This window comes from Desulfocastanea catecholica (assembly GCF_054657295.1).
In genome coordinates this window covers 1-115,343 of the sequence record NZ_BAAHYZ010000013.1, presented here as the reverse complement: position 1 = coordinate 115,343, position 115,343 = coordinate 1, and the positions used below count along the sequence as shown (strand labels likewise).

Genomic DNA, 115,343 nt, shown 5'->3' with positions numbered 1-115,343 from the left:
ACCAAATCCGAGGTTTTTCAGGAAATAATTATGCAGCTCGTCCTTAATCAACGGAGAATTTTTATCGATAAAAACGGCGGGAATGCGCTCCGCCTCGGCACGGTTCTGCTGTTCCGTGGACATCATCAACAGCGGCAGATCCGGTATCTCACTGCGAATTGTCCTGAGAAAATCAAAGCCGGCCTGGCCATCCGTTCGACCGCCTCGGCGAAAAGTCGCATCGGAAATGACGGTAAAGACAAAGGGTTTATAGGTCTGATATAAATCCTGCGCTTCTTTATAGTTCGTCGCCATGAGAATTTTTGGCCGGGCTCTCATGCGTAACAGACGGTGCCGCTCATTGAGGCTCTCATCAAGCACCGATTGGGTCTGTCTCACCACCTCATTATAAATGAGGGGAAGAAACAATGAACGATAAAGCGGTGAATCCTCGACATAAATAATAACACGAACCATCGCCCGTCTGGTATCCGCATCGACATTCCGATGATCTTCAACATTTTTTATGATAGCCAGCAGCAGATCCGCCTGGCAGCACCAGAGAAAATTCTTATCCACCCCGTGCGAGCCAATCTTATCGGGAAAGGTTGAGCGCATATTATGGCCTAAAAGAATAACCGACAGGTCGGGTTGGATCTTTTTTATCGCCGCGCCCAGTCGATAGGCATCCATACCACCCAGGTAGGGCATGGTGATGACTATTTCGAATTTTTTCCTGCCAAGCAGCTCAAGCGCTTCAGCAGCGGAGGAGACTCGGGTAATCTTTGGCGGTTTGCTTAAATTCAGGCCGTGGTATTCATTGATCAGCCTGGTGGCGAGACTGCCGTCCTCCTCCAGGATATAGGCATCATAGAGGCTGGAGATAAGAAGAATCTCCTGGACCTTAAAGGACATGAGGTCGTGAAAAATTTTAAAATGCGGATCAAAATCGGTAATGACCTGGTCGGAGCCTGACTGCATGATCACCTCCACAAAAGTGCATGACTTCTCCTTCCTTGCTTTTCAATGTCTCTTTATGACTAAAGTATATCCGTTTTGACCAAAAGGAAAATAGAATCAACGATCCCCCCCGCCGAGGAGGTAGACGGCCGGAAACCAGCTGACCACCAGCAGAAAAAGGGGCAGCAGCAGAAGACTGAGCCGAAGGGCGGTTGTGCGAAAGGAAGCCACCGCCTGCCGCATATCCGGCAATGCGGTAAAAAGCGTCGTCAACCCCGCACTCATACCGAAAAAAGTTGCCGTAAAAAGGGCAAAATATATAACATAGCCAATAGAATAATACTCCTTTTTCAGGATATCAAAAGGACAGCGGTGAAAAGGCATGGCATAAATATACGAGGAAATGACCGCAGTAATAACCAGCAGGGATAAGGCGAAAAAGATCAACCATAACAGACTGAAAAGAATACCGAGCATTTTTTCACCGGAACAAGTCCCCTGGTCGATTCTTCTCAGTAAAACAAAGCCGCCGGCAAACAACAGTCCGGCCAAAGCGTAAAAGATTGTCATCAGCAAGAAAACCGGCATAGGCCCGACTAGATTTTTCCCGTCACCAGCCGCCCCGCCGAAAACCACGCCGCAGCAGGAAGTAATTATATCCGGTCGCAGATCGATCAGATACAATATCAGCAAAAGCATATCGGTGAGCAGCAGAGGCACCAGCAGCAGTACATAACCATACTTTATTCGGGTCAGGGGGAGATGTTCCGAGCTGATGTCCAGGCGATGCAGGACAATCCAGAAACCATAGAGAAAAATGCCGAAGATCTTCACCAGCAGCAGCGGGATGCCATATTCATTGGCGAGAAAGGCCCCGGTGGCGCACATCGCGCCAATAAGGATCTCCGAGTAATTATCCGCCGCCAGGACCAGCAGCAGCAGGGCCAGGATCTGCAAGACCATGCCGTACTGCATCAGCAGAGCGGACAGCCAGGTCTCGTTTTCCAGCTCGATCTGCCTGGCCGTATCGGCGTCACTGTCCCAGAATCTCAGGGTCCTGATGGCGGTTCTCACCGCCCCCCCGGCTACAAACAGTGCCGCGGCGGAGGTGACCAGCAGGGTAATCGACCAGAAATTAAGCAGCATGGTATCCGCTCATGCCTTGCCGATATTCGGCACAATCTGCCCATCTCTGACCTCAACTATTCTGGCCATGCCGGGATGCCCGCTGACAATCGGATCATGGGAACTGACGATCACCGTTCGCCCCTCCTCCTTCAGGGCAGCCAGCATATCGATGACCTCCAGCGACAGTTTGCCGTCAAGGTGGGCGGTCGGTTCGTCGGCGACGATGATCGGCGGGTCATTTATCAGGGCCCGGGCAATTGCCGCCCGTTGTAACTCCCCGCCGCTCAACTGGTTGACGGCAAATTTTTTCCGGTGGCTGATGCCGAACTTTTCAAGCAGCAGACCACCCTTTTTTTCCCGGACCCGAGGCGAGATGCCCAGGGGAATAAGGGGCAAGGTGATATTCTCCAGCACGGTCAGGTGATCAATCATAGTGTAGTTCTGAAAAACAAATCCAATCAGTTCCCGACGATACCGGGTAAGGAAATGATCAGGCAGCCGGGATATTTTCTTGCCGCCTATCGTTGCCCTGCCGCTGGTCGGCGAAAAGATGCAGCCGATAATGGACAGCAGCGTGGTCTTGCCCGATCCGCTTGGTCCCTGCACGCAGACCATCTCACCTTGTGCAACCGCCAGATGGACACTTTTCAGGGCAATGACCTGATTGCTTTGCCTCTGATTATATATTTTTGTCACCGCCTCGAGGTCAACCAGCATATCAGATCACCGAATCAGCCCGAACCGTGGCCGCCCGCCAGGCGGGAACCGCCGTGGCACAGAGATAAGGCATGACTGAAAGAGCGAAAACGAGCAGGAGATCCTCAACGACAAAGGGCGGCGCCAGAGAAAAAACCGGTCGAACTACCGACCAGCCAAGAAAAACCGGCCTGAACAGTGAGCCGTCAAAGAAAACGACATGCACCCAGGCCAGAAGATAGCCGCTCAGAAAAGCCAGCAGGGAGACGGTCAGGGACTCGCAGAATCGTAAAAAAATGATATCACTGGTCTGCCAGCCGAGGATTTTCAAAATGCCGACCTCCTTTTTTTCCTCCTGGGAAAGACCCGAGGCCTTGTCCCAGGCCAGGATGACAAAGGCGGCCAGGGCGGTGAGCAGACAGATAGTGCCCAGTCCGCTGCGCCAGTTAAAAACCACCTTGTAGGTTTTCAGAATCTGATTTCTGGTGATAATCCGACTCCCCGGTAAAATATCACTGATTTTCCGGGCCACGGTGTCAATCTCATTCGGATTGGCGACATAGACCAGCAAATCGGTGATATACCCTTGTGGAATAGCAAAAAGATCCCTGGCATCGGCCAGGGTCATGAGGATCAGATCGGCAGTGACGATGTCCATTTTTTTATCAAAGAGGCCGATTGTCTCAAAAGCTGCCTGGCTTAAATTCGGCCGGAACAAAGAAAAATGTTTTCGCTGTCCCAGCTGCAGATGCTGGCGGATAGTGTCACTGAGGACCACCTTGCCTCGTTCGGCAAGAGTGGGCAAACGCCCCTCGGACAGCCCAAGCTGCAGCCCTACCGCGGAATCGACGAACGGCGCCTGCATGCCGATGACCGTATAGTTCGCCCCATTGCTCTCATCAAAATAATATCCCCAGATCCGCTCGTCTATTTTCTCGATGCCGTAAATGGAGGCAAGGTCGCTTTCGGCGGAGGCGGCAATGGAAACCTGTCTGCCGGCGGACATCTGCTGCACGGTTATGTCCGGGGCGGTGGCAAGTATCTTTTGCGCCGCCTCGGTCAAGGCCTTGCTCACCAGCAGGAAGGAACTCAAGAAAAAAATAACCAGGGTAAAAAGACAAAAGACGCTGACATTCTTGAGCAGTTTTCGTCGCAAACCGTACAGGGCGTAGTCAAGGATATTCAGCAGGCGACCTGGAGCGTTTATCTTCATAGACTACCGCCGCGGGGGCGCCCAGAAAAAGGTGGATGGGAAATGATCAATCGCCCCCGGATGATCCATCGAGACGACGACTGCATCGCTGACTGCCACATGCCGCGTATAGCGCGCTTCGGTGGACAAGGCCAGATCGGACAGACCAAGATGAAAAACCACCCCTTGAAGCAGCAGCACATTCTCTTCCTGCGTACGTCTCTTACCTGTCGACGACTGGGCAAGCCCCCCGGCGAGTGCGGCAAGAACGAGCACGACACCAAGTAAATACATGGAAGGTCGCATATTCTCGCTTACTTTTTTGCCGGCATCGAATGCCCTTTCATCGTATGCCCTTTCCGTAACGATTCAATGATGTCCGGGGTGATCTCGGCAAAACTGTAGATCTTGCTGCCGTGGTGGTCCTTGAGGAAGCTTTCCGCCGCTGCCTGACCGGAAAAGGGGATCAGTTCATGACCCATGGGACCGTACACGTCGCTTCCGAGTACGAAAAAGGCCTTTTGCCCGTCAATCCAGTCCTGACTGTAATAGTCCCTGACGAAGACCTCTTCCACCGTAAGGCCTGCAGCGGCACCATATTGCCCGGGGGAAAAATAATAGGCCAGCATATCCTTTACCCCGTCGAAGAACTCGGCATGGCCATCGGACATATTGATCTGAGCCAGCCACTGGGGATATTTTGCCACAAACATCCCACAGACCGGGCATCGACTCTCTTTATTCAACTCTTCTCCCGCCATGGGGCCGGCGGCAATGCTCCCCTGTGCCGTACACAGCAAGAACAGAATGGTTAGCGCTGCAATAGCTTTCTTCATCTTTTCCTCCATTATCTGGTTTGCTCCTGCGGTTTTTCTTTTTAGAGATACTTTCCCAATATCTCCTGAAGTTCCGCCTCCCCCACTCCGCCAAGAATCGCCGCCAGTATCTTCTGCTCCGGATCGATAAAAATGGTCTGCGGGTAGGCGCGAATATCATAGAGATCGGCAAGTGCGGCATCTCTATCCGCGGCTACCGGGAAAACTATAGCCATTTCTTCGGCAAATTCGCGCAATTTTTCGACATTTTCATAAAAACTGCCAATATACAGGACCTGCAGCCCTTGAGCTTTATGTTCGGTATAAAACTTGATAAATGCCGGCGTATCGGCCCGGCAAAACCGGCAATTCGTCTCGAAAAAACGAAGAATGACTGGACTGCCGTGCAGATTCGACAGCACCGTTACCTTGCCGGACAAGTCCTTCACTGCAAAATCAGGGGCAGTGTCACCTAATTGCAGCGGTTTGGATTTTTTTTCCTGGACACATCCAAGCAACATGACAAGCAGCATGAGAAGAAAAAATCCCCTACCGATTTTATGCCGTCCGGCAGCGCTGATTGCTTTTTGCAGGACAGATCGACACTCTTTTATTTTCCATGTTTGCATAAGGGTCACCGGATGTGGTACATTGCATGCTACAGTGTAGGCTAGGAACCTGTCCGGGAATAAAACAGATTCGCTGCCGTACAACGTTTGCGATATATGGTCTGAAACAGTTGACAAAACAAGAGGCGCCACGGCGCCACCCTTTTTATCCGACAGGATAATTTTGTCAGCCCATAACCTCAATCTTCCAATGCCGAGAGACGGCAGTCAAACGATATGGACAGCAAAGAATTTGTCAAAGCCAGAAAAGTACTCACCAGGACCCAGAAAGAGCTGGCCAGCCTACTCGGTATCTCCCTGAAGGCTGTCTGCAGCTACGAACAGGGCTGGCGGACAATACCGAGCCACGTGGAGCGCCAGCTGATTTTTCTGCTGGCGAAAAAAAATCATTCTCTTACGAAAAACAGCAACTGCTGGGATATGCGTGACTGCCCCGAAGAGACAAAGGCTCAATGTCCCGCCTGGGAATTCAATGCCGGTGATATGTGCTGGTTTGTCAGCGGGACCATCTGTAACAATACCCCCCATACGACCTGGGACCAAAAAATGGCCATCTGCAAAGACTGCGTCGTTATGCAAAACATGAAGTAGACGGCATCCGTGCAGCATGTACACTCCATTCCCTGCAGGCACTTTCGATACCGGTCTGCGTTAATGTTCACCGTAGCGTTGCCTGTAACTCGTCCGGTGTATTAATATTTTGCCAGCCGGGGCGCAATACTGCCGGAATCACCGGATTTTCTATTTTCGGGTGAACGGCCGCAGCCCCGATGCGTAAATTTCCATTATAGAGCTCTTCCTCAAAAAGGTGCCCTGCACGAAAATCATAGCAGGCCAAAAGCGGCTCGAAAAACCTGCTCACTTCCGGCCGGGGAACCCGTCCCCAGCAACCGGCGCGACGCCCGGACAACAGCCACTGTATCGCCTCGGGTGTTATATGGGGCATATCGCAGGCAACGAACATCCACGACACCGTCGGCTGCCATCGACACGCGGCAAGAACCCCTGTCAGCGGTCCGACGACGCCGGGTATATCGGCCAGACGAACCAGATCCTGAAGTCTTTCCGGCAGCAGCCCCGCCCCCGAAACAACCAGTCCATCGACCAGAGGACGGAGGATGCCTGCTGTTCGCTCCAGCCAGGTAATGTTCTTCTCGTCTGCAATAAGATGCTTCGGCCTTCCCATTCGTGAACTTTTGCCGCCGATAAGAATACAGCCCCACACCGGGGTTTGCTGCACCAGTTGGTCCATTTTTTTGATCAACTGGTCTATAAATTTCTGCATCGCCGAGTCACCGCCACCGGCCCAGACAAGACTGTCCGGCACCGATTGCCCATCACCGCCAGGGGGGATGCCCAGGTGGATCTGGTGTGCCGGAAAATCAAGCCCACCATCGATTAACACCAGGTCATGAACTTTTACCTGTAAAATCAAGGTATACCGCGTCAAGATCGGATTATCTTCCGTGGGCAGAAAAATGCCGCTGATCGATCGTCCTGCCAGTTCAGTCAGTAATCCTGCCGTAAATTCGCGCCGTTGTCTTGTCGTTCCGCCAGAAACTTGAAACACCGGGAGATTCTGCAGGTCATTGTTCCTGTTCACCTTGCAATCCTTATTTCAAACAGATAAAGAACCTGGCCGACCAATGCCTCTCTTAAGCGAGCGACATCGGTCCGCCGCTCAAAGCAGCAACTCCGCCGTGCTTTCCGGCAGAACACCGGCCAGGCGACCCCGCTCCATGAAGACCTTGATAGCGGCCATCCCCTCTTCGCCCAGGTCTCTCGAAAACTCATTGACATAGAGCTGGATATGGCTGCGGACAATGTCCGCTTCGAGCTCCTGGCTTTTGCTCCTGATATAGGGCAGACAACCATCCGGATGGGCAAAACCATAGGCAACACTGGCCTTGATGGCCCGGTCAATGGCGGCAATCCTGTCCCGGCCGAGGCTTCTCCTGGCGGCAATGCAGCCAAGGGGTATCGGCAGGCCGGTGCTCTGTTCCCACCACCGGCCAAGATCCTGCAGACAGAACAGCCCCTGTTCGGCATAGGTAAAACGGGATTCATGGATGATGACGCCCGCATCGACTTGCCCGTCGTTAATGGCGCCGATGATGCGATCAAAGCGCATCTCCACCAGCCGCTGACAGTCCGGCAGAAACATCTGCAGCAGCATCGCGGCGGTCGTCAGTTTCCCGGGGATGGCGATGGTCATCTCGCGCAGCTGCTCCGGCGGTATCTCCGAAGCGGCAACCAGCAGCGGCCCGCAGCCTCTGCCGAGTGCGCTGCCGGCAGACAGCAGACAGTATTCATCAAGCACATGGCCCAGGGCATGAAAAGAAAGCTTGGTCACATCAAGTTTTTTGGCCATGGCCCACAGATTGAGTTTTTCCACGTCCTCCAGCACAGGTTCAGCAAAGGTAACTTCCGCCGGAGCAATCAGGCCATGGACCAGGCCATAAAAGATAAAGGTATCATTGGGACAGGGCGAAAACCCCAGGGAAAGATTTTCGTTCATGGGCAACATCGGATCAATCCTTGTATCAACTGTATCGCCGTATCGGCGGCTTTTTGGCAGGCCTCGGGTAATCGCCAGGAAGATGGCTCCCGATCCTCGACATAATTGGAGATGCAGCGCAGCTCGGCACAGGGCAGACTGAATTCACGACAGACCCGGACAACGGCTGCGCCTTCCATATTTTCACACAGGCCATTCCACCTGGCCTGCAACATTTCTCCTCTGATTTTCGTGCCGCTGATACCATTCACCGTAATGAATACCCCATGATGGCAGAGGGTGCCGAGCCGGTCAAAAACCGCGCGGCATCGCTGCAATAAGGCACCATCCAGAGTAGAGACGATCTCCCCAGTGAGGGAGCTGTCCAGATATTCCATGGCATCGCCAAGGCAGATACCCAAGTCACCGGCCACCTCCTGTTCGGCCAGGCAGATATCCAGCAGCTGCGGCTGGCGGCTCTGATCGGGCAGCAGATAGGCGCCGCCAACACCGAACTGAATAATCATGTCAATCTGTTCTTTAGTTGCACAGAGGAATCTGGTCAGCCGCAGCGTCGTTTCAACCGAACCGACCCCGGTCACCAGTGTCCGACAGAGCACTGCCGACGGGGGCAAGGCCGCAACAAAGGGGGCCATTTCTATTTCGGTTGCAGCAACTGCCAGAATCATGGTATCTACAACAGCTCCTTAAGCAAAAAAAAATTATCTTCTTCTGCCGCCTGTTCAGACATCCCGGCAGCTTGACAGCTTACGACTTTAACGCATAATTTGACTTAATGCATTGTCCACAGCGCATGGACCGTCATTTTTCTCCATTTTCCCCAGAACACGATGCAAAAAGATCTTACCCTCAGTTCCTACAACTACCACCTGCCCGAACACCTCATCGCCCAGCATCCCACAGAAAAACGCGATCTCTCGCGCCTGATGGTACTGCAGACCGGAACAACCAGGCCGAGGCATCATCGCTTTGCCGATATCGTCCGGTTTATCGGCAAGGATGATATGCTGGTGGTCAATAATACCAGGGTGTTTCCGGCAAGACTGCTGGGCACAAAAGAGACAGGCGGCAGGGCCGAGGTCTTTCTGCTTGAGTTTCCGGTCATCCAGGACAGCACCAGCGGCACGGCGGTGACCGTCGGCCTGATCAAGTCATCCAAACGACCGAAGCAAGGGTCCCGTATCACCATTAACGACATATTGTCCTGCACGGTGGAAGAGGATCTCGACGGCGGCAAGGTACGGCTGAGCCTGCATTTCGACCAGGGTCTCGGCCTGGCGGAGACCTTGCAGCGTTCCGGCCAGGTCCCTCTGCCACCATATATTTCGAGGAAGAACGGCAGCACCAGCGAAGACGTCCACCGCTACCAGACTGTCTATGCCAGCCGACCCGGCGCAGTTGCCGCCCCGACCGCCGGGCTGCATTTCACCGAGGAGTTATTGCAGGAGATCACCGAACAAGGCACCCTGTTTGGCCAGGTCACCCTGCATGTCGGTTATGGAACCTTTGCTCCGGTGCGGGAAACCGATATCACCCGCCATCAGATCCACCGGGAATATCTTCGTATCCCGCAGGAGACGGTGGATACCATAGCGCTGACAAAAAAAAGAGGAGGCAGCATCTGGGCTGTCGGGACGACCACCGTTCGAGCCCTGGAATACGGGGCGATAAAGACCGGTCAGCTGGAAGCGATCGAAGACTGGTGCGATCTGTACATCTATCCCGGTTTTCAGTTCAGGGTCATCGATAATCTAATTACCAACTTCCACCTGCCGGATTCGTCGCTGATGTTTCTGGTCTCCGCGCTGTGCGGCAGAAAAACCCTCCTCGACTGTTATAGGACTGCAGTCGAGGAAGAGTATCGTTTTTTTTCCTATGGTGACGCAATGGCCATTATTTCCCAGCCATCCCTGTAACTGACCAGGATGGAGTGAGAAATAAGGAAGCTACGCAGAGGTAGCGGCAGGACAGGCGGCACAACCGCCGGCAGCCGGGCAGGAATTTGGCGCCTTGGCGGGTTCGGCCTTTTTTGCACCATTGCCATTGGCAGTGCTCGAATAGCCGTCGGCATACCAGCCACCGCCTTTTAACTGGAAAGAGGTCATGGACATAAGTTTTTTTACCGGTCCCTGACATTCGGGACAATTACTCAGCGGTTTATCAGCAATTTTCTGCTGCACTTCAAAGACCTTGCTACACTCCTGGCATTCATACTCGTAAACTGGCATTTGTTTTTCACCTATGAGATTGCAAAATGTTAACGTTGCAAAAATTTATGCATAAACTCCTCTGCGACAATCAGGGCAGAATATAAAAAAACCGAAACTCGACTCGAACTTCGGTTGTCTGCCGCAACTGTTATCGACTGTTTTTCGATTCAGGGCAAAAATAATTCCCTGGACACCTTCTGTCAACATGTTCCATCACTTGCTTGAGGAAAAAAGACACTCCAGTCTCAGCCGATGTCTGCTTGTTGTCCAGATTGTTTTCTGGTATATATGTCTACCTGAACTGGTGTCTGTCCAATTTTGGATTTCTTCACGAACGCGCACTCCTTTATGATTGGTATTTTTGATTCAGGTGTCGGCGGAATGACCGTTGCCCGGGCTGTGGAACAGCTCCTGCCCGGCTTCCCTCTTCTCTATCTCGGTGACATTGCCCGGACTCCCTACGGCACGAAGAGTGCGCGAACCATTACGGAATATTCGGTGGAGAACACCAGATTTCTCGTGCAAAACGGGGCGAAAATTGTTGTCATAGCCTGCAACTCCGCCTCCAGCGTGGCCACGGATCGTCTCCGGCAGGAGTTCAATATCCCCATCGTCGAGGTCATCACCCCGGCCGTTGAACTGGCAATAGCCAGGAGTCGGGCGGGCAGGATCGGCGTTATCGGGACCAGAGCGACCATTCGCAGCAACATCTATGAGCAGAAGATCCGTGAACAAATGCCCGGATATAAGGTGTTTTCCAAAGCCTGCCCCCTGCTCGTCTCCCTCGTGGAAGAAGGGTGGACGGACAAACGAGAGACGAAAATGATCCTTCGTCGCTACCTGCACGACTTGAAGAATCAGCAGATCGATACTCTTGTTCTTGGCTGCACGCACTACCCCCTGCTGAAACACCTGATTCAACCGAGGATAGGCAAAAAAGTCACCTTGATCGATTCCTCGGCGGCAACTGCCCATTTTCTCAAAAATTACCTGGAAAATACTCCTGAGCTCCAGCCGACGGCCAGCCATCAGCCCAGCCGGAACAGATATTTTGTCACCGACCTGACAGAAACGGCCGAACATATTGCCGCCAGGATATTTGGCCGCCACATTGAATTGTTATCCGTTTAATCCTTTTCTCTCCTTGACTCATGCAAACACTCAGCAAAATCATGTTGGTTCTCACCTGCCTGCTCCTTCCAGTTGTTGTTTATGGTGGGAAGAGCAACATTGAATATCCGGAAGATATCGCCCAACGACTGCAGGCCCGTTACGATAAGATTACCAGCCTCACCTTCAACTTCACCCAGAACAGCAGCGGCGACATGACCGGTCGACCGCGCCAGGGTTCAGGCAGAGCCTCTTTTGTCAAGCTTGACGGCAATCGTTATATGCGCTGGGACTACGCCATCCCTGACAAACAGGTGCTGGTCAGTGACGGAAAGATTTTCTCCATGTATTTTGCCGAGCTGCAGCAGATGATCATCTCCCCGGCCGACACACTCGATACCGATCTCACCTATTCTTTTTTCACCGGCAAAGGCACCCTGAAGAATGACTTCCACATTCGCCCGGCAAACGAGGAATTCCAGGCGGAAAACAATGCCGGATTCCAGGTGATAAAACTCATCCCGAAAACAGCACAATCGCAGGTTCAGGACATTCACCTGTGGGTGACGGCCGATTCACTGATCCGGCGGATTTCTATCCGCGACCATTTCGATACGCTAACAGTTCTGAATCTCAGTGATATCGAGATCGATGGCCTGGTCGGCAAAAACCGACGAGAGCTGCTGGCCTTTTTCTCCTTTGTCCCACCGGAAGGAACTGAAATCATCAGGCAATAGCATGGCCGTCGACAACGCTCATCCTTTCAGAATTGCTCTCATTTCCATGCCCTGGTCGATTTTCAACCGGCCGTCCATCCAATTGGGGACCTTGAAAAGCTACCTGGAGCGGGAAGCCGAGTACCGGGTGGACACGTATCACCTCTATCTCCATCTGGCAAAAACCATCACCACCGAACTGTACAGCCGGATCGCCCTCTCCGGCTGGGCCGGAGAAGCTCTGTTTGCCCCGCTGCTGTTCCCTGAAAAAAGAGCCGACGCCGGAAAACTTTTCCGGCAGAGTCTGACCGGAAAAGGGAGTCCCCGTCCCGACTTTGATGCCCTGACGGCGCGTGTCGAAGCGAGCTGTGCGCAATGGCTGGCCGATATCAATTTCGATCAATATGCCCTGATCGGTTTCTCTCTTTGTTTCAGCCAATTGTTCGCATCGCTGTATCTGGCCAAAAAGATCAAAGACAAATGGAGCGATATTCCCATTGTCTTCGGCGGATCGTCATGCTCCGGCCAGATCGGCGTCTCGCTGCTGCAGCATTTTCCGACAATAGATTATCTCATCGACGGCGAAGGAGAGCAGCAGCTCCTTGCCCTCTGCCGCTTTCTTTCCGGCCGAGCCGAGAGCCTGCCGGGTAAGATTCGCACAGTGCATCCTGTTCCGGTTGCAAAAACAACCATCGGCGACAAGGCCGACAAGGCGGCAGCACCCTTGCAGCTCGGCCAGCTGCCCTATCCGGATTACACGCCCTACTTTCAGGAAATGCGTCGGCTTTTCCCGCAACAGCCGTTCATCCCCTTGCTGCCGATAGAATTTTCCCGAGGCTGCTGGTGGAACAAATGCACCTTTTGTAACCTCAATCTCCAGTGGCAAAATTATCGTTTCAAAGAAAGCGGCAGGATGCTCGAGGAAACGCTCCATCTCACTGAAAAACACCAAAGTTTACATTTCACCTTCACCGACAATGCCCTGCCGTCAAAAGAGGCCGATCGATTTTTCACGAGCCTGTTAACACAAGACCTGGATATTGATTTCTTTGCCGAGATTCGCGGTATCACCGAACCAGACAGACTGCAGCTGTATAGCCGGGCCGGCCTGAAAACCGTCCAGGTGGGTATCGAGGCGTTAAGCACCTCGCTGCTGGCAAAAATGGCCAAGGGTACCACGACCATCGACAACATCGCTGTAATGAAGATGTGCAGTGCGACAGGGATCCGCATGGAGGGCAACCTGATTACCGATTTTCCCGGTACAACGGCGGAGGAGATTGCTGAAACGCTGAGAAACCTCGATTTTGTTCGGCCCTTTCTTCCCCTGCAGGCGGCAACCTTCTTCCTCGGCTACGGTTCGCCTCTGCACACCGAAGCCGCCGGCAAGAGCAAAACCAAGGAGTTCCCCATCCAAAGGATCACCCCCCACGCGAAAAACCGCCGACTTTTTCCCGGGGACTATGTACAGTCCATGCTTATGCTCATCAACAGTTATCAAGGTGATAAAAAGCTGCAGCATCGGCAGTGGCAACTGGTAAAACGCAAGATCCGCGCCTGGCAGGATTACCATAAGCAGCGAACTGCAGGCGGGCAGCATCCTCTGCATTACCGCGATGGCGGTACATTTCTCATCATCCGCCAGGAACAGCCGGCAGATGTCCCGCTCCTGCACCGGCTGCGCGGCACCTCGAGAAAAATCTATCTCGCCTGTGCGCGTCCTGAGAAAATAGACACCCTGTTGCGGGCCTTTCCCCAGGTCACCGACCAGGGCCTGCGAAAATTTATCGACGAAATGTGCACCAAGCGTCTTATGTTTCAGGAAAATGACCGCGTTCTGGCACTGGCCGTGCATAACACCAGTGGTGGCGATTGTCCATGACCTGTCTTCTTTGCTATGGTAAACTGGTAGAACACTTTAATCATAGGAGCTTGTCAGAGAATAGGCATTTTTTCTCAGATCAAGGCATTTCAGAAAAATAAGCACAGCCATATACATAATATTGCGAGCATTATTTTTATGAAATAACGCGGAGCTGGGGAAAAAGGGCATTCTCGGATAGGCTCCCAGGGAAGGTATTGACCTTACCATAACTTATAAACCGTAGTTCTTTTTTCTTTTTTTCTTAATGGGTAGACATGACAGAAACAGACAACGAAAGCTTTGAGGAACTATTCAAAGCTGAAAAAACCAGAAAGATCAAACACCTGACCCCAGGACAAAAAATAAAAGCCACCATCGTCGGCATAAACGAGGAGACCGCCTTTCTCGATGTCGGCGGCAAAAGCGAGGGGGTAATCAACAGCTCCGAGCTCAGGGATAAAGAAGGTAATTTCAGCTATCAGATAGGTGATGAGCTCGATGTATATTTTCTGCAGGCGAAATCGGCCGAACAGCTTTTCACCACCTCCATCGGCTCTGGCTCGTCCAATGCCCACCTGGAAGAAGCCTTTCGCAGCGGCATTCCGGTGGAAGGGTTTGTCAAAGCGGAGATCAAAGGCGGCTTTGAGGTCACCCTTGGCGGCAATGTCCGTGGTTTTTGCCCCTTTTCCCAGATGGGACTTCGCCGGGTCGAGGATGCCGCCAAGGAGTATCTGGAGACCCATATGAAATTTATGATTACCCGCTTTGAGGAAAACGGCCGCAATATCGTCCTCTCGGCCAGGGCGATCCAGGAAGCCGAACGGGCGGAAATGCGCGAAAAATTACAGGAAACCCTGGAGGAAGGGCAAACCATCGAGGGTGTCGTCAGCTCGATCAGGGATTTCGGTGCCTTTGTCGATATCGGCGGCGTCGATGGCCTCATCCCGATTTCAGAAATCGGCTGGAGCCGGGTGGAAAAAGTAGAGGATTATTTCACCGTCGGCCAGAAAGTCCAGGCGGTCATCAAAAAACTGGACTGGGACAAAGATAGAATCTCTCTCAGTTTCAAAGAGACCCAGGCCGATCCATGGAACGAAGTAACCGCTGCCTTCCAGATAGGATCAACCCATACAGGCACCGTGGCGCGACTGGCCCAGTTCGGCGCCTTTGTCACCCTGGCTCCAGGCGTTGACGGCCTGATCCATATCTCAAAACTGGGCAGCGGACGACGGATCAATCACCCCCGTGAGGTGTTGGAAGAAGGGCAGAATATCGACGTGACCATCGAAGCGATAGATCTAGCCGAAAAAAGGATCAGCCTGGTACCCGCCGACTATGTATCGGCCGAGGCGGAGCAGGACAAGGAACGATCTGAATACAAATCGTTTGTTACCAAGGAAAAAAAGCAGCAGCCAAAAAGCGAAATGGGCAGTCTCGGCGCCCTGCTCAAAGCAAAAATGTCCGAAAAAAAGAAATAGTCTTCTCTCGTCAACAACCATGCATCCGCCGACCAGGAACAGGCTCCTGCCGGTGCCGCCGATTATATCGGTGGCGCCGGCTCTCCTCGAGACGCCATTACTTGATGCTTCTTATCATGTCCACCAATCAACACTACTGCCGCAAGAGAAAGGATTAAAACGGCAGATCCGGTAACAATGTAGGCGTCACCAATTCCCCAGGCGTCCATACTCAGGCCCGCCAGAACCGCACCGGTAAAAACACCGGCACTCATGGCAAAGCTGAATATGCCCATCATCGTTCCATGGCCGTAATGTGCTTTCGCCTCCATTGAGGCATAGGCGCCGAGCACAGCCCAGATGGCCGCCTCCGACATGCCCATAATGATGTAGGCAATGGCCATAACGGTAAAACTGTCAATGAGCGGAATAGCCAGAATGACCATGCCAAGAACAATGCTGCTCACCAGGAGAATCAGCAATTTGTTATGTTTGTCGACAATTTTGCCGAAAGGGATCTGCAGCAAGGCATTGACCAGGGTCCTGCAGGCAATAATCATCCCGACCTTAAGACCATTGCTCCCCGGCCATTGCGAGACGAGCAGGGGCAGAAAGGCCATGCTCGGCACCATAATGATCATGGTTGTATAGCGGGACAGGAGAATGCCGCAGGTTTTATTGTTTGCCAGCATCCTGCCGATACTGGACAGTAATGGTCTGGCAATGTCCCGCTTTGCAGCAATCTGGCCCGGCATATATAAAATGACCAGAATAAAGGCCAGAAAGCTTAAGCCGGCCATGGTATAGAAAACCGAAGGCAGACCCCAGTTATCGGAGAGCAGGCCACCAATGACCGGTCCGCAACCAATGCCGCAAAAAATAGCAATATTCAGATAGCTCATATAGCGCCCCTCCTCGCCCACCGGAGAGAGAAAACTCATATAGGCCATTGCAATTGGCACGATCATCGCCGAGCCGATGCCGTGAAAGGCCCGAATAATGATCAGATCGGGCACTCCGGTCGCATGCGGAATAAGTAATCCAACGAGGCCGTAGACAAAAAGTCCGGTTATGAGAAAGCCTTTTCTCCCCCACCTGTCAGAAAAATTACCGACCACCGGCTGCAGCAGGCCCCGAGTAATGGAAAAGGCAGCAATGATCATGCCGAGAGCGACGCCGCCAGCACCCAGTTCTCTGGCAAAAATCGGCATCACCGGGACAATGATGCCGATGCCGAGCAGAGCGATGAAAACGGAAAGCAGTAAGGTGATGAGGGTATTATTTTTCATTTCCAGTGACTGGACTGCTCCGTCGATCCTGCGGCACCCAGTGGCAGACGAGCAGTCCAGGCCGGAAAATGGCGGCAAAATGCCTGGTAGAGCGAAAACAACTAGGCATGATTGAGCAACTTCAACTGTAGAGGATGAGGATCAAGATAATGCTGGTTGGCCAGATATTCCTGTTTGAATTTTTTCGCAAAAAACCGCATCAGCGTCAGGGGAACAATCAGCGGTATCATTCCCTGATGGTATTGATCAAGTATCTCCAACACTTCCTCCTTCTCAAAAGGCGAGAGATCGTTCTTGAAATAGCCAAAAACATGGCTCAAAACATTGCTGTGTTTTTTGATGGTGCTCTTTTTTTTCAACGCACTCATCAATAACTCTTCGTAGCGATCAAACAGTTCATTTATGGTCAGGTCCTTGGCCTTTGCGACCAGTCGCCCCATTTCCCGGTAATCTTTTTCACTATGCGAGAGAAGCAGCAGTTTGTGCGTCGTGTGAAAATCAACCAGACCACCCCGCCTTTTTGCGCTCGCCACCAATTCTCGCCATCTTCTATGGACAAAAATCCGCTGAATAAAATTTTCCCTTAATATCGGATCGTTGAGCCGGCCGTCTTCTTCCGCCGGCAGAAAGGGGAACTGCGCCATAAAAGCCCTGGCAAAAATACCGACGCCATTATTACTCGGCATGCCCGTATCGGAGTAGACCTTGACCCGTTCCATGCCGCTGCTGGGGGACATCCGCTTGAAGACAAAGCCATCAAGATTTTCCTTGGCCAGCGCCTTTATCCGCTCAGCTGCCCAGCTTTTCATCTGTTCGGTATAATCTATGCCGCTCTTTCTCGTCACCAGGCGGGGGTCGGCCGGATCACCGACGAGCCGCATCGCTTCACGCGGTATGGAGAGCCCGCACTCCACTTCGGGACAGACCGGCACATAATCGACATATTGCCCCAGAGTATCGGTCAGGAATCTATCGTGTTGGTGGCCACCGTCATATCTGACGTTGTTGCCGAGCAGACAGGAACTGACCCCTAATCTGATTTTACCATCCATGTCCTCTCCTTTTCTGTATATGCTCTTGTAAAATTCCAATGTAACGGCAAAGATACTTGACATCTGTTCAAAGCTCAGCGATATTGCCTGTGCAAAGAGTAATCTGTAAGGCTTGCGCTTCCTTGTTTTCCATTCAATCCGTTCCAGCCTGTCCGGCCGGCAACATGAATGAATCTAAACCATGATTCGAGTTAATAACAATAGAAATTGCTCTCTGTGTATTCCATTGCTCTTCCTATTGGTATTTTCTTTTATAGCATACACTTATATTGCCCGAGTCGCCAAGCTTGACCAAAAATATTTTGCCACCCACGCTGCCATCCTTGCCGACAACATCTGGGCCCTGAATCAAACTGGGGCGGATGCCTACCTGCAGCTCGCCGTCAAGGCCGACCATTACAAATCCCTTGCCGTTGCCATTCCCGGCGACAGCTCGTATATCTCGGTCGCCAGTGCCCCTTTAACCGGCCTGTCATTCTATCTCTACAAGATGAAACTCATCGGGGTAAAAAAACTTTCTCAGCAAATTACCCACGACGGACAGATCATCGGCTTGCTGACTGGAGAAAAATATGTCCGGGTTATCTTTCCGCTGGTGAATATTCTTGTTTTTCTTCTTCTCATCACCCTGTCGGTAATTTTCATTATCCATCTTTTTCGCAACAGGAAATTTCTTGAGCAAGAGGTCCTGGAAAGGACACGCAACCTGCTGGAGAGTGAACGACGCTTCCATGACCTCGTCAATCTCCTGCCGGAAATGGTGGTCGAGACAGATCTGACCGGAAATATTACTTACGCCAACCAGGTGGCAAAAAGCCATCTCCAACCGTCTGAACAAAATATCGCCGGCAATTTTTTCCAGCTCATCGCAGAAGAACAACGTGAAGAGGCAAAAAGAAATTTCCAGGAATCTCTTCAAGGAAAACGATCGGAACTCATTGAGTTTACCGCCAGAGATAACAAATATAATACCACTTTCCCTATACTTATTCGTTCCGGACCGATCAAAAAGAATGGCTGTGTTTGTGGTGCCCGGATGATTGTCATCGATATTACCGAGCAACGTTTGCTGGAGAAACAACTGAACCGGGATCAGAAGATGAAAGCTATCGGCCTGATGGCCGGCGGGGTAGCCCATGACCTGAACAATATCCTGTCCGGCATCATCAGCTATCCGGAACTTCTTCTCCTTGACCTTGACCAGGAGAGCGGCCTGCGTCGACCCCTCGAAGCCATTCGCCGGTCAGGTCTCGATGCCTCGGAGGTCGTCTCCGACCTGCTGACCGTTGCCAGAGGGGTCGCTGCCAATAAAGAAGTCATCGCCCCAAACGAATTCATAGAAAACTATCTCAAGTCTACGGATTTCCTGCAACTTAAGACGAGATATCCGCTAATCAATTTTACAACATCTCTTGATCCGGAGCTACGGAATATCTCCTGTTCGCCGATCCATATCCGCAAATGTCTGATGAATCTCATCACCAACGGCGCGGAAGCCATTCATGGTAAAGGGAATATCTCGATAGTCTCCAGCAACGAGGAACGAGATTTTTCCCCAGCCAGAAACCAGCCGCCTATAGACAAACGAAACTATAGCAAAATAGCCATCCACGATGATGGCTCGGGGATTGCCGCAGGCGACCTGGATCATATTTTTGAACCGTTTTACACGAAAAAGGTCATGGGCCGAAGCGGTACCGGGCTTGGCCTTGCCGTTGTCTGGAATACCATGCGCGACCATGGCGGCATGGTCAATGTCAGCAGCAGCACGCAGGGGACGACGTTTGAACTATATTTTCCCAGTGTCGAGACGGCAACAACGCCACGCCCTCTATCAAGAGACTGGCGCAGCTATAAAGGCCGGGGACAGACAATTCTGGTTGTGGACGACGAACCGGGTCAACGGGAGATTGCCGCCCAACTGCTGACATCCCTGGAGTACGCCGTGCACACTGTCCCCTCCGGGGAGGAGGCGGTACACTATGCCCGGAAATATACTACTGACCTGATGGTCCTTGATATGATTATGCAACCGGGACAAAATGGGCGACAGACATTCGAGCAGATCCTGAAAATTAACCCACGACAAAAAGCAATTATCGCCAGTGGTTTTGCCGAAGACGCCGACGTCCAGGCCACGCTGGCGATGGGTGCCATGGCATTTGTGCCGAAACCGTACACACTCGACCAGATCGGTTCGACCATCTATAACATTTTCCAGCAGTAAGACAGTATTTAAAGCAACATAGTCCATCAGCCCCGGAGGCTTGCACATGCTGCAGACACAACATTTACGGCCTCTCTTTTTTTTCTTTTGTGTCACTTTTCTCATGCCGGCAGGGGCATGGACAAAAGACTCCATCAGCTGGATGGAATCGGCGACACCGCCATTTTTCATTCATGAGGGAGTCTTTAAAGGACAGGGATACGTAGAAGTCATCAACAACATTCTGATCGAAAATTTGCCGGAATATAGTCACACACGAACAATAGCAAATCTCACCAGACATTATCAACAGTGGAAACAAGGGGAAAAAGCCTGTGCCCCTTCCATGTATAAAACTGACGAGCGGAAAAAAATTGTTTATTTTTCAATCCCCAGTACCTTCTCTCTGCCCATTGAGCTTATAATTGATAAGAAAAACTTTTGGGCGTTTGGCGGATCAAAAACAGTCAGCCTTGCAAGCATCCTGCAAAGCAATAAATATGTCATTGGCAGAATACGAAATCGATCATTCGGGCCAGAATTTGATAACACCTTAGACAACTACGACAATGACAAAAATGTGTTCGTCTACGACGGGCCTGACCAGTTACGTGGTCTATTTAAGATGCTTATAGCTGGAAGAATTGACGCACTGCCAGGATCGCCGGAGGAAGCCATGCACATTGCTGAAACAATGGGTATAAGGGATCAGATTACGACTTTGAGTATTGAGGAAAATCAAGGCGACCCCGAAGCCTACCTTGGTTATGTGACCTGTACCAAAAATGAATGGGGTAAAAAAGCAATCGACAACATTAATCAAATCATTTTAGAACAACGCGGTACAGAAAGATACAGAGCGGCCTATGAAAGATGGCTCGATCCAAGCAGTATCGAGGGATACCGGAAACTCTACAAAGAGGTCTTTCTGACCATCACGGATTAAATGATTACGCCAGAGAAAGCAGGTATGACCTGAGGTTTTTTGCCGTATGGGTCAGCTCGAGTTTCTGGCGCAGACGCTTGCGATGAAAATCGACCCCACTCGTCGACAGATGCAGGACATCGGCTATCTCCTTGGTCGATTTGCCGCTTCGCACCATATTGGCTACTTCAATTTCCTGGGGGGTGAGCGACAGATTCAAGGCGGCGAGACTGTGGAGAAACGGTGAAATGATGTCCTTGAGATTTGCCTCGACAATCTCCAGCAGGGTCCGCTGCTTTTCGGTCAGGTTCCCCTGCAGCAGTTTCTCCAGATAAGGGAGCACCAGGCGATCGACGTTGGCATATATCGTCTCTTCGATGCGGGTTCTATCTTCTTCCCGCTGGCGCAGCAGAACCCGCAGGGCGATATTGGTCTCTTCAAGTCTTTCCCTTTCTCGCCTCAGCTCGGCCTCTTTGGCCTGCAGTGCCTCCTGTACCTCCATGATCGGGGTAATATTTTCATGGGTGACGATAACCCGGTGCACATTCTCATCACGATAGGGCACCACCCGCACGGCATACCACCTTTTTTGGTCCGGAGAATGGCAGGGGTACTGCGTCAAGAATTCATCCAGCTCACCGGCGAGAACTTTTTGAATTCCCTGCGCAACCCGGTCGGCATCATCGTCCTGATGGAGACGAGCGCTTTCACAGATTGCCAGATAGTTGGCGCCGATGCTGTCAAAGGAATCAGGCATACCATTTTGCCGACCGTATTCCTGCCAGGAGCGATTGGTTTCCATGATGAACCCCTGTTCATCCAAAATTGCCACATGGGCGGACATGGAATCGATAACCACCCTATACAGATCCTGCCCCTGCATGGTACGCCTCCTTGCATTGATAATTTGTGCTCCTGTTACAGTAGTGTTGTATTATTGATTATCACCGCCTGTGTCAAGACGAATCAAGGCTCAGCGAGGAGCGCCGGTCTACCTGGCTATCGACTCCCCCACATTTCATGGAGATACCTCACGTCGCTTGCCGGAAGGTGCAGAGACTTGACATCCTCCAATGGGAATGCCATATTTCCCCCAAACTCCATCACCTTTAAGTCGAGATCAACCAAGGTGTTTTTTACAGCAGGCGGTGACCCATGCATATAATTCTCAATTCCCCCCTCGACATGCATCTTCACCTTCGTGAAGGCGACATGCTGCAGGCGGTTGCGCCCTTGACCACCGCCTCCTTTGCCGGGGCGGTGATCATGCCCAATCTCGTCTCCCCTGTCGATTCCCCGGCAAAGATGCGACGTTATAAGGAGCAGATTCAAGCTGCCGGCAATTCACCTTCTTTTGCCGCCTACATGACCCTCTTTTTCAAAAATTACACCAGGGCCGAACTGGCGTCGGTTAGCAAGGAAATTATCGGCATCAAACTCTATCCGGCGGGAATAACCACCCGGAGCGAAAGCGGCGTCAGCGATTTCGGCAGCATAGACGAGACCCTCGCCCTGATGGAGGAGATGCAGATTCCGCTGCTGGTGCATGGCGAATCAGGCGGTTTTGTCCTCGACCGTGAAAAAGAGTTTCTCAAGGTGTATCAACGGCTGGCCGAGGCTTTTCCAAAGCTGCATATCGTCATGGAACATATTACCACCGCCGAAGCAGTCGATTTTATTGACTGTTATCCAAACGTTTCGGCCACCGTCACCCTCCACCACCTGCTGATCACCCTCGACGATGTTATCGGCGGCCTGATGCAGCCCGATCTCTTCTGCAAACCCATCGCCAAAAGACCTGAAGATCGCCGGCAGCTGCTGGACGCGGTCCTCTCCGGCCACCAGCGGATCATGTTCGGCTCGGATTCGGCGCCTCATCCCAGGCATAAAAAAGAGTGCTGCGGCTGTGCAGCCGGGATCTTTTCCGCTCCCGTTGCCTTGCCGATGCTCGCCGAACTCTTTGAAGATGCCGGCCGCCTCGACCTGCTGCAAAATTTTGTCAGTGATATCGCCTGCAACCGCTACGGCCTGCAGCCGCCGGCAAAGCAGGTCATTCTCGAGAAAAAGCCATGGCAGGTGCCGAACCTCTACGGTAAGGTGAAACCATTCGGGGCTGGCCAAACCCTGCGCTGGTCGATTGCCGCATGACAGGAAGGAGCTTGAAAAAGCCGCAGTGAGGGTCAACTTTACCTACTTTATCGATTGAGGGGCTTTGGGAATTACTGGCCGGAGACGTCTTTCTGCTTCTCCCCAGGCGGCGTAACCAGGACATTGGTGTTGACATCCAGATCCTTTTCCGCCTGTTCCATGAGCTGCATCGCCGGACCTGCTTTTCTGCCCGAGGTGTCGTTTGCTTTCCGGGGATACTCGGCAGACTGCTTAGTTTGTGATGCGGCACACCCGCCGAGCAGGATACAAAATATCAGTAATACAATGGCCTGTTTCCTCATGCAAGTGCCTCTTTTTATTGATCATGGCGCATCCCGACTATTTACTCTGGGCCACGACAATTTTTGACAGGGGATTGGAGGTAATGATGACATAGATGGCTGCCGGCTCTTCGTCTTTAACCGCTTCTTTTTTTTCATCATTCTCCGCCTCGGAACCCTGAAAGACCGGCACACTGCTGGAAAATTTAACTGTCGCCAGCACCTCCTTGCCGCCACTCTGCCTGGCCTGGTCAAAAAGTTCTTCAGAGATCCGGCCATCCTTATCAAAGGCCCAGTATATCAGTTTGTCATGGGCCATGGTGGTGGGTTCCTTGAACTGCATCATCAAATCCCCGACCATTTTTTTCACCTCTTCTCTAGTAGCTGCACCATTTTCCTTGTAGATGCCAATGATCCTATCGGTAGCAGTCTGGACCACGACAAACACCTCGCCATCCTGGAACTTATAGGTGCCTTCGAGGGCATTGGCGACCGGTTTTTCCCGGGCAACGGCCTTTTGCTCGTGCGTCAGGACCTGGCCAAGGACATAGCCGCCAAGGCCAAGCTGCAAGGCGGCCACTTCTCCACCAATGCGGACCATCGCCGCAGCACTGTCTTCGGCCGCTAGTTTGGCGGCAGGAGTAATGGCGAGCAATAATGCACAGAACAACATATACATATTTTTCATATCTCAATTTCATCCTGGATGAGAAAACACCCCGACACATGGGTGTATCGGGGTGCGTGTTACGTACAGCTTCCTTGGCCGAAAATTACCTACCTACTGCTTATAGCGCTCTTTCTGCTCCGCTTTGATGGCCTTCATGACATCGGCATCAAAACCTTCTTTATACCAGAGGTGCTCCGGCCTGGCGAGGACTTCCCCCACCACCTTTTCGTACTTCTCGGTCATGTTGTTTTTTTCAGCCAGATGCATAAGCTCCGGCAAGAACTTGAAGTAGAAATTATGCGCGACATCATACATACCGTGCCAATGGGTATAATCCGGTCCCATCATGGCCGCACCGTGGCGGGCGCGACGCCCCTCATGGTGCCACAGCTCCCACCAGAGCCAGCCGAGTTCGGTGTGGAAGTCGGAGCCGGCTATCAGGCCATCGGCCATGGCCATCTCGTACAGATTACCAGCCGGTTTGGCGAATTTCTCGTTGTAGGTAACGACAAGGGCGTCAAACTGGGTATAAAAGGAGTCAACCTTTTGCTTGCCATGACACTGTTTACAGACACCCTTCATGTTATCCCGGCGACCCTCCCAGCTCACCACCTGAACGGCTTCCTTTTCAACCGGAACATTTTTCCATTTCCCGTCAACCTGCTTGAATTCTTGATACTTGATCTCGGAGCCTGCCTGCGGCGGAATATCACCGGGGATATCCTTCTCGGTGCCGTCGGCAAAGATGGCTCTGTTCAGTCTTGCAGAAACTTTAGGACGCAGCGTCCAGGAAATTCTATCACCGACATTATGGGTATTCTGACTGACCGAACCGTCCGGTTTCTGATAAGAACCCAGATGGCAGGAAGCACAGGTCGGGGCATAGTAATAGTCTTTCCCCAGGACCCAGGAACCAGATTTCATGATATTCATGCCGTTCATGCCATGCTCACGGGAGGCCGAGTAATAGGCAATGCCGTGCTTGGATTCGTTATAGATCTCCATCTGCGGATGATCCGGGCCGAGATGGCACTTGCCGCAGTTCTCCGGTTGACGAGCGGTGGAAGCACGGAAACTGTGCTTGCCGTGACAGGCATTACAGGTTCCGGCATAACCATCCAGATTCAAGCGACCCACTCCCGAATTCGGATAGGTGGTCGGATCAAACATTACCGCACCGGCTTCGTTTTTCAGCGTTGCGCCATCGGCGCCGGTCTGCACGGCAAGAATGGAACCGTGGCACTGCCAGCAGCCGTTTACCGCATCGGCTTTGTCTTCCATCGAACAAACAATTTCACCGAGCACATTGTCCAGGGAAGCCATGATTCGACCGGCAGCGGCATGATGCGAGTTCTGCTGTTCTTTCATTTCCCGTTCATGACAGAAACCACAGTCCTTCGGCGTCTGGATTGTCTTGATGAATTCCCCCTCGTGCATGTAGCCGGTTATGTCGCCTTCCTCCGCTGCGTGACAGTTATAACAGGAGATTGAGCCATCTCTTGCCGCGGCATGGGGAGAATTTTTCCATTGCTGTACTAAGGAATTGTTCTCTTTGAGATGGCAGTTGACACATTTCACGTTGGCCTGCATGTTCTTCTCGTTCATCGCATCCATCGAAGCCTTGGTCGTGGCAAAGGCAGGGATTGCAACAAACAGTCCCAAAATTGCCAGAAAAAGCACTGTACTCCACCGTTGCATATTCATCTCCTCCATATAAAATTAAATTTCTCATTTGCCGAAAACACCGACCCCCAAACCTGTACCTACGCCCCTTTGTCCACCCTCCTTTTCTGGGATTCATCTTCATAGCTGCTTAGGAGCCGTCACGAAATAACCCGGCCATTTATATCCATTTCGTTACGGATCCTTATGGCGTTCCGAGCATTCTTCCGAGCATGTTATTTTTTTGACAACGCCTCAGCGTGCAAACACTAAATTGGTGAATCAATTAATCAATTGCCCGATGCATCGGCAACCTCTTCACTCACCCAGAACGGGAAAATTTTCCCGAGAATAAACAGGATCACCAGCGGGGCAATCACGATGCAGAGAGCGGCGAGAATACCTTCCCTGCCGAGCCACTCGGGGATGAACTCCACCTGGCCTCTGGTACTGTTGGACATCAATTGTCCTCCGATGACCACGTTCCAGCGCATGAGCAAAACCTGGGCAAGTATCATCAAAGACGCTATTGGTGCAAAAAACAGAATGACCTGGTCCTTGAATTTAAACAGACAGAGTGCCCCGAGCAGGAAAAAGGGGATGACCGAAAAAATCTTCACCTGGTACAGCCAATACGTGTTGTACAGTGGTCCCCAAAGCAGGTTTTCCAGGACATGCCAGTGATGTGTACTCATATAAAAATGGCTGAACACCTCAAGCATCTCAAAGACAAAATCAAGAATAAAAAAACCCCAGAGAAATTTGAGCGAGGTGCGGATACAGTCAACATCGATGTGTTTTCCGGTAAATTTTTTAATAAGAATATAGAAAAAAATAATCCCGGCTATGCCCGAGACGCAGGCGGACAGCAGAAAGATCACCGGCATGAGCGGCGTGGCCCAGAGCGGATTGGCCTTGATTCCACCAAAGATAAAGCCAACATAGCCGTGGAGAATGCAGGCCATGGGGATGCCGATGGCGGCTAAAAAGTTGATGATTTTATGATCGAGCTGCAGCGCTTTCTCGGACAGATTATCGTTGTAAAAGGCGAGAAAGCGATACAGCTGCTGTTTCCAGCCGGAGGAATTTTTCCACAGACCGACCATCGTCGGCCGATAGATAAACAGTATTTCATGCAGCAGCAGGATAAAATAGGCGGAGTAGATATAGCCGAAACCCGCCATGGCCGAGGTGGGATTCGGCGTCAGCAGCATACTGAAGGAGCGCTCCGGATGGCCGAGATGCAGCAAAAGCGGCCAGGTGGCGCAGGCCAGAAAGGCCAGGGCAAAGACCAGGGAAAATCGGGAGATAGGTCTGAGCTGTTTTATACCAAAGACGTGATAGAGCGACGAGACGATAAAGGCGCCGGCCACTATCCCGGTAATATACGGATACAACACAATCATCAGGCTCCAGTGCACGTGGAAATCGTTGGGAAAGACATAGTTGCTCAAGGCCGAAATTGTATCACCATGCTGTGTGACAGCGCTCATTAGACCACCTCCCTTCGCAGCCCGACATAATGCAGGGCCGGTTTATTCCCCATATCAGGCTTCAATACGGAAATAACATGCGGTTCATGGAGAATTTTCCAGATCTCGGAATTTTTATCGGCGAGATCACCGAACTTGCGGGCATGAACCGGACAGACTTCAACACAGGCGGGCAGCAGCCCCTTGCGCACCCGATGGTAACACCAGGTACATTTTTCCGCGGTTCTGGTAATGGGATTCATAAAACGCACGGAATAGGGACAGGCCTGGATACAATACGAGCAGCCAACACAGCGGGTTTTATCGATCAGGATAAAGCCATCCTCGGTTTTATAGGTCGCGCCGACCGGACACACCTGTACACAGGACGGCTTTTCACACATATTGCACAGCTTGGGCACAAAGAAGGTATCCCGGGTTGGATGGGGCAAACCTTCTCGCTTTGTGGTGTATCCACCGAGGCCGCCGTCGGGGGAATCGACATAGACATTGTCCTGGTCATCGATGATGTAGCGCTCGACCCAGGTTCGATAGTAGCCGTCGGGCACATTATATTCCGCCTTGTCGGCAATACAGCAGGAACCGCAGCCGATGCAGGCGGTGATATCAACGACAAAGGCAAATTGTTTGTGGGTAAAGACACTGTCATCGTCGCGCATGCCGGGAATCTGCTCGATGAGTTCTTCGGCTCTTGCTGGAATGACAAGGAGCAGCGAACCGGCAATTGTCCCACCAAGCACCTTCTTGATGAAGCCGCGTCGATCCTGTTCTATCAGTTTTTTTATGTCCTTCATTGTTACATGGCCTCCTTAATACCAATCATTTCTTTTGCCTGATTGATCCAAAGAAGCGGATCATGAACCATGTGGCACTGGTCACAGCTATGATCAAGCTGCACCTTCTTCTCTTCGAGATGTTCCGGAAAGCCGACCACCTTGATCGATTGGCGAGGTCGCGCCTGAATGATCTTGTTATGGCAACGCAGACAAAGCGGGATGATATCCTGGCCACGCTGCACCGGCAGTGTGCCGATTTTCTTGCCATTGTCTATATGATCCGCGTAGGGGCCATGACAGATTTCACAGGACACCGTCTTATGCACCCCTGCTTTATGAATGGTCCGAATAGGCTTATGACATTGAAAACAGGACTCATTGGTCTGCAGCCTGACGGGAATATTTTTCTGATCGTCAATATCGGCGCCTCGGTAATGCCCGTACTGTCCCATGCTTTCAGGTGTGAAGACCTGCCGGACAATGAATGCGGCAAGCCCGACAACGACCAGAGCAATGATCAATTTGATCAAATGGGAGTTGTAGTTCGATCTCGACTCCTTTTGCACTGAAGACCTCCTTAAAGTTTGAATCTTCCGGGGCAAGAGCAGCACGCCATATTGTCTGTCGTTCTCCTCTTTTCTTCTCCTCCGTGCAGCTACCCAACATTCTTTGCAAATTTGAGTCCATAAAAAATAAAAGCTTAATTCCAATTACATACCAGGAACGACTCGCTCATCTGCTACCGAGAGGTAACAGAACACACAACATATGCTACCGGTTGGTAACATGGCAACGGCAGCATGCTATTTCCGCTCCCAGCTGAAGCTGAGGGCGTCATGGCGACAGCTATCCACACACTCGCCGCAGTTCCAGCAATAGGCCGAGGTTCCTTCGCCGATATGCGGCAATAAACCCATGGGACAGGCCTTTGCACATCTGCCGCACTGGGTACAGCGGGCCGGCTCAACGTGCACCCGAAGACTCCTCTTCTTGCCCAGAAAGGCAAGCAGCCCGCCAAGGGGACAAAAAGACCGGCAATAGCACCTGCGGGTGACCAATTCCAGCGCCACAATGAGCAGGATAATCAGGCCTTCGATGGCAAATTTTTTAAAAAAGACCAGCATCATTATTTCGCGACCGACCAGGCCCGGCGGGGAAAGAAAGACAAACAGCGGTGCCCCGAGCACCAGGCTGAGGATCAGCTCGCCAATCAGGGTAAACCAGAGCACTTTTTTCGCGACAAGTAACTTGTTTTGCAGGAATTTACGCCGTTCGACGGCCTTCCTCACCCTGTCGAACAGCTCGAGGATAAAACTTATCGGGCACACCCAGGAACAAAAGACCCGGCCGAGAAAAAGAGCGATCATCACCGGAATCGCCATGCCGATAAGTGACGGCAAGGAGACCGATTTGGCAATGAGCATGCTTTCCAGGCCTTCCAGAGGCGAGACAAACCACAGGCTGCCAAGCCCAAAAGACTGGTACCAGCCCTGAATGAAATTGAACTGCAGAAAGTAGTTCAAGAAAGGATTGATGAGGATAAGCAGGAAGGCCCCGCTAAGCACAGCCAGCCGCCACCGGCCATAGACTGCCTTCCCTGCTCCGGAGACCATTGTTCCCTGGCCACCCTTTTCTTCCTCGGCCGTTTTCACCCGGTCACCTTTTCCCCGGCATACAGGGGCTCGATATTGACGGCTTTCCGCCCCCCGGCAACAGTTACCGGGCAGGCGTTGGTGCACAGACCGCAGCCGGTGCAGGCGGTCTCGTCGATCACCGGTCGCAGCTGGTCAAGACGGATCGCCTTTTGGGCATAAGGACATTTGTCGTAACAGGTTCGGCAGAGTATGGTGCCGATCCAGGCAGCACAATGAAAACGATTGATAACCGCCACTCCCATGCGGGTATCTTCCTGCCTTATCCGCCGCAGACTGCCGGTCGGGCAGACATCGACGCATTTCATACACAGATAACAGGGTATCTTTTCCGCTTCAACGAGCGGCGTCCCGGCATGAATGCCGGCGCGGATATCCAGCATGATAATGGACCGGTACGGGCAGACCTCGACACACCGCCCACAGCGAATACACTTGGCCGGAAAAATCTCTTCGGGGACAGCTCCCGGCGGCCGCAGCCGGTTGACGGCAACCGGGCTTTGCAGCAACCGCGCTCCGGCGGACTGCGGAAAAAGGGGCAGGCAGGTAAGGCCTGCCCCGAGAAGCTTGAGAAACGAGCGGCGTTTCACACGCACTGTCCTTTAAAGGTTTACGGGTTTACCGGTTTACGAAAGCCAAACGGCTTGGCCAATTTTTCTCCTTCGGCCATGCGTTGCGCCTCATCTTCGGTGTTCAGATAGGTCAGGCCGACATGCAGGACATTGGTGTCCTTGTTGATCCGATCAATAATTTTTTCCATATCTTCCGAAGAGCTGGTCTCCAGAACGGCGACAATGTGGCCTCTGGCATCATCGCCGTGCACTTCAATCTCGGAGATGGCGGCCAGGCCTCGTAAAACCTCCTTCGTATGATCGGGTCGACTGGTGATGACAACGCCACTGATCGGCATAACACCTCCTGTAAATGGTTTCACCTCGGCTAGACAAAATAGGGCTTGAGCGGTTTCGGCCCGGATACCCGTTTCACCTGCACTGCACAGATCTTGAATTCCGGTTCCTTCGAGGCCGGATCAATAGCATCCTTGGTTACCTTGTTGATCATGCGATCAGGATGCTGATCATGCCAGTAGGCAAAGACCATGCCTTCGACCGGGCCTTCATACACCTTCGCCGGCAGGAGATTGACCCCGCGCCGTGACTTTATTTCCACCATGTCGCCCGGTTTGATGCCGAGCCGCTCGGCATCCTTTGGGTTAACCTCTATATAGGCATACGGATTGGCTCGAAGCAGCTCAGGGATACGACCGGTCATCGACATGGTATGCCAGTGATCGATGATCCTGCCGGTGGACAGATAGAACGGATATTCGGCGTCGGGTATCTCTTCGGGATCCGCCTGTTCGCGCAGCCAGATCCACAGGGTGCGATCATCATGTGCCGGGCCGTAGAACTGGTAGGGCAGATCATTTTTCGATTCGCTGCTGGCCATCGGATCACGGCCTTTGACGAATTTCTTCACCGTACCGCCGGTAAGGGCATATTCCTCGGTCGGTGCGGGCCACTGCACGCCGTCGGCCATCTGCTCGAGCACGGCATAGGTTGCACCACGCAGATCGTTGTCCCGGTTGGCCGTCAGTTTCTGGGTATATTCGTCCCAGATAGCCTTGGGTAATGCGTAGCCTTCTTCCAGCCCTGCAAAGGGCTTGATACACTGGGCAATGACCGGATCGTTCATCTTTTCCGCCAGTTTGCCGGCCCATTCCCGGACAATCCACACCTCTGGCCTGGCATCGCCGGGGGGATCGATGGCCTTTTTCGTCAACTGGGACCGCCGCTCGGTACAGCCATAGACGCCGCTCTTCTCGAAGTGGAACGCGGTCGGCAGCACCAGATTGGCCTTCTGCGTCGTCAGCGTGTGAAAGATATCGGTGCAGACGATGAAGACATCTTCCCGGTCCAGCCCTTTATTATACAGATTGCAGTTGGGCAGACTCTGCACGGGGCTGGTGCAGTTGACCCAGACGGCCTTGATCTTCCCTTCGTTTATCGCGGAAAACATGGCCATGGTATGCAGGCCCGGTTTTTCCGGAATACGCCCGACCGGAACCCCCCAGGCGGCCTCCACCTGCCGCCGCATCGCCTCCTTCTCCACCGGCCGGTGCCCCGGCAAAATATGGCAAAGACCACCGCCCTCACGGACACCGCCGCAGGCGTTGGGCTGACCGGTGAGGGAAAGACTGTCCGCCCCGTCTTTGAGTAACTGGCCGGTAAGGATATGCAGGTTATGCATCAGGTTATTGGCCCACACCCCATGTTTACGCTGATTAAGCCCCATCGTCCACAAGCTGACCGTGCCTTTGGAGGTGGCAAACCATCTGGCGATGGTCCTGATATCATCCGGCTTGAAGCTTCCACCGCATATCTTTGCCGCCTCTTCTGGGGTATACCTGGCCAGCTGCGCCTTGAAATCCTCCAGAGTGGTCTGCTCCGCCTTCCCTTTTCGAAAGGTGGCGTAGTTTTTTATGAACCCTTCATCGTAGAGCTTTTCCTCCAGGATGACCAAGGCCATGGCGTTGAGCAGGGCCAGATCGGTTCCCGGCTTGAACTGCAGATGGATATCGGCAATCCTCGAGGTCTGAGAAATCCGCGGATCAATATTTATGACCTTGACGGTATCGGGATTATCGAGTTTTCGGCGCATGATCCGGCGAAACAGCACCGGATGGGCTTCGGCGGTATTCGAGCCGACAATAAAGAAGCAGTGGGCTTTTTCCAGATCGGCATAACCGCCGATGGGCTCATCCGCCCCAAAGGAAGTCAGATACCCGCCGACGGCACTGGCCATGCACAGCCTGGGATTTCCTTCGACATTATTTGACTGCAGGCCGCCACGCATGATCTTCTGAAACAGGTAGGTCTCTTCGGTCAGCGACTGGCCGGATCCATAATAGGCGACGGCCTCTCCGCCACCGGCCTTGTGGGCTGCCACAAATTGCTCGGCGGCGATATCAAGCGCCTTCTCCCAGGATATTTCCTTGAATTTCTCGGTCTTCTTCTCCCGGTACAGCGGCTTTGTCAAACGATCCGGATGACGCATGCACTTCCAGAAATGCATGCCCTTCATGCAGACATAGCCGAAATTGGTCCGCGACTCGGCAACGCCGCGCAGGCCCATGGGCACGCCGTCCTTGACGCCCAGTTCAACCCGGCAGCCCACACCGCAGAGGCGGCAGCTGCCCCGGTGCCATGCGATACCGTCATCAGCCCTTGCCAGATTGATTTTGTCAATCGGCAGACTCATACCCACATAGGACGCGGCCGAAAGAGCAGCCGCTTTCTTGATAAAATCACGTCTCGTCTGTGCCATTATATTCTCCTTGCTCTCTGTCGGTTCAAGTAGTTATCTATTTTTTTTCCTTGAATGAATGGGGTATATGACACTCCCAGCATGGTTTATCCGCTGCACATTTCTCAAGCATGTCGGCATGACAGGATCCGCAGTTCTGCCTGCTTGGGGTGACGACAAAAGTTTCAAAGGTGCCGTGACACTGGTAACATTTGACCATGGCGATACCGTGCACCGAGTCGTACCACTCCTTTACAATCTCCGGAGTTGCTTCCTGGTGGCAGGCAGCACAGTCGACCAGCATCTCCTGCTCCGACAGTTCCGGATGGACCGCTTCTGCTGTATCGGAGGCCATAACCGACGCGGTCAGCAAGACCATCCCCAGTAGGCCCAATACACAACCGGCAAAATGTACTCCTTTCATTTTCTTCACCATGCTTCCTCCTTTCAAAGGTTTCTGTACCAATCTTTTTCCTCTCCGAGGACCATATAGAATCGCGCAGCTTCTGACAGCTGAAGAAAAAGCGGCAAGGGAGAGAGAAAAGCAAATTTCGCCTTATCAGGTAGATATTGCAAACGCCGTACCAGTAATATAGCGACAGGATTTCAACAGCTTAGCAGCAGCACTCACCGTTCATGCTACCGCCAGGTAACACGACACCCTGCCTTGCGCTACCCGCCGGTAACACATCCAGGCATGAGCTATCGGCAGGAAGACTGCTTTTACAAAAAAACAATCTCGACAACTGAAAACCTTGGGCCTTTCCTCCAGGCACAAACTCATTTATAGTGGAGAGGATCGCCTGGAGCGAAAATTGCTGACAAAAGCGTAAGCGAAAGATCTGTACAGTGACTCAATGAGCACAATACGGCTGTTTGGTTTGCATTCCAGAGAGGATACGCCGACATGAACTGGAGTTTTCCTGCACACATCTCCCTAAGAACCAAATTTATCATTTTCATTGGGGCAATTATCTCGGCATTTTATTTATTCATGCTCTATCGCACCTCGGCGTTCGATGAAAAAATGATCCTCAAACAGGCAGAGCAGCAGGCGCGCATGCTGTACAAACAGATTCTGCTTACCCGGCAATGGGCCGCGGATCACAACGGCCTGTTTGTTCTGAAAAAAAAAGGCGTTGAAGCCAACCCTTTCCTCGATTTGCCAACGGTAACCGACGCCCTGGGACAGACCTATTTCCTGCGCAATCCGGCGATGATCACCCGCGAACTCTCCTCCTACGCCAAACGGGATGGGCTTGGCTATTTTCGCGTCACCAGTCTCGATCCGGTAAATCCGCAGAACGCGCCGGACCGGTTTGAAAAATCATCCCTTCTGGCCTTTGCCCATGGCACCACGGAGGTCATTGCCGTTGATGATTCGGATATGGGCCGCGTCGTTCGATTCATCGCCCCTTTGCTGGTGACCGAATCCTGTCTCGGCTGCCATGCCCGGCACGGCTATGGCGAAGGCGATATCCGCGGCGGTCTCTCCATCAGCATCCCGATCAGCTGGGCCGATGATCTTATCAGGAGAAACATACACACCCTTATCCTGATAGGTGTGGCGAGCGTTTTCTTTGTTACGGTGGCCCTCTTTCTCATGTTTGAATCCCTGATCGTGCACCGCATAACCCGGCTGACCCAGGCGATGGACAGTTTCCCGGAGGATCCGCCGGAAGACTATTTGCTGCCTTCTGTCTTCAGGGACGAGCTGGACAGTGTCAGTGACAACTTCGTGCTCTTTTGCGACCGCCTGAAAAAATCCCAGGAAGAACTGCTACAAACAAGAGGCCAGGCCCATTTAAGCGAAAAAATGGCCTCGCTCGGTATCCTCTCGGCGGGAATAGCCCACGAGGTGAACAATCCTCTGGGCGGCATGCTCAACTGTGTTAAATCCATGCGGGAGAATCCGGACGACCGTGAACTGACCGAGCGCTATCTGCCCCTTCTCGACAAAGGACTGCGACAGATTGAAATGACCATGCGGCAGCTGCTCAATTTCGGCAGGACCGAACCGCTGAAGGCAAGGGAAATCGACCTGCGCGTTCTTTTCAGCGAGTGCACACAGCTTCTTTCCTATAAGCTGAAAAATATCCAGCTCGAGACAAACATTGCCGTATCGACCGATCACCGGGTCGATGCCGAAGCGCTCAAACAAATCATCATCAATATCGGACTGAATGCTATTCAGGCTATGCAGGACGGCGGGAAACTGACCATTGAATGCCGGGAACAGGGCGAGGAGCTGGTTTTAACCTTTCGCGACACGGGGCATGGGATAACCAAAGCAAATCTGCCGCATATTTTTGATCCTTTTTTCACGACAAAAGGCGTTGGAGAGGGAACCGGACTGGGGCTTGCCGTCACCTATTCCCTGGTGCAACGGATGGACGGAAAAATCACCGTGAACAGCAGGCTTGGCGTGGGAACCCTCTTCACCATAACCATTCCGATACAAATTTAAGAGAGAACACCATGCCGAAAATACTGCTCGCCGAAGATGATGAAATCATGCGGATTTCCATATACGACAAGCTGAAAAAACACGGGTGGCACGTCGATGAAGCTGAAGACGGTCTGAAGGCAATGGCGCTGTTTGAAAGACACCAGTATCACCTGATAATATCCGATATCCGCATGCCCGGCCTCGACGGCCTGACCCTGCTGCAGAATGTGCACCGGCAGAGCCCGGATACCGACGTGATTATCATGACCGCCTACGGCTCGGTTGACGACGCCATTGACTGTTTGCGCAAAGGGGCAGCCGACTATATACTCAAGCCGTTTGATCTCGACGATCTGATCATCCGGGTCACCCGTCTTTTTAAAACCCAGGCGGTCAAGGCAAAATACGAAGCCCTTGAAGCCACCTGTCAACATGAACACGGCCGCAGGCTGTTCGGGAAATCCCCGGCGATGCAGAAGGTCTATTCGCTCATCGAACAGGCGGCGCCGACCAATGCAACTATTCTTATCACCGGCGAATCGGGCACGGGCAAAGAGCTTGCCGCCCGGGCAATTCATAAGGCCAGCCAGAGGCATGACAAACCCTTTGTTTCGATAAACTGCGCCGCCATTCCGGAGGGGCTGATGGAATCCGAGCTCTTCGGCCATGAACGGGGCGCCTTTACCGGTGCCGATCAAAAAAGAAAAGGAAAATTCGAACTGGCCGATAACGGTACCCTGCTCCTCGATGAGCTGGGCGAGATGCCCGGGCCGCTCCAGGCAAAATTGCTCCGCGTCCTGCAGGAAAGTCAGTTCGAAAGGGTCGGCGGCAGCAAAAGCGTCAATGTTGATGTGCGCATAATTGCCTGTACCTCAAAAGATCTGCAGAGAGAAGTTCTGGCCGGCAATTTCCGCCAGGATCTTCTCTACCGCCTGCAGGTCATTCCTCTGAAAATGCCGCCACTCCGGGAGCATAAGGAAGATATCGAGGAACTCTGTCAGGTATTTCTCTCTGAATGTAACACCTTGCATGGCCGGTCGGCGCACATCACCGCCGAGGCGATAAACTGCCTCAAACAGTACGATTTTCCTGGCAACGCCCGAGAATTGCGCAACTTGATAGAAAGGGCGTCCGTCCTCAGCCGGGGGCCGGAAATCACCCCGGCCGACCTGCCCACCGAGCTCAATCAACACGCAATACAGCAGGAATCGGATCTCAATCTCAGTCAGCAGCTGGCCACCGTCGAAAAGAACTGCCTGAAAAAAGCCCTCAGCCACAGTGGCGGAAACCGCACCGAAGCGGCGCGCCTGCTCGGTATCAGCAGAAAAAATCTGTGGGAAAAACTCAAGTCGTACGGATTGCAATAACCGTCACCGGCCTTTCAACGCAGACTTAGCCCTTGTTCAGAGTCCGTAACTTGAACATGACCGTGGCCAGCGGCGGCAATACCAGCGACAGCGATTGCGGATGCCCGTGCACCGATATCGGCTCGGTGGCCTGCCCGCCATTATTGCCCACGTTACTTCCCCAGTAGTAATCGGAATCACTGTTGAAAATCTCCTGATAATAACCGGGCTCCGGTACGCCGATCCGATAACCGTGCCAGGGAACCGGGGTAAAGTTCGAGACAATGACGAGGAATGCGTTGCTGGATTTAGCTTTACGCATAAAAGACAGGACGCTGTTATCCGTGTCGTTGGCGTCGATCCATTGAAAACCACTCTCGGTAAAATCATTTTCATGGAGAGCCGGTTCGTTTTGATAGAGTTTATTCAAATCCTGAACCGTTCGCTGCAGCCCCAGGTGATTGGGGGCCTGCAGCGCAGCCCATTCAAGACTGCTGTCGAAGTTCCATTCCTGCCACTGACCGAATTCACATCCCATGAACATGAGCTTTTTCCCGGGGTGGGCCCACATGAAGCCGTAGTACGCCCGCAGGTTGGCAAATTTCTGCCACTCGTCCCCGGCCATTTTGTTCAGCAGCGAGCCCTTACCGTGCACTACCTCGTCGTGGGACAGCGGCAGGATGAAGTTTTCATTGAAGGCATAGAGCAGACCGAAGGTCATGTCATTCTGGTGATATTTGCGATGGATCGGATCCTTGCGCATATAGCCGAGGGTATCGTGCATCCAGCCCATATTCCACTTGAGACTGAAGCCGAGGCCGCCGGTATAGGTCGGCCGGGAGACCATCGGCCAGGAGGTCGACTCCTCGGCCATGGTCAAGACACCCGGGAAGACGCCGTGGACGACCTCGTTCATTTTGCGCAGAAAGCTGATCGCTTCGAGGTTTTCCCGGCCGCCGTAGCGGTTCGGCAGCCACTGTCCCTCTTGCCGCGAGTAATCGAGGTACAGCATCGAGGCCACCGCGTCGACACGCAGGCCATCAAAATGGTATTTGTCGATCCAGAACAAGGCGTTGGAAATAAGAAAGGCCCGGACCTCGTTGCGCCCGTAGTTGAAGATCATCGTCCCCCAATCCTGGTGCTCTCCCTGCCGGGGATCGGTGTGGGCGTAGAGATGGGTGCCGTCAAAAAAATTCAGGCCGGCGCCATCTTTCGGAAAATGGGCGGGGACCCAATCGAGAATAACCGCCAGCCCGTGCCGGTGGCACTGGTCGATGAAATACATCAGCTCTTCCGGCGTGCCAAAACGGCTGGTGGGGGCGTAAAAGCCCAGTACCTGATAGCCCCAGGAGGCATCAAAAGGATATTCGGTGATGGGCAGCAGTTCGAGATGGGTGTAGCCCATCTCCACCACGTAGGGGATGAGTTGATCGGCAAGTTCACGATAGTTCAGATAGCGGGAGCCCCATTTTTCATCCGGCACCCTACGCCAGGAGCTCAAATGTACTTCATAAATGGAGATCGGCCGATCCAGGGCCTGTTGGCTGGCCCGACGCTTGAGCCAGTCCGCATCCGACCATTGATAGCGGTCCAGATCGGCCACCACGGAGGCGGTATTGGGGCGCAGCTCCATGGCAAAACCGTAGGGGTCGGCCTTTTCGAAACTCTCGCCCGCCTGGCTGACGACGCGGTACTTGTAAACGGTAAATTCTTCCAGCCCCGGCACAAACAGGGTCCAGATGCCGCTGTTGCTGGAGGCAAGGAGGTGACTCGCCCCATGCCAACCATTAAAATCGCCCATCAGGTACACCTCGCGGGCATTGGGCGCCCACACGGCAAAATGCACCCCTTTTTCACCGTTCATCTCCACCAGATGTGCGCCCATTTTTTCGTAGGTCCGCTCGTGGCTTCCTTCACCGATGAGGTATTGATCAAAGTCGCTTAAAATGGTTGTCGCATGCATGGGGTTCTCCTTCTGGTCGAGCGTGGGGGTAAAAAAAGTCTTACGGACGGCAAGGTTCGTTACTTGCCTGGAGCGGCCAAGCTCTGCCGCATGGCCTCGAAGAGAATCACCGCTGCGGCAACGGAACTATTCAAGGAATCAAGACTGCCGACCATGGGGATAGAGAGCAGCACATCGCATTCTTTTTTCACCAGCGGCCGGATGCCCTTCCCTTCGCTGCCAACGACCAGACAGGCGGGCACCGTCAAATCCGTCTGATAGAGGGAATGGGCGTCGGCATCTTTTACCGCGCCAAAGATCCACAACCCAGCTTTTTTCAAATCCTTCAGAGCACTCACCAGATTGGTGACCTGGCAGATATCAAGGTGCGACATGGCTCCGGCGGATGACTTTGCCGCCGTCCCGCCGAGCGGTGCCGAACGTTCCCGGGTGACCAGAACACCGGCTGCACCGGAGGCCAGTGCGGAACGGATTATTGCCCCGAGGTTATGCGGGTCCTGCAGGGAGTCGCAGACCATCAGACGGACATTTTCACCGTCGGCGATACGGCCCTTCAGCTTCTCCACCAGGTCATCAAAGGCGATCAGCGGTGTTCCGCTGATTCGGGCAACAACCCCCTGATGTCGCACCTGCTCACTCCCTTCACCGGTTATACGCAACGATTCGACAAAGGTGAGTTTGACACTGTGTTGCCGGGCCTTTTCGATAATCGCTTCGATCTTCCCTCCCCGCCGGTCCTTCTGCAGGATGATTTCCGTAAATCGATCGGGCTCTTTCTCCAGACCCTCGAAGACTGGATGCACGCCCCACAGCAGATCTTCACTGAGGCGAATACTTTTTTCTCCCGACGGTTTGGCTCCCGCGCCCTGTTTTTTCATGAGATCACTCGCTCGCTGATAGGTTTGCCGGATGGCCGCCGATGGCCCCTGGCCCGTTCCGCCAGAATGATGGCCGTCAGAAGATTGGTTGCCTCATCAAGGGTATCGTTGATAATCAAATATTCATAGGCGGCGGCGGCCCGTATCTCGGTTGCCGCATTCTTCAGCCGCAACCTGACCGTTTCCTCACTCTCCGTTCCTCGGCCGCGGAGCCTTTTTTCAAGTTCATCCAGATTCGGCGGCGAAATGAAGATATGTGTTGCCTCCGGTCGTCCTCTCCGGCGCAAGATAGACGCGCCCTGGACATCGATATCAAGGATAACGTCCAGGCCGTCGTCCAGCTGGACACCTATGGCATCAGTACTTGTTCCGTAAAGGTTGCCATGTACCTCGGCGTATTCCAGAAACGCCTGCCTTTGGATCATCGCTGAAAACTCGTCACGGGACACAAAATAGTAATCAACACCATGCTTTTCCCCCGGTCGAGGCGCACGGGTCGTATGCGAGATAGAAAAGACCAATCCGGGAGTATCGGCCATTACCCGTTTAAGCATGGTGGTCTTGCCGGCACCGGACGGCGCGGAGATGACAAACAATCTACCTGCGGTCATAGCGACTCCTAGGATTTTGCTTTTTGCTGTTCAACATGTGCAGCCAGATTATGCTCAAGCTGGAGGGCCTGCATTCTCTGACTGATTGTATCAGGCTGTACGGAAGAGAGAATGATATGGTTTGATTCCATGACAAGAATTGATCTCGTTCGTCTGCCTTCGGTCACATCTACCAGCCGGCCTTCCATCTTCGCCACCTCTTTCAACTTGCGGGCCGGGGAAGAGCCGGTGTTAATGACAGCAACTATTTTTTCTACAATTACGGTATTGCCGAAGCCGATGTTCAATAACTGCATAGCGCACCATGATTTTAAATGAGAACCTCACAGATCATTCCGGAGTCTGCGCTTACCTCTTGTTTATTCAATATTTTGCACCTGCTCGCGCATCTTTTCCAGCTCACTCTTCAAATCGACAGTAAGATGGGCCACCGTCGCGTCGTTTATCTTCGACGCCAGGGTATTCACCTCGCGCAGGAATTCCTGAATGAGAAAATCAAGCTTACGCCCAATACCGTTTCCTTCCGCAAGAAACAGGGTAAACTGACTGATATGGCAGCGCAATCGAACGATTTCTTCGGTGACATCGGTTTTATCGGCCATCACCGCGATTTCCTGGGCTAAACGGGCCGGATCAAGCTGAACGTTTGTCAACAGTTTGTCAAGCCGTTCCTGCAGGTTTCTCTGCCGCTGTTCCAGCAATTCCGGGATACTTTTCTCAATGCCGGCGATGGTTTTTTCAAAAAAGGTTAACCGGCCGAGAAGATCCGCGGTTAACACCTCACCTTCCTGCGCCCTCATCGTATCACAACTTTCCAAAGCCGCGTCAATAATTTTTTCCACCAGCTGCCACACGACAGGCATATCTTCATCCTTCTGCTCCCGCACCAGAACCTCGGGATAGGCAGCGAGAAGCTGGGGGGTGATCGTGTTTTCCAGGCCAAATTCCTCGGACAGGGTTTGCAGGGCATCCCTATACCCGGCGGCCAGCGCCAGATTGACTTTCACCTCGTGGAGGTCGGAAAAATCACCGCTGACCGAAACAAGCAGGTCTACCCGGCCGCGTAAATGCGTCTCCGTCACCTTTTTACGAATTTTCTCCTCCAGACAGGCATAGCCCCGAGGAAGTTTCATTTTCAGATCAAGATACCTGTTGTTGACGCACCTGACTTCGGCAGTCCAAACCCGACCATCTTTTTCCAATTCTCCCCGGCCAAAACCGGTCATACTTTTTATAGCCACAATTTCTTCCTCTACGCAAACCGTAAAAACAACAAAACGATGTAGAAGGTTATCCCTCTACATCGTTTTGCCAACGATCTTATCAGTAAAACAAAGCATTCCAGAAAATTATTTTCCTGCTAATGCCCCATTCAGTTTCTTGATAATGACATCACTGATATCAATTTTTGGGTCAAAATAAACCACGCCGTTTTTAGAATCCATTATTGCGGTGTAGCCATTATCTTTACCATATTTGTTGACAACCGTTTCAAGAGCTTTGAGAATCGGCTCAAGTTCTTTATCCTGCAGGCTTTTCATCTCAAAACGGGCATCTTCGGTCTTGGCCTGAAGTTCCCTGCCGCTTTTTTGAAATTCCCGAACCTTCTCATTCTTTTTCTCTTCACTCCAGGCAGAGCTTTTTTTCTTTATCTCTTCCTGCATTGCTTTGAGAGCGTTCTCTTCTGCCTTGAAGCTCGACTGAAGTGTCTTCATCTTCACGTCAAATCGGCTTTTTGCTGCCTTGCCCGCATCACATTCAATAATGATTTTCTGAACATTCATAATACCGATTTTCAGATCGGCGGAAAAGCAGCTGCCTGCAGCAAAACAGACCAACAAGAAGATCAAGCCGGCCAGCGATTTTTTTTGAGATACCATTGTGTACTCCGAAAGATTTTAAAAACGTCTACTGCTTGTTATTATTCTACAACGACGAAGTCTGCACGCCTGTTCTGTGCCCAGGAAAGTTCATCATGACCGTGGAGCAATACTCTTTCTTCTCCATAGCTGATGGTACTCAATTTAGCCTCATCTACGCCAAGGTTGACCAAATATTTTTTGGCACTCAAGGCACGTCGTTCACCTAAGGCCATATTGTATTCGTTCGTACCACGTGAATCGCAGTTCCCCTCTATCTTTACATCGTATCCCGGCTGATTTTTGAGAAAATCAGCATTTACTTCAATACGTGCAACCTGATCACTTTTAATGTCCGAAGAATCAAATTCAAAATAAACAGGGAGCATTCCATCGGTCGTGCGACCTTCGCTTATGCCAAGAGGTTTAGAATCGAGCGACTCGGTAGCCCCCATCGCCTCGCCTTGCACTTCTTGCTGCATCGCTTGGTCAGTATCTTTTTTCGATCCACATCCGGACAAGCCCAAAACGGAAACACACATCAACACCGGCAACAGAACTTTAACTTTTTGTACCATGACAAGAACCTCCAGAAGATCCTTCAAAAATTTTTACAACCTTTTTTAACAACAGTTAGCTATCAAAGTGACAATTGCAGTGAGTATCCTCACTCAGGGACAATTTCATCAAACAGCGCACTATACAAATAACCTCCAGAAAATCAACTGATTTCTATCAATACCATCGACCAATCGGCAGATTTGTCCTTGCTTTAGGCATTGCCAAAAAGTTATCTGATGTGACATGTCCTGCCGAGAGTTGAACAGCGTCGGACGACAATTTTTAGCCGAGAAAGTGTAAATTTACCCTAGTGATTATTATACAATCAGATTATATAGAAATCATACAATCCCCGATAGCGGAAATCATTTATGGTTATGTTACATTACGTTTGCGGGGTGCCCTATTCGGTCTCGCTTTGTGAGACAAGAGTGTCCTCGAGCAGGAAAAAAACAACGGGTCCATTTCCTTTTGGAGATGCCAATTATATGGAGATTTGAATGGCCAAAGTAAATATCAGCCCAAACAGAACCACAGACAAAACCATCCGCACCATTGACCGCAAGCGTGAACAGGAACGCCGCAAGATGTTTCAGAGAGCAAAAGACAGTGCCCCCGAATTTGCCGCAAAACTCGTTCAGCGGCTTATCGACCGAGAGATCATCGAGACGACATCCGTTTCTGCAATGCGTGAAGCCTTTGAAAACCAGCTCAATAAACTGGGCTATATAGAAGAGTTCGAGCTGCAGATGAAGATTGCCCCTGTTCGAACGATTGCTCAGGATCCGAATGTTGTCAGTCTCTATTTCACCCAGTATATCGTCGAAGATCTCATCGAACATCCGGCAATTAACGATATCTTTGGTGACGACCTGGAAATATATCGCGCAGTAGATTCCGTCTTCAGGGTTCTCAGACAATAGATGGAACACCCGGCAGATTACCCTGCTCTTCTGTTTGCCGACGAGCAGGGTAATATTCTCGAATTCACCGATCTTGACATGACCGGCATGAGCAATGGAAATTTCATTCGCCCGGCACTCGACGATTTGATTCCCCTGCCCGAAGGCAGTGATCTCTTTACCCTGCCCGGCCGTCTTCCTGTCGGGTGGGACCCGAGCACGGATGAACCGGCCCTGCTCAGCGAAAATCCCTTTGAACCCGGCAAGCCGGTTCTGGCGGTCGCCGCCTTTATGGCTCCGGCGCATACAGCAATTTTTTCCAGCAGCTACCAGACACAACCCGGTGCCCCAACCTTGCCGCTCTTTGCCTACACGGCAGTCGGCTGGTATCAAGACCGTTTCTGGGTTACCGGCTTTCGCAGTGACCCGGACAAACGCCAGGATGCCGCCCAATACCACCAGGCCGATGTCATCAAACGTACTAAAAAAAAACTTCGACTCTATAAAGACAACAGACTGGTACAGCACCTTGGTAAATGCTGTCTCACCTATGGTTGCCCTGCTGCCCGGAATTACTTTCTCGGCCGCTGGGAAGCGCCTCTGCCCACCTCGCCCGACTGCAACGCCCGCTGTCTTGGCTGCATTTCCCTGCAGCCATCCGGCTGCTGTCCTTCAACGCAGGACCGAATCACTTTTGTACCAAGTGCAGGGGAAATAAGCCAAATTGCCATCTCGCACCTCGAGACAGCCGAAAATCCGATTGTCAGTTTTGGTCAGGGCTGCGAGGGTGAACCGCTTTTACAGGCGGGGGTTATTGAACAAGCAATTGAGCGCACCCGCCACAAGACTTCCAGAGGCACAATCAACCTCAACTCAAACTCGAGTCTGCCGCGCAGTGTCAAACGACTTGCACAGGTTGGACTGGACAGCCTTCGGGTGAGCCTCAACTCAGCACAGGAGGAATACTACACTCCCTATTACCGACCGAAGAATTATACTTTTACTGATGTCATGAAATCCATCGATGTCATGAAGGAAAATGGCCGTTTTGTTTCCCTTAATTACTTTATTCTCCCTGGGTTTACCGACTCAGTCCAGGAATTTGCCGCCCTGGGCAACTTGATCAGAACACACCATCCCGATTTCATCCAACTTCGCAACCTCAATATGGATCCGGAATGGTACCTGAGAAGCCTGGCCATTGCCGAGGATACACAGACTCTGGGCATTCGCCATTGGTTTAACCTTCTACAGCAGGAATTCCCTTCACTTCGTTTCGGCTATTTCAATCCACAGGTCGGCACCGTGTAAATGTCCCCAGCGGCGAATCCGTTTTCTTTGTATTTCGCTCCATCAATTTTCTATCGCACCCTGGTACTGTACCAGAGAGAGTTTGTTCCCGTTGTTTTTCCTTTCCTTTCTTTTTGCCATGGGATATGATGTCATTTAATAAAGCTTATCAATATTTTTATTTTTTTTGAGGTAACATTATGGAACAATTACCAAATATGAGGCTGACCACCCAGCGGCAAGTCATCCTTGAAGAATTGGGAAAGGTAAAAACCCATCCGACCGCTAACGAAGTGTATGACATGGTACGCAGGCGCTTACCGCGTATCGGCCTGGGTACGGTATACCGAAACCTCGAACTCATGGCCGATAACGGCATTATCCTCAAGGTTGAAGTAGGGGGAACGCAGAAGAGATTCGATGCTACCGTCAAGCCGCACTATCATATTCGCTGCTCTTCATGCGGCAAGGTCAATGATATTGATATTGCCATTCAAGAACAGATCAACGAGGCGGCCGAAAATGCCAGCAACTATAAAATCCTTGGCCATCATATAGAATTTTCAGGAATCTGCCGGGACTGTCTGGAAAAGAACGAAGAAGAATCCATTCATTAAAGTTTTTTCGTTACCATTTGGCACACAACGACAAAAAAAGGGGGCTTGATCGTCTTTTCGCGATCAAGCCCCCTTTTTTGTAATGATCAATGGTATCTCCTTGCAATCCCTTAGCCGAAAACCACCTTACAGAATCTGCGTTTGCCCACCTTAACGAGTATTTCACCGAGCGGAGTGACAAGCGCAGTCACATCACCCACCTTTTCCCCGTTAATGGATACGGCACTCTGCTGAATCATTCTTCGAGCTTCGGAGGTCGATTTGACGAGCCCGGCATCCACCAGCAACTGCGGTAAGGCAATTGGCTCAGTGGCAGTGCATCGCACCTCGGGGATATCATCCGGCACACCCCCCTGCTGGAAGACCTTTTCAAAATTTTCTTCCGCTGCCTCGGCTGCGAAAAGCCCATGGAAGCGTGCGGTAAGCTCCCGCGCCAGCTGTTTTTTCACCTCTTTTGGGTGCAGCAGATTGCTTTCTACCTTATTCCTCAGGTCGGCAATTTGCGCATTGCTTAAATCACTGAGCAGAGAAAAATATCTAAACATGAGATCATCGGAGACCGACAGCACCTTGCCGTAGATATTATCGGCGGATTCAGTGATGCCGATATAATTTCCGAGGGATTTACTCATTTTATTGATGCCGTCCAATCCTTCAAGCAGCGGCATCGTCAGCACCACCTGTGGCTCCTGATTGTGCGACCTTTGCAGATCCCTGCCCATGAGCAGGTTAAACAGCTGATCTGTCCCTCCCAGCTCGACATCCGCCTCGAGGGCTACCGAATCGTAGCCTTGAATAAGCGGGTAAAGAAATTCATGAATGGAAATTGGCTTACCGGAGGTAAACCTGTTGTGGAAATCATCGCGCTCAAGCATGCGGGCAACGGTCAGCTGCGAGGCCAGCTTGATCATATCAATAGAGGTCAATTTGCCAAGCCAGGCGCTGTTAAAAACCACCCGGGTTTTTTTCGGGTCAAGGATTTTAAATACCTGCTCTTTATAGGATTCGGCATTTTCTGCTACCTCCTCGACGGTCAAGGCCTTTCTCGTTTCGGATTTACCCGTCGGGTCACCAATCATTCCGGTAAAATCCCCGATGAGAAAATAAATATCATGACCCAGATCTTGAAAATGCTTCAACTTCTGGAGCAGAACCGTATGTCCGAGATGCAGATCAGGAGCGGTTGGATCAAAACCGGCTTTAATCTTCAAAGGAATACCGGTTTTCTCGGATTTTTTCAGTTTTTTGATCAATTCCTCGCGGGAGATGCAGTCGACAGCTCCCCGTTCTATAAGTTCCAGCTGCTCTTCAATTGACGCCATGGTATTTTATGCCAATAATTTATGTAGTTTTTATCTTTGTATTATCTCGGTGAGTGCAAAATTCATCTATTTTGCATATTCGACCGCCCTGGTTTCCCGAATAACAGTGACCCGTATCTGGCCGGGATAGGTTAATTTGCTCTCAATCGACCTGGCGATATCCTGACTCAGAAGAGTCGCATCTTCATCTTTTACTTTATTCGAATCAACAATGATCCGCAGATCGCGGCCGGCCTGAATCGCATAGGATTTTTCCACCCCATTGAATCCGTTGGCAATAGCCTCGAGATCCTCAAGACGCTTGACGTAACTCTGCAGCATTTCCTTCCTGGCTCCGGGACGGGCGCCGGACAGGGCATCTGCCGACTGCACCAGAATATCAATGACGCTTAAAGGCGGCAGTTCCTCATGGTGAGCCCCGATGGCATAAACCACCTGTTCCGGTTCGCCGTATTTTTTCGCAAGATCCCGGCCTATGATCGCGTGCGATCCCTCGACTTCATGGTCAACCGCCTTACCTATATCGTGCAAGAGTCCTGCACGCTTGGCCATTTTCACATCAACGCCAAGTTCGGAGGCCATTATACCACAGAGAAAGGCTACTTCAAGAGAGTGCTGGAGAACATTTTGCCCATAGCTGGTGCGGTATTTCAATCGGCCGAGCAGATTGATCAACTCGACGTGCACCCCATGCGCTCCGACGTCAAAGGTTGCCTGTTCCCCTGCTTCACGCATGGTAATTTCAAGATCTTTGGTTACTTTTTCAACTACTTCTTCAATACGACCCGGATGAATTCTACCGTCACTGATGAGCTGCAGGAGCGCCAACCGGGCCACTTCTCGACGCACCGGATTGAAACCGGACAAAATTACCGCTTCAGGGGTATCATCGATAATGATATCAATTCCGGTAGCGGCTTCAATGGCCCGGATATTGCGCCCTTCCCGGCCAATGATCCGCCCTTTCATTTCATCGCTTGGCAACGGCACCATCGACACGGTTCTGTCCGCCACATAATCGCCGGCATAACGTGAAATAGCCAGGGCCAGAATATTTTTCCCTTTCCGGTCCGCCTCCATTTTCATCTCGTTTTCTATCCTGACCAGCTTTTTCGCTGCTTCCATGCGCGCTTCGCTTTCCAGCGAATCCATGAGCAGCTTCTTGGCTTCTTCTTGACTTATCCCGGCTAATTGGGCCAGTTCGTAGCGTTTTGCACTGACCAGTGTATCTATTTCCTTGTGCTTCTCCTGCCACTCTATCTCCTGCTGCTTGACCAATCGCTCGCTATTGTAAAGTTCTGTCTGTTTTCGGTCAAAACCGTCCCACTCCCGTTTGAGACTGTCTCTTTTTCGCTTCAGCTGTCGCTGCTCTTCTTTTAACTCTTCTCTTTCCGCTTTGAGTTCTGCCTCCAAGGCCTGTTTAATCTGATAAGCAGCTTCCTTGCTTTGCAGCAGGGCCTCCTTTCTGATTTGTTCGGCCTCAACTATGGCTTTTTCGACAATCTGATTACTTTGAATTTTTATGTTTTTTTCGTGCCCCTCAACAACCAGCTTCCTTAAGTAAATACCTGTGGCTGTACCGATGAGCAGGCTGACAAAGACGAGTAAATATGGATGGGTTAGTAAATCCATTGGACAATCCTATCTGGTGAGGATTGACAGGACAGAAGAAAAAGCAAAGGAAAACAAAATAAATGGGGGGAACTTTGAGAGAGCTCAAGCCTGCTTCATTTCGACCGGACTAGAACTGGCAGTGTATATAACAAACACTCCTTCTGTTATTACTTACCCGAGATCAACAACTTCCAAACAAACGCAAGCGACCAGTTGGTGACCTCTCCTCAAATATACAGATAGTTCTCTCGTCTTTCGACCACGATTCTTACCCGGCAACCACGCGTCGCATGACACCACACGTCAATACGCACCCGGGCGAAACTGAACAATCCGTTTTACCTTCAGATAATTACAATACCAGTAAACAGAATTATTTTTGTAAACTGCCTCTGTTTTAAGAGGTTATTCCACGTTCTTATGTAAGAATAAGTCAATCTAAATAAGCTGATCAAATCGGTTTATTCAGAGAAATATCTATAAAAAGCAGTTCTGCTTTCCCTTAATGTGTATTTTGTCCCAACAGCACCTTTCTGCTGAGGTCAATCTGCTATTATATGTTTAACCGGCATTATTTTTCCAAAAAATTTTCTTTTGAAAAACATCAAGCCGGATAGAAAAAAATACGCAGCAAATTATGTCCATTCAACCCGAATGGACATCTTCCCCACACTGCCGTGTCACCAGGAAAGTTAAACCTATTAAATAGGTGGGCAGCCTCATAATACCTCCAAGAAATTCGACGAACGATTTTCTTTTTAATATCAGTGGAGTTACCCTTTTTTTGGGAGTTGGCTCAACACACACTGAAGATCACCAACAGTGCAGGGAAAACTTTTGTTCATTTGTATATTCAGTCAACTATATTATATGGTTACTTTCAATACAGTTTTCAAGGAATCTTATCCTTAACAGAATTATAACAGACTTTCCGGCAAACGAAAACAAATTATACCGGCCACTCTCACTCCGCGAGCAACCTGGCTCTTATTTCTTCATTGAGACGAACAATTCTTTCCTCGGAATCCCTTTTATATGCCTCAAATTCCTGTGCAAGTTTGACATAGCGGGAGGCGATATTCAAACAGGCCATAATTGCCACTTTGCCGACCGGTAGAGTTCCTGTGGTCTGCGGCGATCCGGCTTCGACCAGCTGGCGAACCAGGGAAAGAATCGACCTGAATTCCTCATCGGAGGAGGCGGTATAAAACTTATACTCTTGCCCCAGCAGTTCGAACCTTACCAACCTTTCCGTCTCAGACATAGTAATCCGGATCCACCTTTAAATTCTGCTGTGCTACATACATTTTTTTAGCTGTATGTGGTTTGCCTATCGTCCTGCATTAAACGGCATTATACTCTCCACCTACGCTATAATCGCTATGAAGCGCTATTCCTTTGAATCAGACATGGAAAAAAGGTCCTGCTCAGCGCGTCTCTCTTCTTCGTCATTTCTTTCTTCAATCTCCTCGATCTCTGACCGAAGATCATTCTCATCAATATTCCCTGTCTCAGAAGAGCTGTCCGCCGCTGTCTCGTTTTTGTCCAGGTTAAGCTCCCACTCTTCTATCTGATCAACAATTTTGTTCACTCTCTCGCTGATCTCGTTTCGTTCGGTGACCTTAGAAGAGATGTTGTCTCTCAATTCCTCGATCAACAGATCTCGCTCAAAAACTTCCTGCTCGAGTTGTGCTTTTTCGGCCTTTAATGCGGAAAAGCGAGTCAATAATTTTTCAACAAATTTTTCAAGTCGCTGCAATTCACTTTCCTGTTCCATATTTTTTCTCCCTCGATTGTTTATTATATTGATAATATTATTATTTCTTGCTGGTTCTTGACCAATCTGCAGGCCATGAGATTTCGTCTCCGCCCTGTTTCAGATTTTTTGTCACTGTACCACCGAGAATATACCATGCGTTGTAATCCCTGCAACCTCTATCAGATTCTGGAATAATGCCAGTCAATCGGTCGGGCATTGTCATAGGGCATGAAGCCATGGAAAACCCTGGGATCATCATCAAACACCATCGGTAAAAAAAATCTATCTCCTTCCCACATCGGTAACTGCATGATATCCGCCACATCAACCCAGACCAAATCCCCTTCTTCGTTGCAAACAGCTGGAGTTCCGGTGAAAGTATCTATCCTGTAGATAAAACCAAACCAATTTTCTCCCTGGGGACCGAAACCGGTCCAATTTATTGTTCCGCGCAATACAACCCTGTCGCAGATAATGTTCGCTTCTTCGTATATCTCCCGGACGAGACATTGAAAGATATCCTCTTCAGGAAGCATTTTCCCGCCCAGGCCGTTATATTTGCCGAGATGCTGGTCATCAGAGCGCTTGTTTCGATGCACGAGCAAAGTTTGCTTGCGATCGGGGGACAAAATATAGCCCAGCGTTGCGACTATCGGTGTGTACATCCCGTCCTCCATTTTTCGGTCAATGACTGAAGATACATATTCCGCTGCTCCCTCACTTGTGATATGATTAGGCATTATTTTTTTATGAAGCACACTGCCAAACAACACAACAACAACATAATAGCGACACAAGAGCCCTTATGCCTATCAAATTTTTTGCAAAACATCTGACGCAAATCATCCTGTGTGCTTTTTTTCTCCTGCTGCAGACGGCTGAAAATTGTCAGGGGACATCTCCGGGCAGCCAAAATTTTCCCAGGTACAAGGCTATTGCCGACAATGTCGTCTTCTGGGAGAAGATATATTCCCACTATTCGCTCACCGAGGCAGTTATACATGACTCGAAAGATTTATCAAAGATTTACGATGTCATTCCGCTTCTTAGTGACGATATGCCGGGTGCATCCCGGTTAAATTCACTCTATCAGCAACTCGCCATAAAAAAGTACCGTGAGATCCTTATAAAAATTGCCGACCACAAACCGACTAGCGCAGATGAAAAAAAAATAGCCGCACTGTATGCCGGTAAAAACCGGCACAGAATATTAACCGAGGCTGCAGAAAATGTCCGCAGCCAGAGAGGACAGAAGGAACGCTTTCTTGCCGGAGTCATCGACTCCGGAAGATACATGAAAGAAATAAAAAAGATCTTTCAAGCGTATCACCTGCCCCAAGAACTGGCCTACCTTCCCCACGTTGAATCCTCTTTCAATTTTCAGGCGTATTCTCGAATGGGTGCGGCGGGTATCTGGCAGTTTACCAGAGCAACAGGAAAGCAATATCTGACAATAGATGATTCTACTCTCGATGAACGCCTTGACCCGATCATTGCCACCCATGCGGCCGCCAGATATCTGAAAAAAAGTTACAGTACTCTCAACAACTGGCCTCTGGCCCTGACCTCGTATAACTACGGCCTGGCAGGTATGGTAAGGGCCGTAGACGAACAGGGCAGCTATGAAAGGATATTCCGTCATTACAACAAAGGCCATTTCAAATTTGCTTCGAGAAATTTCTATTCCGAGTTTCTGGCGGCCCTGAAAGTAGCCAGGCAGCTGGAGGAAAAGCACAAGGGAAAGATCAAGCCCGCCCAGTCCAGCCGCTATCTCAACCTGCCCAGGTACGTCGATATAACAGAGATCCGCAGGCACTTCGGTGTTTCAACAGAGACCATCAAATCGCTTAACCCGGCTCTGCGAGCATCAGTCATCCTGGGTGAAAAACATATCCCCAAAGGATACACCCTCCGGCTTCCTGCAGAGAAACAAACGAACCACCTGCTCGCCTCCCTGCCTACTACTTTTTATAAAAAGGTGCAGAAGCCCAGCCTCATTCACCAGGTAAAAAAGGGGGAAACAGCCGGGAGTATTGCCAGATTGCACGGCATTTCCCTGAAAAATCTGATGAAGGCGAACAATTTGGACCAATATGCAACTGTTTATCTCAAACAGCGACTAAGAATTCCCAAGCAATTCGACGCGGTGCGAGAAACGCCGCAGAATATCCCAAAAATCACAGCCCGCAGCAAGGCTAAAGCAATCAATTCCGGTCACAATCCGACAACACCTCTTCTTGCCGCGCGCAAAAAGCAACATATATCCGGAAAAGGGTACGACACTTTATAGGACAACGTTTTGATTCTTTGCCGGAAACCGAAGAAAATTTTTTTCGCTTTTACAGTAATCAACAAGAAAATACACCAGGTTCACCAATGAGGGATGCAATGGATATTACCAAGACAATACAAGAACTGAAAAAAAGACCGGAATTTACCGACAATGTGGGCATGATCCTCATCCACAATGGCGTCGTGCGCAATTGGTCAAGAAAGGATCGAACAACAGTCACTGCCCTTGAGGTCACCCCTGACCTCGGAAAAATTGAAACGCTCCGGCAGGAATATCTTCAACGAGATGGTATTTTTGAGATCATTATCGAAGCATGCTCCGGAACCTTCCAGCCCGGTGACGATCTCCTCTATATTATTGTCGCCGGCGACCTCCGGGAAAATATCAAGCCGGTTCTCGCGGAACTGCTTGATCGGATCAAATCCGAGGCCATAACCAAGAAAGAGATTTTTTCCAATTAATTATCAATATATCATCCGGAACCGGGAGATTGTCTTTTAGGTCTTGGAGAAATGGCTCAATATCCACATCTAATCGACCGAACCGACCATGGCTGTCTCAAAACATCACAACGTATTCGACCACTCATCGCTGCGGGCATGGGCAGATCGACCAATTGACGACAATTCTCTTTTCACCTCGACTGCACATTTCCTGCTGAGAATTCTGTTCATCACCCTCACCGAGTTTCAAAAGAGTGAGCTCTCTTTACGCTCGAGTGCCCTGACCTACACCATCCTGCTCTCCCTCGTCCCGATGCTGGCCATGAGTACTGCCGTCGTCAAGGGGCTTGGGGGCGGAGACCAGCTGCGTAAAGCGGCATATACCTACATTGCCTCCCTGGAGAGGAGCAAAAACAGTGCAATGAGCGATCATGGTGACCAGCTTGCCCCGGCGGCGGTGCTGCAGCCATCGGAAAAAAACACCGACCTGACCAGCCATCTTCGCACAGCCGTCGACACCCTTTTTGATTATGTCGACAGAACAAATTTTACCACCCTCGGAACCATCGGTATGGTTGGGATTCTGATCAGTGTGCTGCTGGTGCTCGGTAATATTGAATCGGCAATGAACGCCATCTGGAAAGTCTCCGCCGCACGATCACTGCAGAGGAAGATTTCCGATTATCTGACGCTGATGATCCTTCTGCCTATCTCCATCAACATCACTTTTGCCGCCAGCGCCTTTCTACAAAGCCCGGTACTGGCCTCAAAAATGGACCTCATCATCCCCTTTGACTGGCTGCAATCGCTTCTGCTCAAACCGATACCAATTTTTTTTATCACTCTGACTTTTTATGCGATGTATATCTTTTTCCCCAACACCAAAGTCAAAAATATCCCGGCATTGATCGGTGCCTCACTGGCTGCGCTTCTCTGGTTCACCGTGCAGAATATATATATCAGCCTGCAGGTGGGTGTTGCAAATTACAATGCTATTTACGGCTCTTTCGCCTCGCTGCCACTGTTTCTTGTGTGGATATTTCTCGGCTGGTTGTTCATTCTGACCGGAGCCCAAGTGGCCTTTGCCTTTCAGAATGTAAAAACTTACCGACTCACGCCCTTCAAAGCCTCGTCCTCTGTTAAACTCGGCGCGGCCTTCGACATCATGGATCATATATACACCGGCTTTGCAACGCATAAACCTGTCAGCGCCCGAAATCTGGCCGACGACCTCCCCCACTACGCCCCGGTGATCATTACAGATACCCTTAATACACTTATGAAAGCCGGAGTCATCCATATTTCACAGACGGATGAAACTCTGTTACCGACCTCACCCATCGAAGGATACGACAGACAAAACATCGTCAGCATAATTCTTGGTACCGATGCCCCGGACACTGCGGGTGGTATCATGAGTCGCCAGGTAATAGAAGCGGCAGGAGCACAAAGCAGTCGACATGATCCGGGGACCATAAAAAACAACACCCCGGATTAATGGTACAAGAAACGCTGGTTGCGCAGTCTTTAGAAAATATGTATCAACCTTTACAGAAGTGACGATTTTCTCTTGCGTGATGCGCTGGACAGTCTGCCAATAAACATGCCGACAAGCAAAACTCCGCCACCGGCCAGAAACCAATTGATCGATTTATCTTTATTCAGCTTGTTGTTTTCTTCTTTCAGCATAGCCATTTCCTGGGCAAGCAATTCATTTTCCTTTGTTGCTTTCAGCATGTCCTCTTTGATCAGAATCACATCTGCGGTATCCTCCTGTAGATTCTGAAAATCGGTCTTGACCTGATCTCGTTCCGTAACAATCGAGGCGAGTTCGGACTCGGTTTTTTTCAGGGTTGCCGAAATCTCATCAACTTGCCGCGCCTGCTCCATTTCTCTTTGTTTCATCTTTTCATTTTCGGCACGAAGAGACGCAACAACTACGGAAAGTGGGGGATCAGCACTCAGAAACCTTTTTAACATCCACCCTTCTCGCCCGTCAGGAAGACGGATCATGGCATATGCATCGTTTTCCTGAAGAAGGTCAACAGCGGCCCCATCTTTCACCATACTGATAATTTTATATTCATTGCCCTGACCGGTTCTGACAACTACTTCGGCGCTGGGCTTTACATAACGGGTAGCCGCATTCACCGTTTTCACTGAACAGAAAATGGCGCTGCAGGACAGCAAAAAACCCAACAGCAAGAAAAAGACGAAGACCGGCGATATTTTTATGGTTAGTCTGGTAAGCATTATTTTAACACTCCTTACACGTTTTTTCACAGGACTCCGGGCAGCTGAAGCTTATTCTGGCTCCTCATTACCGCCGCGTCAAAAGATTATCTGTGATAATATTTTTCGTTATTAGATATAACATCTGGATACAACACCTCGGAAAATGTTTCAAGCGAAACCTCAGTCTCTCTGCAGTCAGGCACATGCCAGACCGGGGCAGGCAGAATACCGAATTACCTGATCCAGTTCGACAATGCAGCCACTGCGGCATCCTGTAAAAACTTGAGCATTTTCGGGGAATCAAACAGCACCTTGCACAACTCGCATTTCCGATAGGTAACAATCTCGCGTGCCTTGATGCCGGCAAAGGAAGCGATACTGGAAATGCCCATTAATCTGATACAGTTGTAGAGCGGCACATTCTCGCTCCTGGTAAAAAGTTGATCGATTGAGTGGTTCTCGAGATTGCCGAGGAGGAAAAAGTTAGTGGTGGTAAAGTGGCTGCCTGCATCGCAACAGGCGTACATATTCAGATCCGGCGCAAGATAGGGGTTCATGGCACAGCGATTTTCCTGATAATCGGTGCAGATCGTTTTTCGGCCAAAGGTTTCCGCCCGCCCGGCATAGATAACCGGTTCCGGGAAGAATTTCAGCGTATTGTCTCTAAGGAATTGTTCATACGCATCATCTTCCCTGGTGAAATCCGTGACAAAGGAGATAAAGTAGTCAATGCCTTTTGTCCGACAACCATTCGCTGCGTTCAGCACATTGTGTCGCGGTACATGTTGCTGGTGCCACCTGCTGTAACTCATGCGCAGTTGGGAAAGTCCACACTCTTGGAGCATCCCCAGCAGTTGTTCAGTTTTTTCCGGAGTTTTAGCCCAAGAGCTGTTGGTGACGATCCTGGTATATATCTTCAGTTCCCGGCAAAGACCAACCAGTTCGAGCAGATCGTCAAAATAGATGAACGGTTCACCGGCGGTAAAACTTATGCCGCGAACACCAGCCGCCGCCATTTCCCGGATGATCTCTTTCGCTCTGCCAAGCTCCATCTTTGCATCATCGATCGTATCTCCCGCAGCCACACAATGACCACACCTGATATTACAGCGGTTTGAATAGCCGAAGGCTATTTTTCTCATCATCCTCATCACTCCTTTGCAACTGAGAGGTATTGGTATTGCTGGATTCAGGTCTTTACCATAGTTTGCAATGTAATGCTCTGTCACCGGCAGAATCAATGGCTCAAGAGATGTCGTTGCCGACAATCGCCTCCCCTTGGTAAGCGTTTCAGCTTCTTTCACCACTTTTCGCCTGACTATATATTAATGATATCTTTTTCTTGAAAGATACCATTTGATGCAGTATTCATCTAATAATGCAACTCAATGAATCAGAACAATTTTTCCGCTGTCAGCGGTGTTTTTTAAACCATTTTTTCCACAAGAAGGTCAAATAATTTAAAGAGGATGTGACAATGAGTGTGCTAAAAGAATTTAAGGAATTCGCGGTAAAAGGAAATGTCGTCGATATGGCTGTGGGTATCATTATCGGTGCTTCGTTCGGTAAAATCATTTCCTCTCTTGTCGGGGATGTGGTTATGCCACCAATCGGCGTGCTCCTTGGGGGAGTCGATTTTTCTAATCTGGCGATTACCGTCAAGGAAGCGGCAGGAGATATACCGGCTGTCGTCATCAGCTACGGCAAGTTCATCCAGACGGTCGTGGACTTTACAATCATTGCTTTCGCAATTTTTATCGTCATCAAACTCATTAACTCGCTGAAGCGCAAAGAGGAAGAAGCTCCAGCGGCGCCACCGGAGCCATCGGCTGAGGAAGTATTGCTTACGGAAATTCGTGATCTACTCAAAGAGAGGAAGTGAGCGTTTCGCTAGGAGATTGTCCGTTTTCTTGCGACCAGTGGAGCATCCGGCCAATACTACTTGTTTCAGCGATCGAGGTGGCCGGAATTATCCGCCGTCTACCAGTGGGATCGGGCTGCATTGTCCGATCCTGAACCTTCACCTGCAAGCCCCGCACCCTTGGCTATGATGTGGTTATAGCTGTTCGTCAGCTTTGCAAGAGGCACAACCTCGCGATTTTTGCACTCTATCACAGTGCAGATACGTTCTTTCGTGAGGACATCAAGAATAAAATCCATAAACTGATAATCATGGTCCGGCCAGGCGAGATTTTTGTGCTCGGGACCGAAATAGAACCAGATATTCTCCCTGAATTCACCCCCATCATGGAGGGTATAGCCTAGGTTTTTATAGGTATAGGAACCGCCGTCCAGAGGCGGCAGGTGATCACTGGTGGCAATGATCAGACTGTCCGGGTCCATTTCCCGAAGCTTGGTGATATAATCCGCCACAGCCCCGGCACGATAATAAAATTGCTGAATGGCCAGATAGGCCTGGGAGCCCGGTTTGACTCCGACCACATCGACCTTTGGCGGAAAGCGTTCAATGTCGGTCTTGTGCGGGAGATGGCCATAGGTGCCGAGCACATAATTGAGAAACGGCTTGCCGTCGGCAAGAAGTTTTTCGACATAGAGAAGATTCTGCGTAAGAAGATCGCCGTCGAATATATAGCTGTCGGGAAGGTCATAGTTAAGATACGTCTGCCGGTCTTCGGCATATATCGACGGAAAATTTGTCTCCTGGAAGCCTATCGATTGATACGCTTTTTCCGAATTAAAAAAATCGGGTTGATACGATTGCGTCGCTATCGTTCGATAACCGGCCGCAGCGAGCAGGTTGGGCAGACAGGGGGTCGGCTTACCGGTAAACATACTGAATTCGGCCGGACTATAGAGCTCGAAAGCCGGAACACCACAGAGCAGCTCAAATTCAACCTCGGCTGTGCCGCCACCAAATACCGGCGACCTGGCTGTATGCATATTCTCCCGGAGCTTGTCAAACCTGGGCGGGGCCGGCGGCGTACGAAATTGTAAAGCCGAAAAACGCTGCGGATCGAGGAAAGATTCGAGGACAAGGATATGGACATTGCGGCTCTCCTGCAGGGCATTTACCAGCAGGGCCGGATTTCGCTGCGGATCATCGACCACCGGCTGCATTGCCAGATCGGCCAGGGCCTGACGCTTAGTCGCGGCGAAGAGAAACAGGGCGGTCGTGCGACCCATTACCGCCGAGGTTAAACGATCGGACCAGGGGATGATGGTCAGCCCCGAGCTATGCGCTACCTGAAGGAACTGTTGCGGCAGAGTGTAGGCGGCAACTGGTGGTGCCGCCGCAAGAGCCAGGAGCAAAAAAGGTACGGCCAGCTCCCCAAGGGAACGCTTCAGATTTTTGATAAAAACCACCGTCCAGACAACCAGGGCGCCCCAGACTCCTATCCTCGCCCAAATCGGCGAGACGTTGAGCCCCTCCGGCAAAAGGAGCAGCTCATCGAGCTTGAAGACACTATGCATATAGACAAAGCGCAGGTCGATAACCAGATAGAGCACGATAATCGGCAGCGCCGCAAGCAAAATGCGCCAGGGCGTCGGGCGCAGAAGATACAGCAGCGCCGCATAAGCAACAATCAGGTAAGGTAATTCGAAGCGTATGGCACTGCCGAAATCCCGTATCCCGCCGACCAGGCCAAACGACCAGGAGATGGCCCAGAGAACCAGCCCGAGACCCGCGGCTGAGGCGACCGTTACCATAACCGACCAGAGGAGAAGCAAGCCATCTCTCTGCTCCGTGGAGGAGTACAGGTGAAACGATTTCATGAGCATGAACGTGTTCGATCTAAAAAATATATTGACAGTGACGTAAGAAAGGATACATCAAAAAACTTCACCTTTTCAATACGATACCTTATCGACAAATATCGACAAAACGGCGCCACTCCACAACAGGAGGGCAAGAGCGATGCTGACAAAGACTGCCGCGCTGCCGATGTCTTTGGCTCGTTTTGCCAGCGCATGATACTCGGCGGAAGCGAGATCGACCACCGACTCAATTGCCGAATTTAACAACTCGACGACAAGAACGGCAGTAGTTGCCAAAAAGAGCAGCCCTTTCCATTCGGAGGACAGCGGCAAAAAAAACAGACCTGCCGAAGCAAGAGTGACGAGGTACAATTCCTGCCGAAAAGCTGCTTCGGTGGAAAAAGTACTGCGTAAGCCCTGCAGCGAATAGGAGCCGGCGGCCATAATTCTCGCGAAACCGGTCTTTTTAGGTGGTTTACCAGCCATATTCTGTTATTGCATAGCGGAGATGAACTATGAGGTGCTGCCCTTCTCGGTAATAAACTCCTGGGCGATGAGCATCACTTCTGCATCGCCATAAAGAGCAACAGGGCCTAAAGCGGGTAAAAAATACTCCGTTAATTCAACACAGTCAAGGTATCTCGGAATTAAGTTTTGTCTTAATTCTCCCAGCCAGCGAGTAAATGTCAATCGGCGCAGCGGTATTAACGGTCACCACATTGAAGTGCTCATGCTTTTGTAACGGCTGCCACTTGGCATGCTGCATCTCGAGGACCTTCAAGTCAGCATCGGAGACATCGTTTGTGCGCTGCAGAATACGCTCATATAATGTCTCGATGTCAGCTGTGCACTGCAAAATTACAAATGGCGCCTGTCTGCTTTTGGCCAGGTTTCGAAATTGCTCTCGTTCCCCGTGGTGCAAAAATACCGCATCGACAATCACCGGATAGCCGGCATCGAGAACCTGGGATGCCAGCTCCTCTAGTTTTCCGTAGGTCTTTTGCGTTGCTTCCGGGCTATAGATGCCTTTTCCCGGCGCAGCCTGTCCATCATCCTCCGGTTTCAAGCCAAACAATCGCTTACGTTCGACATCTGACCGAAGACGAATTGCCCCTAACTGTTCTAAAAGTAATTGACTTACCGTGCTCTTGCCCGAGGCCGACATGCCCCGGGTGATGATGAGCTGCGGTTTTGCCGTTCTGACGCAGGTCAAGGCCAGGTCCAGATACTCGAAGAAATCCTTCTCGGCTGCAGCTTGTTCCTCCTGCCCTATTCCAGGCTGATGGGCACGAATTGCATCGATCTTGGCACGCACCAGGGCACGATACACCTGATAAAAACGCAACACCCCAACCCCGGTATAATCGCCGGTATGTTCAAGGTACTGATTCAAGAAACGCCGGGCCAGTTCCGGCTGTTTTCTCTCCTGCAAATCCATGACCAGAAAGGCGACATCACTCATGACATCGATCCAGCGCAGGTTCGGGCTAAACTCGATACAATCAAACAAAATCGGAGCATCGTCAATCCAGGCGATATTGCGCAGATGCATATCGCCATGACACTCACGGATAAAACCGGCCGATTTACGTTGAACAAAATAAGAATGCAGAGTATGGGCGGTTGCCCCACTCCAGAATTCCAATTCATCCAGCAGGTGCAAGGCCCGGCTGTCTTGTACATGTTGCCGTATCTGCTTAAAATTCTCTTCAACGGGTTGCAGGACCGTTTCCGGGTCACCATAGGGCGTCGTGGCCTCGGCAACATCGATTTGCTTATGGAAGCTTGCTATGTGCCGCGCCAGCAGATCAATGTGCCCGGCTTGTAATGCGCCGCCGGCCAGCAATCGATCAAGCTGTGCCTCCTGGGGGAAGGCCAGCATCTTCACCGCATACTCAATCGCCTCCCCGTCACCAGCCCATTGCGGATGATCAAATGTGCCGGTTATCGGCACGACGGACAGGTACATCGCCGGCGCGAGTCTTTTATTTAAGCGTAATTCCTCCTGGCAATAAAAATGGCGCTTTTCCAGAGTGGAAAAATCGAGAAAGCCCAGATTGACTGATTTTTTGATTTTATAGGCATAGGAGCCAGCCAATATCACCCAGGAGATGTGGGTCTCGATCAAAGCACATTTGTCAACAGGGGGATCATATGCCTTGGGCTGCAACAACGAGTTAATCAGAGAGAGAGGTTGCAGAGTGTCTGCGCTCATCGTGAAGACCTCCGTTATTATGATTGCCGTCTGCTTGGATTTGTCACACGTCCTACTTAACCATAACTTACTAACAAATTGCAAGAGCATTGGCAGGGCACCAGTCATTAGCGAAATTGTCCGCACCGGAGTAACCGCCCTGGAAAAACAGTAAGAAGGAACGGGCGCGGGGGTTCTCATTGCCGGCCACTGCGCAATGGGAGTCCTCACTCCGCCCGTATGGCGTCCACCGGATTCAAGCCGGCGGCATAGCGAGCCGGTAAAACACCGGCCAACAGCCCGATCCCGGCCGCCATCACCTCGGCATAAAGAGCATAGATCCATGGCGTATAGGTTGGCAGGGCCGGCACCAGTTCCCCTAAAAGCCAGGCGGAGCCGGCGCCGATAACCAAGCCGAACATGCCGCCTATGCCGGCCAGGACCACCGCCTCGCCGATAAAAAGCAGGAGGATCTGCCCGCGGTCGGCACCGATGGCCCGCAACAGGCCGATTTCCGGGGTGCGCTCATTGACGGCAATAGTCATAATGGTGACTATGCCGACAGCACCAACCAACAGGGATATCCCCCCCAGTCCTCCGACCGCGAGAGTAAGAATGCCCAGCACCGACCCGAGAACCTGCAGCATCTCCTCCTGGGTGGTGATGGTGAAATCCTCGGCGCCATGGATGCTTTGCAGCATTTTTCTCGCTCTTTCGACTATGGTCTTCGACTGCAGTCCACTCCGATAGAGGATATCGATTTCCATCAGGCTTTGCTGGTTGAAAAGACTCATAGCCCGAACTGTCGGGATATACACGGCATCATCTAAATCAAAGCCGAGCATCTGTCCCTTTGACTCCATGACCCCGACTACCCGGTATCGCTCCCCGGCAACCCGGATTATCTGCCCCAGCGGGTTGGCATCTCGAAACAGTTCATTCTTCACCCGGCTGCCGAGAACGACAAAAGACCTGGCAGCTTGGCTGTCATCTTCCGGCAGAAACCGTCCCTTGACGACCTTGATCTGCCACACCTCCGCCGCCGATGGGCCAACCCCGAGAATGGTCGTGCGCCGGCTGCGTTTGGCAAATTCCACCGGCCCATTGCCCTGAAGCACAGAGACCGTATCGATCACACCGGGGATGCGTCTGAGCGCCTCCTCGTCGGCAATGCTCAGTGGACGGACATTGTTGATAATTGCCCCGGAGGTGCCAAGGGTGGTTGACTTGCCCGGATTTATAGCAATTAAATTGGTGCCGAACTGGGTAAATTCGGCGACGGCAAACTTCTGCACCCCTTCACCGATCGAGGTCAACAGGACCACGGAGGCGATGCCAACGGCGATGCCGAGGATAGTCAGAAAACTGCGCAGTCGCTGGTCCGCTAACGAACTGTAGGAGAGTCTGCAGATATCACGGATAAGCATGACAGCTCAACGTCTTGAGAGGGAAAGCACCGGATCAAGCCGGGCCGCTCTGATGGCCGGCAGGACGCCGAAAAGAAGACCAGTGGCAACCGACACGCCAACCGCCGCCCAGAGAGACCACAGGGGAATCTCCAGCGGCAGATCAGGAAACACCTGCTCGATAGCCCAGATCGCGACGGCAGACAGCAGCAGGCCGAAGACAGCGCCGATAGTTGACAGGAAAGCCGATTCGGCAAGAAACAAGGTGACAATCCGGCTGCTCGGCGCACCGATGGCCTTCAACAGCCCGACCTCGCTGCGCCGTTGAGAAACGGCGATGAGCATGACATTCATGATCAGGATGCCGGCCACGGCAATACTGATGCCACCAATACCGGCCACGGTCAGGGTCAGGGCGGTGAAAATGCGATCGAAGGTGGCAAGGACGGCATCCTGACTGATAACCGTCACATCATCCTCCCCGTCGTGCCGCTGCCGAATAGTTTCTAGAACCTGCTCCTTGGCCCGGGCCATGGCGTCCCGATCAGTGACCTCAATCATGATTCTGAACAGGGAGGCGGTGTTGAAGAGAGCCTGGGCCGAGGCGACCGGAACAACGACAATATCACCCATATCCATGCCAATTGACTGACCTTTCTCCGTCAGAACGCCAAGGACCCGAAAGCGCCGGTCGCCGATGCGAACCATTTCACCAAGAGCCGAACTGTTACCGAAAAGCTCCTGTTTAATCTTGTAACCCAGAACACAGACGGAGGCGGCACGGGTGATATCGCCTTCGGGAAGAAATTGACCTCCGGCCATAGCCAGCCGGCGAATGTGCATGAGATCCGGCGTCGAGCCCAAGATCGACACTTCTCGCTCCAGTCTGCCTCGGGAGACCGGGGCGGCACCGACCGAAATCGGCGCAACATAACGTATGGTCGATGAGCGCAGCAGGGCCATGGCATCATCCAGGGTCAGATCTCTTGGCGTAATCCCTAACAAAGGTGGCGGCCCGCCGACCGTCTCCGAGCGCCCCGGCAGGACAATAAGCAGATTGCTGCCAAGAGACGAAAACTGATTGACAACATAGTTGCGCGCCCCATCACCCAGGGTTGACAGGACAACCACCGAACCCGCGCCGATGGCCATGGCCAGAAGCAGCAGCATGGTCCTCGTCGGATAGCCGGTTGCGGCACGAACGGCAAAGCGGATAATATCAATTATCTTCATAACTTTTTTGGGATCTTTTTCGGGATAATACCCCTTGTCAATGATCCGAATCGATCCGCCCATCGACCATATGGATCTGCCGTTTTGCCCGCCGGCCAAGTTCCGGATCGTGGGTTACCACGAGCAGGGTGATCCGCTGCCGGTTAAGGTCTTCGAGGATATCGATCACCTCCTTGCCCGAGACGCGGTCGAGATTGCCGGTGGGTTCGTCGGCAAGGAGGATATGCGGCCGCATGATGGTCGCCCGGGCAATTGCCACCCGCTGCCGCTGCCCGCCGGAAAGTTCATCCGGCCGATGCCGGGCCCGGTTGGTCAGGCCAAAGGCCTCGATCGCCTCCTGCACCCGTTTTTTTCTCTCGGACGGAGCCAGACCAGCCAGCATCATCGGCAGTTCGATATTTTCCGCAGCCGACATCCTCGGTACCAGATGAAAAAACTGAAAGATAAAGCCGATCTTATGACGCCGAAGAGCCGCCTGCCGGCTGTCGTCCAGCCCGGTCATGTCCTCGCCTTCCAGGAGATATCTGCCGCTGTCCGCCCTGTCGAGCAGGCCGATCATATTCAGTAAGGTTGACTTGCCGGAACCGGATGGTCCCATGATCGACACATACTCGCCGGTAGTAATCTCCAGATCGACATCTCGCAGACCGTACACCTGCTCGTCACCAACGGTAAAAATTCTGCTGATCCGCGTCAGGCTGATCAAGGAACATCCTCCGCGACAACTGCCGCAACGCCGTCTTTCAGACCCGGTTTATCGACATTGACGACCACCAGCCACCCTTCCTCCAGTCCGGTGATGATCTCGGTGAAAGCCCAGTTGGCCAGCCCTGTCTGCACCTGTTTTTCATACACCTTCTTGTCAGCCGCCTGGTAAACAAAAACCCTTCTGCCATCAAGAACGGCTTCGGTGGGGATTTTCAAGGCATCCTGCCGGGTAGCGATGATGATCTCGACATCGGCACTGTAGCCGGCAAGCAGGTCGTGAAAATCATCGGTATTGCTGAAGGCCGTCTCGATGTCGAGGGTCCGCGCCTGCTTCTCCACATCAAGGACATAGGGGGAAATGCGGCGCACCGTCCCAGCAAAATGCCTGCCCCTGAAGGCGTCCAGACTGATGCGGCTGTCCATGCCGACGCGAACTTCCGCAGCGTCGACCTCATCGATGGGAGCCGAGACATAATAGCAGTTGTTTTCAATGAGATCGACGGTCGGCGGGGTTTGTACACCAATTGGCGAGGGGGTGACATATTCATTCAACTCACCTTCAATTTTTGCCACCACACCATCAAAAGGCGCCAGCAGTCGGGTACGGGAAAGGTTTGCCCGGGCAACGTTGACCCGGGCCAGCGCCATCTGCACCGAGGACTTTGCCGCCTCGCACTGGGCCTGAGACGATCTGGCCTGGGTAATAGCCCGATCCGTCTGCTCCTTCGAGTCAACCTGCCGGCGAAACAGCTGCTCTGATCGTTTTGCGTCCAGTTTTGCCTGCTCTGCCGAGAGACATGCTGCATTGGCCTGTGCCTCGGCAAAAACAACCTCGCGCTCGGCCAGGACCAGCTGGGCCTTGAAATCGGCATTCCATATTTCCAGCAACAGGGCGCCGGCCTTGACCTGATCGCCCTCGCGAATGGGCAGGTGGGAGATTTGTCCGCCGATACTCGCGGAGAGTTTGGCTCTGCGGCAGGCTTTGACCGTGCCGGCGCGGGTGTTGGCAACGGTTTTTTCAATTACTCCCCGAACAACCGGTTTCACCATCACCTCAATGGGTTTGGGACGACTCTTGTGCCAGACAAGAAAAGCAACTCCTGCGACAACAAGCAGACCGACCATCCACCGCATGAGCCTGCGCATAACAGCACTCCTTCACGTTGATACGTTATTAACGCCGTCTACCGTGCGGCAAGATGCCTCGAACAAGCAGAGCGTCCCGCTTTGTTGAGAAAAAAAATGTCCATATTCTGGTTAATTGTTAATCAATTGCCTGTTAAAATACACCCACCCTTTACCTTAGGCAAGACCTGCTTTACCAATACTGGTATGGCGGTGTTACCAGGAATAACTCTACATGGAGAAGAGACAATGGCCGATCTACAACAGCGTATTCTTAATATTCTTCACAAACCACAACTTGCAGCTTTAGCGACGGTGACCGAAAAAAATAACCCCTGGGTTCGTTATGTGGTAACCGTCGGCGACGGAAATTTGGTAATTCGATGCGCGACCTTTGCCGACTCACGTAAAGTTCAACAGATAGAAAAAAATCCTAATGTGCATTTAACCTGCGGCGTTACCAGCTTGCAGGAAATGCGCCCTTATCTGCAAATCCAGGGTCAAGCCCGGGTCACCACCGACAAGGAAGAACGGCATAACTTCTGGAATGACTTACTCGCGCCCACCTTTTCCGGCCCGGATGACCCGAAATATTCGATCATTGTTATCGAACCCTACCGGATAGAATATTGCACTCCAGGCAGCTATGAACCTGAGGTGTGGACAAGATAGACGCTCCGCAAAAAGAACGTGGCCAAGAGTATAGCGTACAATGAAATGCGCCTCCGACATCGGGTATACCAGAGGAGGCATTAATCATTTTTTATTTGGTTCTGAAATATTTGTATCTTTCACTCCAGGAACATTACATGATTAACATCATGTGCAAATACCGGCCATTACAATTGACATAATGGGATTATTGGTTAATAATAAGCCATATTTGGCATCCTGGCCATTTACTGAATAGGTATAATTATAACTTATGAGCTGCATTGGTGGCACGCTCTAACAACTAAAAATGAGGATTATCGATGAAAAAAATTATCATTGCATGTGTCGGACTACTCTTGATGTTCACTTATGGTTGCAGCAGTGAAGACACGAAAGAAGCTGCTGAAAAAACCAAGGAAACCGTAATAGAAACCAAAGAAAAAATTGTGGAAACCAGCAAGGAAGCGGCAACTGCCACCAAGGAAGCGGCAATCGATGCAAAAGACAAGACTGCTGAAGTGGTTGGCGATGCAGCTACTGCTGTGAAGGAAACCGCAATCGATGCAAAAGATAAAGCTGCTGAAATGACTAATGATGCCGTGAAAGAAACCAAGAAAAAACCCGCGCTCGAAGGCTGCTGATAGCAGCACACCAGCCAACAGTCACAGGAAATAGTGCCGGTGAAACTTTTATGTCCGGAAAAACCACATAGAGTTTCACCGTAGTTTTTCGCTGTCTGAGAAGGGTTATGACGCAGGCTTGATCATAATGCCTTGATGAAAGCAAGATGAGCAGTGATCAAACTTTTTTCTCTCCCTGTTTATACCAGACATTCATGCTTTCCAGCGAACCTGAAATCTGGGTATTATTGATCAAGGTACCGGCGAAAGTATACTTGTTCTTGGCGAAGGTGATATTCATACCATAGCTGGTCGCCCTGGCAATGGTGTAGCAGGTCTTGATATGTGCCTCTGCCATCAGGACTTCCAGCTTTTGCAGCAGCACCCCGGCGAGTCCGCGGCCCCGGCCGTTTACATGGGTGGCAAAGTCAGTCATCTCGGCATTGGCCATCTTCTCATCGACCTCCGCTGAAGCGAGCGCCAATAATTTATTGTCCTGCCAGACTCCCGCATAGAGCACATTTTCAGCCATGGTTTGCCGTAGATAATCCGGATCGCTGATCGGAAAAGGATAGCTGGCAAAAACCTGCCGGTACAGCTCGCTCATCTGCCGACAATCAGCTGGTGTAGCAAGACGGACCTCAAGCCCTGGACCGGTTTCCTGATGATGTGACTCGGTGGCTTTGTCATGCGCTCTCGCCAGTACCGTCCGGACTCGCTCGAACGTAGGGTCAAGCATGCGATCCGGGTGATAATAGCGGGCCATGAACAGGCCATCTTCCCGGCCATTGTAAAAATTTGGAATAGCTGCCTCAAGCCGGTAACCACCCTGTTCAAAAAGAGTTCTGCTGCCGGCCGGGATCTTGGCAAAAATCTTTGCATAGCCCTTTTGCCTGGCCAGTGCATGGATATGATCAAGAATGTTCGGCAAATCAGCTTTGTCCAACTTCATCAGATAGACCCGGTCACTCACCGGGCCATGCTGCATCAATGAACTGCCGAAGTATTCGATCCGATCAATTGTCATCCCGCCGTTCCATCCGTGCATTATTTCGTGGGGTCAGACTGATCGTTTTATCGCAGTCTGAAAGCAGCCTTTCTATGCCGGTAACAGCTGTTTCATCGCCATCCTCAAGTTTCAGTTGCAGATGGCAGTCGCCACAATTACGATCGCAGAACTTCGTCTTATAGCTATCCGGTTCCTTGTAGGTTGTAATCACTCCTTCGTAATTTCTCAACACCACCTTGTTAGTCGACAGCGAGATCAAGTAGTTGGGAATAAGCGGTATCTTGCCGCCGCCACCCGGTGCGTCGACCACATAGGTCGGCACGGCAAAGCCGCTGGTATGACCGATCAGCGCTTCCATGATCTCGATGCCCTTGCCGATGGGGGTACGAAAATGCGACAGTCCTTCAGAAAGATCGCACTGGTAGAGGTAGTATGGTCGGACCCGGTTCTCAACAAGTTTGTGGACCAGAGCTTTCATGATCCTCTGGCAGTCATTGACACCGGCCAGCAGCACCGACTGGTTGCCCAGGGGAATGCCCGCATCGGCAAGTTTTTTCAGTGCCTGGCGCGAAGAACTGGTCATCTCACGCGGATGGTTGAAATGGGTATTGACCCAGAGCGGATGGTGCTTTTTCAACATATTTACCAGAGCATCGGTAATGCGATAGGGCAGCACGACCGGCATCCGGGTACCAATGCGAATGACCTGGACATGGTCGATCTGCCGTAATTCGGTGAGCAGCCAGTCGAGGTGGATATCGCTCAGCATCAACGGGTCCCCACCGGAAAGCAAGACATCGCGAACCTCGGGGGCATTACGAATATAGTCAATCCCGGCACGGATCTGTGCACGGTTGGGAATCGAATCGACATCACCTACTTTGCGTTTACGGGTGCAATGGCGACAGTACATGGAGCAGACATTGCTGACATGAAAAAGGACCCGATCCGGGTACCGATGGGTGATGCCCGGTACCGGACTGTCTTTGTCCTCGGACAGGGGATCGGCCATGTCACACTTTTCAATGTGCAGCTCCTGAGCGTCAGGGAATGCCTGGCGAAAAACCGGGTCGTTACGAAAGTCATGGCGATCGATCAAGGAAAGATAATAGGGCGTGATCGACATGGGGAACTTCTTCATGGTCAACTCGACCTTCCGCCTCTCAAACGGTTCGAGTTCAATATTAAGCAGTTTTTCGAATGTCTCGACGTCGGTGATAGAATTTTTAAGCTGCCAATGCCAGTTTTTCCACTGGGAGAGATCAACTTTTTCATCACTGAGATGGTCGGCAATTTTTTGCTGATTGTTGGAAAAAATATTAATTGTCATAAACTTACAGATCCTTGCATGCAACGAAACGCTGCCTTCGGTGCAGAGCAACATGATCTGCATTTCGGCCAGGCGTCCATTGAGCTGTGTGCTGGTTGTACCGCAACCTGCGGCTGGTTATTGACGCTTGCGTCCCAGACCTTCTTGGTTGAGGCTTCCGGGGGCTTTTCGTCTTTTCTTTGTCTTATTGTCTTACAGGATATTTATACGGCGGATATCGATTGATTTATACATCAATGATTCGTGTACGAACTATATTAACAAAAATGTTTTACCTTGTCAAGGGCCGCCCTCTGCCGCAGAGCAGCCGACACGGTATCTTGCCTTTTTGCAGGTGATCGAAGCAGGTGGCCAGAGGATTATTTTTTGGCGATTATGGGCCCTGTTTCCAGGATCGGAGCCGCCTGAATATGGCCTGCTTCCATTAAGTCGACAAGCTTTTCCAGGGCTATGGTCATAGCGATCTGCTCTGAGTCCGGCAGGTCGACAAGAGCGTTTTTTAGAGTATCCTGCAAAAGGGACGGGGTTGCGGCCACTAATTGCTCACCGGCCGGCGTGATGCAGATATGGATGAGACGACGATCTTTACTGTCGCGATTACGCTGCACCAGGTTTTTTTCTTCCAGCCTGTCTATAATGCCGACGATGGTGCTGGGACTGAGATAAACTTTTTCCGCCAGCCTGGCACTTGTTATCGGGCCGCTTTCCATTACAGCCAGAAGACAACCGAGCTGGGGGCCGGTAATTTTATGCTGAGTCGTCAGTTTGTGTGAATGGATGTCTATCGCCCTGATAATACGACGCAACGCCCGCAGGATTCGCAGTTCATAGCTTTGTGCGGGAATGTGCAGATCCTGATTGTTGGTTGATTTATTTTCTGGTACAGCTTTCTTCATTTTCATTTGGCCCGCACAAAGACAAGATATCGGATCGTTTATAAATTATGCAATTATCCGGCGCAAATTATCCGCATCTTTTGCAGCTTTACCGAAAATTTATCCCATTTCCTCCTCTTTAGCCATGATTTTTCAATTGATTTCTCAGGCTGCGATTCTCATTGTTGGGTTCCAACATCAATACATGAGGTTAGGTAAGTATAAAATAATTTGCGGGAAAATTGCGAGAATAACAGTGCCGATAAGCGTTGCCACCATAAAGGGCGCAATTCCTTTAAAGATAGACTCAAGAGCCATTCCCCCTCCGGGCAGTCCTCGGGCTACGCCATAAACCACATACACATTAATCCCTACCGGTGGAGTGATAATCCCCATCTCGGTTACCATGACAATGATGATGCCAAACCAGATCGGATCATAACCAAGGTCGAGAACCAGAGGAAAAAATATCGGCACCGTCAGCATCACCAGGGCGAGGGAATCCATAAAACAACCGCCGATAAAGTACACCAGCACCACCATGCCAAGAATTAAAATTGGCGGCAGATCAAAACTGCCGATCCATGTGGCAATATCGTACGGAATTCTTGTCACGGCTAAAAATTTCCCGAAAACAGTTGCTCCGGCGACAAGCATCATCACCATGCAGGAGGTTTTCAGTGTTTCGTACAGGGCATCGACGAAGCGCTGCCAGGATAACTGCCTGCGTACAACAGAGACAAACAGCATGCCCATGACACCTACAGCGGCGGCTTCGGTGGGAGTAAACAAGCCATAAAACAGGCCACCCATAACCAGAGCAAAAACAGCCAGGGTTTCGCCCATCCCGCTCAGGGATTTTATTTTTTCCTTCCAGGTAAACGATTCCCCTCGCGCCCCCTGTTCCGGCATAAAATGACACCAGATCATTATGGTGATGATAAAAAGAACAGTAACCAGCAATGCCGGCAGAATACCGGCCATAAACAACCTGCCGATGGACTGTTCCGTCAAAATACCGTACACGATCAGCACGACACTCGGTGGCATAATCATGCCTATTCCGCCACCTGAGGCAACAGAGCCTGCGGCCAGTTCGTCGGCATAGCCAAATTTTCTCATCTCTGGAAGTCCGACAGTAGCCATTGTTGCAGCTGTCGCTGCACTAGACCCACAGACAGCTCCGAAAGCAGTGCAGGCGGAAACCGTAGCGATGGCCAGGCCACCCTTGGTATCGCCGAGAAATCTATATGCCGACGCATAGACCTTGCCGCTTATCCCCGAGTTAAATGCCAATTGACCCATCAGGATAAACAGCGGAACCGTAGTCAGGTCATAAGAAGAAAAGACTTCATAAAAATCTTTGGCCAGAAGATTCAAGCTCCCATTAACCGAGCTCATAATGCTAAATCCTAAAAAACCAACCATGGCCATGACATATGCTACCGGCATTCGCGTCATAAAAATCGCGATCATCAAGACAATGCCACTAATACCGATCAATGTGGGATTCATTATTTTGTTAATTTATTGAAAGTTTGAAAAATGCTATTGACGATTGTCAAAGTGAATATGACAAAACCGCAGGCCAAAATAAAAATTATGGCGTACTCGGGAAGTTGCAGATTCATAGACAACACGCCTGATGCCTTCGAACTTATACTGAAGTGAAACATTCTCCAGGATACCAGCATAAACAGAGCCAGACTCAGAAGCTCAGTACACAGCTCGACGATATGCCGTATTTTGGGTGGAAGTTTTCGGGTAAAAAGTTCAACGCCTATATGCCCATCTTTCTGATGGGTAAAAGGCAAGGAGCAGGCGATGGCCAAGGCTCCCATAAAACTAACCAACTCAAACGTACCAAATATCGGATATTTAAACAGGCGTCCAATCACATCCAGGCAGGTCAATACCGCCATGCCCATCAACAACACGGCCCCAACCATTTTTAGCTTATCCGATACGAATAACAATGTTTTCTGGATCGATTCCATTGAGGGTATCTTCTCTACTGAACTCATTTTTTTCAATAGGGGGGCAACAATCTAGGAACTTGGCCCCCCGCTCACTCTGTAACTCTACCGGATTACATGTTGGCTTTCAGTGCCTCACGAATTATTTTGACGACTCCAGCTCCGTCCAGGTTCTTTTTATCAAGGTCGGCGGCATATGCGTCAATGACCGGTGCAACTGCCGTTTTCCATCTTTCAACCTCTTTGGGGTCAAGACCGCTGACAGTATTTCCCTGCTCGAGAAAAAACCTTAACCCTTCGAGATCACTGCTATCCCATGCTTCGCCATGCTTGATCGACCAGGCAGTGTTGATTGCTTCTATAGCTTGCTGGTCTTTTGCATCAAGAGTCGCCCATTTAGCCTTATTCATGGTTACAAAAAAGGTGGTCGTATATGCCGTTGCATAACTACCGACAGCATTTTTCGTTACCTCACCAAGTTTCCAGCCGAGATTTGATTCAAGCGGATGTGCACTGCCATCAACGACACCTTTTTGCAAACTCTGATAAGAGTCAGGCATCCCCATCGCCACAGGAGTGGCACCAAGCGCTTTTACCAATTCAGCGCTAATACCGGTAGATCGCATTCGCAGTCCTTTCAGATCTTCAAGTTTGGTAATAACCTTATCACGGGTATGGATGAATCCCGGTCCATGGGCATGGAGGTACATCAATTTGGTATCGTCGAACTCCTTGGGTTTAACCTTACTATACAGCTCGTTGGCGACGCTGGTCGCCACAACGCCGGAGGGGTAGCCAAAGGGAAGATCCAAGGCTCCGGTCACCGGGAATCGTCCACGATTGTAAGCAAGTACCGAGAGGCCGACGTCGCTGATTCCATCAGCGACACCACCATAGATCTGTTGTGCTTTAAGGAGGCTGCCGCCGGGGTAATACTCAACCTTTACACGCCCTTCTGTCTGCTTTTCCACTTCCTTACACCACGCTTCGGCGAGTTTGCTCTGGATGTGGGTTGGTGGAAAGAAGTTACTGTACTTCAGAGTAACTGTCTCTGCGGTCGAGACGGTCGGGAATACAGCGAACAATAAAAAAAGCGCGAGGATTGAGATACTGGGCAAAAAATTTTGTTTCATGTGCAGCCTCCTTAGATGTTATTTAGATGTTGTTTACTGTGAAACTCACTATATGATATATGAGATTACTCCTCTCGATATCTTTCTACATGGCACAGGAAATGAAGAGTTCATTTTCCAATTTACCTGTCTTACCAAACATTTATATAAATATTCTTCATCAAAAAATGTCTTTTATCAGTACTTCTTTTCATTTCATCGATTCAACCTTACATGCCTTATTACATGTTACCCTGCCGCGCATTTGTCTGATTCTGGCGCATAAATCCACACAATTCTCAGATGTGCAAAGTAAAAAAGCGGCCGAAACAGAGCTGTCGTGGCATTATACCCGGCAATTTTTCTGGATATATATCCGAAAAGATAGATAAATCGACGACGCGAAGCCGGTTTCATTCTTTAGAAAACTTCATCCAGATTTCCAGGGCATCTTGAGTCTGGGTTATTTTTATATCGGAAAAGCACTTCTTGCAAAGGTTGATCATGGATTTATTTTCAGGCAGGATAGTGGCCAGAAAGCCCTCGAAGCCATTTGCCGAGGCAACCCTTTCGAGTTCTTTAAAGATATAGCCGGCAATCCCCTGATTTTGAAAATCTTCTCGAACGACAAAAGCCACCTCGGCCCATGTATCATCCATTTTTGCATAGGTTCCGATGGCGACAATCTCTTTATTGCCCTTGGTTTGCACAAGGCCGATCAGTGAAATATTTTTGCGATAATCCATGGTAGCCCAATGCTCCTGAGCCATTTTCCGTGAAAAAATCTTCACCGCATGAAAAAAACGCAGATAGACAGTCTCTTCGTTTAAGGAATAAAAAAAATTGCGATAGGCAATTTCATCAGAGGGGAGAAGCGGCCGCAACGACATGGTTCTGCCGTTTTTTAGTTTTATACGGCTTTTGTACTCCTCGATAAATATCAGATCTTCGGCCAGTGGTGGCAATTGATCGGGGAAGATGTAATGATTTTTTTTCGCTTGCTCGATAAGGCTCTCCCGAAAATCCGGATGGGCAATCTGGCACAGCTCAATAACACGCTGACTAATGCTTTTTCCTTTAAGCTGAGCGATGCCGAACTCTGTCACCACAAAATTAACATCCGCCCGGAGAGTAGCTACCCCGGCGCCGGCACTCAGGTTGGCAACAATCCGGGAAACCTTGCCGCCCCTGGCCGTTGCAGGGAGGGCGATTATCGAGAATCCGCCTTTTGACAGGGTTGCCCCGCGGATGAAATTTGACTGATCCCCTGTTCCACTGAAAAATTGCTTGCCGACAGAATCAGAACATACCTGCCCTGTCAGATCGACCTCCAGGGCAGAACTGATGGATATGAAATTATCGTTTTTGCCGATTATACCTGGCGTATTCACCCAATCCGCCGTGCCAAAGTAAAACTGGATATTGTTGTCTATATAATCGTAGGCAATCCTTGTCCCCATACAAAAGGTCGCTACTGCGCGATCGGTCATGAAATTTTTATATTTGTTGGTAATAATGCCCTGTTTGATGAGAGGAATGAATGCATCGGAAATCATGTGGGTATGGATGCCAAGATCATTTTTGTTATCAAAATATTTCAACAAGGCATAGGGCATATGCCCATAGCCCACCTGCAAGGTGCTGCCGTCATCAACGAGATCCCTGACGTATTGCGCAATTCGGGCGGCGGTACTGTCTTCCACCGTTTCCTGATCGATACATATCAATTCCTCCTCAAAGGGAACCAGATAGTCAATGTCCTTGATATGCAGAAATCCGTCGCCATGGGTTCTGGGCATCCGCGGGTTGATTTGCGCTATAACTGTTTTTGCACTCTTCACTGCCTCCAGGGTGACGTCGACGGACACACCCAGGCTGGCAATGCCAAAGGCATCAGGGGGGCTTATCTGGATAAGTACCGTATCGATAACAATCTGTTTATTTTTGAAAAGCTGCGGCAGCTGGGAAAGGTAGGTTGGGATATAATCAATCTTTCCTTCAAATGCCGCCTGCTGCATCTTGACTGGTACAAAAAAGAGTTTTATCGAGAATCGCTCCAAAAAGGCGTCATCGTCGAGGTAATCGGCGAGAGTATGGGCCAACATCTGAAAGATCATGATATCGTTCAGGTGGGGATTATTTACCAGAGTATGAATAAGATGCTGGGGCTCGCCGCAGCCCGAACCAAGGAAGATACGGCTGCCGTTTTTGATGGTTGACAATGCTTCGTGGGCCGTCACTACCCTTCCTTTGAACCTGTGGTCTTTTACCATTTCCGACGATCCTCCCCTTCCCTTCTGCATTTTTTTAGTATGCCGGCTAGAACCGCAGTGTTTCATGGCCTGTGCATGAGACAGCCGCAGGTGTCTACAACAAAGCTCCCTATCCTACCCTGAAAGAGCATTTCGAACATTTAAAAAATACATCCCGTCGAGCCTCGTTGAGTTTCAACAGACCCTCGGACAGAGGTGCAGTGCGAATAGCAGCACAGGTAACGCCTGTTGCAAACTGGTCATAAACCGACAAAACCGACGCCTTTTCTCGTGAGGAAACCGGAAAACCTCAACGCAGTCACAGACCGCCTGTGAATATACTGTGACTTAGGAAAACTTCAATGATAACGAGGGAAATAAGCAGGGAATCGAAGCATGCCCCGGCAGGAGTAACGAGCTGCAGCTACCCTGTGGATCTGCCCTGAATGGTTGGTGGGGCATTATCCGCAGGCTGCATGAAAATCGTCAAACAGGTGAATCGTTTTGATTTGATGGGATCTTTTCAGGTACTCAAGGGTATTGTAACAACCGAATTTTCTCCGCCAAAATCATCTTTTTCCCGGGCCGGGTAAGTTGGATCGGCCATTCGACGCGAACTATCGAGGATATAAGCAAACCGGTGTTCACCGGCAGGAAGCCGGAGGTTCAGTTCCCAGTAGCCGGTGTTGCCGATTTGCCTCATTTCCATGCGCTGCCATCCATTAAACGTTCCGGTCAGTTCGACTCGACTCACCGCAGGCTCAAAAATGACGAATCTTCCGGCAGTCGTCTGTTGATCGGTTGCATCTGGTGCATCTGGTGTCAGATTGAACAAGATAAGAGTCGCAAGAGCAAATCCGGCCCCGGTGTAGATCATCGGCCTGAGCAGGTAGCGTATCCGGGTCTTCAGATCCGGGCGGATGCGGGTTTCTGCCGGAACCAATACTTTTAGTTTTTCCGGCTGGGTTCGCAGCAGTTTCTCCTGGTCAAGAAGGGCAACGGTTTCCTGGAAGAATTCCTCTTCAGAATGAATTTTCTCGATGAACTGAACCTTTTCTTCCAGGTTGAGTTCGTTGTCGATATACATACTGGCAAGATAGTCCATCATTTACCTCCATCACTCAAGATTTCCTTGAGCCTGATCCTGGCACGGTGTACTTTCACTTTTACATTTGCCTCGCTGATATTCATGATCCTGCCTATTTCGGCATAAGAAAGGTCTGCCCCGGAAAGGAGAGAGAGCAGTTCGCGGTCGAAAATCGGCATTTGTTGTATTGCCGCAAGAACCCGGGCATACGTCTGCCGATCATCGGCATTCTGTTCCGGGCTGTTTTTTTGATCGGCATGGTCTTCCGGCTCAAAATGTTCGGTTTTAGGCTTCCGAAAGGCATCCATCGCCGCATTTCTGGCGATGGTGTACAGCAACGATCGACTGGTTTCGCCGATATTGCTGTAGCGCCGCAGGTAACGGGTAAAGCTCTCCTGGACCAGATCACAGGCCAGATGGTAGTCCCCGGTCATTCTCAGCAGATAGGCAAACAGACCGTCTTTACTGTTTTTATAAAACACATCGTAATGTTCCATGTGATTGTGGTGAGAAGTGTTCGCTGACCGGGATATCTTCTGTCATTTTTTCCGAGCACCAGAGAGGCCGCTTCCATTTCGGCCTCTCTGGGATCCGAAGCACAGGATGAACTATTTGCCGCCGCCACCCGAACCGCTGCCACCTGAACCGCTGCCACCTCCATCACTACCGCCGGAACCACTGCCGCCGGAACCACTGCCGCCGGAACCGCTACCACCGGAGTCACTGCCGCCGGATCCACTGCCGCCGGAGTCACTGCCGCCGGAGTCACTGCCGCCGGAGTCACTGCCACCGGAACCGCTGCCGCCGGAACCACTGCCGCCGGATCCACTGCCGCCGGAACCGCTGCCGCCGGAGTCACTGCCGCCGGAACCGCTGCCACCGGATCCACTGCCGCCGGAGTCACTGCCGCCGGATCCACTGCCGCCGGAACCGCTGCCGCCGGAATGACTGCCGCCGGATCCACTGCCGCCGGAACCGCTGCCGCCGGAACCTTTACCACCTGAGTCATTGGCTCTGCCAAAAGACTGAGCATTTTGATGTGCAGCCCGACTGGGTCCGGTTCGCTGGGCTTCATCGGCAAAGCTATGCCGCAGCTGTTCCATATTTCGAGCTGTATATCGGTTTTGTAACGCTTGAGAAACGGTATCTGACACATCCGTCGATGTAGCACCCAACCTTACCATCGAACGGACTGTCTGCATGGTCTGCAGTGAGAGATCCTCGGCCTGGTTTCTTGTTTGCTGGCGAGTCCGGACCTGCAATTGGGTCATTATCACGTCCATTTCCTCATTCGTCATTCCTGCCGCCAGACTGTCGGCTATTGCCTCGGCCACGGGTTCCATTGTTTTTCTGTCTGCAGAGAGCGACCTGGCCTGCCGATAGGAATAACTGTATCGATCGCGCACCCGTTCCATGGCGGCAATAACCTGGTCCTCCGGAACCTGTTTGGCCATCCCTTCCATGGCCTTATTCATTAACGGTTCGGTCGGCAAATCCTCCTGGGCCGCATTCTGTAGGGTCTGCTGGGCGCGGACGATATTTCGCTCTTGGTATCTCTGCTGATGCATCAAGGTAAACATCCTTTGCGCCTGAGCTTCAGGGATGCCCTGAATATTCATTTCCCGTGTGAGCTGGTGGACACGTTCCTGCGCCGGGGTTGACAGAGGAATTTCCTCGGCATAAGCCCACGTCGAAAAAACCAAAAGAGCAGCAAAAAACAGATATGTCTTTTTCATGATAATACCCTCCCTGCGTTAAGTAAAAAAGTGAAGTGCGTTCATCTCTATAACGTTGGCGTCGCAGAGAGGTTACAGTCGAGGTTCGAAAATACAATTTTCCGAGCCGAAATCATCTTTTTCCGTCTTGGGACAAACGGGCAGAAAGTTTTCGCCATCGACCTTATAAAAATACCTGAACGGTTTGTCAGCCGGTACGGTCACCTGCCAGACCCCTTTTCGCTGAGTAAGCGCCTGGCCCGCATAGCTGTTCAACGAACAGAAAAACTCTACACTTTCAGCAGGCGTATCGAGATACAAGGTCACCTCGCGCCCATTCATTTTGTAAAAATGGCTGGAGCAGGAAGGGAGAACGAGGCAAAATAGAACGAACGCTACATGTATGGATTTCACAGCCGCACCTCCTTTTTTTTGGTTGCCTGGTCGGTGGTTTTTTGTTATGGCCTGGAAAGGGTCTGGTTATTTTTCAATATACCACTTCCTATCTACATAAACGAGCATCATGCCAGATCCCGCGGAAGTAGTTTCCCATCTTCCTTGCTTGAAAATATGCCGGGCAATGCATACAAAGGCAAGAGAAGACAGTTCAGCAGGCTTAATGGAATGACGCCAAACATGACGACGGCGTCGTCAATTGAGTACAAAAACCATAAAAAACTACTAAAATAACACATACTATGCCATTGAGTTATATTTTAACAGCACTGCTGATCGTGGGAATAAGTACCACCGCATATGGCGAGGACGAGCAGACGGTGCCCGACAACGTCTATCCTGATCTGGAATATGCCCTTGCCCTTTCCCGGTCGTCGGCTGATATCGAGCCGAAAGAAGTAGCCTCCCTCATACAATTCGTCGGTTCCAGGCCGGACGATTCGAGCATGAGCCTCAAGGAGCGGCAGGGAGCATCCGGTGCTTTTTATGCCTTTTCGATCAAGGCCGATCTTGACCATGTTCTCGACTATGTCTACAACCCGGATATTCCCGTCTATGTCACCATGCCCTCGTCATTGTGGCAGCATGAATGGTTGACGCCGCACATAAACGATGCACTGAAAAACCTGCCGCGCAAGGTGGAATCGGCTGCTGACATCCGCCTCCTTCGCGGACGGGATCACGAGGTCATCACCCCGGACACCAATACCGGTGGATATTATGAGTACAACCAGAATCGTATAGTGACAATTATGCCCGGACCCAAAGGGCCGGTGCTTATTTCCGTCTCGAGCCAGAACGATTTGTCTGAGGTTGGCAAAAAAGGCTGTGTTGTCGGTGATGACAAGGATTGGAACTATCTCTACTCCGACGAAACAGGATTGAATAAGACCGGCCTGGGATGGGTCGATTCTTATCTGTATAACGCCCATTCTGTTCTCGTTTATGTTTTCGATTCCTCAGCAGGTGTGATCCGTGTGGGTTCTTTCAAGTGGCTTAATGCGGGGTGGAGCAAAATAAACATGGTTAAATCGAGCCATATTCTGACCGGGATCAAGCGCTTTGCCGCCGATTTCAAGACAGTGCTGGAGGCGCCCGGCTTGCCCGACGCGCCCCTGCTGGCAGATACGCATCAAAAGCTGCTGCAGAGCAGTGAACAGGATCTGCGCCGAAGAGTCTCGCCCTATCTGCAGGCCCTGAAAGACTCCGGCACTGCGAAGGTGAACGCCGATCCCTTCAAGAGCCTGCTGGAGTCCGGAAAATATCTTGAACAGATGAGCCGCGAGGAGTTGGTCAAGGTTCTGCTGCTCGAATATGTCAAGCAATCTATCGGCAAAGAACCGCTGATTCGTATTGCCTCCAGCTCACGCTAAGCGGTTCTTTGGGATTAGGCATATGACCTGACACCCCTTCTGGTCACCATACCTTCCATCAGTTCCATGTTTCTCTCCCTCACTCTTATGAGTCTGCTATTAAACCGTGGGAACCACGCGGCGTTTTCCGGCCACCAAGTGCATCATTTGCCCTGTTGCATCGGTAGGCTGCATCAATCAAGTCTTTGCCTATCTCATTGTCGAATTCTTGCCAGACAGGCTGCATTATTTTCACCCACTGTGCTCTTTCAGCGCCTGAAAGAGTGATAATTTTACAGCGTTTTGAGTCAATGATCTTCTGACGAGCGCTGATAGCATAGATTGCAGCGACCTTGTTGCCAAAGATAATCGCATCCTCCAGTGCTTTTTTAACTTCCACCCGCACCTCGTCATCTAAAGTCAGCCAGAATTCGTTTGAAGTAACCACCAGGGAGTCGACAAGTCCATGGTGAGACACGGTTATATAGGGTTGCGCTGCAAAGAATTTTTTTGCGTAGATATTCGACCAGGTATTTTCCTGACCATCTATAGAATGGTCCTGCAACAGAGTAATCCTATCCATGGTTTAAGACACAAAAAATCCTTACCTTCAGTTATTCGTTGTACGCTTTTAAAGCTGCCGAACTTGGGCTCGGAGTCGCTCTTGGCAATCGGTATAACGCCAAAAATCATATTGATGAAAACCGCTCGTTTATTCCATTTGAATTCGAACCAGGCCTCGTGCCGCCCACTCCTCGATATTTTATCTCATCAACGATGCAAAAATCTTATATCCCGAAAGTTGCTGAATTTTCAGCCTGGATCAAGAGAGAATGCCTGTTGATATACCGGTAAAAATACGCTGTCGTTTAATGGGGCGAATCTCATAACCATTGTATGCCCAAAAAAATCATCTCTGCAAAAATCCAAATCTATGTGACCGTTATCAACGAATCTAATGAATGCAGCATTTATGAGATTTTTATCCGGAAATACGGAAAAAACTTCCCGGATTTTCGGAGATAAAATCAAAAAAAAACATTCTGCTGCAGTATAACTTTTTTTTATCCTTTAATTCCTATTACTTGAAAAAACTACCAGAGGTCGACCAAGTGGTCCTATTTTTGCTTCTAAGAAATAGGTTGGACCATTTCCCTCAATTTCACAGTAGTGGGTCGAACCCCAAGCAGAAAACAAAAGACACCGAAAAATTCGTGCAGTGACAAACAATGGTGATACAGAAAAGCTCCCTGAGAGCTTGTCTGTATCACTCTTATGTATAAACAAACAACCGATGGAGGAAAGAGATGAAAAAAGGACTGTATGGGTTGGCTGTTCTTGTTGTTTGCATGTCATTTTCTGGTGCAGCTTTTGGTGCAGCTTTTGTTTTGACGCCGATGGAGGAATTGGGTAAATCGATTTTCTTTGATGAGAATCTGTCCATCAATAAAAACCAGTCCTGCGCGTCCTGTCATGCCGCCGAAGTCGGCTGGACTGGGCCTCATTCGGATATCAATGATGGCGGTGCGGTTTATGAGGGCTCAATCCCCGGCCGCTTCGGCGACCGCAAACCACCCACTTCGGCCTATGCCACCCAGAGCCCCATATTTCACCTTGACATGATCACAGGGCTGTTTGTCGGCGGCAATTTCTGGGATGGAAGGGCCACGGGGGAACTTCTGGGCAATCCGGCTGCCGACCAGGCCCAGGGACCGTTTTTGAACCCGGTGGAGCAGGCCCTGCCCGACAGCGCCTGCGTGGTATATCGCGTCTGCAGTGCTAGTTATCCAGTCCTGTTCGAACAGGTCTGGGGTGACGAAGCCTGTGACATTGCTTGGCCCAAGAATGTCGATAAACGGTGTGCCAAGGAAGGCACCACGATTGCCTTGTCCCCTGGGGACAGGATCAAGTCGTATGTGGCCTACGACAACATCGCACTCTCCATCGCCGCCTACGAGGCCTCGCCCGAGGTGAATGCCTTCACCTCGAAGTTTGACCTTACCTATCAAGGCGAGGCTAAACTGACCAAACAAGAACAGCAGGGTTTTGCTCTCTTCCGGGGCAAGGGTATGTGCCACAGGTGCCATACCAGTAATGGCCAGGGAGCCCTTTTCACCGACTATACCTTCGACAACCTGGGAATCCCCCAGAATCCCGAGAATCCTGCAGGTGTTGCACCCGACTTCGTCGACCCGGGACTGGGAGGCTTCCTGAAAAATGCTGGTTTTCCAGCAGACGTGTGGGAGGCCGAGAAAGGTAAGCACAAGGTCCCGACCCTGCGCAACGTCGACCTGCGGCTTTATGAAGGGTTTGTCAAGGCCTACGGCCATAACGGCTATTTCAAGTCCCTCGAGGGAATTGTTCACTTCTACAACACCCGGGATATAAAGCCTGTATGCGGCGATGGTGCCTACACCGAAGCATATGCGCTTGCCAATGACTGCTGGCCGGCCGCTGAAGTGCCTGCGAACGTCAACACTGCCGAGTTGGGCAATCTTGGCCTTACTCTCGACGAAGAGGCCGCGATCGTTGCCTTCTTGCGGACGCTCTCTGATGGTTATCAGCCATAACAATCCCAAAAGGTCCGAATTACCAAGGCAGGGGCACAGTGCTCCTGCCTTCTCCGAAACTATCGCCTTTCCGACCTGTGACCGCCGACTATCACTCTCCGGAGCGGTTAATTTTCGCGACCTGGGTGGCTATCCGACCACAGACCATAACCGAGTAAGAACAGGCCTGGTCTTTCGTTCCGATCATCTCTCCCGCCTGACCATAAACGATCAGCAGCTTCTGCAGACCCTCCGCTTCAAGACGGTCTGCGACCTGAGAACCGTCCGTGAGCAGCAGGTGGCCCCCGACCTTCTGCCGGAAGATGACTCGATCCGGCTGCTCTCTCTGCCGGTACAGGTAGACGGGTTTGATCCAGCTACGGTCATGGATCGACTGCGGGCGGGTGATGAGGCGTGGCTGTCCGTCGATTTTTTCATCGAACTCTACCGGCGCTATCTCGACGATTTCGGCCCGGTGTGGGGCAAGGTGCTCGGATTGGTCGCTTCGTCGCACAACCTGCCGCTGGTCTTTCACTGCACCGGCGGCAAGGACCGCACCGGCATCTGTGCGGCCCTGCTGTTGAAGCTCCTCGGCGTACAGGACGAAATTATACTTCTTGATCACGATTACTCCAATGTCTGCAATGCCGAACGGCTGCAACCGATCTATGCCGAATTTGCCGCCATGGGCATCACGGCAGAAAAGGCCGCCCCCTATCTGCAGGCGCCAAGAGAACCCCTTGTTGCTCTGCTTGCCCACCTGAAAAAAACTTACGGTACCATCGAAAATTATCTGCTGAGCAAGGCGGGGCTCGACCGGACAGCACTGACCGCCCTGCGCCGGCGCCTGCTGCAATGAAAAACCGGAACCAGCGCGCTGACCAGCAACAGGCACTGCTGCGCCTTCGTCGGCAATCCTGTTGGGCTGCCGTACTTCTTTTTTTTCCCTGGCTGTCGACCATTTTCCTCTGTCGGTCTCTCTTTTCAGACCAGCCGGCGACGATCCTCGCCCTGCTGCCGGGACTGGCGACAGCGATATACCTGCACAGCCGCCTGTCCCGGCACCTGACAGCCAACCACCGCCCCTTCGAGACGGACAGGCTCTTTGCCACCCTGGGAGCAGCCAACTGGATCACGCTGCTGCGCGCCGCGGCTGTCGTTGCCCTGGCCGGTTTCCTGCCTGTTGCCGTCTCGATGGTGGTCACCTCCCAACAAAGCCTGGGGCAGTTGAACGCCGGTTGGCTGGCCTGGGCGCCGGGGATCATCTATCTGGGGCTGTCCCTGGCCGATCTGCTTGACGGCTATTTGGCCAGAAGACAGGGGCGCGAGACCGAACTCGGCAAACGACTGGATATCGAAACCGATGCCGCGGGTTTGCTGGTGGCCTCCCTGCTGACGGTTGTCCTCGGTCGGCTGCCGGTCATCTATCTGCTGGTCGGACTGGCCTACTATCCTTTTATCTTCGGCATCTGGCTGCGGCAAAGACGGGAACTGCCGGTGGTCACACTGCAATCCAGGCCCTTTGCGCGGATTATTGCCGGGTTGCAGATGGGCCTGGTCGGTCTGGCGCTTTTACCGGTCTTTCATCGTCCGTTCCTCTTACTTGCCGCCTCTCTTTTCATGACACCGCTGCTTATCGGTTTTTTGAGAGACTGGCTGGTAGTCTCCTGCAAAATAGCATCCGATAGGAACCAGCAGACAGGCCTGGACCGCTGGGCACGGTCAGTGATGAGGACAGTACCGGTGACCCTTCGCCTGGTCTTTTTTGCCGGAGGGGTGATGCTGCTTGTTGATTTCGGCCTGCAATGGCAGCTGTCGTGGCATCTGTCCTGGCAATCGGTTGCCCTGGGTATCTTTTGCATCTGCGCTCTTCTGGCCGCCATTGGCTGCATGGGCCGCGTTGCCGCTCTTTGCCTGGCCCTGCTGCTTGCCGGCAACCAATCGCCGTTTGGCACATCTCTTTTATCGCTGCTTGTCTTCGCCGCCGCCGCTGCCCTGATGATCACCGGCACCGGTCCCCTGTCCCTCTGGACTCCGGAAGAAACCATGCTGTACCGCCGAGGGAAAAAGAAACCAGCGACCAATGGCGGGCCACGATGACCATATCTCGACCATCAATCGCCCCATCATCCGCCCAGAGGCCCGGCAAATGGTCAACTGTCGGACGGGGAATAGTCAAGCGATGGCGATGGCTCCTCGGATTGCTTGGTCTGGCACTCGCCTGGCATGCCCTGCGGCAAGTTGTCTGGGTCGAAGTATGGCAGCTCCTGGCCGGAATCGATTCGCTGGCCATTCTGACCCTTGGAGTCGTCAACCTGCTCATGCTGCCTTTGATGGCCGCCAGATGGTGGCTGCTCCTCAGACTCCTCGGCTCGCCGGTCGATCCGCTGTCCGTCTGCGCCTATCGCCTCGCCGCCAACGCCGTCAGTTATCTTACTCCCGGCCCGCATTTCGGCGGAGAACCGCTCGCGGTCTATCTCCTGCATCAGCGCCATGGGATACCGCCGGTAACCGCCGCCACCTCGGTCGCCGTCGACCGGCTGCTTGAGCTTTTCGCCGGCTTTATTGTCCTGTCCCTCTGCCTGACTGGTCTGGCCTTTGCGCAAACCGGTCTCTTTCAGGGGAATCACGGACAGTGGCTCGTCCTTGCCCTACCGGCTGCCGTTACCTGGATTCTGGCCCTGCTGTGCACCGGTGGCAGACCTCTGTCCCGGGGAGTACTGTTGGTGAGAAAATTTTGCGGCCGATTCCTCCCCCGGCTGTCCGGCAACAGCCAGATATTCGACATCATTACCCAGGGCGAGGACATGGCCGCGGCCCTTTTTCGACGGCACCGCTCCCTCTTCCTGCTGGCCAATCTTCTTTCCCTTGGCCACTGGCTGGGGGTCTTTGTCGAATTTTGGCTGATGTCACTCTTTCTGCAGCTGCCGTTGTCTTTCTGGCACCTGGCGGCGGTGGTCGTGGTTGCGCGGCTGGCATTTTATACGCCCCTGCCGGCCGGTATCGGTGCATTGGAATCGGCCCTCCCCTGGCTGACCGCCACCCTTGGCTCGGGAAGCAGCCTCGGGTTCGGTCTCTGCCTGATCATCCGATTCCGTGACCTTCTCTTTAATCTGGCGGGACTGGCGCTTACCATGAAGTATTTGACTTGTCGCGGCAAGGTCGGTATCATTCGCGATAATACCGAGCATTAGATGACACACGATCTGTCAGGATAACCCCAGGATGGCAAAGGATCCCCATGGACGAAAATCAGCCTCGGACCAACTCTCTCAGTCATGCCGGGAAAACACCGGCAACCGGCAGCAACCACTCCGATTATCAACAGCAGGCATGGTTCGATGGATTATCCGACCTTGCCGAGGAATTCCTGGACCGTCACCACCGGCCGCTGGTGACTGTTTCCTACGCCCAGAGCGTCGATGGCAGCATCGCCGCCCGAAATCGTCAACAGCTTCAGCTGAGCAGCCACCAGTCGATGGTCTTGACCCACCGGATCCGGGCCGCCTGCGACGCCATCGTCATCGGCATCAATACGCTGCTGGTCGACAACCCGCAGCTCACCGTTCGTCTCATCGAGGGACCGAATCCCCAACCGATAGTTCTCGACAGCAGGCTGCGCATCCCCATGCAGGCCAGGCTGCTGGACCGCACCGACCATCGTTGCTGGCTGGCCTGTACCGACCAAATCGACATCGAACGGATCGGCACGGTTGAAGGCCGGGGCGCTGAACTCATCCACTGCCGCCGTGATAGCCTGGGCCGGGTCGATCTGCCTGACCTGCTTTTTCTGCTCGGCCAGAAGGGCATCAGGAGCATCATGGTGGAAGGCGGCAGCCAGGTTATCACCAGTTTTCTCGAGGCACGCCTGGTCGACCAGATGATCATCACTATCGCTCCCCGCCTGGTGGGAGGCCTGCCGGTATTGAATCGATCGACAGCCGGCAATGGTTCCCTCCTGCATCTCGATTCGATTACCTACCAATGCTGCGGTCCGGACATCATTCTCTGGGGAAAACCGCGGTGGAGGGAAGCGTGAACCGGCAACGGCTGGAATTTACCGCGCCGGGACAGGTGGACATCAACCTCGGTCCGGTACCGCGACCAGCAGCCGATCAGGTTCTGGTCCGGACACGTTTTTCGGCCATCAGTCCGGGAACGGAGATGCTGGTGTATCGGGGACAGTGGCCGGAGGGCGTGCCGCTGGACAGCACCATCATAGCCCTGGCCGGGGCCTTTGCCTATCCCCTCGCCTACGGCTATTGCACGGTGGGCCGGGTAGTCGCCACGGGGACAGCGGTATCCGGCGACTGGCTCGACCGCCGGGTCTTCGCCTTCCACCCCCATGAGAACCTTTTCTGTGCCCCTCCCGCGACCCTGCAGCCCATTCCTGACGATCTCAACGATGAAACCGCTCTCTTTCTGCCCAGTATGGAAACGGCGGTCAATCTCCTTCTGGACGGCCGCCCGCTGATCGGAGAACACGTTGTCGTGATCGGCCAGGGCATCATCGGCCTGCTCGCCACCGCCCTGCTTGCCCGTTTTCCGCTGGCTGGACTCACCACCATCGACGCGTATCCACTGCGGCGCGAGGCCTCCATGAACTTTGGTGCAGGGGAGTGCCATGACCCGGCCGATCCGTCCCTCCTCGCCCGGATGGGCGGAACCGAGGGTCAGGGAGGCAAGACGGATCTGGTCTTCGAACTGTCGGGCAATCCGACAGCCCTGAACACCGCTCTCTCCCTGACGCGTTTCAACGGCCGGGTGGTGGTCGGATCCTGGTACGGCACGAAAAAGACCGAGCTGAACCTTGGTTCTTTTTTTCATCGCGGCCGGGTGTCGCTGATCAGCTCCCAGGTCAGCAGTCTCGCCCCCGAACTGACCGGCCGATGGCCAACCGGTCGGCGCCTTGAGCTGGCCTGGCAGATGCTGCGGCAGGTTCGCCCGGCCGGCTGCATCAGTCACCGTTTTGCCCTGGCCGACGCGGCGTCGGCCTATGCCCTCATTGACCGCAGCCCCGGCGAGACGATTCAGGTCATTTTCGATCACCAATAATCATCAACAGGTAAGGAAGAGCTACAATAAACGAGGAGAAAAGAGCATGTACAGTCTCGGAGTAGGGCGCGACTTCAGCGCCAGGCATTACCTGGTCGGCGGCGACTGGGGCGCAGAGAACATCGAACATGCGCACCGTTACCGGCTGGAACTGGTACTGGAGAAAAAAGAACTGGACCGGCACGGTTTTCTGGTCGATATTGTCGAAGTGGAGCGGCATCTGGACGAGATTGTCGCCGATTTTAAGGGCAAGACCCTCAACACCTTAGTCGCCTTCGGCGGCGGTAATCCCAGTATCGAACGACTGGCCACTGTTATTCATGACCTGGTCAAAGAGAGGCTCGCGCCTTTTCGCCTCGACGCCATGGCCGTCACCATCCGGGAAGATGATATCGCCTGGACCTCGTACCGCACCGCCCTCTGATGCGCATCGGTCTGGTCATTTACGGCAGTCTGGATACGCTCTCCGGCGGCTATCTTTACGACCGCATCGTCGCTGAAGGACTGCAACGGCTCGGCCATGAGGTGGAGGTGATCGGCTTACCTTCGGGCTCGTACCTCCGCCGGCTGGCATGCGGTTTTTCGTCTGATCTGCCTCGTCGGCTGCTGGCCGGTGCATTCGACATTCTCATCCAGGATGAACTCTGCCACCCGACGCTCTTTTCGGTCAATCAGCGACTTCGTCGCCGAGGCGGCCCGCTGCTTGTGGCCCTGGTCCATCATACCCTCTCCGGCGAACCACGCCACCCCTGGCACAATAAGCTGCTGGCCCTGGCCGAACGGCGCTTTCTCGCTTCGGTCGACGGTTTTATCCATAACTCGGCAACCACCCGTGACACAGTTGCCTCCCTGGTGGCGCACAACCGACCGCAGGTTATCGCCTACCCGGCCGGCGACCGATTCGGCAGCCCTCTGGCCGCTGAATTCATCAGTCGACGTGCCCACCGGCCCGGACCATTACAGCTGCTCTTTCTCGGCAATGTGATCGCCAGAAAAGGTCTGGTGCCGCTGTTGCAGGGATTGGCGAAAATTGATCGCCGGATCTGGCGGTTGTCGGTCGTTGGCGCTCTTGACTTCGACCCCGCCTATACCGCTGAAGCGCGGCAGCTCGTCCAAGACCTTGATCTGTCCGGGTCGGTTCACTTTCTTGGTCCTCTCGACAATGACCGACTGGTCGAAACCCTGAGCGAGAGCCATCTCTTCTGCATGCCGTACGCCTACGAGGGTTTCGGCATCGCCATTCTGGAGGCCATGGCCTTCGGTCTGCCGGCCATCGGTTGCCTGAGCGGCGCGGCGGGCGAGACTATCCGCCACGGCGAAAACGGCTACCTGCTGGCCATGGGCGATCTTGCCGGCCTGGAGCCGCTGCTCAGTCAATTGCACCAGGATCGGGACAGGCTGCAGCGGCTCTCCCTTGCTGCCCAGGCAACCTATGGTGCAAGTCCGGGCTGGCAGGACGGGGTGGCGGCCATTGATGGTTTCCTGCGGCAGTTGCAGGGCCAGGACCACCAGACGAAGACGAATGACCGGGACGGCGGCTTTGATCCCCACTATCTTACCGCCAAGAAAACCATCGACGACCGGGCACTGAACCATCATGTCTGGGAGACGCTCCGCGTAACGCTGCCGCAAATCACCGGCGGCGCACCGGCGAATATTCTCGAAATCGGCGCCGGCATCGGCACCATGCTTGAACGGATGGTTGATCGACACCTGCTGACCGGTCCCATCACCTATATGGCCACCGACTGCGACCCGGACCAGCTTATCGCGGCACGCCGATATCTCACCGAGTGGGCAGAAAAAAAGGGGTACAGCCTGTCCTGGGCCGGTGAACATTATGGTCGGCTGAGGACGCCAAAGGCCGAGATCTCCCTTTCACTCGAGCAGGCCAGTGCCGAAGAGCTTGCCGACCGGTCCGCTTCGCCCGGTCCGTTCCATCTGATCATCGCCCATGCCGTGCTCGATCTGATCGACTTCCCCAACCTGCTGCCGCGCCTTCTGTCGCGGCTGACTGATAACGGGATGGCCTACTGCACCTGCAACTTCGACGGGGAGACGGTCTTTTTGCCCGAATGGCCCGGCGACAAGAAAATAATCGGGCGCTATCATGCCTCGATGGAGGCGCGGCTGTCCGGGGCAAGCCACACCGGCCGAAGACTGCTGAGCTTTCTGCAGGGTCCAGGCCTGGAACTCCTGGCCGCCGGCAGTTCGGACTGGATCATCCACCCCCGAAACCATGGTTATTTGACCGACGAGACCTCCTTCCTGCACGCCATCATTGCCACGGTGGAACGGGAGCATTACCGCCAAAATCTTCCTCCGGCCGACCTTGCCGGACTGAGCGACTGGGCCCGTTTGCGGCACCGGCAGGTGGACGATGGGGAACTGTCTTTTCTCGCCCGCCACCTCGACCTCCTGGCCCGCCGTCGATCCTCCCTGCCATGAATCCCGAAAAGCCCTTTTATCGACCCTTGTTCCAGCTCACCGTCGCCTTTTTGTTCCTCGGCGCCCTGCTCAACCTGAACTATCCGGCCGACCGTATTTTTTCCCCGCAGCTGCTGCTGCCGTCGATTGACGTCTGGCTGCTGCTGATCCCGCTCGCTTTGGTGGCCTGGGCCGGAAGACGACTCCTGTTCTGGATCGGTCTGCCGCTGTGGCTGTTTTTTCTGGCGCTGCGCCTGTTCCGCATCGCCGATACCGCAGTCCCCATGTATCTCAACCGCCCCTTCAACCTCTGCATCGATTCCGGCTACCTCTTCGATCTCTACGATCTGCTCAAGACCTCCGCCGGTCAGGGGGAGTTCCTGCTCCAGTCGATAAGCATTGCCGCGGTGGCGCTGGGGGTAGTCATCTCCAGCTGGTACGCCTGGCGGACGGCAAGCAGAGCTCTTCTGGACCATCGGGTCCGGTTGTCTTTCCTGCTTGTCTCGGGGCTCCTCCTCGGTGCGGGGTTTCTTGGGCAATGGCCGACGAGTCAACCGCCGGCCATGGTCCGCTTCGGCCGGGAGATCCTGTCCATTCCCCGGCAACTGGAACAACAGCGGGCGGTTATCAGCCGAATAGAAACAGCGGCCCGGGACAGGAAAATCCTTGCCACCCCGGACAAAGGGCTCGAAGGACTGCGGGGCGCCGATGTGCTGTTGTTCCTGGTCGAGTCCTATGGCCATATCGTCTTTAATCGGTCCGATTACCGACCGGCGATGGAGGCCACCATGGCCAACCTTGCCGGAATCCTTGCACAGCACGGCTTCATGGCGGTCTCTTCCTATCTGGTCTCCCCGACCTTCGGCGGATCATCCTGGCTGGCCCACAGCACCCTGGAGTTCGGGGTCCGGGTGGAAAACGATCTCGAGGAGAAAGCCTTACTCCGCTCCGCTCTGCCGCCTCTGGCCGCCTATTTTCACAGCAGCGGGTATCGTACCGTCTCGGTGATGCCCGGTACCCGCTTCGCCTATCCGGAAGGGGCCGTTTTCGGCTACGACCGGTTCTATTACGCCTGGGATTTCGGCTATCAAGGCCCGACCTTCGGCTGGGCGGCGATGTCCGACCAATTTGTCCTCGACTGGGTGCGCCGTCGGGAAATGGCCGAACGCCGACAGCCGCTGTTTATTCGCTATGTGCTGATCAGCAGCCACGCCGCCTTCAGCATTCAACCGCCATTTCTGGCCGATTGGCAGGAGATCCGCGACGGCAGCATCTACCATGACCGGCAGCCGGTCTACTATCCCATCCACTGGCCGGATCTGCACAACGCCGGAGAGGCATACCTTCGTTCCCTGGACTACGAATTTACCATCCTGGGAGACTATCTTGGTAAATTTGTCGATACCGACACCCTGATTATCATCATGGGCGACCACCAGCCCAATCTCCAGCTTACCGGCGAAGGTGAACCCTGGTCGGTACCCGTGCATGTCATCAGTCGCAATCCCCGGTTGCTCGAGCCGTTTCGCAAGCGGGGGTACACCTCGGGCCTGATCCCGGCCCAACCACTCCCCCATACCGGGATGGAGACGTTCTTACCGAATTTCCTGTGGGATTTCCAGTAGTCGTTTTCCCTACCGCCCGCTACGGCTTTTCCGCAATAACAACGAAACAGAGCTCATTTGGGGCACATCGCCGGAAGGGGTTTCGTTCGATGCCGACAACGCTCAAATGGGTGACAGATGGATGACAGGTGAGCTGATACGTGGTTTATTATTTCCGTTTTCTGTCGTTCTTTAGTATTTTGAAGCATTGCAAATAATGCTGTGCAGTTGCAGCTTCTCACCTGTTCGTTCTAAATCGGGTTGTATTTGAATCTATGAAAAGACATGTTTACATTTTGGATACACGTTTTTCTCATCGGGTATCCTGTCTCAGAAACCTGCTTCTGTGGTTTTGTTGTCTCTTGTGCATCAATTCAACAGGATGGGCGCTTGCCGCGGAGCAGCTCGACGTCGAAGTCACTGGTGTTACCGGTGATGTGCTGCAAAACGTGGAGATTTCGCTCAGTATCAGCACCACAGCGAAAGAGCAGGAAGTGGGCTTGCTGGAAAGCTTCAGCCTTGATGATAAAGAGGAGAAGCCGGCGTTGTCTGAGCCCACCATTCAGCGGCTGCATCGTCTGGCACCGGAAGAAATTCGCCAGGCCCTGCAACCCTTCGGCTATTATGAACCCGAGATCGATGCGCAGCTTGACAAGATCGACGGCGTGTGGCAGGCCGTTTACCGGATTGCCCCCGGGCCCCCTACTCTACTGGAACATGTCGAAATCCGGGTAAACGGTGCAGGCGGTGAAGAACCATCCGTCAAGGAGGCGCTGGCTTCAACAAAAATTATTTCCGGCCGGAAGCTGGACCATCGCGCCTATGAACAAACCAAAAGCCAACTCTCCGATGCCCTCTATAATGCAGGTTATATCGATGCCAGGTTCACCCAGAGTGAAATGAGGGTGTATCCGCCCAGGCAAAAGGCCGATATTTACCTGATAGCTGATTCGGGGCCAAAGTTCCAGTTTGGCTCCATCACTGTTGAACAGGATATTCTCAATCAAAATTTTGTCGATAAATTCGCCACATTTCAACGCGGCGATCATTTCGATACCAGCAAGTTGATCGACTACCAGCTTGCTCTCACCGACAGCAGCTATTTCAGCGAGGTTGAGATTCTCGCAGAGCGCGAGAACGCTGTCGGTACCGAAATTCCGGTGATTGTCAACACCAAAGCAGCCAAACCGCGGCGCTATACGGCCGGGCTCGGTTACGGCACAGATACCGGTCCACGGGTGACCGCCGGAGCTGAATTGAGACGGATCAACCGTCGCGGACACAAGGTGCGTTTTGACCTTCTCGCCTCGTCCATCGAACAATCCTTCAGCAGTCAATACCTGATCCCGATCAAGAATGTTGCTACCGACAACCTCGCCTTTACCGCTTCGGCATCACGGATCCAGGTAGGCGATATCGATACCGACCAGTTCAAACTTGGTGCCGCCATCAATGAAAACTGGTTAGGATTCCGGCGCCGACTGTACCTTAGCCTCGAACGGGAAAATTTCGATATAGGCGATGGGACGCAAACCTCGACGCTGGCGATTCCCGGCATGCAGTTGTCGCGCACTTATGCGGATGATCCGCTGTTTCCACGTTCGGGCTACAGTGCGAATCTCGATATACATGGCGGTGTGGAAAGCCCGTTGACCGAGACGACCTTTCTCCACACCAGCATCCGTGCGCGCTCGGTGCTGCCCCTTAGGGAGCGTGGTCGGTTGCTGTTTCGGGGGGAGCTTGGCGCAATCCAGGCGACGACGTTTTCCGACCTGCCGCCCTCGCAGCGATTCTTTGCCGGTGGCGACCAGAGTGTTCGAGGCTATGGATATCAGGAACTGAGCCCGAAAAACCGCGATGGTGATGCTATTGGTGGACAATATCTTACGGTCGCAAGTGTCGAGGCGGATTATCTGGTCTATAACAATTTTGGTATGGCGACGTTTTTTGATGTCGGTAATGCCGGCGACGATATATTGACCAGCCTGAAAAAGGGGGTAGGAATGGGGCTGCGCTACCGCTCACCGGTTGGTATGATCCGTTTCGACGTTGCCCGGCCGCTCGATGACGATGCCGACAGCTTTCGCCTGCACATCAGTATCGGAGCCGATCTATGAAACGCCTGCTCAAAATCATATCTTTTGCGACAATTGCCCTTGTTGCCTTGTTGCTAGTGACGCTGGTCTCACTACTTTTCGGGGTCATTGGCACCGAAAGCGGAACGCAGTTTGCCTGGCACCATGCACGGGTTTTTGTGCCGGCCGGTGTTGAAATAGGTGCCCTGGAGGGCCGTCTTGCCGGGCCGCTGGAGATCAGGGAACTGAAGATCAGCAACGACGCGTTTCTACTTGAAATCGACAAGATAGAGCTGCAATGGCTGCCTTTGCAGCTGTTGCACCGGGTGCTGGATGTTGACAGGATCGCTGTGGAAGGTGTCCGCTATACCCAGCTGGAGGTTGTTCCACCACAACCCAAAGAGGAATCAGCACCGATAACCTTGCCGGAAGAGATTGTCCTGCCTGTCGGTGTACGACTCGGCGAGGTGAGCCTGCGCGATTTCGAGTTTCGCTCCCAGCCGGACAGTGCACCTTTTTTCATAGTTTCCGCCATAGTAAGTGCTGTTGTCAATACGCAGGAGGTTGACATCACAACTCTGAAAATCGAGTCGCCGCTTTTTAGCGTGGAAGGAAAAACGCTGCTGGCGACGCATGGCGACTACCCCGTACAAGGTGAACTTGACTGGCAGGTCCCAGTACCCGATTATCCCGCACTACATGGCCAGACGCTCCTCAGCGGCAGCCTTCGCGAAATGACCATCACCCAGAGCATCGCCAAACCTTATGATGTGCAGACCACAGTGCTGCTGCAAAATCCTGTCGAAAATCTTGCCTTCGAGGTTGCATTGCATGTCCAGCCGCTGGCGCTGCAGGCCTTGAATAAAGATTTACCGCCGATGACAACCGAGTTGACGGTCACCGGCAAAGGTAATCCAGGCGATATTACCTTCAATCTCAGCGGGTGGGCGGAAGATCCAGGCCTGGGGCGCGTCAATACCACCCTGGCCGGTGGATTCAAATCGAATACGGTCACCCTTGATGCACTCAAGCTCAGTGTGGCGGAACAGGCCGCCGAGATCATCGCCAGCGGGCAGATTGAACTTGGTGATACACCCGAGTTTAACCTTATGATTGACTGGCAGCAACTGCAATGGCCGCTGCAGCAGCCGACGGTAAAAAGTCCACAAGGACACATCGCCGTGGATGGAAAAATTGACGCCTATACGCTCAGCATGCTGGCCGATGTTGCCGTGCCGGAGCAGACTGACGGACAGCTGCTGCTGGAGGGTCAGGGCAGCCGGGAGGCCCTGACATTGTCACGGATCGATATCACTGCGCTTGAGGGCACAATCGAAGGAAAGGCCGGCGTCAGGTGGCAGCCCGAACTGAAAGGCGATGTCGATCTGGTCGGACAAGGCTTGAATCCGGGGGCAATAGTGCAAGACTGGCCGGGTAAGCTGGGGTTTTCCTTGCAGGCACAGGGTGGCATAAAAGATGAGCTGCCCAGGCTGCAATTGCCGCAGTTTTCTGTGCAGGGGCAGCTGCGAGGCTATGAGGTGGCCCTGGACGCCGCCGGTTCCTATGAGGAAAACCTCGCGACGCTGCAACGACTTGCCCTGTCCTCCGGCTCGACAACGCTTGACGTCAGCGGCACGATGAGCGACATGCTTGATGTGCGCTGGCAGGTTGACAGCCAGGATCTTGGCACACTGCTGCCGAAGGCGGAAGGCCGCATCACCGGAAAAGGAACCTTGGCCGGGCCGCTTAAAAGCCCCCGGGTAGTGGCTGCCCTCAATGCAGACGGGTTGGTCTATGAGGACTCTCGCCTGCAATCGTTGCATCTCGATGCTGATGTTGATGTGGCGGGGAAAACCCAGTCCAAGGTTTCCCTCAGCTTAACGGATGGCAATGCGGCAGGCGTCGAACTCCGTAAAATTGTGTTCAACGGCCGGGGTGTACCTGGCGCGCATACCTTCACCCTGGCGGCGGATACCTCCAGTGGCCAGGCAGATATTGCCCTCCAGGGCGACCTGAAAAATCCCGGGCAACCGGACATGATCTGGAACTTCAGATTGAATCAGGCCGACCTCAAATACCCCGACCTGGACGGCTGGGCACTGCAAAGACCTTCTTCGGGGCAAATCTCTGCCGGACAGGCAATGCTTTCCGAGAGTTGCTGGCAATCGGCAGGGGCGCTGCTGTGCCTGCAGGGCCAACAGGCAACAGAAAAGATCCAGGCCGATTTTACCTTGACGAACCTGCCGTTCTCGTATGTATCGCATTATCTTCCCCCTGATATTGACGTACAGGGCAGCCTGAATGGCAAAGGGAGCTTGAGCCAAGCCGGCAAGAATGACCCTTCCGCTGCTATTGATTTCAAGACATCCGCGGTTCGTCTGCTGTCGCGCGGTTCGAACGAAGATGAACAGCAAGACACCTTGATAATTGCCTTCGAGCCTATTGATCTTCGCCTGCAAATGGAGCAAGGCGGATTGCAGGCCGATATGGCAATACCCTTGTCCCAGACCGATAGAATTGCCTTGAAAGCCGCTGTTTCTCCAGGACAGAGTCCGTTAATGGAGCGGCCATTGAATGGGCAGCTCACCACGGAAATTCAGAATCTCGATTTTATTGCCGATCTGCTTCCCGAAGTCAAGAGCCTCGCCGGCAGCCTGACCGGCAAGATGGCAGTCGCCGGGAGTCTGGCGTCGCCTGTGCTTCATGGACGCCTGGCGCTGGTCGAAGGGGCCGCCGAACTGGAAGGCCCCGGCCTGCATGTGAAAGATATTCAGGTAGAACTGACCGGTGAAGGCGAGCGCGGCATCCGGCTGACTGCCCATGCCGTCAGCGAAGGCGGTGAGCTGGATATTGCCGGCACCTCTGACTTGCGCGGGAAGGCGGGTACCGCCGACATTACCGTGAAGGGGGAAAATTTCCGGGTGATCAACACGCACGAAGCACAGGTTGACGCCTCGCCCAACCTGGCTATCGCCCTGCGCGAAAACAGGATAGATGTGGGTGGTGAGCTGGTGATCCCCAAAGCGCAGATCACCGTGAAGACCTTACCTGAATCGGCTGTCAGGGTTTCTGACGATCAGGTGATAATCGAGTCGGAGAAACAGGAAAAAGCAGGGACTACGGCCGGGCCTGAAATATATACCCGAGTTCGTACTGTTCTGGGCGACAAGGTGCGTTTTAACGGCTTCGGACTCAAGGCGCGTCTTGAAGGCAATATCCTGGCTATTGATAAACCGGGCGAGCCAACCACGGCCAGTGGTGAGCTGAAAATTGTTGACGGGGAATACCGGGCCTATGGTCAGGGACTGGTGATTGAAAAAGGGCGCATCCTCTTTCCCGGCGGGCCTATCGGCCAGCCTGGGCTCGATGTGCGGGCCTTCCGCCGACCTGAGGAAGGCATTACTGTCGGGGTGCAGGTGCGAGGTAATCTCAGGCAGCCTGACTTTACCTTGTTTTCTGATCCAACCATGACACAGGGCAATCAGCTTTCCTACCTCGTACTCGGGCGACCCCTGAGCGGGACCTCGGGCAGTGAGGGCTCGGCCCTGAGTCGGGCCGCACTGGCGCTGGGATTAAAGGGGGGTAATACCGTGGCGGAAAAAATCGGCGGCAGCCTGGGCCTGGATCAATTCGGTGTTGATCCAGGCGAGGCCGGGTCGGGCACCAACCCGGAAAACGCCTCCTTTGTCATCGGCAAATATCTGTCACCCAAGCTGTACGTCAGTTACGGATTGGGTTTGTTTAATCCGATCTCGACCCTGCGGCTGCAATATACCATCAGCAGTCATTGGAAATTTGTCACGGAATCCTCAACCAAGGCAAGTGGAGGCGACCTGATCTATATGATTGAAACCGGAGAATGAGGGTATGGTCATGAATTCGCCAGATATGCGGCGAGAAACTGATCGAAATTGACTGTATCGCCCGCTTCAAGCTGCTGTTGTTGACGGAGCGACTCTTCGGCTGTCACGGCCAGGCCCTGCAGTATTGCAGCATCCGGAGCCAAACCCAGAAAGAACTCTTTATGTTCGCGGCTTTTCTGTAAAATCCATTCAGTATACTCCTGTCCGGTTTCCTGCAAGTCCGCCAGCATCCTGGCAGATGGCGTCAAATCCGGGTCGTCCAGTTTTTGCAATTGCTCGTCTACCGCCATACTGTACTCCTTGGTCCGATGCACCCTATCCAGCAGCTCACCGGTCATTTTTATCTTGTCGAGGAGCGCTTTGCCGGTGCTGACAAGACTGCTCTCTCCCCGGGGAGTGGCCAGCAGCAGCCCTGGTTCGCGCCCCCTGGTCAGTACTCTCTGCTGGTTGTCGATCACCATCCGGCACTCCGCCGGACAGATAACTGCATCACTCATCAGCAGGCAGCTGATCAGAAAAGCATCGAGAAACAGTGTTTGCCGGCGATCAATGCCCACCGGCAGGAAAGGATTATTGTCCAGGAGCCGAACTTCTATATATTCGACACCACTTGTCCGCAGGGCAGCAAGAGGTTTTTCTCCTGATCGGATACCCCTTTTCGGCCGGATGTCGCTATAGTACTCATTTTCAATCTGCAGAACACTGCTGCTCAGCTGGCGATACTGCCCGTCGACCTTGACACCTATTTTCTCGTAGGGCGGATAAGGGGTATGGATCGCCTTATCCAGGGAGGCGATAAACGTGTTCAGATGATTAAAGCAGATATTCAGAGAAGACTGGGCCTTGGTTGAATAGCCGAGATCGCTCATACGCAGCGAGGTCGCATAGGGCAGATACAGTGTCCGGTCACCCAGGGAGTGCAGTGGATGGAGTTTCCCTTTTAAAAAGGAAACATCCACCGTCGGGGAGGCACCAAAGAGATAGAGAAGCAGCCATGAATACCGGCGAAAGTTGCGAATCATTTTGAAATAACCGGACGACCGAAATGACTGCAGCGAATCAGTATTTCCCTGGAGCTGTTGAAGTGAGCGCCAGAAGTCATCCGGCAGCGAAAAATTATAATGTATACCGGCGATGGTCTGCATCATCTTGCCGTAACGATGCGCAAGGCCGACCCGGTATATATGTTTCAATCGACCGATATTCGATGGACCATACCGGGCGATGGGAATTGCCTCGGCATCGGGGATATGGCAGGGCATACTCCCTGCCCAGACAAGCTCCTCACTCAGTTGACCGTAGGTGAATTGATGCAGGCTTTGAAGAAACTGCAATGCTGCCGCACCGTCATCAAAACTGGGAGTAACGAATTCAAGAAGAGCTTCAGAAAAATCGGTGGTAACGGTACTATTGGTCAATGCCGAACCGAGGCCCCGCGGATGCTCTTTTTGTGACAACTGCCCCAAAGAGTCGACCCGCAAGCTCTCTTTTTCAATGCCTCGCAGGGCACCTTGTAAAAGTGAACTGATGTCGTTTTCGACAAGTTGCTCCAGTTCTTGCTCCAGTTGTTGTTCCAGATTGGATTCCACTGTTTCGCTCTTGTTATGTATGATCGGATGACAGCCTGCCACAAAGACACCAACTTCCAGTTTATCTTGTCAGTGCCTTACCCCCTCAAGGGGTAAAAAAAAATCCCAATTTTCTTCTGGTTCACCGGGATTTATCGTAAGGGATATATCGCCGGGGGGGCTCCGTCAAGCAAAGAGATACAAACTCCTGCCAACCATCGTTCTTTGAGCGTACCCCAGGACAAGTCGTTTGACAGGATGCAAGGTACGTTTTATCAGTATTCCTTGAAAACGTTCACCTGTCCCGAATCAATGGGTATACCTGACATTTCCGGTAAGGGCGAATGTCTGCAGCTCGGCCGTAAAGAAGGTCTAGCTTTAATTGACAGTAACATTTCATATTTTACAGAGGATATTCCATGAAACTGTATTACGCTGTAGGTGCCTGTTCTCTCGCACCGCATATCATTCTCCGGGAAACCGGTTTGCCTTTCCAGCTGGAACGCGTCGATTTAGCCAGGCATCAACTGGCCAATGGTCAGGATTATTTTCAAATCAGCAAGCGTGGTCAGGTGCCGCTGCTGGAACTCGACGATGGCAGCAAAATTGCCGAAGGCCCGGTAATCAGCCAGTATATTGCCGAACAGGCCGAGCGCAAGGACCTGCTGCCGCCGAGCGGTGCGCTGGAGCGGTACCGCGTGCTCGAATGGCTGAACTTCATTTCATCGGAGCTGCACAAGTCGTATTCCTTACTGTTCAACAAAGAGCAGCCGGAAGAGGCCAAAGCAATTACTCTCCGTGCTCTGCGTAAAAAATACGAGTGGGTGGCAGAACAGTTGAGTGGTAAAGATTACCTGATGGGCGACAATTTTACAGTAGCGGATGCATATCTTTTCGCGGTGACAAATTGGGCGGAAAACTTTGCCCTCGATCTGTCCGACCTCGAACCAATCGAGGCATTTCAAAAGAGGGTCAAAAGCAGGCCCGCTGTGCTCGAATCCCTCAAAGCCGAGGGTCTTGATTCCTGACCCCGGCACACCGGATAGAGGCCGGAACTTTGTTCAGTACCCTCTTGTGGAGTGCTCTTTTCAGTACCCCCTTGAGGGGTGCTCTTTATAGTACCCTCTTCAGGGGTACTCTTTTCGGTACCCGGGCATTGCAAGGGCTCTGGTTATTGTCGTGCAGCAACCAGGCGGAGCTGCAGACTGATCAAATCAAAGACCTTATGCATGCCAAGATGCTCAAAAAACCGGGTGGAACCATAAATCACCTGCCATTTCGTCCGGTCAATATCAAAATGGGCATCCAGGACCAGAGAATTATCCGCCATAAGCACCACAGTGGCATCAAACTCAAGATCGGCTGCAACACCTCGTAATTCTAATTCGCCGTTGACATGGTAATTGCAGGCGGTCAACCAGCCGGGTTCGATACATGCGGCTTTTTTGATGGTAAAAACCGCCCTGGGAAACAGGTCGGTAAAGAAAAAATCGTCCGACCGGAGATGGTTTTCCAACACTGGCTGTAATTCATTGCCTTGCAGATTTTTGTTATGGATAGTGGTCATGTCGATTTCAATCATTCCGAATATCATTCTCTCTTCGATATAGAGCTCGCCGCCGGCAATATCCACTGTACCGAAATGGCGGGAATTTGCATTGCGTCCCACCCACTCCACCTCGCTTAGCTGATGATCAATCCGGTATTGCCCGTCAGGTACTATCACCGTCGTCTGCAGGTCATCCTGCCGGTCGGCTGCTTCGCCTTTCAGCTCATAGCCGGCCTCACGCCATGCCTCCAGTCCCCCATCGAGAAACGACACCTGCTGGTACCTGGCCCGATCCAACTTTTCCAGGGCAACCGCCGCATCCCGGCTGCGGCTGCTCGAACCATAGACAACAATCGGCCGGTGTTTATCTGCAACGACACCAGCCAGATCATCGAGGAAGGAAACCTGAAACACACAGACATTTTCGGCGCCGGGGATGTGCCGTCCGGCAAAATGCTCGGGTGACAACAGATCTATGACCACCGTGTCTGGTTTATTCATTATGAGGGTTTGTAAGGCATCAACGCTCACTTTATTCTGGTCAAATTTCGAAGTCATGGCTTTCCTCATTTAAAATAAGTTGTTACACTTTTCAGTCTGCCGATCGGCCTGTTATTGCTGTGCATAATGCAAGGGGATGCTTCACGGAAATCCCTTTGTCAATACCCATCACCTTAAACACAAAACATTGATCAGGCGAGGAGCTTGTCCGAGAATAGGTATTTTGTTCAAAATCGAGGCGTTTTAGGAAAATAAGCACAGGCATATAGTTAATATCGGAGTCTACGCTTACCTCCGAGCATTATTTTCCTAAAACAACGAAGAGTTTGGGAAAAAGGGCATTCTCGGACTTGCTCCTGATGGCCTCAGCTAAAATAATAGTCCAGGACGCATCAACTTCTCTACCATGGGGAAACGCTATGTATGATATCAAAGTGTATCGCGATTTTATCAAAGACAGCATTCGAAAAACTATCGATTTTCGGAAGAGTGACCAGAACAGAGGTGTTCCCGTACCACCATTGGAGGAACATGTTGATCTGAAATTACCTCGCATCTCTCTTCCTGACAGATCATCCTGGGGTCCTGTTGTAAAAGAAACTCATCTTGTGGACGCTATTGGTAATCGACGCAGCAGGCGAAACTATAATGACCAATTCCTGAAGGTTGAAGAATTGGCCTTTCTGCTCTGGGCGACACAGGGACAAAGACAGCCGGGAAAACAGCCTGCCCATTTCCGCACAGTGCCTTCAGCCGGTGCAAGACACAGTTTCGAGACGTACCTGTTCATTCACCGGGTGGAGACAGTACCCCAGGGGCTGTATCGTTATCTTCCTCTCTCCCATGAGCTTGTTCTGATATATGGCACCGATACCCAGTTTAAAACCAGACTATCCCAGGCAGCCCTGGGGCAAAGGTTTGTCGCTGACAGCGCGGTGACGTTTATCTGGACAACCGTGCCTTATCGTATGGAGTGGCGGTATTTACAGGCAGCACATCGGGTTATCCTGCTCGACGCAGGTCATGTCTGCCAGAATCTCTACCTGGCATGCGAGGCGATTGATGCTGGAACCTGTGCCATTGCAGCCTACGACCAGGAAGCGATGGATGAATTGATCCAGGTAGATGGCAAAGAACAATTCGTTATCTACCTCGCACCTGTGGGAAAATATTAGATCGCCATCTGTATGATGCCGATGGCTATAATTGACATATTACGTCGAGTTCATCGGCGAGCTGCGGCGAGACCGGTGATTTCTGGAAAGAAATGGGTCTGTAACAAATGGAATAAACTGTAGGATTTCGTCCCCCGGTTTGGAAAATCGCGAAAATCAGAAGGTAAAGAGCTTCACACCTTCTTCACGAAGCTTTTCGGCAACGACAGGGGGTTGAGCAATGCTTACGCCGTCAATAAGAACGGCAGGGTCTGCGCCTTTATTTGGAAGAAAAAGCGGACACATCTCTATAGTAGCGCCGCTCTCGATCAACCCCAGAAGAAGCATCTGAGGAGACTTGTTGAGCGGTTTGATCATGGTCTGCTCACTGTTTTTTACGGCCAATTCACCAGCAGGTCCGCAGAGGAGCATACGGACGCTCTTACCCTGATTAATCGTCTGGGTGGACAGGACCATCGCCATCATCTGTGTCTGCGCGTCAGGTGTTGTGACGACAACAAAAAGACCTTTTGTTTCATCATCAGCAGCATGAGACTGCAGCGACATCACTACCATCATCAGCAAAGCCAAAAGTGCAGCGGTACATTTCATAGAACGCATCATGTCAATTCTCCTTTTTTTCTATTACTGTTGAAGTGAACCCCGAAGGCAAAAAACCGGGGCAGCAGCATACAGCAAGCTCAGTGACCCGCTTCCCAGAACACAGGATAGCGATAGTTCTTAACAAAATCAATGCGCAGGAAACACTTCACAACAGTCACTCTAGCACCAGGAATTTGTCCGAGAATGGCCAACCTGGAAAACTGCTTTATTTTTCTCCCTGACTTTTTAGTTTAGGAGGTGGCGTTTAGTAAAAGAGAATCTTATTGAACCCTTCTTTCTTTTGTGAGGCGAGCTTTTGTCAATCCGGATAGCCCTGACCCGCCAAGCTCCATAAGGTGGTTGCACAGAAAAGTAGTGTCACACCTGAAATGGCCTTTCGCTTAGAAAAAGCCTTTGGTGGTGTCGCCGACACGTGGCTCAAGATGCAGCTGAATTATGACCTGGCTCAGGTGCGTGGCCGTTCTTCGGCTATCGTTGTAAAGAAATTGGTTGCCAAAACAGCCCATCTTAAGAAGGAGCATTCCGGCACATTTTAAAACGCGGAGTTGAGCAAAAAGGGCGTTCCCGGACAGCCTCCTGGTGTTTTAACGAGATCCCCAGTGGGTTGTTATGGTCACGCTTTTAATGATGAGCTGAATATTCATCCAGTAATCTGCGAATCATTTTCTGATACTGGGTATTGTGCTTTTTTGCTTCCTTCTTAAAGAACTCAACGCTCGTTCTGCTGAGCGAAATTGTAACTTTGACAGTTTCTTCTTTCAGGGCAAGTTCCTCCGGTGAGGGAAGAAAGTCGTCAATTACTTTTACCTTGCCAATTGCTTCATCCGAGTATTTTATTTTCTCTTTCATATATCTTTCTCCCCTTTCGCCAATACCCGGCACCAATAATTCTAATTTTGTACTTTCGATAAGTAAATCTTACTGTCAAGATACCCTCACCGACCTTGCCGAGGCAATAATATCACTTTTCGTCCAGGCTATGCTCGAGGTCCTCCAGAATAATACGATGGTGATCGAGGAAAGCAAGTTGCGCCATAGCAAATGAAACACCATGTTTTTCTGTGTTTATTCGGCTCTTGGATGAGTCCCACTCAAAATCAGATGTTTTGGTCATACGAATACAATAAGGTGTCGAAAAATTTGTGTCAATATAAATATATGGCTAATCGTATGGACATTGGACCTTGGACCGTTATAAAGAAGTTGATATTTTACATAAAGGTTCCGATTGGCCATACACCCCGCTTACTAAGGCTTTCCTCATCCGTCCCCGACAAGATAGTCTCACTTTACAGCAGACCAATATATACCTCACAAACTCAACGCTCGTTCTGCTGAGAGAAATTGTAATTGTGCTACACTGCATTATTGACACCTTGTCAGATTTTGTTATAAAATTTTCTTGATTTCAAATTCATCTATATTGATCCAAGATAAAGCCAAACCTGCCGCAAGACAGGGACGGAAAGCTGCGGGTCTTAACAAAACAGATAGCCGAGCTGCCTATTTTAAAAGGTTGTTCGGCTATTTTTGTGTAACAGAAGAATTTTGATAAACTGGTGAAAAGTCCCGGCAATGTCATTCCGGGCTTGCCCCGGAACCTACATCTGTATGAAATCAATGCCTTCCAAGGGCATAATGTATGGTCTTTATGTTTGTGCTAATAATCTGATACAGCGAGTGTGCAACGCATAAAGTCGATTTTCTCATTTAGCCGTGAAAACATTATTCAAACATAATCGGCAGGATTTGTTTGATATGTCAATGGTCTATCACAGGAGAACATTATGAAAAAGCTATTAACGACAATTGTAATTTTGGCATTCATGGCTCCAATAGGAAACGCATTTGGTTATGAAGATGTATATCCAGAAGATGCTGCTGACATGGTTTATTACGATGGAGCCTATATCTTGGATGTGCGAACCCCACAGGAGTGGAATTGGGTTGGGCATCCAGGTGTAAACCGAAATGGAGAAGGAGAATACTTAGATTATGAACATGTGCTGAACGTGCCTTATGAGGTCTACCATGAGGGATACATGAAAGGAGATGTTCTGATTGTCAATAATCAATTTGTTAAGGATGTCAAAAGATTACTTGGCAAAGATGCAACTATTATTACTATGTGTCGATCTGGTGTACGATCGGTGTCGGCAGCGATTGCCCTCGAGGACGCTGGGTTTACAGACGTTTATAACATGGTCACTGGATTTGAGGGTGATAAAGATTATCAAGGCTACCGTACTGTAAATGGTTGGAAAGTTGTTGGACTGCCATATAATTATTCAGGTGTTGGTGACTATAAAGATTAAGAACATAGGACCATTCGAATCCTGCCGCCAGAATATACCGTCACTGGACTTATCGTTCTGTCATAGCCTTACGTCAATATTTCAAACATATTTTGTATACTTTTTATCAGTACATTCGCCAGCCAATTTTTTCAGCCTTAGTAAGGCGATACGCCCCGCTTACTAAGGCTTTCCTCATTCCGTCCCCGATAAAACAGTCTCACCTGGCAACAGACCAATATATACCTCACGATAACCAGTCAGTGGCAGCAGGCAGGCACGTTCATCAACCTGACGACATCGTGGGCGACGTAATACAGTTCAGTGGCAAACCATTCTGTCTGCAGCACCCCGTCGTCGTCAAGATAATGGTGTGGTTCTTCCAGGACATTACCGTTCGACGGACCCAAACATTGATCAAACCGCCAGTAGCCATCATCACAGGCAATGCCGAGAGTGGCCAGACGTTCGCCGGATCTGGTGCGGATGGAAAAAACACAGTACGTCGACTCCAGGCACCGGCTGATATACTCCCGCCAGCAGTTATTCATCAGGGAGCCTTCCGCCTTGAGCAGCTTCGCCGAAGTGAGCGGCATTATCAAATATTCACCGACAAGCATTTCGGACAAGGTACAGTTCCATTTGCCCGTTCGCTTCTCGACTGAGGTCTCTCCTGCCAATTCGGCTGCAAAAATGGCCGGAAAATTTTCTAATTTTACTTGAGAGAGCATTGTCATTGTACCTCCAGACGTTGATAGTCATCATAAGATGTGACTGTCCCACCACATCCTCTTCCCCTTCTCGATCCTACAATGACACTATGACATACCAGGGGTATCACAGAGCGCCCCCCCTTGCATTTTTTTCATCTTTTTTTCCATCAACAATAAAAAATCATAATTTTGTTGCCGCCATCGTCATGACGTTTAGATTAAAGGCCTTATTGATAGATGCAGACCTTAAAGGCCTCGGAAAGGTTCACGCCGGCCATTTGCATGCCTATGAGCAACGGCGGCACCTGGCATGCCAAGATCGATTGGGAAGAGCCGACCACCTGGGGCATGACGATGTGCCGGTTTCCTGCCTTGTCGCCGGCACATCGGCAATAGTGTCGGGATAGGGCATCAGGATGACCAAGCGGCTTGAGTATCCCCAGAACCGGAAATACACCACCTCTCCTCTATTGACTGACTGGACAAATGTTGTACAATTGTCTCAAAGAAACAATTTCCTCAAGACAAAGGAGCACCATGGAACTTGTCATCGATACATCTGCATTGATAGCAGTGATCGTTGCTGAACCCGAACGGGACACAATTATCGAAATAACCAAAGGGAATACCCTGATTGGACCAGGCTCAATTCCATGGGAAATTGGCAATGCTTTTTCTGCGATGTTCAAGCAAAACAGGGTATCAATGAAGGAAGCGGACAAAGGTATACAGATATTCAATACGATTCCAATACGATATATCGAAACGGATTTTTCTAAAATTTTGTATTTATCCAAAGAAAACAACATGTACGCCTATGACGCATATTTTCTTGACTGCGCGATACGGCATAAAGCACCTTTATTGACACTGGACAAAAAACTCCGAATAATTGCCGAAAATCTCAATATCGAAACTTTGGAGGTTTAAAATGCAGGTATATTCCTATTCAGAAGCCAGGCAAAAATTGGCAACAGTGTTGAAGCAGGCTGAACGTAGTGGAAAAATTATCATCCGTAGAAAAGATGGGAGAACGTTTGCTCTTACCCCGGAAACAATGGCTACATCTCCGCTTGATGTTCCTTCAATAAAGGCCAAGATCACCACTAGCGAACTAGTTGATATTATAAGAGAAGGAAGGGAACGGTAGAAGTAATGCGTTCGCTTCTCTGGTGCATTTACGACTTGCCTATAACCAGTCCAGAACGCCCCACCACCAGTAATCCAGGGGAAAGAGCAGCACAACGCCGGCCAGCGCCAGGAAAATGCAGACCTTAAAGGCCTCGAAAAGATTCACGCCGGCCATTTGTTCAAGGCTTAAATGCTTTAAGCTGCAGTTCTTTTATTACCCTGAAATGCTTGACGTTACTTGAGGCCAGGGGCATATTATTTTCGACTGATGTGGCTGCGATGATAGCGTCACCTGAGCCAAGGCCGGACGACAAAGTGTATTCCTCAATGTATATAGAAGCCCGATGGCCAATATTCTCTGTCAGGGGAAGAACAATAAATCCGAATGTCGTTAAGAAATCCTTAGTGTATTTGTGCTGAGTTTTATTTTTTGCGTGCTGCAGTAACTCCATGTAGCTCTGGATGGAGAGATATTTTTCTTGTTCTTTTTCGAATAGATTTGCCGCCTTTTCATTGCCACGTTGAGCCCAGATAAAAATGTCTGTGTCAAATATCATCGTATCGAGGCCTCCTCAATTCTTTCATAACATCTGGCACAGATTGGCTTTCATCTTGAGATGACATTCCGAAAAATGGGTGTTCTCTTATTTTCAGGTGCGTACTCCCCCCAGCTGGAACCAAAATTCCTTTGACTTTGCCACGATATAGAACAGTCACTTTTTCATTTCTTTCTAAAGCCTTAAGCACATCGTTCATTTTATATCTTAAATCTACCACAGTAGCTTTCATGGTGAGCCCCCTTTTCTAAATGTATAGTCCAAGTATACATTAAATTTTTGAAGGGCTCAAGATGAAATATGGCCGACTTCCTGCCTTGTCGTCGGTACATCGGCAATAGTGTCGGAATCCTCCCCTTCTTCTCCCCTTCTGCAAGCCGAAATGGTCGGCCATGTTCATGGCGATGGGCACCAGCAGGATCACGCGCCCCAGGGCAGAGGGCATCAACAACCCGAACAGGGCACCGAAGAAGACCAGCCCAGCGATGAGTCGGGCATAACTTTGATTGAGGTGGTGCGCCGCTTTGCCGGCGATTCTTGTCCCCAAGCCGGTGACATTGATGCCGACGCCGAGGATAAGACCGCCGAAAATAAGCCAGAAGGCACCGGAAGAAAAACCGGAAAAGACGATCCCCGGTGGAGCGATGGCCAACAGTATCGCCCCGGTAAAAAAGATTAGCGCGGTGAGATATTCGGCAATCTTCTGCCTTTGAATAGAAAAGAGCCATTCTCTCTGGATCTTCTTAAACGAGTATTCTTGTCGCCTCCCGTAACCGGAAAATTTACACCACCCCCACCTTCGTGATACCAAGTGAAAAGAGTTGTATCTTTGCTTGATTCATCTCAAAGATTTTTCCTGTCACCGCTCGCGCAACAAAGGATAAGGGTTTATCGCCGTTGACTTCCACCAAATTTTTTCCGGACCCAGCACGGAGACCTCGAAGTGCAGATGCGGCGCCGCATCGCTGGCATTGCCGCTGGAACCGACCAGACCAATTGGATCGCCACTTCGTAATTGTTTGCCTTCCACGAGGCCCGGCGCATAGCTGTCCAGGTGCGCGTAGTAATAAACAATTTTTTCTGTGGGATCGAACTGGTAGACGGTCAGTCCGCCCTGATTGCTGTAGAACAGTTTCACGACTGTGCCATCGTCCGCTGCGATCACCTTAGTTCCCCTCCGCGCCATGATGTCGATTCCGTCGTGAATACGACCTCCGCTTCGTGCATTGGTGTAGGTGTCGGTCAACTGGCTGGCCTTGATACCCACGACCGGGATCAACAGGGGCTTCGAAGGAATCTCGGTCGACGGCCGGACCACCATCACCGGCGGTACTGCAGTCGCTGTGGTGGATTGCGGCGAGGAAGAGCTGGCGGCATATATTTTTATCGCTGGTGACAGCCATGGGGGCGAAACATCCGTCACGGGCGCTGCGCTCGCATTTGCTGTCGGCGTGGCGGATTGTTGTGGTGGGTTGTTGACTACCGATGGCGCGCCTGCCGCCAGCAGATGCGAACAGAACACTGCCTGTGGCTGCAAAGGCGCAGGCAGGATGAAGAAGACGAGAATGGAGGTCGCGCCGCACAGCGCGCCGAAGACGATGGACAACACATGCTTCAAAATAGGATGTGTGCGTCGCTCTGCTTTGTTTGCCACTGACGGGTCGGAACTCATGCCTGTAGAAACTATTCCTGCAAAATCGCTGGGGTGCCTTGCCCGGCGAGACCGCCTGCGCCGGCAACAGCGGTCGATCTTACTTCTCCATTTGGATCCATGTCTCGTCCAGTGTAAATCATAGTTAAGTCAACGGCATGTCATTAAATCATTTTTTATTAAAAAAAATGGAAATGTAAATCAAATGCTCGGTAAGGGCGATTGAGACTATTTTCTCAGCCTTAGTAAGGGGCTGTCCTTCCCCGACAAAAAACCTCACTTGGCGGCAGACCAATATACCTCACGACCACCAGTCAGTGGCAGCAGGCAGTCGAGTTCATCAATCTGACGACATCGTGGGCGACGTAATACAGTTCAGTGGCAAACCATTCTGTCTGCGGCACCCCGTCTTCATCAAGATAATGGTGTGGTTCTTCCAGGACATTACCGTTCGACGGTCCCAAACATTGATCAAAGCGCCAATAGCCATCATCATCACAAGCAATGCCGAGGGTGGCCAGACGTTCTCCGGATCTGGTGCGGATGGAAAAAAGACAGTACGTCGACTCCAGGCACCGGCCGACATAGTCCCGACAGCAATTATTCATCAGGGAGCCTTCCACCTTGAGCAGCTTGGCCGAAGTTAACGGCATTATCAGATATTCACCGACAAGCGTTTCGGACAACGTACACTTCCATTTACCCGATCGCTTTTCGACTAAGGTCTCACCAGTTAATTCGGTTGCAAAAATGGCCGGCAAATTTTCTACTTTCGATTGAGAGAGCATTTTCGTTGTACCTCCAGACGTTGATAGTCATCATAAGATGTGACTGTCCCACCACATCCTGTCCCCCTTCTCGATCCTACAATGACACTATGACATACCAGGGGTATCACAGAGCGACCCCCCCATGCATTTTTTTTCATAATTTTCCGCCATCGTCATGCCGCCAGTAGTCTGCATGCTGTTTCGTTTTCTTGCCGGACTTAAGAGAAGAGTATTAGGTGGGGCTGAGAAATCCCCGGACTGTCGAGGATTCGCTCAAGGAAAGGAATTTCCGCAAGGGCCAGATAAGTCTGTCATCAGAGAGCAGATCATCCTTGTCATCTTGAGAATGTGTCCTAAGTGCTTATGCTTTTTTCTCACCTGCATCTATCTACATAAGGAGGGATGAATCATGGATAAAAACTACAGCTACAAACGCCTTTCCAGGGACGAAGCGGCCCTGCTGCTGGTGGACCATCAGTCTGGTCTTATCTCACTCGTGCAGGATTTCTCGCCCGGCGAGTTCAAGAATAATGTGTTGGCAGTGGCTGCTGCCGGAGCGTATTTCAAACTGCCGACCATTTTAACCACGAGCTTCGAAAATGGGCCGAATGGTCCTCTGGTTCCGGAACTGAAAGAGACATTCCCGGATGCGCCATACATTGCCCGTCCCGGTCAGATTAACGCCTGGGACAATGAGGATTTTGTCAGCGCGGTCAAGAAAACGGGCCGCAAACAGCTCATCATCGCTGGAGTCGTGACAGAAGTCTGCGTTGCCTTCCCTGCATTATCCGCTGTTGAAGAAGGCTACGATGTGTTTGTCATCACCGACGCCTCCGGTACATTCAACGAGGTCACCAGACACAGTGCCTGGCTGCGCATGCAGGCTGCGGGTGTACAGCTTCTGAACTGGTTCGGCATGGCCTGCGAACTCCACCGCGATTGGCGTAACGACATGGAGGGACTGGGCGCCTTGTTGTCCAATCATATTCCAAACTATCGTAACCTCATGACAAGTTATTTCGCACTGAACAAGTAAATGGATTCAGGAGAAGTTGCCCGTACAGATACCCTGTTCAGCACACTGCCACCTTGCGCCAGTGAACATTTCAGAGCATTTTTTATAAGTGCTGAAAATTGAAAATCGGTAGGTGGATTTAAATTTAGCGGGTGAACCGGCAAAACCGGACAAGATAATCGTCGCGAACTGGACAAAGTAATTGACACTTAATAGAGAAAAAATGTCGCTAAAGATTTAGCAGTCACGATCAAAGATTATATAGAGTAACCATACGAAAAAATCGACGAGGACTCTAACGCAAAAAAAAACCCTGATCTCAAAGGACCAGAGTTTTTGAAGTTTACCAACAAACAATCAAAGGGAATTCGTCAAGGGTTGTCCTTTTTAATTGCCACGCCTGTTGCCCAAAGGAGCCCTCCCGGGTCAATTCCTTGATTCAACAAAATAACATGGGTAGCCCCTAGAGGAGCAGATTTTGCCCTTAAAGAATTGTGCATTTTAGCTGTTTCTGAAGGTACATGTTTTGCTGCTGTAATAGATGCAAGTTCGGTATAATTGAAATCAGGTTTTGTCATGATGATTTCAATAGAATTTGGATCTGTCGGTGGATTGTAACCTTTACTTGTTTTTGTTACATCCACAGTTGCACAAGCGGATAATAACATTATAGAAATACAAGTTAAAATATAACAACCAATTTTCATTTTTTGCCCCCTTAGTCTTTTTGATATTTAATGGCAGTCCCAACAATCCTTGTATATGTACCTACAATTTTGTTATTTTCTATTTTTCCTTTGTAATAGTCCTTTCCTGCCCATTCTTCTGTTCCGGAGTAGTAGCCTCCCAAAATCGTCACTATTACAGCATCGGCGCCAATATCTGCGGCTCTTTTTCGCATACCGTTGGCAGATTCACCTCTCATTTGAAAATCTGCAACAACTATGTATGGTTCAGTAGGTTCAGAAGTAAGAAGTTCAACCTCAGCTACAGGTCTTGAAGCGTACCTCTCAGTTGCATAGTACCTGTTTGCTACATCAGTGGCACAAGAACTCAGTAATAATGAAATTAAAATAATTAACAAGTGTATTTTGCAGGAACGCACATTCATCTTGAGTACCATAATCTGAGATTGGTGAATATCAGAAAGCATTGACTTTAGGGTGATACAATAAATTGCAAATAGTTGCAAACCTATTGTTGATTATTAGGTGACAAAAAAAGCCTGACACTACGCTACATGTAACAAAATGTAGACAAAAGAGCTAATATAATTTGGTCATTACAATCCCAGGCTCTCAGGAAAAAAAACATGTTTTGATCGATATGAAATATTTTGACTCCTGAAAGTTTAAACGTAATCCCTAAAAACACCACCTTAAAAGGGGAGTTACTGCAGGGCGTATTAACTAATTGCTATCGTAAAAAAATGTAACTATTTTCTCAAATTCATTACAGGTTTGATTTTCTTCAATTATTTTACGCAAGTTGCTATAGTATGGATTTATTAAGTAAATTAGATCATTTCTTTTTTGTCTGGTGTTGGTTGTCGTAGTAATAATTACCTTATTTTTTATTAACTTATCGATAATGTCATTTCTTGACTTAAATTTTTTGCGTATTTCACTTGCCAATTTATTTTTAAAAGCACCGTTTGACCAGAAGAATCTAATAACTTTTTTTATCTCGTTTATCTTGCCATCTTCTCGCTCTTTTAGTGCGCTATATTTCTGCTTTAACTGTTCTTCTATACATGCAAAGTCGTCACATGTAGAAAAATCAAAGTTATCAAGAGTCATCTTGGTTGTAGAATTTTCTTTATTTAATGGACCAATGAAAGTACAGTAAGAAAAATGTGTATTGAGATCATATTTGCAATCAAAAAAATATTCGTAATTTTCAAAATGGCAGTTGGTAAATTTTATCGATTTGAAATCGAAAATTGGCTTAGCTTTGTTGCTTGAATGAAGATTTATTATGTGTAGTTTTTCAATATTTCCATCACTGTCTGCATAAAAATCTTTCAATAGTGCTGTTCTACTATCAACAGTACAAACTTTATCCTTAGCTAATATTAATAAAAACAGTGAGGAATTTATTCTTCTTGATATTTCCTTATTAATGTTTAATGCTGGAATCACTTTTTGAGTAAAATTCAATATTCGATATTGAAGATTTTCTAAGTCTAATTCTTCGATTCGTTTCAATACTGCTTTAGTAAAGCTGTTATCATAGCTAATGTGGTCAATAATTACATCTATTAACTCGTCGGATATATTGTCATAGACTTCTTTCTTCAGAAAAGAAGAAAGCGAAATTGTTTTAAAATAATCTGTAAAAAAATCGTAACGAAATCTAATTGTTTCTCCTTTTTCGTCGTTAATTATAAGCGGATGACCTTTGAATTTCTCAATTGCAGTTCCACTATATTTTCTTCCAAAGGAATCTTTTAACCCCTTGAAATGTTGATGATGAATTACACCATCAAAATCTGTAGCTATGTTTGTAAAAAGGTTAATCTGCTCATCTATAGGTAATGTTTCCAGTTTAATAACTTCTCTTTCACACACTTTTCCAACTAAATAGTCATTGGTAAAAATTGCAGGTAAAAGGAGGTTGCTGTCAATTTCTCCAGAAGAAAAATCATCCAGAAGATTCTCTGATATCATATCCAATATATATGGTATATAAATGTTTTTATCTTCGCGAGAAATTGCAAAATGGTTTGCAAGACTCAGAGCCTTGTCAAGCTTTCCTGAATCAAAAAAATAAGAAAAATATTTTTTTGTTAATTCTTCATTGAAGGCGCTTAGTGTTATTGTTTTTATATCACGTGATATGTTGTTTTTATCCCAAAAATAATCGCGACAAGTAATGATAATCTTAGACTTTGCCAAGTTATGAGAATAGTTGCTAAATATCGCTTCAATAAATGTATTGACATTAAACTTGCTACCCATTTTTGTTATTACTTCATCAAGACCATCCAGTGCTATTATTAGGTTTCCATTATCTATAGACAGTTCTAATAATTTCTTATTAAATCGTTTTCCAACGCTATTTTTCTCTGCGACGACAGCATAAAAATCAAAAAGATCTTCTACGGAAGTGTGACGCATTATTTCGTTAATGATCTCATGTGAGCTAATGAACAATATATTAGCTCTCTCATCCTTAAAGATGTCTTTGTATAGGATATCAAGAAAATACTTTAAAACGGTAGTCTTTCCAATACCACCAGTCCCTTTTATAACCAATAGAGGGTTGTCAACTTCTGCATACCACTCTTTTAAAAGAATATCAGCACTTTTGCTGCTTATTTCTTCTGTAAACGGCTGTACGAAATTCTTTATGTTAAAGTTTCCTTGATGGAAGATATTCGGGTCGAATAGCCCATTGTATATTTTTTGAAGTGAAAATTCCTCTAAATAATAGACTTCAACCTCTTTCCAATGTTCTTTTGCCTGCTTTTCTAATCTTTGCTTGTCTGCTATGCCTCCTTTTGGGTTAAATTCGTCTATTAGAAATATTTTCTTTATTCCTTTGGCTACATAGTTGGCCTGCAGTATATATTCTATTGTTGCTTTTCGAGATGTGTATTTTGAGAAGTATAGAAAATCAAATGGCGTAGAATATTCGCCAGTTATGCTATATATCTCAAAATATAATCCGGATGATGACTTTTTAGATTCAGCAATCTTGGCGCAATTAGAAGAAGGAAAATACTTATCTTTAAAAGCTTCAACGGTACTTCTAATTGATAGGTTCCGGCTTGGATAGTATTCGACCCTGCTTTTTAATACACTGTCTTTTAAAAGCAATATTTTCTCTGTTGTCGCATTTTTGTTTTCTGGGGTATTGTCACTCTTAAGCGTACGTATAATTATGTTACCTTCACGAAAAGATTCATTTGATTGAAGAAGTTCTTTTATTTCTAGCAGATAAGGTGCTGGGAAGATTTCAATTACTAAAACATTTTTATTGTTTATTCTTACAGTATGCAAATCAAATACAGATTCGATATTTATGAGGTCATCTGAATCTTGATACAATGGAGTATTTTTGAAATGAGTTTTTAGCTTAGCTATAATTTTGTTTTTGGCATCTGACAATTTTGAGAATAGACTTATCTGCTCTTTGTTGATATCAATATTATAATCTTGACATTCTCTTTTTTTTTCGTCGAAACCACAAATTAGATATTTTTTTGAGGTTACTTCACTGTTTGTGTTTATCAATGCAGAAAAGTCTTTTAAAAATTCCCCCCAACCTTTACTTCTGTTCTTTTCATTATTACTCCAATACCAATATGATTTAAACTCTAACCATTCATTTTCTTCTAATCTTATTAAGTCGTTAGTAATGGTTTCTATACTACTATTCATTTTGATTCCTTTAATAGATTCAACGATAGTGCTAAGGCTTGCAATTACGAATCATTTCAATGAACTTTTGATGATTGTGATCATGAGTCGACATTTCCTTGATTAAATCATAACGTCTGAAAATTCATTTCAGAGGATTGTTTCAAAGTCAATATAATTCC

Annotated in this window: 111 protein-coding genes, 1 other RNA gene, 2 pseudogenes and 1 riboswitch (1 of these 115 running past the window's edge); of the genes and pseudogenes, 41 read left to right on the top strand and 73 right to left on the bottom strand. The window is 50.9% G+C overall.

Annotated features, from left to right (window positions below; translation table 11 throughout):
- The 7 genes from ACYQ8U_RS13325 to ACYQ8U_RS13295 form a co-directional block, all read right to left on the bottom strand.
- Positions 1–960 carry the start of a PEP/pyruvate-binding domain-containing protein gene (locus ACYQ8U_RS13325; RefSeq protein ID WP_459946041.1) on the bottom strand. The gene continues 2,091 nt to the left of window position 1, outside the view, so only the first 960 of its 3,051 coding nucleotides appear in the window; the start codon lies at positions 958–960; its stop codon lies off the left edge, out of view.
- Positions 961–1,056: 96 nt separating this feature from the next.
- Complete coding sequence (locus tag ACYQ8U_RS13320; protein WP_459946040.1) at positions 1,057–2,085, bottom strand: hypothetical protein; 1,029 nt, start codon at positions 2,083–2,085, stop codon at positions 1,057–1,059.
- A gap of 9 nt (positions 2,086–2,094) precedes the next feature.
- Positions 2,095–2,784, bottom strand: a complete 690-nt coding sequence (locus ACYQ8U_RS13315; RefSeq protein ID WP_459946039.1) for an ABC transporter ATP-binding protein — start codon at positions 2,782–2,784, stop codon at positions 2,095–2,097.
- Position 2,785: 1 nt separating this feature from the next.
- Entirely contained in the window at positions 2,786–3,976 is a 1,191-nt protein-coding gene (locus ACYQ8U_RS13310) for an ABC transporter permease (protein ID WP_459946038.1), read from the bottom strand.
- Between the two features lie 3 nt (positions 3,977–3,979).
- Positions 3,980–4,249 (bottom strand): hypothetical protein, encoded by a 270-nt coding sequence (locus tag ACYQ8U_RS13305; RefSeq protein WP_459946037.1) that lies wholly within the window; start codon positions 4,247–4,249, stop codon positions 3,980–3,982.
- Positions 4,250–4,269: 20 nt separating this feature from the next.
- Positions 4,270–4,791, bottom strand: coding sequence for a nitrous oxide reductase accessory protein NosL (locus ACYQ8U_RS13300; RefSeq protein WP_459946036.1), 522 nt, complete (start codon positions 4,789–4,791; stop codon positions 4,270–4,272).
- Positions 4,792–4,832: 41 nt separating this feature from the next.
- Entirely contained in the window at positions 4,833–5,399 is a 567-nt protein-coding gene (locus ACYQ8U_RS13295; protein ID WP_459946035.1) for a peroxiredoxin family protein, read from the bottom strand.
- A gap of 216 nt (positions 5,400–5,615) precedes the next feature.
- On the opposite strand from ACYQ8U_RS13295, the gene ACYQ8U_RS13290 reads away from it, so the two are divergent.
- Positions 5,616–5,990: a helix-turn-helix domain-containing protein gene (locus ACYQ8U_RS13290; protein WP_459946034.1), complete on the top strand. Its 375-nt coding sequence runs from the start codon at positions 5,616–5,618 to the stop codon at positions 5,988–5,990.
- A 67-nt stretch (positions 5,991–6,057) separates the two neighbouring features.
- On the opposite strand, the gene ACYQ8U_RS13285 is transcribed toward ACYQ8U_RS13290, so the two are convergent.
- From ACYQ8U_RS13285 to mqnB, 3 genes are all read right to left on the bottom strand, one after another.
- Positions 6,058–7,002 (bottom strand): molybdenum cofactor guanylyltransferase, encoded by a 945-nt coding sequence (locus ACYQ8U_RS13285; protein ID WP_459946033.1) that lies wholly within the window; start codon positions 7,000–7,002, stop codon positions 6,058–6,060.
- A 78-nt stretch (positions 7,003–7,080) separates the two neighbouring features.
- Complete coding sequence (locus ACYQ8U_RS13280; RefSeq protein WP_459946032.1) at positions 7,081–7,926, bottom strand: 1,4-dihydroxy-6-naphtoate synthase; 846 nt, start codon at positions 7,924–7,926, stop codon at positions 7,081–7,083.
- Positions 7,914–8,585: a futalosine hydrolase gene (mqnB, locus tag ACYQ8U_RS13275; RefSeq protein ID WP_459946031.1), complete on the bottom strand. Its 672-nt coding sequence runs from the start codon at positions 8,583–8,585 to the stop codon at positions 7,914–7,916. Before mqnB ends, ACYQ8U_RS13280 begins: the two co-directional genes overlap by 13 nt.
- A 162-nt stretch (positions 8,586–8,747) precedes the next feature.
- Here mqnB and queA point away from each other — a divergent pair, with 162 nt between their 5' ends.
- Complete coding sequence (gene queA / locus ACYQ8U_RS13270) at positions 8,748–9,833, top strand: tRNA preQ1(34) S-adenosylmethionine ribosyltransferase-isomerase QueA (RefSeq protein WP_459946030.1); 1,086 nt, start codon at positions 8,748–8,750, stop codon at positions 9,831–9,833.
- Positions 9,834–9,863: 30 nt separating this feature from the next.
- Here the strand turns inward: queA and ACYQ8U_RS13265 are convergent, their stop codons facing one another.
- Positions 9,864–10,145 (bottom strand): FmdB family zinc ribbon protein, encoded by a 282-nt coding sequence (locus ACYQ8U_RS13265; protein WP_459946029.1) that lies wholly within the window; start codon positions 10,143–10,145, stop codon positions 9,864–9,866.
- 330 nt (positions 10,146–10,475) lie between these two features.
- On the opposite strand from ACYQ8U_RS13265, the gene murI reads away from it, so the two are divergent.
- From murI to rpsA, 4 genes are all read left to right on the top strand, one after another.
- Entirely contained in the window at positions 10,476–11,258 is a 783-nt protein-coding gene (gene murI / locus ACYQ8U_RS13260) for a glutamate racemase (protein WP_459946028.1), read from the top strand.
- A 41-nt stretch (positions 11,259–11,299) separates the two neighbouring features.
- Positions 11,300–11,974: a LolA family protein gene (locus tag ACYQ8U_RS13255; protein ID WP_459946027.1), complete on the top strand. Its 675-nt coding sequence runs from the start codon at positions 11,300–11,302 to the stop codon at positions 11,972–11,974.
- A 1-nt stretch (position 11,975) separates the two neighbouring features.
- Complete coding sequence (locus ACYQ8U_RS13250; RefSeq protein WP_459946026.1) at positions 11,976–13,835, top strand: RiPP maturation radical SAM C-methyltransferase; 1,860 nt, start codon at positions 11,976–11,978, stop codon at positions 13,833–13,835.
- A 257-nt stretch (positions 13,836–14,092) separates the two neighbouring features.
- Positions 14,093–15,295 (top strand): 30S ribosomal protein S1, encoded by a 1,203-nt coding sequence (gene rpsA, locus ACYQ8U_RS13245; protein WP_459946025.1) that lies wholly within the window; start codon positions 14,093–14,095, stop codon positions 15,293–15,295.
- Between the two features lie 62 nt (positions 15,296–15,357).
- Here the strand turns inward: rpsA and ACYQ8U_RS13240 are convergent, their stop codons facing one another.
- Both ACYQ8U_RS13240 and ACYQ8U_RS13235 read right to left on the bottom strand, forming a co-directional pair.
- Entirely contained in the window at positions 15,358–16,563 is a 1,206-nt protein-coding gene (locus ACYQ8U_RS13240; RefSeq protein ID WP_459946024.1) for an MFS transporter, read from the bottom strand.
- 101 nt (positions 16,564–16,664) lie between these two features.
- A complete protein-coding gene (locus ACYQ8U_RS13235; protein WP_459946023.1) occupies positions 16,665–17,615 on the bottom strand; it encodes a YbgA family protein in 951 nt (316 codons plus the stop codon).
- Positions 17,616–17,796: 181 nt separating this feature from the next.
- Between ACYQ8U_RS13235 and ACYQ8U_RS13230 the strand changes: the two genes are divergently transcribed.
- Both ACYQ8U_RS13230 and ACYQ8U_RS13225 read left to right on the top strand, forming a co-directional pair.
- The gene (locus ACYQ8U_RS13230; protein WP_459946022.1) at positions 17,797–19,842 is read left to right on the top strand and encodes a hybrid sensor histidine kinase/response regulator; all 2,046 of its coding nucleotides are present in this window, start codon (positions 17,797–17,799) and stop codon (positions 19,840–19,842) included.
- 46 nt (positions 19,843–19,888) lie between these two features.
- A complete protein-coding gene (locus ACYQ8U_RS13225) occupies positions 19,889–20,767 on the top strand; it encodes a TIGR02285 family protein (protein ID WP_459946021.1) in 879 nt (292 codons plus the stop codon).
- A gap of 4 nt (positions 20,768–20,771) precedes the next feature.
- Here the strand turns inward: ACYQ8U_RS13225 and ACYQ8U_RS13220 are convergent, their stop codons facing one another.
- On the bottom strand, positions 20,772–21,629 hold the full coding sequence (locus ACYQ8U_RS13220) for a LuxR C-terminal-related transcriptional regulator (protein WP_459946020.1): 858 nt from the start codon (positions 21,627–21,629) through the stop codon (positions 20,772–20,774).
- Positions 21,630–21,901: 272 nt separating this feature from the next.
- On the opposite strand from ACYQ8U_RS13220, the gene pyrC reads away from it, so the two are divergent.
- A complete protein-coding gene (gene pyrC / locus ACYQ8U_RS13215) occupies positions 21,902–22,894 on the top strand; it encodes a dihydroorotase (protein ID WP_459946019.1) in 993 nt (330 codons plus the stop codon).
- 71 nt (positions 22,895–22,965) lie between these two features.
- Here the strand turns inward: pyrC and ACYQ8U_RS13210 are convergent, their stop codons facing one another.
- The 11 genes from ACYQ8U_RS13210 to ACYQ8U_RS13160 all read right to left on the bottom strand — a co-directional run bounded on the left by ACYQ8U_RS13210 (position 22,966) and on the right by ACYQ8U_RS13160 (position 33,170).
- On the bottom strand, positions 22,966–23,196 hold the full coding sequence (locus tag ACYQ8U_RS13210) for a hypothetical protein (RefSeq protein WP_459946018.1): 231 nt from the start codon (positions 23,194–23,196) through the stop codon (positions 22,966–22,968).
- A 37-nt stretch (positions 23,197–23,233) separates the two neighbouring features.
- A complete protein-coding gene (locus ACYQ8U_RS13205) occupies positions 23,234–23,863 on the bottom strand; it encodes a hypothetical protein (protein WP_459946017.1) in 630 nt (209 codons plus the stop codon).
- 93 nt (positions 23,864–23,956) lie between these two features.
- Entirely contained in the window at positions 23,957–25,543 is a 1,587-nt protein-coding gene (locus tag ACYQ8U_RS13200) for a multiheme c-type cytochrome (RefSeq protein ID WP_459946016.1), read from the bottom strand.
- A 254-nt stretch (positions 25,544–25,797) separates the two neighbouring features.
- Positions 25,798–27,000 (bottom strand): NrfD/PsrC family molybdoenzyme membrane anchor subunit, encoded by a 1,203-nt coding sequence (nrfD, locus tag ACYQ8U_RS13195; RefSeq protein WP_459946015.1) that lies wholly within the window; start codon positions 26,998–27,000, stop codon positions 25,798–25,800.
- On the bottom strand, positions 27,000–27,794 hold the full coding sequence (locus tag ACYQ8U_RS13190; protein WP_459946014.1) for a 4Fe-4S dicluster domain-containing protein: 795 nt from the start codon (positions 27,792–27,794) through the stop codon (positions 27,000–27,002). The genes nrfD and ACYQ8U_RS13190 overlap by 1 nt, the downstream gene beginning before the upstream one ends.
- A 2-nt stretch (positions 27,795–27,796) precedes the next feature.
- Positions 27,797–28,342, bottom strand: a complete 546-nt coding sequence (locus tag ACYQ8U_RS13185) for a hypothetical protein (protein ID WP_459946013.1) — start codon at positions 28,340–28,342, stop codon at positions 27,797–27,799.
- Between the two features lie 237 nt (positions 28,343–28,579).
- Positions 28,580–29,428 carry a 4Fe-4S binding protein gene (locus tag ACYQ8U_RS13180; RefSeq protein ID WP_459946012.1) on the bottom strand — a complete coding sequence of 283 codons (849 nt, stop codon included), beginning with the start codon at positions 29,426–29,428 and terminating at the stop codon, positions 28,580–28,582.
- Positions 29,425–30,018, bottom strand: coding sequence for a 4Fe-4S dicluster domain-containing protein (locus ACYQ8U_RS13175; RefSeq protein WP_459946011.1), 594 nt, complete (start codon positions 30,016–30,018; stop codon positions 29,425–29,427). Before ACYQ8U_RS13175 ends, ACYQ8U_RS13180 begins: the two co-directional genes overlap by 4 nt.
- A 20-nt stretch (positions 30,019–30,038) precedes the next feature.
- Positions 30,039–30,338, bottom strand: a complete 300-nt coding sequence (locus tag ACYQ8U_RS13170) for a chaperone NapD (RefSeq protein WP_459946010.1) — start codon at positions 30,336–30,338, stop codon at positions 30,039–30,041.
- Between the two features lie 29 nt (positions 30,339–30,367).
- On the bottom strand, positions 30,368–32,755 hold the full coding sequence (locus ACYQ8U_RS13165; RefSeq protein ID WP_459946009.1) for a molybdopterin oxidoreductase family protein: 2,388 nt from the start codon (positions 32,753–32,755) through the stop codon (positions 30,368–30,370).
- Between the two features lie 37 nt (positions 32,756–32,792).
- The gene (locus ACYQ8U_RS13160) at positions 32,793–33,170 is read right to left on the bottom strand and encodes a cytochrome c3 family protein (RefSeq protein WP_459946008.1); all 378 of its coding nucleotides are present in this window, start codon (positions 33,168–33,170) and stop codon (positions 32,793–32,795) included.
- A gap of 471 nt (positions 33,171–33,641) precedes the next feature.
- Here ACYQ8U_RS13160 and ACYQ8U_RS13155 point away from each other — a divergent pair, with 471 nt between their 5' ends.
- Both ACYQ8U_RS13155 and ACYQ8U_RS13150 read left to right on the top strand, forming a co-directional pair.
- On the top strand, positions 33,642–35,201 hold the full coding sequence (locus tag ACYQ8U_RS13155; protein WP_459946007.1) for an ATP-binding protein: 1,560 nt from the start codon (positions 33,642–33,644) through the stop codon (positions 35,199–35,201).
- Between the two features lie 11 nt (positions 35,202–35,212).
- A complete protein-coding gene (locus tag ACYQ8U_RS13150; protein ID WP_459946006.1) occupies positions 35,213–36,550 on the top strand; it encodes a sigma-54-dependent transcriptional regulator in 1,338 nt (445 codons plus the stop codon).
- Between the two features lie 25 nt (positions 36,551–36,575).
- On the opposite strand, the gene glgB is transcribed toward ACYQ8U_RS13150, so the two are convergent.
- The 7 genes from glgB to pal form a co-directional block, all read right to left on the bottom strand.
- A complete protein-coding gene (gene glgB, locus ACYQ8U_RS13145; protein ID WP_459946005.1) occupies positions 36,576–38,492 on the bottom strand; it encodes a 1,4-alpha-glucan branching protein GlgB in 1,917 nt (638 codons plus the stop codon).
- Positions 38,493–38,551: 59 nt separating this feature from the next.
- Positions 38,552–39,370: a 23S rRNA (guanosine(2251)-2'-O)-methyltransferase RlmB gene (gene rlmB, locus ACYQ8U_RS13140; RefSeq protein ID WP_459946004.1), complete on the bottom strand. Its 819-nt coding sequence runs from the start codon at positions 39,368–39,370 to the stop codon at positions 38,552–38,554.
- Complete coding sequence (gmk, locus tag ACYQ8U_RS13135; protein WP_459946003.1) at positions 39,367–39,981, bottom strand: guanylate kinase; 615 nt, start codon at positions 39,979–39,981, stop codon at positions 39,367–39,369. Before gmk ends, rlmB begins: the two co-directional genes overlap by 4 nt.
- An 8-nt stretch (positions 39,982–39,989) precedes the next feature.
- A complete protein-coding gene (locus tag ACYQ8U_RS13130) occupies positions 39,990–40,277 on the bottom strand; it encodes an extracellular matrix/biofilm biosynthesis regulator RemA family protein (protein WP_459946002.1) in 288 nt (95 codons plus the stop codon).
- Between the two features lie 63 nt (positions 40,278–40,340).
- Positions 40,341–41,222 (bottom strand): YicC/YloC family endoribonuclease, encoded by an 882-nt coding sequence (locus ACYQ8U_RS13125; protein WP_459946001.1) that lies wholly within the window; start codon positions 41,220–41,222, stop codon positions 40,341–40,343.
- 108 nt (positions 41,223–41,330) lie between these two features.
- Positions 41,331–41,861: an OmpH/Skp family outer membrane protein gene (locus ACYQ8U_RS13120; protein WP_459946000.1), complete on the bottom strand. Its 531-nt coding sequence runs from the start codon at positions 41,859–41,861 to the stop codon at positions 41,331–41,333.
- Positions 41,862–41,902: 41 nt separating this feature from the next.
- A complete protein-coding gene (gene pal / locus ACYQ8U_RS13115) occupies positions 41,903–42,418 on the bottom strand; it encodes a peptidoglycan-associated lipoprotein Pal (RefSeq protein ID WP_459945999.1) in 516 nt (171 codons plus the stop codon).
- A 483-nt stretch (positions 42,419–42,901) separates the two neighbouring features.
- On the opposite strand from pal, the gene ACYQ8U_RS13110 reads away from it, so the two are divergent.
- From ACYQ8U_RS13110 to ACYQ8U_RS13100, 3 genes are all read left to right on the top strand, one after another.
- Entirely contained in the window at positions 42,902–43,324 is a 423-nt protein-coding gene (locus ACYQ8U_RS13110) for a hypothetical protein (protein WP_459945998.1), read from the top strand.
- Positions 43,325–44,614, top strand: a complete 1,290-nt coding sequence (locus tag ACYQ8U_RS13105) for a radical SAM family protein (RefSeq protein WP_459945997.1) — start codon at positions 43,325–43,327, stop codon at positions 44,612–44,614. It begins immediately after the preceding gene.
- A gap of 179 nt (positions 44,615–44,793) precedes the next feature.
- Positions 44,794–45,210: a Fur family transcriptional regulator gene (locus ACYQ8U_RS13100; protein ID WP_459945996.1), complete on the top strand. Its 417-nt coding sequence runs from the start codon at positions 44,794–44,796 to the stop codon at positions 45,208–45,210.
- 110 nt (positions 45,211–45,320) lie between these two features.
- Here the strand turns inward: ACYQ8U_RS13100 and tyrS are convergent, their stop codons facing one another.
- The 6 genes from tyrS to ACYQ8U_RS13070 all read right to left on the bottom strand — a co-directional run bounded on the left by tyrS (position 45,321) and on the right by ACYQ8U_RS13070 (position 50,570).
- Entirely contained in the window at positions 45,321–46,532 is a 1,212-nt protein-coding gene (tyrS, locus tag ACYQ8U_RS13095; RefSeq protein ID WP_459945995.1) for a tyrosine--tRNA ligase, read from the bottom strand.
- A gap of 66 nt (positions 46,533–46,598) precedes the next feature.
- Positions 46,599–48,164 (bottom strand): ribonuclease Y, encoded by a 1,566-nt coding sequence (gene rny / locus ACYQ8U_RS13090; protein WP_459945994.1) that lies wholly within the window; start codon positions 48,162–48,164, stop codon positions 46,599–46,601.
- Positions 48,165–48,806: 642 nt separating this feature from the next.
- Positions 48,807–48,980: non-coding RNA, 6S RNA (gene ssrS, locus ACYQ8U_RS13085), on the bottom strand.
- A 130-nt stretch (positions 48,981–49,110) separates the two neighbouring features.
- Entirely contained in the window at positions 49,111–49,410 is a 300-nt protein-coding gene (locus ACYQ8U_RS13080; protein ID WP_459945993.1) for a cell division protein ZapA, read from the bottom strand.
- Between the two features lie 126 nt (positions 49,411–49,536).
- The gene (locus tag ACYQ8U_RS13075) at positions 49,537–49,923 is read right to left on the bottom strand and encodes a hypothetical protein (protein ID WP_459945992.1); all 387 of its coding nucleotides are present in this window, start codon (positions 49,921–49,923) and stop codon (positions 49,537–49,539) included.
- 161 nt (positions 49,924–50,084) lie between these two features.
- Positions 50,085–50,570 (bottom strand): NUDIX hydrolase, encoded by a 486-nt coding sequence (locus ACYQ8U_RS13070; protein WP_459945991.1) that lies wholly within the window; start codon positions 50,568–50,570, stop codon positions 50,085–50,087.
- Between the two features lie 140 nt (positions 50,571–50,710).
- Here ACYQ8U_RS13070 and ACYQ8U_RS13065 point away from each other — a divergent pair, with 140 nt between their 5' ends.
- The 3 genes from ACYQ8U_RS13065 to ACYQ8U_RS13055 all read left to right on the top strand — a co-directional run bounded on the left by ACYQ8U_RS13065 (position 50,711) and on the right by ACYQ8U_RS13055 (position 54,139).
- On the top strand, positions 50,711–52,195 hold the full coding sequence (locus ACYQ8U_RS13065) for a lytic transglycosylase domain-containing protein (protein WP_459945990.1): 1,485 nt from the start codon (positions 50,711–50,713) through the stop codon (positions 52,193–52,195).
- Between the two features lie 98 nt (positions 52,196–52,293).
- Positions 52,294–52,659 (top strand): molybdenum cofactor biosynthesis protein MoaE, encoded by a 366-nt coding sequence (locus tag ACYQ8U_RS13060; protein WP_459945989.1) that lies wholly within the window; start codon positions 52,294–52,296, stop codon positions 52,657–52,659.
- An 88-nt stretch (positions 52,660–52,747) separates the two neighbouring features.
- Entirely contained in the window at positions 52,748–54,139 is a 1,392-nt protein-coding gene (locus tag ACYQ8U_RS13055; RefSeq protein ID WP_459945988.1) for a YihY/virulence factor BrkB family protein, read from the top strand.
- A 50-nt stretch (positions 54,140–54,189) separates the two neighbouring features.
- Here ACYQ8U_RS13055 and ACYQ8U_RS13050 read toward each other — a convergent pair whose 3' ends face one another.
- Together ACYQ8U_RS13050 and ACYQ8U_RS13045 are read right to left on the bottom strand one after the other, a co-directional pair.
- Entirely contained in the window at positions 54,190–54,894 is a 705-nt protein-coding gene (locus ACYQ8U_RS13050) for a TIGR04211 family SH3 domain-containing protein (RefSeq protein WP_459945987.1), read from the bottom strand.
- 215 nt (positions 54,895–55,109) lie between these two features.
- A complete protein-coding gene (locus ACYQ8U_RS13045) occupies positions 55,110–56,021 on the bottom strand; it encodes a radical SAM protein (RefSeq protein WP_459945986.1) in 912 nt (303 codons plus the stop codon).
- Positions 56,022–56,353: 332 nt separating this feature from the next.
- On the opposite strand from ACYQ8U_RS13045, the gene mscL reads away from it, so the two are divergent.
- Positions 56,354–56,758 carry a large-conductance mechanosensitive channel protein MscL gene (mscL, locus tag ACYQ8U_RS13040; protein WP_459945985.1) on the top strand — a complete coding sequence of 135 codons (405 nt, stop codon included), beginning with the start codon at positions 56,354–56,356 and terminating at the stop codon, positions 56,756–56,758.
- A 98-nt stretch (positions 56,759–56,856) separates the two neighbouring features.
- On the opposite strand, the gene ACYQ8U_RS13035 is transcribed toward mscL, so the two are convergent.
- The 7 genes from ACYQ8U_RS13035 to ACYQ8U_RS13005 all read right to left on the bottom strand — a co-directional run bounded on the left by ACYQ8U_RS13035 (position 56,857) and on the right by ACYQ8U_RS13005 (position 65,280).
- Complete coding sequence (locus ACYQ8U_RS13035; protein WP_459945984.1) at positions 56,857–58,617, bottom strand: LTA synthase family protein; 1,761 nt, start codon at positions 58,615–58,617, stop codon at positions 56,857–56,859.
- A gap of 69 nt (positions 58,618–58,686) precedes the next feature.
- Positions 58,687–59,079, bottom strand: a complete 393-nt coding sequence (locus ACYQ8U_RS13030; protein WP_459945983.1) for a diacylglycerol kinase — start codon at positions 59,077–59,079, stop codon at positions 58,687–58,689.
- 145 nt (positions 59,080–59,224) lie between these two features.
- Positions 59,225–60,808, bottom strand: a complete 1,584-nt coding sequence (locus tag ACYQ8U_RS13025; protein ID WP_459945982.1) for a bifunctional aminoglycoside phosphotransferase/ATP-binding protein — start codon at positions 60,806–60,808, stop codon at positions 59,225–59,227.
- Between the two features lie 206 nt (positions 60,809–61,014).
- On the bottom strand, positions 61,015–62,214 hold the full coding sequence (locus tag ACYQ8U_RS13020) for an ABC transporter permease (protein WP_459945981.1): 1,200 nt from the start codon (positions 62,212–62,214) through the stop codon (positions 61,015–61,017).
- Between the two features lie 6 nt (positions 62,215–62,220).
- Entirely contained in the window at positions 62,221–63,489 is a 1,269-nt protein-coding gene (locus tag ACYQ8U_RS13015; protein ID WP_459945980.1) for an ABC transporter permease, read from the bottom strand.
- On the bottom strand, positions 63,464–64,132 hold the full coding sequence (locus ACYQ8U_RS13010; RefSeq protein WP_459945979.1) for an ABC transporter ATP-binding protein: 669 nt from the start codon (positions 64,130–64,132) through the stop codon (positions 63,464–63,466). Before ACYQ8U_RS13010 ends, ACYQ8U_RS13015 begins: the two co-directional genes overlap by 26 nt.
- A complete protein-coding gene (locus tag ACYQ8U_RS13005) occupies positions 64,129–65,280 on the bottom strand; it encodes an efflux RND transporter periplasmic adaptor subunit (protein ID WP_459945978.1) in 1,152 nt (383 codons plus the stop codon). The genes ACYQ8U_RS13010 and ACYQ8U_RS13005 overlap by 4 nt, the downstream gene beginning before the upstream one ends.
- Positions 65,281–65,508: 228 nt before the next feature.
- Between ACYQ8U_RS13005 and ACYQ8U_RS13000 the strand changes: the two genes are divergently transcribed.
- Entirely contained in the window at positions 65,509–65,931 is a 423-nt protein-coding gene (locus tag ACYQ8U_RS13000; RefSeq protein WP_459945977.1) for a pyridoxamine 5'-phosphate oxidase family protein, read from the top strand.
- A 302-nt stretch (positions 65,932–66,233) separates the two neighbouring features.
- Positions 66,234–66,554, top strand: coding sequence for a hypothetical protein (locus ACYQ8U_RS12995; protein WP_459945976.1), 321 nt, complete (start codon positions 66,234–66,236; stop codon positions 66,552–66,554).
- A gap of 157 nt (positions 66,555–66,711) precedes the next feature.
- On the opposite strand, the gene ablB is transcribed toward ACYQ8U_RS12995, so the two are convergent.
- Entirely contained in the window at positions 66,712–67,560 is an 849-nt protein-coding gene (ablB, locus tag ACYQ8U_RS12990; RefSeq protein WP_459945975.1) for a putative beta-lysine N-acetyltransferase, read from the bottom strand.
- Positions 67,550–68,872 (bottom strand): lysine 2,3-aminomutase, encoded by a 1,323-nt coding sequence (gene kamA, locus ACYQ8U_RS12985; protein WP_459945974.1) that lies wholly within the window; start codon positions 68,870–68,872, stop codon positions 67,550–67,552. The genes ablB and kamA overlap by 11 nt, the downstream gene beginning before the upstream one ends.
- Positions 68,873–68,890: 18 nt before the next feature.
- Here kamA and ACYQ8U_RS12980 point away from each other — a divergent pair, with 18 nt between their 5' ends.
- A complete protein-coding gene (locus ACYQ8U_RS12980; RefSeq protein WP_459945973.1) occupies positions 68,891–69,097 on the top strand; it encodes a hypothetical protein in 207 nt (68 codons plus the stop codon).
- A 134-nt stretch (positions 69,098–69,231) separates the two neighbouring features.
- On the opposite strand, the gene ACYQ8U_RS12975 is transcribed toward ACYQ8U_RS12980, so the two are convergent.
- The 9 genes from ACYQ8U_RS12975 to ACYQ8U_RS12935 all read right to left on the bottom strand — a co-directional run bounded on the left by ACYQ8U_RS12975 (position 69,232) and on the right by ACYQ8U_RS12935 (position 78,303).
- Positions 69,232–69,768: a MarR family winged helix-turn-helix transcriptional regulator gene (locus tag ACYQ8U_RS12975; RefSeq protein ID WP_459945972.1), complete on the bottom strand. Its 537-nt coding sequence runs from the start codon at positions 69,766–69,768 to the stop codon at positions 69,232–69,234.
- A 177-nt stretch (positions 69,769–69,945) separates the two neighbouring features.
- Positions 69,946–71,262 (bottom strand): TRAP transporter large permease, encoded by a 1,317-nt coding sequence (locus ACYQ8U_RS12970; protein ID WP_459945971.1) that lies wholly within the window; start codon positions 71,260–71,262, stop codon positions 69,946–69,948.
- The gene (locus tag ACYQ8U_RS12965; RefSeq protein ID WP_459945970.1) at positions 71,262–71,744 is read right to left on the bottom strand and encodes a TRAP transporter small permease; all 483 of its coding nucleotides are present in this window, start codon (positions 71,742–71,744) and stop codon (positions 71,262–71,264) included. Before ACYQ8U_RS12965 ends, ACYQ8U_RS12970 begins: the two co-directional genes overlap by 1 nt.
- Before the next feature lie 92 nt (positions 71,745–71,836).
- A complete protein-coding gene (locus ACYQ8U_RS12960) occupies positions 71,837–72,856 on the bottom strand; it encodes a TRAP transporter substrate-binding protein (RefSeq protein WP_459945969.1) in 1,020 nt (339 codons plus the stop codon).
- 392 nt (positions 72,857–73,248) lie between these two features.
- Positions 73,249–75,108 (bottom strand): GNAT family N-acetyltransferase, encoded by a 1,860-nt coding sequence (locus ACYQ8U_RS12955; protein WP_459945968.1) that lies wholly within the window; start codon positions 75,106–75,108, stop codon positions 73,249–73,251.
- Between the two features lie 502 nt (positions 75,109–75,610).
- Complete coding sequence (locus tag ACYQ8U_RS12950; protein ID WP_459945967.1) at positions 75,611–76,195, bottom strand: glycogen-binding domain-containing protein; 585 nt, start codon at positions 76,193–76,195, stop codon at positions 75,611–75,613.
- Positions 76,192–76,671, bottom strand: coding sequence for an RNA polymerase sigma factor (locus tag ACYQ8U_RS12945; protein WP_459945966.1), 480 nt, complete (start codon positions 76,669–76,671; stop codon positions 76,192–76,194). The genes ACYQ8U_RS12950 and ACYQ8U_RS12945 overlap by 4 nt, the downstream gene beginning before the upstream one ends.
- A gap of 111 nt (positions 76,672–76,782) precedes the next feature.
- Entirely contained in the window at positions 76,783–77,910 is a 1,128-nt protein-coding gene (locus ACYQ8U_RS12940; protein WP_459945965.1) for a hypothetical protein, read from the bottom strand.
- Between the two features lie 72 nt (positions 77,911–77,982).
- A complete protein-coding gene (locus ACYQ8U_RS12935) occupies positions 77,983–78,303 on the bottom strand; it encodes an early set domain-containing protein (RefSeq protein WP_459945964.1) in 321 nt (106 codons plus the stop codon).
- A gap of 320 nt (positions 78,304–78,623) precedes the next feature.
- On the opposite strand from ACYQ8U_RS12935, the gene ACYQ8U_RS12930 reads away from it, so the two are divergent.
- Complete coding sequence (locus ACYQ8U_RS12930) at positions 78,624–79,718, top strand: hypothetical protein (RefSeq protein WP_459945963.1); 1,095 nt, start codon at positions 78,624–78,626, stop codon at positions 79,716–79,718.
- An 85-nt stretch (positions 79,719–79,803) separates the two neighbouring features.
- On the opposite strand, the gene ACYQ8U_RS12925 is transcribed toward ACYQ8U_RS12930, so the two are convergent.
- Positions 79,804–80,280, bottom strand: a complete 477-nt coding sequence (locus ACYQ8U_RS12925) for a type 2 periplasmic-binding domain-containing protein (RefSeq protein WP_459945962.1) — start codon at positions 80,278–80,280, stop codon at positions 79,804–79,806.
- Between the two features lie 724 nt (positions 80,281–81,004).
- Between ACYQ8U_RS12925 and ACYQ8U_RS12920 the strand changes: the two genes are divergently transcribed.
- The 11 genes from ACYQ8U_RS12920 (at position 81,005) to ACYQ8U_RS12870 (ending at position 97,270) form a co-directional block, all read left to right on the top strand.
- Entirely contained in the window at positions 81,005–82,267 is a 1,263-nt protein-coding gene (locus tag ACYQ8U_RS12920) for a cytochrome-c peroxidase (RefSeq protein ID WP_459945961.1), read from the top strand.
- On the top strand, positions 82,251–83,105 hold the full coding sequence (locus ACYQ8U_RS12915) for a tyrosine-protein phosphatase (RefSeq protein WP_459945960.1): 855 nt from the start codon (positions 82,251–82,253) through the stop codon (positions 83,103–83,105). Before ACYQ8U_RS12920 ends, ACYQ8U_RS12915 begins: the two co-directional genes overlap by 17 nt.
- Positions 83,102–84,346 (top strand): CDP-alcohol phosphatidyltransferase family protein, encoded by a 1,245-nt coding sequence (locus ACYQ8U_RS12910; RefSeq protein ID WP_459945959.1) that lies wholly within the window; start codon positions 83,102–83,104, stop codon positions 84,344–84,346. Before ACYQ8U_RS12915 ends, ACYQ8U_RS12910 begins: the two co-directional genes overlap by 4 nt.
- Complete coding sequence (locus ACYQ8U_RS12905) at positions 84,343–85,440, top strand: lysylphosphatidylglycerol synthase transmembrane domain-containing protein (protein ID WP_459945958.1); 1,098 nt, start codon at positions 84,343–84,345, stop codon at positions 85,438–85,440. The genes ACYQ8U_RS12910 and ACYQ8U_RS12905 overlap by 4 nt, the downstream gene beginning before the upstream one ends.
- A 47-nt stretch (positions 85,441–85,487) precedes the next feature.
- Complete coding sequence (locus ACYQ8U_RS12900) at positions 85,488–86,285, top strand: RibD family protein (RefSeq protein ID WP_459945957.1); 798 nt, start codon at positions 85,488–85,490, stop codon at positions 86,283–86,285.
- Positions 86,282–87,301, top strand: coding sequence for a zinc-dependent alcohol dehydrogenase (locus ACYQ8U_RS12895; protein WP_459945956.1), 1,020 nt, complete (start codon positions 86,282–86,284; stop codon positions 87,299–87,301). Before ACYQ8U_RS12900 ends, ACYQ8U_RS12895 begins: the two co-directional genes overlap by 4 nt.
- Positions 87,302–87,347: 46 nt before the next feature.
- Positions 87,348–87,725 carry a 6-pyruvoyl trahydropterin synthase family protein gene (locus tag ACYQ8U_RS12890; protein ID WP_459945955.1) on the top strand — a complete coding sequence of 126 codons (378 nt, stop codon included), beginning with the start codon at positions 87,348–87,350 and terminating at the stop codon, positions 87,723–87,725.
- A complete protein-coding gene (locus tag ACYQ8U_RS12885; RefSeq protein WP_459945954.1) occupies positions 87,725–89,749 on the top strand; it encodes a glycosyltransferase in 2,025 nt (674 codons plus the stop codon). Before ACYQ8U_RS12890 ends, ACYQ8U_RS12885 begins: the two co-directional genes overlap by 1 nt.
- A complete protein-coding gene (locus ACYQ8U_RS12880) occupies positions 89,746–91,353 on the top strand; it encodes a sulfatase-like hydrolase/transferase (protein ID WP_459945953.1) in 1,608 nt (535 codons plus the stop codon). The genes ACYQ8U_RS12885 and ACYQ8U_RS12880 overlap by 4 nt, the downstream gene beginning before the upstream one ends.
- Before the next feature lie 341 nt (positions 91,354–91,694).
- Positions 91,695–93,449 (top strand): autotransporter assembly complex protein TamA, encoded by a 1,755-nt coding sequence (locus ACYQ8U_RS12875; protein ID WP_459945952.1) that lies wholly within the window; start codon positions 91,695–91,697, stop codon positions 93,447–93,449.
- Positions 93,446–97,270, top strand: a complete 3,825-nt coding sequence (locus tag ACYQ8U_RS12870) for a translocation/assembly module TamB domain-containing protein (RefSeq protein ID WP_459945951.1) — start codon at positions 93,446–93,448, stop codon at positions 97,268–97,270. Before ACYQ8U_RS12875 ends, ACYQ8U_RS12870 begins: the two co-directional genes overlap by 4 nt.
- Before the next feature lie 8 nt (positions 97,271–97,278).
- Here the strand turns inward: ACYQ8U_RS12870 and gshA are convergent, their stop codons facing one another.
- The gene (gshA, locus tag ACYQ8U_RS12865; RefSeq protein WP_459945950.1) at positions 97,279–98,859 is read right to left on the bottom strand and encodes a glutamate--cysteine ligase; all 1,581 of its coding nucleotides are present in this window, start codon (positions 98,857–98,859) and stop codon (positions 97,279–97,281) included.
- 398 nt (positions 98,860–99,257) lie between these two features.
- Here gshA and gstA point away from each other — a divergent pair, with 398 nt between their 5' ends.
- Positions 99,258–99,866, top strand: coding sequence for a glutathione transferase GstA (gene gstA / locus ACYQ8U_RS12860; RefSeq protein WP_459945949.1), 609 nt, complete (start codon positions 99,258–99,260; stop codon positions 99,864–99,866).
- 143 nt (positions 99,867–100,009) lie between these two features.
- On the opposite strand, the gene ACYQ8U_RS12855 is transcribed toward gstA, so the two are convergent.
- Entirely contained in the window at positions 100,010–100,945 is a 936-nt protein-coding gene (locus ACYQ8U_RS12855; protein ID WP_459945948.1) for a YceI family protein, read from the bottom strand.
- A 362-nt stretch (positions 100,946–101,307) separates the two neighbouring features.
- Between ACYQ8U_RS12855 and ACYQ8U_RS12850 the strand changes: the two genes are divergently transcribed.
- Entirely contained in the window at positions 101,308–102,063 is a 756-nt protein-coding gene (locus tag ACYQ8U_RS12850) for a SagB/ThcOx family dehydrogenase (RefSeq protein WP_459945947.1), read from the top strand.
- 156 nt (positions 102,064–102,219) lie between these two features.
- Here the strand turns inward: ACYQ8U_RS12850 and ACYQ8U_RS12845 are convergent, their stop codons facing one another.
- Positions 102,220–102,666, bottom strand: coding sequence for a DsrE family protein (locus tag ACYQ8U_RS12845; protein WP_459945946.1), 447 nt, complete (start codon positions 102,664–102,666; stop codon positions 102,220–102,222).
- A gap of 332 nt (positions 102,667–102,998) precedes the next feature.
- Between ACYQ8U_RS12845 and ACYQ8U_RS12840 the strand changes: the two are divergent.
- A pseudogene (locus ACYQ8U_RS12840) lies at positions 102,999–103,202 on the top strand (HigA family addiction module antitoxin); the annotation flags it as partial.
- An 85-nt stretch (positions 103,203–103,287) separates the two neighbouring features.
- Here the strand turns inward: ACYQ8U_RS12840 and ACYQ8U_RS12835 are convergent.
- Together ACYQ8U_RS12835 and ACYQ8U_RS12830 are read right to left on the bottom strand one after the other, a co-directional pair.
- A complete protein-coding gene (locus tag ACYQ8U_RS12835; RefSeq protein WP_459945945.1) occupies positions 103,288–103,515 on the bottom strand; it encodes a CopG family transcriptional regulator in 228 nt (75 codons plus the stop codon).
- Positions 103,487–103,780, bottom strand: a pseudogene (locus tag ACYQ8U_RS12830) (BrnT family toxin). Before ACYQ8U_RS12830 ends, ACYQ8U_RS12835 begins: the two are co-directional and overlap by 29 nt.
- A gap of 314 nt (positions 103,781–104,094) precedes the next feature.
- A riboswitch (cyclic di-GMP riboswitch) is annotated at positions 104,095–104,173 on the top strand.
- A gap of 280 nt (positions 104,174–104,453) precedes the next feature.
- On the opposite strand from ACYQ8U_RS12830, the gene ACYQ8U_RS12825 reads away from it, so the two are divergent.
- Positions 104,454–104,981: a rhodanese-like domain-containing protein gene (locus tag ACYQ8U_RS12825; protein WP_459945944.1), complete on the top strand. Its 528-nt coding sequence runs from the start codon at positions 104,454–104,456 to the stop codon at positions 104,979–104,981.
- Between the two features lie 239 nt (positions 104,982–105,220).
- On the opposite strand, the gene ACYQ8U_RS12820 is transcribed toward ACYQ8U_RS12825, so the two are convergent.
- Complete coding sequence (locus ACYQ8U_RS12820) at positions 105,221–105,697, bottom strand: PcfJ domain-containing protein (protein ID WP_459945943.1); 477 nt, start codon at positions 105,695–105,697, stop codon at positions 105,221–105,223.
- Between the two features lie 213 nt (positions 105,698–105,910).
- Between ACYQ8U_RS12820 and ACYQ8U_RS12815 the strand changes: the two genes are divergently transcribed.
- The 3 genes from ACYQ8U_RS12815 to ACYQ8U_RS12805 all read left to right on the top strand — a co-directional run bounded on the left by ACYQ8U_RS12815 (position 105,911) and on the right by ACYQ8U_RS12805 (position 106,823).
- Positions 105,911–106,069 (top strand): hypothetical protein, encoded by a 159-nt coding sequence (locus ACYQ8U_RS12815; RefSeq protein ID WP_459945942.1) that lies wholly within the window; start codon positions 105,911–105,913, stop codon positions 106,067–106,069.
- A gap of 141 nt (positions 106,070–106,210) precedes the next feature.
- Complete coding sequence (locus tag ACYQ8U_RS12810) at positions 106,211–106,603, top strand: type II toxin-antitoxin system VapC family toxin (RefSeq protein ID WP_459945941.1); 393 nt, start codon at positions 106,211–106,213, stop codon at positions 106,601–106,603.
- 1 nt (position 106,604) lies between these two features.
- On the top strand, positions 106,605–106,823 hold the full coding sequence (locus tag ACYQ8U_RS12805) for a type II toxin-antitoxin system Phd/YefM family antitoxin (RefSeq protein ID WP_459945940.1): 219 nt from the start codon (positions 106,605–106,607) through the stop codon (positions 106,821–106,823).
- 160 nt (positions 106,824–106,983) lie between these two features.
- On the opposite strand, the gene ACYQ8U_RS12800 is transcribed toward ACYQ8U_RS12805, so the two are convergent.
- The 5 genes from ACYQ8U_RS12800 to ACYQ8U_RS12780 all read right to left on the bottom strand — a co-directional run bounded on the left by ACYQ8U_RS12800 (position 106,984) and on the right by ACYQ8U_RS12780 (position 109,800).
- The gene (locus ACYQ8U_RS12800; protein ID WP_459945939.1) at positions 106,984–107,361 is read right to left on the bottom strand and encodes a type II toxin-antitoxin system VapC family toxin; all 378 of its coding nucleotides are present in this window, start codon (positions 107,359–107,361) and stop codon (positions 106,984–106,986) included.
- The gene (locus tag ACYQ8U_RS12795; RefSeq protein ID WP_459945938.1) at positions 107,351–107,593 is read right to left on the bottom strand and encodes a type II toxin-antitoxin system Phd/YefM family antitoxin; all 243 of its coding nucleotides are present in this window, start codon (positions 107,591–107,593) and stop codon (positions 107,351–107,353) included. The genes ACYQ8U_RS12800 and ACYQ8U_RS12795 overlap by 11 nt, the downstream gene beginning before the upstream one ends.
- 39 nt (positions 107,594–107,632) lie before the next feature.
- On the bottom strand, positions 107,633–108,172 hold the full coding sequence (locus ACYQ8U_RS12790; protein ID WP_459945937.1) for an SLC13 family permease: 540 nt from the start codon (positions 108,170–108,172) through the stop codon (positions 107,633–107,635).
- A gap of 48 nt (positions 108,173–108,220) precedes the next feature.
- The gene (locus ACYQ8U_RS12785; RefSeq protein ID WP_459946066.1) at positions 108,221–108,979 is read right to left on the bottom strand and encodes a M23 family metallopeptidase; all 759 of its coding nucleotides are present in this window, start codon (positions 108,977–108,979) and stop codon (positions 108,221–108,223) included.
- A 347-nt stretch (positions 108,980–109,326) separates the two neighbouring features.
- Complete coding sequence (locus ACYQ8U_RS12780) at positions 109,327–109,800, bottom strand: PcfJ domain-containing protein (protein WP_459945936.1); 474 nt, start codon at positions 109,798–109,800, stop codon at positions 109,327–109,329.
- Positions 109,801–110,191: 391 nt separating this feature from the next.
- On the opposite strand from ACYQ8U_RS12780, the gene ycaC reads away from it, so the two are divergent.
- Positions 110,192–110,818, top strand: coding sequence for an isochorismate family cysteine hydrolase YcaC (ycaC, locus tag ACYQ8U_RS12775; RefSeq protein ID WP_459945935.1), 627 nt, complete (start codon positions 110,192–110,194; stop codon positions 110,816–110,818).
- Positions 110,819–111,168: 350 nt separating this feature from the next.
- On the opposite strand, the gene ACYQ8U_RS12770 is transcribed toward ycaC, so the two are convergent.
- The 3 genes from ACYQ8U_RS12770 to ACYQ8U_RS12760 form a co-directional block, all read right to left on the bottom strand.
- Positions 111,169–111,504 (bottom strand): hypothetical protein, encoded by a 336-nt coding sequence (locus tag ACYQ8U_RS12770; protein ID WP_459945934.1) that lies wholly within the window; start codon positions 111,502–111,504, stop codon positions 111,169–111,171.
- Positions 111,505–111,515: 11 nt separating this feature from the next.
- Complete coding sequence (locus ACYQ8U_RS12765; RefSeq protein WP_459945933.1) at positions 111,516–111,881, bottom strand: hypothetical protein; 366 nt, start codon at positions 111,879–111,881, stop codon at positions 111,516–111,518.
- 325 nt (positions 111,882–112,206) lie between these two features.
- A complete protein-coding gene (locus tag ACYQ8U_RS12760; RefSeq protein WP_459945932.1) occupies positions 112,207–115,182 on the bottom strand; it encodes an RNA-binding domain-containing protein in 2,976 nt (991 codons plus the stop codon).
- Positions 115,183–115,343 lie beyond the last annotated feature (161 nt).

Coding starts and splice junctions, on each gene's coding strand:
- ACYQ8U_RS13320 (WP_459946040.1), bottom strand. CDS start 2,085: ATGCTGCTTAATTTCTGGTCGATTACCCTGCTGGTCACCTCCGCCGCG.
- ACYQ8U_RS13315 (WP_459946039.1), bottom strand. CDS start 2,784: ATGCTGGTTGACCTCGAGGCGGTGACAAAAATATATAATCAGAGGCAA.
- ACYQ8U_RS13310 (WP_459946038.1), bottom strand. CDS start 3,976: ATGAAGATAAACGCTCCAGGTCGCCTGCTGAATATCCTTGACTACGCC.
- ACYQ8U_RS13305 (WP_459946037.1), bottom strand. CDS start 4,249: ATGTATTTACTTGGTGTCGTGCTCGTTCTTGCCGCACTCGCCGGGGGG.
- ACYQ8U_RS13300 (WP_459946036.1), bottom strand. CDS start 4,791: ATGAAGAAAGCTATTGCAGCGCTAACCATTCTGTTCTTGCTGTGTACG.
- ACYQ8U_RS13295 (WP_459946035.1), bottom strand. CDS start 5,399: ATGCAAACATGGAAAATAAAAGAGTGTCGATCTGTCCTGCAAAAAGCA.
- ACYQ8U_RS13290 (WP_459946034.1), top strand. CDS start 5,616: ATGGACAGCAAAGAATTTGTCAAAGCCAGAAAAGTACTCACCAGGACC.
- ACYQ8U_RS13280 (WP_459946032.1), bottom strand. CDS start 7,926: ATGTTGCCCATGAACGAAAATCTTTCCCTGGGGTTTTCGCCCTGTCCC.
- mqnB (WP_459946031.1), bottom strand. CDS start 8,585: ATGATTCTGGCAGTTGCTGCAACCGAAATAGAAATGGCCCCCTTTGTT.
- queA (WP_459946030.1), top strand. CDS start 8,748: ATGCAAAAAGATCTTACCCTCAGTTCCTACAACTACCACCTGCCCGAA.
- ACYQ8U_RS13265 (WP_459946029.1), bottom strand. CDS start 10,145: ATGCCAGTTTACGAGTATGAATGCCAGGAGTGTAGCAAGGTCTTTGAA.
- murI (WP_459946028.1), top strand. CDS start 10,476: ATGATTGGTATTTTTGATTCAGGTGTCGGCGGAATGACCGTTGCCCGG.
- ACYQ8U_RS13255 (WP_459946027.1), top strand. CDS start 11,300: ATGTTGGTTCTCACCTGCCTGCTCCTTCCAGTTGTTGTTTATGGTGGG.
- ACYQ8U_RS13250 (WP_459946026.1), top strand. CDS start 11,976: ATGGCCGTCGACAACGCTCATCCTTTCAGAATTGCTCTCATTTCCATG.
- rpsA (WP_459946025.1), top strand. CDS start 14,093: ATGACAGAAACAGACAACGAAAGCTTTGAGGAACTATTCAAAGCTGAA.
- ACYQ8U_RS13240 (WP_459946024.1), bottom strand. CDS start 16,563: ATGAAAAATAATACCCTCATCACCTTACTGCTTTCCGTTTTCATCGCT.
- ACYQ8U_RS13235 (WP_459946023.1), bottom strand. CDS start 17,615: ATGGATGGTAAAATCAGATTAGGGGTCAGTTCCTGTCTGCTCGGCAAC.
- ACYQ8U_RS13230 (WP_459946022.1), top strand. CDS start 17,797: ATGATTCGAGTTAATAACAATAGAAATTGCTCTCTGTGTATTCCATTG.
- ACYQ8U_RS13225 (WP_459946021.1), top strand. CDS start 19,889: ATGCTGCAGACACAACATTTACGGCCTCTCTTTTTTTTCTTTTGTGTC.
- ACYQ8U_RS13220 (WP_459946020.1), bottom strand. CDS start 21,629: ATGCAGGGGCAGGATCTGTATAGGGTGGTTATCGATTCCATGTCCGCC.
- pyrC (WP_459946019.1), top strand. CDS start 21,902: ATGCATATAATTCTCAATTCCCCCCTCGACATGCATCTTCACCTTCGT.
- ACYQ8U_RS13210 (WP_459946018.1), bottom strand. CDS start 23,196: ATGAGGAAACAGGCCATTGTATTACTGATATTTTGTATCCTGCTCGGC.
- ACYQ8U_RS13205 (WP_459946017.1), bottom strand. CDS start 23,863: ATGAAAAATATGTATATGTTGTTCTGTGCATTATTGCTCGCCATTACT.
- ACYQ8U_RS13200 (WP_459946016.1), bottom strand. CDS start 25,543: ATGCAACGGTGGAGTACAGTGCTTTTTCTGGCAATTTTGGGACTGTTT.
- nrfD (WP_459946015.1), bottom strand. CDS start 27,000: ATGAGCGCTGTCACACAGCATGGTGATACAATTTCGGCCTTGAGCAAC.
- ACYQ8U_RS13190 (WP_459946014.1), bottom strand. CDS start 27,794: ATGAAGGACATAAAAAAACTGATAGAACAGGATCGACGCGGCTTCATC.
- ACYQ8U_RS13170 (WP_459946010.1), bottom strand. CDS start 30,338: ATGCCGATCAGTGGCGTTGTCATCACCAGTCGACCCGATCATACGAAG.
- ACYQ8U_RS13165 (WP_459946009.1), bottom strand. CDS start 32,755: ATGGCACAGACGAGACGTGATTTTATCAAGAAAGCGGCTGCTCTTTCG.
- ACYQ8U_RS13160 (WP_459946008.1), bottom strand. CDS start 33,170: ATGGTGAAGAAAATGAAAGGAGTACATTTTGCCGGTTGTGTATTGGGC.
- ACYQ8U_RS13155 (WP_459946007.1), top strand. CDS start 33,642: ATGAACTGGAGTTTTCCTGCACACATCTCCCTAAGAACCAAATTTATC.
- ACYQ8U_RS13150 (WP_459946006.1), top strand. CDS start 35,213: ATGCCGAAAATACTGCTCGCCGAAGATGATGAAATCATGCGGATTTCC.
- glgB (WP_459946005.1), bottom strand. CDS start 38,492: ATGCATGCGACAACCATTTTAAGCGACTTTGATCAATACCTCATCGGT.
- rlmB (WP_459946004.1), bottom strand. CDS start 39,370: ATGAAAAAACAGGGCGCGGGAGCCAAACCGTCGGGAGAAAAAAGTATT.
- gmk (WP_459946003.1), bottom strand. CDS start 39,981: ATGACCGCAGGTAGATTGTTTGTCATCTCCGCGCCGTCCGGTGCCGGC.
- ACYQ8U_RS13130 (WP_459946002.1), bottom strand. CDS start 40,277: ATGCAGTTATTGAACATCGGCTTCGGCAATACCGTAATTGTAGAAAAA.
- ACYQ8U_RS13120 (WP_459946000.1), bottom strand. CDS start 41,861: ATGGTATCTCAAAAAAAATCGCTGGCCGGCTTGATCTTCTTGTTGGTC.
- pal (WP_459945999.1), bottom strand. CDS start 42,418: ATGGTACAAAAAGTTAAAGTTCTGTTGCCGGTGTTGATGTGTGTTTCC.
- ACYQ8U_RS13110 (WP_459945998.1), top strand. CDS start 42,902: ATGGCCAAAGTAAATATCAGCCCAAACAGAACCACAGACAAAACCATC.
- ACYQ8U_RS13105 (WP_459945997.1), top strand. CDS start 43,325: ATGGAACACCCGGCAGATTACCCTGCTCTTCTGTTTGCCGACGAGCAG.
- ACYQ8U_RS13100 (WP_459945996.1), top strand. CDS start 44,794: ATGGAACAATTACCAAATATGAGGCTGACCACCCAGCGGCAAGTCATC.
- tyrS (WP_459945995.1), bottom strand. CDS start 46,532: ATGGCGTCAATTGAAGAGCAGCTGGAACTTATAGAACGGGGAGCTGTC.
- rny (WP_459945994.1), bottom strand. CDS start 48,164: ATGGATTTACTAACCCATCCATATTTACTCGTCTTTGTCAGCCTGCTC.
- ACYQ8U_RS13080 (WP_459945993.1), bottom strand. CDS start 49,410: ATGTCTGAGACGGAAAGGTTGGTAAGGTTCGAACTGCTGGGGCAAGAG.
- ACYQ8U_RS13075 (WP_459945992.1), bottom strand. CDS start 49,923: ATGGAACAGGAAAGTGAATTGCAGCGACTTGAAAAATTTGTTGAAAAA.
- ACYQ8U_RS13070 (WP_459945991.1), bottom strand. CDS start 50,570: ATGTACACACCGATAGTCGCAACGCTGGGCTATATTTTGTCCCCCGAT.
- ACYQ8U_RS13065 (WP_459945990.1), top strand. CDS start 50,711: ATGCCTATCAAATTTTTTGCAAAACATCTGACGCAAATCATCCTGTGT.
- ACYQ8U_RS13060 (WP_459945989.1), top strand. CDS start 52,294: ATGGATATTACCAAGACAATACAAGAACTGAAAAAAAGACCGGAATTT.
- ACYQ8U_RS13055 (WP_459945988.1), top strand. CDS start 52,748: ATGGCTGTCTCAAAACATCACAACGTATTCGACCACTCATCGCTGCGG.
- ACYQ8U_RS13050 (WP_459945987.1), bottom strand. CDS start 54,894: ATGCTTACCAGACTAACCATAAAAATATCGCCGGTCTTCGTCTTTTTC.
- ACYQ8U_RS13045 (WP_459945986.1), bottom strand. CDS start 56,021: ATGATGAGAAAAATAGCCTTCGGCTATTCAAACCGCTGTAATATCAGG.
- mscL (WP_459945985.1), top strand. CDS start 56,354: ATGAGTGTGCTAAAAGAATTTAAGGAATTCGCGGTAAAAGGAAATGTC.
- ACYQ8U_RS13035 (WP_459945984.1), bottom strand. CDS start 58,617: ATGCTCATGAAATCGTTTCACCTGTACTCCTCCACGGAGCAGAGAGAT.
- ACYQ8U_RS13030 (WP_459945983.1), bottom strand. CDS start 59,079: ATGGCTGGTAAACCACCTAAAAAGACCGGTTTCGCGAGAATTATGGCC.
- ACYQ8U_RS13025 (WP_459945982.1), bottom strand. CDS start 60,808: ATGAGCGCAGACACTCTGCAACCTCTCTCTCTGATTAACTCGTTGTTG.
- ACYQ8U_RS13020 (WP_459945981.1), bottom strand. CDS start 62,214: ATGCTTATCCGTGATATCTGCAGACTCTCCTACAGTTCGTTAGCGGAC.
- ACYQ8U_RS13015 (WP_459945980.1), bottom strand. CDS start 63,489: ATGGGCGGATCGATTCGGATCATTGACAAGGGGTATTATCCCGAAAAA.
- ACYQ8U_RS13005 (WP_459945978.1), bottom strand. CDS start 65,280: ATGCGCAGGCTCATGCGGTGGATGGTCGGTCTGCTTGTTGTCGCAGGA.
- ACYQ8U_RS13000 (WP_459945977.1), top strand. CDS start 65,509: ATGGCCGATCTACAACAGCGTATTCTTAATATTCTTCACAAACCACAA.
- ACYQ8U_RS12995 (WP_459945976.1), top strand. CDS start 66,234: ATGAAAAAAATTATCATTGCATGTGTCGGACTACTCTTGATGTTCACT.
- ablB (WP_459945975.1), bottom strand. CDS start 67,560: ATGACAATTGATCGGATCGAATACTTCGGCAGTTCATTGATGCAGCAT.
- kamA (WP_459945974.1), bottom strand. CDS start 68,872: ATGACAATTAATATTTTTTCCAACAATCAGCAAAAAATTGCCGACCAT.
- ACYQ8U_RS12980 (WP_459945973.1), top strand. CDS start 68,891: ATGCAACGAAACGCTGCCTTCGGTGCAGAGCAACATGATCTGCATTTC.
- ACYQ8U_RS12975 (WP_459945972.1), bottom strand. CDS start 69,768: ATGAAGAAAGCTGTACCAGAAAATAAATCAACCAACAATCAGGATCTG.
- ACYQ8U_RS12970 (WP_459945971.1), bottom strand. CDS start 71,262: ATGAATCCCACATTGATCGGTATTAGTGGCATTGTCTTGATGATCGCG.
- ACYQ8U_RS12965 (WP_459945970.1), bottom strand. CDS start 71,744: ATGGAATCGATCCAGAAAACATTGTTATTCGTATCGGATAAGCTAAAA.
- ACYQ8U_RS12960 (WP_459945969.1), bottom strand. CDS start 72,856: ATGAAACAAAATTTTTTGCCCAGTATCTCAATCCTCGCGCTTTTTTTA.
- ACYQ8U_RS12955 (WP_459945968.1), bottom strand. CDS start 75,108: ATGGTAAAAGACCACAGGTTCAAAGGAAGGGTAGTGACGGCCCACGAA.
- ACYQ8U_RS12950 (WP_459945967.1), bottom strand. CDS start 76,195: ATGATGGACTATCTTGCCAGTATGTATATCGACAACGAACTCAACCTG.
- ACYQ8U_RS12945 (WP_459945966.1), bottom strand. CDS start 76,671: ATGGAACATTACGATGTGTTTTATAAAAACAGTAAAGACGGTCTGTTT.
- ACYQ8U_RS12940 (WP_459945965.1), bottom strand. CDS start 77,910: ATGAAAAAGACATATCTGTTTTTTGCTGCTCTTTTGGTTTTTTCGACG.
- ACYQ8U_RS12925 (WP_459945962.1), bottom strand. CDS start 80,280: ATGGATAGGATTACTCTGTTGCAGGACCATTCTATAGATGGTCAGGAA.
- ACYQ8U_RS12920 (WP_459945961.1), top strand. CDS start 81,005: ATGAAAAAAGGACTGTATGGGTTGGCTGTTCTTGTTGTTTGCATGTCA.
- ACYQ8U_RS12915 (WP_459945960.1), top strand. CDS start 82,251: ATGGTTATCAGCCATAACAATCCCAAAAGGTCCGAATTACCAAGGCAG.
- ACYQ8U_RS12910 (WP_459945959.1), top strand. CDS start 83,102: ATGAAAAACCGGAACCAGCGCGCTGACCAGCAACAGGCACTGCTGCGC.
- ACYQ8U_RS12905 (WP_459945958.1), top strand. CDS start 84,343: ATGACCATATCTCGACCATCAATCGCCCCATCATCCGCCCAGAGGCCC.
- ACYQ8U_RS12900 (WP_459945957.1), top strand. CDS start 85,488: ATGGACGAAAATCAGCCTCGGACCAACTCTCTCAGTCATGCCGGGAAA.
- ACYQ8U_RS12890 (WP_459945955.1), top strand. CDS start 87,348: ATGTACAGTCTCGGAGTAGGGCGCGACTTCAGCGCCAGGCATTACCTG.
- ACYQ8U_RS12885 (WP_459945954.1), top strand. CDS start 87,725: ATGCGCATCGGTCTGGTCATTTACGGCAGTCTGGATACGCTCTCCGGC.
- ACYQ8U_RS12880 (WP_459945953.1), top strand. CDS start 89,746: ATGAATCCCGAAAAGCCCTTTTATCGACCCTTGTTCCAGCTCACCGTC.
- ACYQ8U_RS12870 (WP_459945951.1), top strand. CDS start 93,446: ATGAAACGCCTGCTCAAAATCATATCTTTTGCGACAATTGCCCTTGTT.
- gstA (WP_459945949.1), top strand. CDS start 99,258: ATGAAACTGTATTACGCTGTAGGTGCCTGTTCTCTCGCACCGCATATC.
- ACYQ8U_RS12855 (WP_459945948.1), bottom strand. CDS start 100,945: ATGACTTCGAAATTTGACCAGAATAAAGTGAGCGTTGATGCCTTACAA.
- ACYQ8U_RS12850 (WP_459945947.1), top strand. CDS start 101,308: ATGTATGATATCAAAGTGTATCGCGATTTTATCAAAGACAGCATTCGA.
- ACYQ8U_RS12845 (WP_459945946.1), bottom strand. CDS start 102,666: ATGATGCGTTCTATGAAATGTACCGCTGCACTTTTGGCTTTGCTGATG.
- ACYQ8U_RS12835 (WP_459945945.1), bottom strand. CDS start 103,515: ATGAAAGAGAAAATAAAATACTCGGATGAAGCAATTGGCAAGGTAAAA.
- ACYQ8U_RS12825 (WP_459945944.1), top strand. CDS start 104,454: ATGAAAAAGCTATTAACGACAATTGTAATTTTGGCATTCATGGCTCCA.
- ACYQ8U_RS12820 (WP_459945943.1), bottom strand. CDS start 105,697: ATGACAATGCTCTCTCAAGTAAAATTAGAAAATTTTCCGGCCATTTTT.
- ACYQ8U_RS12815 (WP_459945942.1), top strand. CDS start 105,911: ATGCAGACCTTAAAGGCCTCGGAAAGGTTCACGCCGGCCATTTGCATG.
- ACYQ8U_RS12810 (WP_459945941.1), top strand. CDS start 106,211: ATGGAACTTGTCATCGATACATCTGCATTGATAGCAGTGATCGTTGCT.
- ACYQ8U_RS12805 (WP_459945940.1), top strand. CDS start 106,605: ATGCAGGTATATTCCTATTCAGAAGCCAGGCAAAAATTGGCAACAGTG.
- ACYQ8U_RS12800 (WP_459945939.1), bottom strand. CDS start 107,361: ATGATATTTGACACAGACATTTTTATCTGGGCTCAACGTGGCAATGAA.
- ACYQ8U_RS12795 (WP_459945938.1), bottom strand. CDS start 107,593: ATGAAAGCTACTGTGGTAGATTTAAGATATAAAATGAACGATGTGCTT.
- ACYQ8U_RS12780 (WP_459945936.1), bottom strand. CDS start 109,800: ATGCTCTCTCAATCGAAAGTAGAAAATTTGCCGGCCATTTTTGCAACC.
- ycaC (WP_459945935.1), top strand. CDS start 110,192: ATGGATAAAAACTACAGCTACAAACGCCTTTCCAGGGACGAAGCGGCC.
- ACYQ8U_RS12770 (WP_459945934.1), bottom strand. CDS start 111,504: ATGAAAATTGGTTGTTATATTTTAACTTGTATTTCTATAATGTTATTA.
- ACYQ8U_RS12760 (WP_459945932.1), bottom strand. CDS start 115,182: ATGAATAGTAGTATAGAAACCATTACTAACGACTTAATAAGATTAGAA.